Origin of the sequence: Pseudomonas sp. NPDC089428 (assembly GCF_044749325.1) — a bacterium.
Lineage (GTDB): Bacteria > Pseudomonadota > Gammaproteobacteria > Pseudomonadales > Pseudomonadaceae > Aquipseudomonas.
The window spans coordinates 1-113622 of record NZ_JBIVHT010000014.1; the positions used below are offsets into that span (position 1 = coordinate 1).

96 protein-coding genes and 2 pseudogenes (1 of these 98 only partly in view) are annotated in these 113622 nt (G+C 63.8%); 41 read left to right on the forward strand and 57 right to left on the reverse strand.

Features of this window, described 5'->3' with window-relative positions; all coding sequences use genetic code 11:
- Positions 1-347: 347 nt before the first annotated feature.
- The 5 genes from ACIPZ5_RS21610 to ACIPZ5_RS21630 form a co-directional block, all read right to left on the reverse strand.
- Positions 348-1394, reverse strand: a complete 1047-nt coding sequence (locus ACIPZ5_RS21610; RefSeq protein WP_261940072.1) for a glycine betaine ABC transporter substrate-binding protein — start codon at positions 1392-1394, stop codon at positions 348-350.
- 8 nt (positions 1395-1402) lie between these two features.
- Entirely contained in the window at positions 1403-3457 is a 2055-nt protein-coding gene (locus tag ACIPZ5_RS21615; RefSeq protein WP_400810695.1) for an ATP-binding cassette domain-containing protein, read from the reverse strand.
- 1030 nt (positions 3458-4487) lie between these two features.
- A complete protein-coding gene (locus ACIPZ5_RS21620) occupies positions 4488-6032 on the reverse strand; it encodes a GH25 family lysozyme (RefSeq protein WP_400810533.1) in 1545 nt (514 codons plus the stop codon).
- 132 nt (positions 6033-6164) lie between these two features.
- Positions 6165-7682 carry a hypothetical protein gene (locus ACIPZ5_RS21625; RefSeq protein ID WP_343596391.1) on the reverse strand — a complete coding sequence of 506 codons (1518 nt, stop codon included), beginning with the start codon at positions 7680-7682 and terminating at the stop codon, positions 6165-6167.
- A 50-nt stretch (positions 7683-7732) separates the two neighbouring features.
- A complete protein-coding gene (locus ACIPZ5_RS21630; RefSeq protein ID WP_400810535.1) occupies positions 7733-8257 on the reverse strand; it encodes a hypothetical protein in 525 nt (174 codons plus the stop codon).
- 276 nt (positions 8258-8533) lie between these two features.
- Here ACIPZ5_RS21630 and ACIPZ5_RS21635 point away from each other — a divergent pair, with 276 nt between their 5' ends.
- Positions 8534-9256, forward strand: coding sequence for a hypothetical protein (locus ACIPZ5_RS21635; protein WP_400810537.1), 723 nt, complete (start codon positions 8534-8536; stop codon positions 9254-9256).
- A 249-nt stretch (positions 9257-9505) separates the two neighbouring features.
- Here ACIPZ5_RS21635 and ACIPZ5_RS21640 read toward each other — a convergent pair whose 3' ends face one another.
- Positions 9506-10681 carry a M20 aminoacylase family protein gene (locus ACIPZ5_RS21640; protein WP_400810539.1) on the reverse strand — a complete coding sequence of 392 codons (1176 nt, stop codon included), beginning with the start codon at positions 10679-10681 and terminating at the stop codon, positions 9506-9508.
- Positions 10682-10684: 3 nt separating this feature from the next.
- A complete protein-coding gene (locus tag ACIPZ5_RS21645; RefSeq protein WP_400810540.1) occupies positions 10685-12004 on the reverse strand; it encodes an MFS transporter in 1320 nt (439 codons plus the stop codon).
- A gap of 380 nt (positions 12005-12384) precedes the next feature.
- On the opposite strand from ACIPZ5_RS21645, the gene ACIPZ5_RS21650 reads away from it, so the two are divergent.
- Positions 12385-13518: a porin gene (locus ACIPZ5_RS21650; RefSeq protein WP_400810542.1), complete on the forward strand. Its 1134-nt coding sequence runs from the start codon at positions 12385-12387 to the stop codon at positions 13516-13518.
- On the opposite strand, the gene ACIPZ5_RS21655 is transcribed toward ACIPZ5_RS21650, so the two are convergent.
- From ACIPZ5_RS21655 to ACIPZ5_RS21665, 3 genes are all read right to left on the reverse strand, one after another.
- Positions 13515-14414 (reverse strand): LysR family transcriptional regulator, encoded by a 900-nt coding sequence (locus ACIPZ5_RS21655; protein ID WP_261943573.1) that lies wholly within the window; start codon positions 14412-14414, stop codon positions 13515-13517. The genes ACIPZ5_RS21650 and ACIPZ5_RS21655 overlap by 4 nt on opposite strands.
- Before the next feature lie 238 nt (positions 14415-14652).
- On the reverse strand, positions 14653-15225 hold the full coding sequence (locus ACIPZ5_RS21660) for an AAA family ATPase (protein ID WP_400810543.1): 573 nt from the start codon (positions 15223-15225) through the stop codon (positions 14653-14655).
- 98 nt (positions 15226-15323) lie between these two features.
- Entirely contained in the window at positions 15324-16193 is an 870-nt protein-coding gene (locus ACIPZ5_RS21665) for a DMT family transporter (protein ID WP_013971616.1), read from the reverse strand.
- 121 nt (positions 16194-16314) lie between these two features.
- On the opposite strand from ACIPZ5_RS21665, the gene ACIPZ5_RS21670 reads away from it, so the two are divergent.
- Positions 16315-17727, forward strand: coding sequence for a PLP-dependent aminotransferase family protein (locus tag ACIPZ5_RS21670; protein WP_400810544.1), 1413 nt, complete (start codon positions 16315-16317; stop codon positions 17725-17727).
- Positions 17728-17774: 47 nt separating this feature from the next.
- A complete protein-coding gene (locus tag ACIPZ5_RS21675; RefSeq protein ID WP_400810546.1) occupies positions 17775-18152 on the forward strand; it encodes a DUF4440 domain-containing protein in 378 nt (125 codons plus the stop codon).
- Between the two features lie 72 nt (positions 18153-18224).
- Here ACIPZ5_RS21675 and ACIPZ5_RS21680 read toward each other — a convergent pair whose 3' ends face one another.
- The 3 genes from ACIPZ5_RS21680 to putA form a co-directional block, all read right to left on the reverse strand.
- Positions 18225-19142: a LysR family transcriptional regulator gene (locus ACIPZ5_RS21680; RefSeq protein ID WP_261943576.1), complete on the reverse strand. Its 918-nt coding sequence runs from the start codon at positions 19140-19142 to the stop codon at positions 18225-18227.
- A 67-nt stretch (positions 19143-19209) separates the two neighbouring features.
- On the reverse strand, positions 19210-20001 hold the full coding sequence (gene proC / locus ACIPZ5_RS21685; RefSeq protein ID WP_261943577.1) for a pyrroline-5-carboxylate reductase: 792 nt from the start codon (positions 19999-20001) through the stop codon (positions 19210-19212).
- 68 nt (positions 20002-20069) lie between these two features.
- Positions 20070-24005: a trifunctional transcriptional regulator/proline dehydrogenase/L-glutamate gamma-semialdehyde dehydrogenase gene (gene putA, locus ACIPZ5_RS21690; RefSeq protein ID WP_400810549.1), complete on the reverse strand. Its 3936-nt coding sequence runs from the start codon at positions 24003-24005 to the stop codon at positions 20070-20072.
- 290 nt (positions 24006-24295) lie between these two features.
- On the opposite strand from putA, the gene ACIPZ5_RS21695 reads away from it, so the two are divergent.
- The 9 genes and pseudogenes from ACIPZ5_RS21695 (at position 24296) to ACIPZ5_RS21735 (ending at position 33715) form a co-directional block, all read left to right on the forward strand.
- Positions 24296-25657, forward strand: coding sequence for an MFS transporter (locus tag ACIPZ5_RS21695; RefSeq protein WP_400810551.1), 1362 nt, complete (start codon positions 24296-24298; stop codon positions 25655-25657).
- 139 nt (positions 25658-25796) lie between these two features.
- Positions 25797-27086 carry an OprD family porin gene (locus tag ACIPZ5_RS21700; RefSeq protein WP_400810553.1) on the forward strand — a complete coding sequence of 430 codons (1290 nt, stop codon included), beginning with the start codon at positions 25797-25799 and terminating at the stop codon, positions 27084-27086.
- 193 nt (positions 27087-27279) lie between these two features.
- A complete protein-coding gene (locus ACIPZ5_RS21705) occupies positions 27280-28398 on the forward strand; it encodes an ABC transporter substrate-binding protein (RefSeq protein ID WP_261943581.1) in 1119 nt (372 codons plus the stop codon).
- A 63-nt stretch (positions 28399-28461) separates the two neighbouring features.
- The gene (locus ACIPZ5_RS21710; RefSeq protein ID WP_400810555.1) at positions 28462-29355 is read left to right on the forward strand and encodes a branched-chain amino acid ABC transporter permease; all 894 of its coding nucleotides are present in this window, start codon (positions 28462-28464) and stop codon (positions 29353-29355) included.
- Positions 29348-30214, forward strand: coding sequence for a branched-chain amino acid ABC transporter permease (locus ACIPZ5_RS21715; protein ID WP_400810557.1), 867 nt, complete (start codon positions 29348-29350; stop codon positions 30212-30214). Before ACIPZ5_RS21710 ends, ACIPZ5_RS21715 begins: the two co-directional genes overlap by 8 nt.
- Entirely contained in the window at positions 30211-31011 is an 801-nt protein-coding gene (locus ACIPZ5_RS21720; RefSeq protein ID WP_400810559.1) for an ABC transporter ATP-binding protein, read from the forward strand. Before ACIPZ5_RS21715 ends, ACIPZ5_RS21720 begins: the two co-directional genes overlap by 4 nt.
- Positions 31008-31727: an ABC transporter ATP-binding protein gene (locus tag ACIPZ5_RS21725; RefSeq protein WP_400810561.1), complete on the forward strand. Its 720-nt coding sequence runs from the start codon at positions 31008-31010 to the stop codon at positions 31725-31727. Before ACIPZ5_RS21720 ends, ACIPZ5_RS21725 begins: the two co-directional genes overlap by 4 nt.
- Positions 31728-31831: 104 nt before the next feature.
- Positions 31832-32851, forward strand: a pseudogene (locus ACIPZ5_RS21730) (cache domain-containing protein); the annotation flags it as partial.
- 6 nt (positions 32852-32857) lie between these two features.
- Positions 32858-33715, forward strand: a complete 858-nt coding sequence (locus ACIPZ5_RS21735) for a methyl-accepting chemotaxis protein (protein ID WP_400810697.1) — start codon at positions 32858-32860, stop codon at positions 33713-33715.
- A 110-nt stretch (positions 33716-33825) separates the two neighbouring features.
- Here the strand turns inward: ACIPZ5_RS21735 and ACIPZ5_RS21740 are convergent, their stop codons facing one another.
- The 7 genes from ACIPZ5_RS21740 to ACIPZ5_RS21770 all read right to left on the reverse strand — a co-directional run bounded on the left by ACIPZ5_RS21740 (position 33826) and on the right by ACIPZ5_RS21770 (position 41202).
- Positions 33826-34596: a class I SAM-dependent methyltransferase gene (locus tag ACIPZ5_RS21740; protein ID WP_400810563.1), complete on the reverse strand. Its 771-nt coding sequence runs from the start codon at positions 34594-34596 to the stop codon at positions 33826-33828.
- 164 nt (positions 34597-34760) lie between these two features.
- Positions 34761-35678: a DMT family transporter gene (locus tag ACIPZ5_RS21745; RefSeq protein WP_400810565.1), complete on the reverse strand. Its 918-nt coding sequence runs from the start codon at positions 35676-35678 to the stop codon at positions 34761-34763.
- A 170-nt stretch (positions 35679-35848) separates the two neighbouring features.
- Complete coding sequence (locus ACIPZ5_RS21750) at positions 35849-36448, reverse strand: TetR/AcrR family transcriptional regulator (protein ID WP_343596373.1); 600 nt, start codon at positions 36446-36448, stop codon at positions 35849-35851.
- Positions 36445-37068 carry an NAD(P)H-dependent oxidoreductase gene (locus ACIPZ5_RS21755; protein WP_343596371.1) on the reverse strand — a complete coding sequence of 208 codons (624 nt, stop codon included), beginning with the start codon at positions 37066-37068 and terminating at the stop codon, positions 36445-36447. The genes ACIPZ5_RS21750 and ACIPZ5_RS21755 overlap by 4 nt, the downstream gene beginning before the upstream one ends.
- 365 nt (positions 37069-37433) lie before the next feature.
- Complete coding sequence (gene gstA / locus ACIPZ5_RS21760) at positions 37434-38039, reverse strand: glutathione transferase GstA (RefSeq protein WP_400810568.1); 606 nt, start codon at positions 38037-38039, stop codon at positions 37434-37436.
- Positions 38040-38169: 130 nt separating this feature from the next.
- A complete protein-coding gene (locus tag ACIPZ5_RS21765) occupies positions 38170-39471 on the reverse strand; it encodes a nitrate/sulfonate/bicarbonate ABC transporter ATP-binding protein (protein ID WP_261943590.1) in 1302 nt (433 codons plus the stop codon).
- Positions 39472-39480: 9 nt separating this feature from the next.
- Positions 39481-41202, reverse strand: a complete 1722-nt coding sequence (locus tag ACIPZ5_RS21770; RefSeq protein ID WP_343596365.1) for an ABC transporter permease subunit — start codon at positions 41200-41202, stop codon at positions 39481-39483.
- Positions 41203-41415: 213 nt separating this feature from the next.
- Between ACIPZ5_RS21770 and ACIPZ5_RS21775 the strand changes: the two genes are divergently transcribed.
- Positions 41416-42102, forward strand: a complete 687-nt coding sequence (locus tag ACIPZ5_RS21775) for an HD domain-containing protein (RefSeq protein WP_400810570.1) — start codon at positions 41416-41418, stop codon at positions 42100-42102.
- A 2-nt stretch (positions 42103-42104) separates the two neighbouring features.
- On the opposite strand, the gene ACIPZ5_RS21780 is transcribed toward ACIPZ5_RS21775, so the two are convergent.
- Positions 42105-42875 (reverse strand): SDR family NAD(P)-dependent oxidoreductase, encoded by a 771-nt coding sequence (locus ACIPZ5_RS21780; protein ID WP_400810572.1) that lies wholly within the window; start codon positions 42873-42875, stop codon positions 42105-42107.
- 147 nt (positions 42876-43022) lie between these two features.
- Between ACIPZ5_RS21780 and trbK the strand changes: the two genes are divergently transcribed.
- From trbK to ACIPZ5_RS21795, 3 genes are all read left to right on the forward strand, one after another.
- Positions 43023-43202, forward strand: a complete 180-nt coding sequence (trbK, locus tag ACIPZ5_RS21785; protein ID WP_085676025.1) for an entry exclusion lipoprotein TrbK — start codon at positions 43023-43025, stop codon at positions 43200-43202.
- Positions 43203-43647: 445 nt separating this feature from the next.
- On the forward strand, positions 43648-44709 hold the full coding sequence (locus ACIPZ5_RS21790; protein WP_400810574.1) for a Rieske 2Fe-2S domain-containing protein: 1062 nt from the start codon (positions 43648-43650) through the stop codon (positions 44707-44709).
- Between the two features lie 55 nt (positions 44710-44764).
- Complete coding sequence (locus tag ACIPZ5_RS21795) at positions 44765-45715, forward strand: PDR/VanB family oxidoreductase (RefSeq protein ID WP_400810576.1); 951 nt, start codon at positions 44765-44767, stop codon at positions 45713-45715.
- 9 nt (positions 45716-45724) lie between these two features.
- On the opposite strand, the gene ACIPZ5_RS21800 is transcribed toward ACIPZ5_RS21795, so the two are convergent.
- From ACIPZ5_RS21800 to ACIPZ5_RS21810, 3 genes are all read right to left on the reverse strand, one after another.
- Positions 45725-46438 carry a GntR family transcriptional regulator gene (locus ACIPZ5_RS21800; protein WP_085676022.1) on the reverse strand — a complete coding sequence of 238 codons (714 nt, stop codon included), beginning with the start codon at positions 46436-46438 and terminating at the stop codon, positions 45725-45727.
- Positions 46439-46538: 100 nt separating this feature from the next.
- Complete coding sequence (locus ACIPZ5_RS21805) at positions 46539-47876, reverse strand: MFS transporter (RefSeq protein ID WP_343596354.1); 1338 nt, start codon at positions 47874-47876, stop codon at positions 46539-46541.
- A 305-nt stretch (positions 47877-48181) separates the two neighbouring features.
- The gene (locus ACIPZ5_RS21810) at positions 48182-49168 is read right to left on the reverse strand and encodes a 5'-nucleotidase (protein WP_400810579.1); all 987 of its coding nucleotides are present in this window, start codon (positions 49166-49168) and stop codon (positions 48182-48184) included.
- Positions 49169-49258: 90 nt separating this feature from the next.
- Here ACIPZ5_RS21810 and ACIPZ5_RS21815 point away from each other — a divergent pair, with 90 nt between their 5' ends.
- Positions 49259-49879 (forward strand): LysE family translocator, encoded by a 621-nt coding sequence (locus ACIPZ5_RS21815; RefSeq protein ID WP_343596351.1) that lies wholly within the window; start codon positions 49259-49261, stop codon positions 49877-49879.
- A gap of 17 nt (positions 49880-49896) precedes the next feature.
- On the opposite strand, the gene ACIPZ5_RS21820 is transcribed toward ACIPZ5_RS21815, so the two are convergent.
- The 4 genes from ACIPZ5_RS21820 to ACIPZ5_RS21835 are packed head-to-tail and all read right to left on the reverse strand — an operon-like array spanning position 49897 to position 54579.
- Positions 49897-50217, reverse strand: a complete 321-nt coding sequence (locus ACIPZ5_RS21820) for a YceK/YidQ family lipoprotein (protein WP_400810581.1) — start codon at positions 50215-50217, stop codon at positions 49897-49899.
- The gene (locus ACIPZ5_RS21825; protein WP_400810583.1) at positions 50217-52658 is read right to left on the reverse strand and encodes a PEP-utilizing enzyme; all 2442 of its coding nucleotides are present in this window, start codon (positions 52656-52658) and stop codon (positions 50217-50219) included. Before ACIPZ5_RS21825 ends, ACIPZ5_RS21820 begins: the two co-directional genes overlap by 1 nt.
- 9 nt (positions 52659-52667) lie before the next feature.
- Entirely contained in the window at positions 52668-54110 is a 1443-nt protein-coding gene (locus ACIPZ5_RS21830; RefSeq protein ID WP_261943601.1) for a TIGR01777 family oxidoreductase, read from the reverse strand.
- Between the two features lie 46 nt (positions 54111-54156).
- Positions 54157-54579, reverse strand: a complete 423-nt coding sequence (locus ACIPZ5_RS21835; RefSeq protein ID WP_400810585.1) for a cell division protein — start codon at positions 54577-54579, stop codon at positions 54157-54159.
- A 582-nt stretch (positions 54580-55161) separates the two neighbouring features.
- Between ACIPZ5_RS21835 and ACIPZ5_RS21840 the strand changes: the two genes are divergently transcribed.
- Positions 55162-55950 (forward strand): formate/nitrite transporter family protein, encoded by a 789-nt coding sequence (locus ACIPZ5_RS21840; RefSeq protein WP_313713977.1) that lies wholly within the window; start codon positions 55162-55164, stop codon positions 55948-55950.
- A gap of 179 nt (positions 55951-56129) precedes the next feature.
- Positions 56130-56573, forward strand: a complete 444-nt coding sequence (locus ACIPZ5_RS21845) for an acetyltransferase (protein WP_343596340.1) — start codon at positions 56130-56132, stop codon at positions 56571-56573.
- A gap of 48 nt (positions 56574-56621) precedes the next feature.
- Here ACIPZ5_RS21845 and ACIPZ5_RS21850 read toward each other — a convergent pair whose 3' ends face one another.
- The 6 genes from ACIPZ5_RS21850 to ACIPZ5_RS21875 form a co-directional block, all read right to left on the reverse strand.
- On the reverse strand, positions 56622-59111 hold the full coding sequence (locus ACIPZ5_RS21850; protein WP_400810588.1) for a TonB-dependent siderophore receptor: 2490 nt from the start codon (positions 59109-59111) through the stop codon (positions 56622-56624).
- A gap of 112 nt (positions 59112-59223) precedes the next feature.
- A complete protein-coding gene (locus ACIPZ5_RS21855; protein WP_400810590.1) occupies positions 59224-60159 on the reverse strand; it encodes a FecR domain-containing protein in 936 nt (311 codons plus the stop codon).
- Between the two features lie 4 nt (positions 60160-60163).
- Positions 60164-60664 carry a sigma-70 family RNA polymerase sigma factor gene (locus ACIPZ5_RS21860; RefSeq protein WP_343596334.1) on the reverse strand — a complete coding sequence of 167 codons (501 nt, stop codon included), beginning with the start codon at positions 60662-60664 and terminating at the stop codon, positions 60164-60166.
- A 71-nt stretch (positions 60665-60735) separates the two neighbouring features.
- On the reverse strand, positions 60736-61713 hold the full coding sequence (locus tag ACIPZ5_RS21865; RefSeq protein WP_400810592.1) for a D-2-hydroxyacid dehydrogenase family protein: 978 nt from the start codon (positions 61711-61713) through the stop codon (positions 60736-60738).
- A gap of 369 nt (positions 61714-62082) precedes the next feature.
- The gene (locus ACIPZ5_RS21870) at positions 62083-63234 is read right to left on the reverse strand and encodes an MFS transporter (protein ID WP_400810594.1); all 1152 of its coding nucleotides are present in this window, start codon (positions 63232-63234) and stop codon (positions 62083-62085) included.
- A 27-nt stretch (positions 63235-63261) separates the two neighbouring features.
- Positions 63262-64941, reverse strand: a complete 1680-nt coding sequence (locus ACIPZ5_RS21875; protein WP_343596328.1) for an amidohydrolase — start codon at positions 64939-64941, stop codon at positions 63262-63264.
- 123 nt (positions 64942-65064) lie between these two features.
- Between ACIPZ5_RS21875 and ACIPZ5_RS21880 the strand changes: the two genes are divergently transcribed.
- Positions 65065-65685, forward strand: coding sequence for a TetR/AcrR family transcriptional regulator (locus ACIPZ5_RS21880; protein WP_261943608.1), 621 nt, complete (start codon positions 65065-65067; stop codon positions 65683-65685).
- A gap of 128 nt (positions 65686-65813) precedes the next feature.
- Here ACIPZ5_RS21880 and ACIPZ5_RS21885 read toward each other — a convergent pair whose 3' ends face one another.
- Positions 65814-66725 carry a LysR family transcriptional regulator gene (locus ACIPZ5_RS21885; RefSeq protein WP_313712916.1) on the reverse strand — a complete coding sequence of 304 codons (912 nt, stop codon included), beginning with the start codon at positions 66723-66725 and terminating at the stop codon, positions 65814-65816.
- Positions 66726-66819: 94 nt separating this feature from the next.
- Here ACIPZ5_RS21885 and ACIPZ5_RS21890 point away from each other — a divergent pair, with 94 nt between their 5' ends.
- Positions 66820-67989 carry an MFS transporter gene (locus ACIPZ5_RS21890; RefSeq protein WP_343596322.1) on the forward strand — a complete coding sequence of 390 codons (1170 nt, stop codon included), beginning with the start codon at positions 66820-66822 and terminating at the stop codon, positions 67987-67989.
- Positions 67990-68008: 19 nt separating this feature from the next.
- On the opposite strand, the gene ACIPZ5_RS21895 is transcribed toward ACIPZ5_RS21890, so the two are convergent.
- Positions 68009-68632 (reverse strand): glutathione S-transferase family protein, encoded by a 624-nt coding sequence (locus tag ACIPZ5_RS21895; RefSeq protein ID WP_400810597.1) that lies wholly within the window; start codon positions 68630-68632, stop codon positions 68009-68011.
- A gap of 132 nt (positions 68633-68764) precedes the next feature.
- Here ACIPZ5_RS21895 and ACIPZ5_RS21900 point away from each other — a divergent pair, with 132 nt between their 5' ends.
- Together ACIPZ5_RS21900 and ACIPZ5_RS21905 are read left to right on the forward strand one after the other, a co-directional pair.
- A complete protein-coding gene (locus ACIPZ5_RS21900; RefSeq protein WP_400810599.1) occupies positions 68765-69508 on the forward strand; it encodes a sulfite exporter TauE/SafE family protein in 744 nt (247 codons plus the stop codon).
- A 79-nt stretch (positions 69509-69587) separates the two neighbouring features.
- Entirely contained in the window at positions 69588-70313 is a 726-nt protein-coding gene (locus ACIPZ5_RS21905; protein WP_343596316.1) for a hypothetical protein, read from the forward strand.
- Between the two features lie 327 nt (positions 70314-70640).
- On the opposite strand, the gene ACIPZ5_RS21910 is transcribed toward ACIPZ5_RS21905, so the two are convergent.
- Positions 70641-71078 (reverse strand): carboxymuconolactone decarboxylase family protein, encoded by a 438-nt coding sequence (locus ACIPZ5_RS21910; protein ID WP_400810699.1) that lies wholly within the window; start codon positions 71076-71078, stop codon positions 70641-70643.
- Between the two features lie 201 nt (positions 71079-71279).
- Between ACIPZ5_RS21910 and ACIPZ5_RS21915 the strand changes: the two genes are divergently transcribed.
- Positions 71280-72476, forward strand: coding sequence for a cyanate transporter (locus ACIPZ5_RS21915; RefSeq protein ID WP_400810602.1), 1197 nt, complete (start codon positions 71280-71282; stop codon positions 72474-72476).
- Here the strand turns inward: ACIPZ5_RS21915 and ACIPZ5_RS21920 are convergent.
- Positions 72469-73902, reverse strand: a complete 1434-nt coding sequence (locus tag ACIPZ5_RS21920) for a PLP-dependent aminotransferase family protein (protein WP_400810604.1) — start codon at positions 73900-73902, stop codon at positions 72469-72471. The two genes, ACIPZ5_RS21915 and ACIPZ5_RS21920, sit on opposite strands and share 8 nt — an antisense overlap.
- Before the next feature lie 39 nt (positions 73903-73941).
- A complete protein-coding gene (locus tag ACIPZ5_RS21925) occupies positions 73942-74280 on the reverse strand; it encodes a hypothetical protein (RefSeq protein ID WP_400810606.1) in 339 nt (112 codons plus the stop codon).
- A gap of 171 nt (positions 74281-74451) precedes the next feature.
- Between ACIPZ5_RS21925 and ACIPZ5_RS21930 the strand changes: the two genes are divergently transcribed.
- Positions 74452-75033, forward strand: coding sequence for a flavin reductase family protein (locus tag ACIPZ5_RS21930; RefSeq protein WP_400810608.1), 582 nt, complete (start codon positions 74452-74454; stop codon positions 75031-75033).
- Between the two features lie 262 nt (positions 75034-75295).
- Here ACIPZ5_RS21930 and ACIPZ5_RS21935 read toward each other — a convergent pair whose 3' ends face one another.
- The 5 genes from ACIPZ5_RS21935 to glcD form a co-directional block, all read right to left on the reverse strand.
- On the reverse strand, positions 75296-77464 hold the full coding sequence (locus ACIPZ5_RS21935; RefSeq protein ID WP_400810610.1) for a malate synthase G: 2169 nt from the start codon (positions 77462-77464) through the stop codon (positions 75296-75298).
- A gap of 149 nt (positions 77465-77613) precedes the next feature.
- A complete protein-coding gene (locus tag ACIPZ5_RS21940) occupies positions 77614-78012 on the reverse strand; it encodes a heme-binding protein (protein WP_400810612.1) in 399 nt (132 codons plus the stop codon).
- Complete coding sequence (gene glcF / locus ACIPZ5_RS21945) at positions 78005-79240, reverse strand: glycolate oxidase subunit GlcF (protein ID WP_400810614.1); 1236 nt, start codon at positions 79238-79240, stop codon at positions 78005-78007. The genes ACIPZ5_RS21940 and glcF overlap by 8 nt, the downstream gene beginning before the upstream one ends.
- A 10-nt stretch (positions 79241-79250) precedes the next feature.
- Positions 79251-80303 carry a glycolate oxidase subunit GlcE gene (gene glcE, locus ACIPZ5_RS21950; protein ID WP_400810616.1) on the reverse strand — a complete coding sequence of 351 codons (1053 nt, stop codon included), beginning with the start codon at positions 80301-80303 and terminating at the stop codon, positions 79251-79253.
- Positions 80303-81802, reverse strand: coding sequence for a glycolate oxidase subunit GlcD (gene glcD / locus ACIPZ5_RS21955; RefSeq protein WP_400810618.1), 1500 nt, complete (start codon positions 81800-81802; stop codon positions 80303-80305). Before glcD ends, glcE begins: the two co-directional genes overlap by 1 nt.
- 196 nt (positions 81803-81998) lie before the next feature.
- On the opposite strand from glcD, the gene glcC reads away from it, so the two are divergent.
- Complete coding sequence (glcC, locus tag ACIPZ5_RS21960) at positions 81999-82763, forward strand: transcriptional regulator GlcC (RefSeq protein ID WP_261943625.1); 765 nt, start codon at positions 81999-82001, stop codon at positions 82761-82763.
- Positions 82764-82867: 104 nt separating this feature from the next.
- Here the strand turns inward: glcC and ACIPZ5_RS21965 are convergent, their stop codons facing one another.
- Complete coding sequence (locus tag ACIPZ5_RS21965; RefSeq protein WP_400810620.1) at positions 82868-84100, reverse strand: M20/M25/M40 family metallo-hydrolase; 1233 nt, start codon at positions 84098-84100, stop codon at positions 82868-82870.
- 67 nt (positions 84101-84167) lie between these two features.
- Here ACIPZ5_RS21965 and ACIPZ5_RS21970 point away from each other — a divergent pair.
- Positions 84168-84302, forward strand: a pseudogene (locus ACIPZ5_RS21970) (transcriptional regulator GlcC); the annotation flags it as partial.
- A gap of 122 nt (positions 84303-84424) precedes the next feature.
- On the opposite strand, the gene ACIPZ5_RS21975 reads toward ACIPZ5_RS21970, so the two are convergent.
- From ACIPZ5_RS21975 to ACIPZ5_RS21985, 3 genes are all read right to left on the reverse strand, one after another.
- On the reverse strand, positions 84425-84742 hold the full coding sequence (locus tag ACIPZ5_RS21975) for a DUF2388 domain-containing protein (protein WP_313712935.1): 318 nt from the start codon (positions 84740-84742) through the stop codon (positions 84425-84427).
- A 107-nt stretch (positions 84743-84849) separates the two neighbouring features.
- Complete coding sequence (locus ACIPZ5_RS21980) at positions 84850-85437, reverse strand: hypothetical protein (protein ID WP_400810623.1); 588 nt, start codon at positions 85435-85437, stop codon at positions 84850-84852.
- Positions 85438-85551: 114 nt separating this feature from the next.
- Entirely contained in the window at positions 85552-86460 is a 909-nt protein-coding gene (locus ACIPZ5_RS21985) for a LysR family transcriptional regulator (protein WP_027918556.1), read from the reverse strand.
- Positions 86461-86809: 349 nt separating this feature from the next.
- Between ACIPZ5_RS21985 and katG the strand changes: the two genes are divergently transcribed.
- The 3 genes from katG to ACIPZ5_RS22000 all read left to right on the forward strand — a co-directional run bounded on the left by katG (position 86810) and on the right by ACIPZ5_RS22000 (position 92034).
- Positions 86810-89065 carry a catalase/peroxidase HPI gene (gene katG / locus ACIPZ5_RS21990; RefSeq protein WP_400810625.1) on the forward strand — a complete coding sequence of 752 codons (2256 nt, stop codon included), beginning with the start codon at positions 86810-86812 and terminating at the stop codon, positions 89063-89065.
- A 242-nt stretch (positions 89066-89307) separates the two neighbouring features.
- Positions 89308-90519: a M24 family metallopeptidase gene (locus ACIPZ5_RS21995; protein WP_400810627.1), complete on the forward strand. Its 1212-nt coding sequence runs from the start codon at positions 89308-89310 to the stop codon at positions 90517-90519.
- A gap of 180 nt (positions 90520-90699) precedes the next feature.
- Entirely contained in the window at positions 90700-92034 is a 1335-nt protein-coding gene (locus ACIPZ5_RS22000) for an MFS transporter (protein WP_400810629.1), read from the forward strand.
- Between the two features lie 13 nt (positions 92035-92047).
- Here the strand turns inward: ACIPZ5_RS22000 and ACIPZ5_RS22005 are convergent, their stop codons facing one another.
- The gene (locus tag ACIPZ5_RS22005) at positions 92048-93043 is read right to left on the reverse strand and encodes a GlxA family transcriptional regulator (RefSeq protein WP_400810631.1); all 996 of its coding nucleotides are present in this window, start codon (positions 93041-93043) and stop codon (positions 92048-92050) included.
- A 158-nt stretch (positions 93044-93201) separates the two neighbouring features.
- Between ACIPZ5_RS22005 and pssA the strand changes: the two genes are divergently transcribed.
- On the forward strand, positions 93202-94530 hold the full coding sequence (gene pssA / locus ACIPZ5_RS22010; protein ID WP_400810633.1) for a CDP-diacylglycerol--serine O-phosphatidyltransferase: 1329 nt from the start codon (positions 93202-93204) through the stop codon (positions 94528-94530).
- 307 nt (positions 94531-94837) lie between these two features.
- Positions 94838-96004, forward strand: a complete 1167-nt coding sequence (locus tag ACIPZ5_RS22015; RefSeq protein ID WP_400810635.1) for a GGDEF domain-containing protein — start codon at positions 94838-94840, stop codon at positions 96002-96004.
- 122 nt (positions 96005-96126) lie between these two features.
- Here ACIPZ5_RS22015 and ppnN read toward each other — a convergent pair whose 3' ends face one another.
- Together ppnN and ACIPZ5_RS22025 are read right to left on the reverse strand one after the other, a co-directional pair.
- Positions 96127-97500, reverse strand: coding sequence for a nucleotide 5'-monophosphate nucleosidase PpnN (ppnN, locus tag ACIPZ5_RS22020; RefSeq protein ID WP_261943635.1), 1374 nt, complete (start codon positions 97498-97500; stop codon positions 96127-96129).
- A 63-nt stretch (positions 97501-97563) separates the two neighbouring features.
- Entirely contained in the window at positions 97564-98625 is a 1062-nt protein-coding gene (locus ACIPZ5_RS22025) for a YeiH family protein (RefSeq protein WP_261943636.1), read from the reverse strand.
- A gap of 109 nt (positions 98626-98734) precedes the next feature.
- Between ACIPZ5_RS22025 and ACIPZ5_RS22030 the strand changes: the two genes are divergently transcribed.
- On the forward strand, positions 98735-99622 hold the full coding sequence (locus ACIPZ5_RS22030) for a LysR family transcriptional regulator (protein ID WP_400810637.1): 888 nt from the start codon (positions 98735-98737) through the stop codon (positions 99620-99622).
- Between the two features lie 132 nt (positions 99623-99754).
- Here ACIPZ5_RS22030 and pncB read toward each other — a convergent pair whose 3' ends face one another.
- Together pncB and ACIPZ5_RS22040 are read right to left on the reverse strand one after the other, a co-directional pair.
- Positions 99755-100954 carry a nicotinate phosphoribosyltransferase gene (gene pncB / locus ACIPZ5_RS22035; RefSeq protein WP_400810639.1) on the reverse strand — a complete coding sequence of 400 codons (1200 nt, stop codon included), beginning with the start codon at positions 100952-100954 and terminating at the stop codon, positions 99755-99757.
- Positions 100951-101601, reverse strand: coding sequence for an isochorismatase family protein (locus tag ACIPZ5_RS22040; RefSeq protein ID WP_261943639.1), 651 nt, complete (start codon positions 101599-101601; stop codon positions 100951-100953). The genes pncB and ACIPZ5_RS22040 overlap by 4 nt, the downstream gene beginning before the upstream one ends.
- 137 nt (positions 101602-101738) lie before the next feature.
- On the opposite strand from ACIPZ5_RS22040, the gene ACIPZ5_RS22045 reads away from it, so the two are divergent.
- Positions 101739-102443, forward strand: coding sequence for an NrtR DNA-binding winged helix domain-containing protein (locus ACIPZ5_RS22045; protein ID WP_400810641.1), 705 nt, complete (start codon positions 101739-101741; stop codon positions 102441-102443).
- A gap of 110 nt (positions 102444-102553) precedes the next feature.
- On the opposite strand, the gene ACIPZ5_RS22050 is transcribed toward ACIPZ5_RS22045, so the two are convergent.
- A complete protein-coding gene (locus ACIPZ5_RS22050; RefSeq protein WP_261943641.1) occupies positions 102554-103147 on the reverse strand; it encodes a cupin domain-containing protein in 594 nt (197 codons plus the stop codon).
- Between the two features lie 346 nt (positions 103148-103493).
- On the opposite strand from ACIPZ5_RS22050, the gene glnT reads away from it, so the two are divergent.
- From glnT to ACIPZ5_RS22075, 5 genes are all read left to right on the forward strand, one after another.
- The gene (gene glnT, locus ACIPZ5_RS22055; RefSeq protein WP_400810643.1) at positions 103494-104828 is read left to right on the forward strand and encodes a type III glutamate--ammonia ligase; all 1335 of its coding nucleotides are present in this window, start codon (positions 103494-103496) and stop codon (positions 104826-104828) included.
- A gap of 66 nt (positions 104829-104894) precedes the next feature.
- Positions 104895-105800, forward strand: coding sequence for a glutamine amidotransferase family protein (locus ACIPZ5_RS22060; RefSeq protein ID WP_261943643.1), 906 nt, complete (start codon positions 104895-104897; stop codon positions 105798-105800).
- Between the two features lie 25 nt (positions 105801-105825).
- Positions 105826-106500 (forward strand): protein glxC, encoded by a 675-nt coding sequence (locus ACIPZ5_RS22065; protein ID WP_261943644.1) that lies wholly within the window; start codon positions 105826-105828, stop codon positions 106498-106500.
- 15 nt (positions 106501-106515) lie between these two features.
- The gene (locus tag ACIPZ5_RS22070; RefSeq protein WP_400810646.1) at positions 106516-107841 is read left to right on the forward strand and encodes an FMN-binding glutamate synthase family protein; all 1326 of its coding nucleotides are present in this window, start codon (positions 106516-106518) and stop codon (positions 107839-107841) included.
- A 168-nt stretch (positions 107842-108009) separates the two neighbouring features.
- Positions 108010-109314: an ammonium transporter gene (locus tag ACIPZ5_RS22075; RefSeq protein ID WP_400810648.1), complete on the forward strand. Its 1305-nt coding sequence runs from the start codon at positions 108010-108012 to the stop codon at positions 109312-109314.
- A gap of 106 nt (positions 109315-109420) precedes the next feature.
- Here ACIPZ5_RS22075 and ACIPZ5_RS22080 read toward each other — a convergent pair whose 3' ends face one another.
- Both ACIPZ5_RS22080 and ACIPZ5_RS22085 read right to left on the reverse strand, forming a co-directional pair.
- On the reverse strand, positions 109421-110833 hold the full coding sequence (locus ACIPZ5_RS22080) for a cytosine permease (protein ID WP_261943647.1): 1413 nt from the start codon (positions 110831-110833) through the stop codon (positions 109421-109423).
- A 396-nt stretch (positions 110834-111229) separates the two neighbouring features.
- On the reverse strand, positions 111230-111682 hold the full coding sequence (locus ACIPZ5_RS22085) for an Lrp/AsnC family transcriptional regulator (RefSeq protein ID WP_400810650.1): 453 nt from the start codon (positions 111680-111682) through the stop codon (positions 111230-111232).
- A gap of 111 nt (positions 111683-111793) precedes the next feature.
- Between ACIPZ5_RS22085 and ACIPZ5_RS22090 the strand changes: the two genes are divergently transcribed.
- The gene (locus ACIPZ5_RS22090) at positions 111794-112408 is read left to right on the forward strand and encodes a LysE family translocator (protein ID WP_400810651.1); all 615 of its coding nucleotides are present in this window, start codon (positions 111794-111796) and stop codon (positions 112406-112408) included.
- Between the two features lie 6 nt (positions 112409-112414).
- Here ACIPZ5_RS22090 and ACIPZ5_RS22095 read toward each other — a convergent pair whose 3' ends face one another.
- Positions 112415-113622, reverse strand: partial view of an ATP-binding protein gene (locus ACIPZ5_RS22095; RefSeq protein WP_400810653.1) — the 3' portion only. 961 nt of this gene lie beyond the right edge of the window; the window shows 1208 of its 2169 coding nt (coding positions 962-2169); the start codon falls outside the window, past its right edge — the gene reads right to left on this strand; the stop codon is at positions 112415-112417.

Below are 113622 nucleotides of genomic sequence, written 5' to 3' on the forward strand. Positions count from 1 at the left end.
AAGGCTGACAACCATGGCCTCACAGGCAAGGCCACGTTGCAACAAATGTAGGAGCGGATTTATCCGCGATGCGCCGCGCGGGCGGCGCTCGATCTGATAGGCGCTACATACCCCACGGCGAAAACATCCGAGTCCTCACCAGCCCCAAGGTAGGTCCATCCGCTTCGGGTCGAAAGCTGCCGTACGTGACAGGCCGCTATCGACCCAAAGCCGCCAGTGAAGTTGGCAGTGATTCTGTGGGAGCGGATTTATCCGCGATGCGCCGCGCGGGCGGCGCTCGATCTCACAGGCGCTACATACCCCAAGGCAAACACACCAGGCACCACACAAACCTTAGGCATGCTGTGTCATTGCGCGGCCACCTTGGTGCCGGCGGCACTCAACCAGCGGTCGACAGTCGTCTTGTTGGCTGCAACCCAGGCCTTAGCCGCGGCGTCCGCCGGCTGCTTTTCGCGCTCGATCTTGAGGATCAGGTCATTGAGGGATACCGGATCGATGCTCACGTTCTCCAGGAATGCGGCGATCCGGGGCGCACGCTGCTGCAGGGCCGAGGACGCGAGAATGTGCACCTTCGCATCGGGATAGGCACAGGTGACGCTGCTCTTGTTCAGCCAGTCGGCATCGACGGTCGGGCTGATGAACTTCCAGCAGCCATCTGCCTTGTAAAGCGGATCGCCCTTCTTGTTGTCCTGGGCATATCCGTCGAACGGCGGCTCATCGAGACGGCGCAGATCATAGGCAGAGAAGATCCAGTCCGGCGTGTAGGCATAGAAGATCACGCCGCGCTCGGCCTTGTAAGCCGCGTCGAGCTTCGCGTAAGTCACCGAGGCCTCGGTGGACACCGCCTCGAAATTGCCGTCGAAGCCAAAGTCCTTGGCCTTGATCTGACCGATATAGGTCGACTCCCAGCCCGCTGGGCCGACCAGCAGTTGGGACTTGCCCCCGCCCAGCGGAGCAAACAGCTTGGCCACCTCCGGTTTCTTCAGGTCGTACACTGACTTCACATCGTATTTGTCCTGGATGTAGCCCGGAATGTAGAAGCCCTGCACGCCGACATAGGGCTGTTTGTTAGGAATCAGCGAATGCGTGCCACCGCTGACGTACTTGGCCCAGGCTGCGGACTGGTTCGGCAGCCAGATGTCGGTGAGCACGTCCACCGAACCGTCGCCCTTGGCGGCCGCAGCGAACAGTACAGGCAGGTCACCGGCAAGATAGGAGACGTCCCCATCGAGACGACTGGAGATGATGTCGCCGAGGATGTACTGAATGGCGATGGCGCCGGTCCAGTTCTGCTCGCCGATGACGATCTTGTCCTTGGCGAAGCTTGCCGTGGCCGGCATGAGCGCACCCAGCAAGGCGGCACCAGCTAGTGCGCGAGAAAGGAATCTGGCCATGGAAGGTATTACTCCTGAGTGGAATGATGACGTTTGCGAAGGGATGCCTGGATAATCCGGTCGGGTACCAGGGCACAAAAAACAATGGCTATGCCGGCGAGGACACCCTCCCCACCCTTGATGTTGCGCAGGGCGGTCATGACGTCGTATCCCAGGCCTCCAGCGCCGATCAGCGCTGCCACGACGACCATCGACAGACTCATGACGATGGTCTGGTTGACACCCAGCAACAGGGAGCCGGAGGCCAGCGGCAACTCGACCCGGGTGAGCGTCTGCCAGGGCGTTGCACCATGGGCGACCGCGGCCTCGACGGCGGCCTTGGGAACCTCCCGGATGCCCAGGGCGGTGAGGCGGATCATCGGCGCCAGGGCAAAGATCACAGTAGCGATTACCGCCGGCGTCTTGCCGACGGAGAAGAAGGCCACCGCCGGGATCAGGTAAACGAAAGTCGGCAATGTCTGCATGACGTCCAGCAGCGGGGTGATCACACGCCGCGCCAGCGGCCGCTTGGCCAGCAGGATGCCCGTGGGAATACCGATCAGCAGCGACAGCAGAACCGATGAGCCGACCAGAGCGATGGTGGAAACCGTTCGTTCCCAGAAGCCGAACAGGCCGATGTAGCCTAGGGCCAACGCACTGGTCAGGGCCAGGGCGGCGCCGGCAGAGCGCCAAGCCAGGTAGACCAGGGCCAGCGCCGGTACGGGCCAGGGAATCCAGCCCAACACGCCTTCAACGCCCTCGATGACGGTGCGCACCGCAACTATCACCCCGACGAAGGCGCTCTCGAAGGTCAGCTGCGACCAGGCGATCAATCGGTCAATGGCACCGGCGACCGCCAGCATGCTGTCGCGGTCGGCGGGGAACTGCAGCAGTGCGCCGGTGGCATCAGGTATCAGGGCGCGCCAAAGCGTCAACATCTGACTCGCCAGCAGCAGCGCCAGGGGCAGCACCAGACCATGAGAGTCGCGGCCGTTGCCACGACGGCTCAGCCAGACGCTGGCGATGCGGTTGACCAATAGCGCTGCCACTGCCATGGCCAGCGTCCACCCAGCGCCCTCGCGCCAAGCGCCAGCGAACCCGGCCAGGGCCATCAACTCGACCAGCAGCGCCAGCCAGAACAGGCCGTTTCGTCCGGCGGCCGCCAAGGCCGCCGGCCCCAGGAGGCCCTGGCGAATCCAGTTGCTTGCCGCAATCTCTTCCACGGCCGCCGGAGATGAGGCGCCGACCGCCTGGTAGCCAGGCGACGACACGGCTGGACTGACATGGGGTCGCTCGTCGAAGAAATCCGCCACGCCCTCGTCCGCCGGGTGTTCAAGCAGTTCTTCGGGAGTTCCGACCTGAATCAGTCGACCGGCGCGCAGCACGGCAATGCGGTCGGCCAGACGCAGCGCCTCGCCCGGATCGTGAGTCACCAACAGGGTCGTGATTCCGCGTTCGCGCACCAGATGCAGGAAGCGCCCCTGCAGGTCGCGGCGGATGGTCGGGTCCAACGCGCTGAAGGGTTCGTCCATCAGCAGAATGTCAGGCTCGGTGACCAGGGCCCGGGCAAGCCCAACGCGTTGCTGCATGCCGCCAGACAACTCATGGGGGAAATGCTCGCCCCACTCATCGAGTCCCACTGCCTGCAACTGCCGTTGCGCCGCCGCGTGCCGCGCGCCTTCCGGCTCACCACGCAGCTCCAGGGGCAGGGCAACGTTGTCGCGCACGCTGCGATGAGGCAGCAGTCCGAAGTGCTGAAATACCATACCGATGCGCTGCGAACGCAGCTGGCGCAGCGCTGGAAGCGTCAAGTTGCCCAGCACTTCGCCATCGATCAGCACTTCGCCGCTGCTCGGTTCTATCAACCGGTTCACGTGACGCAGCAAGGTCGACTTGCCACTGCCGGAAGTGCCCATCAGGCAGAGCACCTCGCCGCGCCGCACCGCGAGGCTTACCTGCTCTACTGCGTTCTTCGGATCTGACCGGCCACCTTCGTAGCGCTTGGTCACCGCGCGGAACTCCAGCGCGATGTCGGCGGTTGCTGCAGAAGTACAGGCGAAACTTTGTCCATCCGCGCCTACCAGCGCAGTGGCGTCCACTCGGTTACTGGCAATCAGCGGGTATTCGTCAGCGCTCACATTGGCCCCTGGGATTCATGAGATTCCAGGGGACAGGGCAGACTTCATGCCAACCGGCTAGACCCTATGTATTTCTACGCCAGCCAGCGCTTTATCGTGGACGGCATGCTGCTACAGCAGCATCGCTGTACGGCTACTGTTGGGTGGACAACAGCGAGGAGGAGGCACGTCATCCAAGGAGATTGGGTAAGCCGCCACGTGGCCGGATACATCATTCAGAACGACAAATGGAGACACACAGCGTCCAGAACACCGAATCAAGCACGAACGTGATAACCGAGCGCTATTAACGCTTCTCGGACCGGCTCATCCTATTTTCCCTGACGTATGCATACGTCGGCACGAACCAAGCCTTCTGGCCAACAAATCTGGGACAGACGTCAAAGAGAACTTTGGGGAGCACTACGAGCGGCCGATCAATCCCGCGCGTGCGAGATACGGAAATGAAGGAGGCCTTGAAAAACACGATCTGTTCATCGCGGACTGGGTGACTGCAGGGCGCGAAGCCGGACATTCATCACTGGCACTCCAGCGTCTCTGGACAGCGATCCTTGAATTCGCAAGGGCAGCGTAAGAGACGGATAGCATCCGCAGCTCGTAGAGCCGCCGGTGAAGTTGCAGTGATTCTGTGGGAGCGGGCTTGTCCCGCGAAGAGGCCGGCCCATGAAAAGCAGATGCCTGGCACGGGCTGCGCCCGTGTTCGCGGGGCGAGCCCGCTCCCACAAAGATCGCCTCTGAACTTACGGGCAGTCATGGGTCGAAGGCAGTGATCCTCGACCGACAGCTTTCGACCCATTGCAGAAGCTTTCAACGACTGGTTCTGAGCACGGTCACCACAGTTGATTCTAACTATGATCTGAGCATCCAGCGGGCGCAGTAACAGGGCGATTTTCGCGACCGCGAAATGAGGTGACGCATGCCGGGCCAAGGTCTCTGTGTTGGCTCTTGTGCTGGCTAGGCTGATCCTGCCCGGTGCTCATTGCATGGTACCCCGCACAAAGCTATCGAGATCAGCGATGCTGCCATTGAACACATCGAAGTCCGCAGGTTTCGGGCTTCCATGAAACTCGCTGGCACGCTGCCAGAAGGCGAACCTTGTCCAGGCAGGAGGCAGCCGGGGCTCCTGCGCGCCGGTCCAGTCGGCGATCCACAGTGGGTAGGTGGCGAATTGCGGGTGGTCCAGGTAGCGGCTGCCCATGTCCCAGTTGGTGTACAGCAACGGTGTGCACTGCATGCGCTCTTGCACCCTGGCCAGAGCGCGGATCAGTACCTGACGGACTTGGGCGACATCAGGCGCTGGCGCGCGCGAGGGCAGACTCTGTTCTTCGAAGTCCAGTGCCAGGCAAAGATCACGGGGCCGAGCCTCACCGATTGCTCGTACCGCGATGTCGACCTGGGTGATAGGGTCCTGGTCGATACGCAGGAACAGGTAGGCACCGCGGTACAGGCCCTGACGGCGCATGAGCCGCCAGTTGATGGTGAATTCCGGGTCCAGGCGTGTGCCGAAGGCCACGCGGGTGAATGCGAAGTCGATATCCGCAGCGACCTCCAGCACCGCCTCGGCACCAGACGTGCCTGAGCCCGACCACTGCGAGACGTCCAGTCCCCGAGGTAAGCTCCCCGGGACCGGGGCGAGTGCGGTTCTGCCGGCTGCTGGCGCGGGACTTGTAGCAGGGGGGGCGACTTGAGGCGTGCCAGTCACCCGTGCCGGTTGGGCCTTGCGCAGGTGGTCGTTGGCATAGATGCCCAGGGCCGCAGCGAGGCAGGTGATCAGCAGACCACTGATCGCCAGTAACAAGCCGTGACTGTGTACCCAATGCCGCTGGAGTATTTCACCGGCCTGCGCATCGTTAGGCCGGTCGACGTTCACCGAGTGCTGAGTGGTGGCTGTCGAGTCGCTGGGAGGAGGGCGTAGCCTGAGCCTTTCGAGGCGAGCCTGTTGTTGAGGGCGCGCCAGTCTGGCCAGCAGTTGCACGCGCGCGCAGGGACGAATCTGTAACAGGCCATGCGTGGCTGCTTGCATGAGCTCATAGGCATCCGAAGGCAGGGCAATGCTGCGGTACAGCACCTGGCCTTGTCGATTATTGATGGTGGAAGGATCGTCAGTGTAATCGCCGTTGTCGTTAATGATGATTCTGGGTTTGTTGTCCACCATCTCGACTCGGGGTGTACCGAAGGTCGCACCGATGCAACACAGCTCGTCGTTGGCTGGCACGGGTGGGCGGTGGACCAGCGCCAGGCCCGACGCGATGAGGCGTTCCAGGAGCATGGCAATTTCCAGGGTATGCGCCAAGGCATTTTCCGCTTCGCAGAAAATGGCCTGCGGTACGTAAAGGAATGCGCTGCGATGGGACGGTTGAAGGATCAGCGCGCGCTGGGATGCATCGTCAAACCAGCTGTCACGCCAAAGATCCCGTAACGGTGTTGGACCGCCGCAGGTCAGGTCAAGAAGGGTGCCGAGCCAGGCACGCTCCTGATGGTTCAGGAAAGTGGGGAGGTCATCGTTACGCGCTGCTTTCATGGGGCCTATCTCCGAAGGACGGCGAGCCAGCGTGATGGTGGGGGAGCCACCCATCACGCTGGAGGGTTATAGCGCGGGGCCCCGGGCGAGGATGTGCTGAACGGCGCCGGGGTAGTGTTGGCGCTGCGGACGTCAGTTTCCGCTGCCGTCCCCGCTGCTATCGCCGCTGCTGCCGGTTGTCGTGCTGGAGCTGCTGGAAGTACCGGCGGGGCCGGCGTCATCGGCGGAAATGCTGATGTACTTGTTCGGGTAGTACTTGGCCATCCACGCCTGAGCCAGTTGCGAGGCGGTAATGCGCTTGAGGTAGTAGGTGATGGGGGCGCCGAGATTGCCAGCCAGGCATTTCTGTATGTAGTCGTCCAGTGCGTCCATCATCGAATTGGTGTCGATGACCTTGTTCGCCCCATCGTCGATTTCTGAAAGCGCCGACAGGGCACTCTCCATCTGGTTCGACTTCATGGCCATGAACTCCTGGCCGGTGCGCGCCCGGTCGGCGGCCGACGACACCGACTCCTGGTCGGTCTGGGTCACGCCTTGGAGTTTGAGCAGCGCAGTCATCGACGAGGCGCCGTCGAAGTCGGTGAACTGCTTGACGCCCATCTTCACCTGGTTGGACTTGATCGACGGGATCGAGCCCACCGTGGTCAACGTGCAATGGGAGGTTACATTCTGCGAGGACAGCAGCGCCTTGGCGTCATTGCTGAAAGAGCTGTTGACGCCAAAGCCACCGGAAACGCTTTCGAACCAGCCAGCAACCTTGAATTGGGTCTGCAGCGACGAGGCGACACTTTCCATTGTTTCGCTGCTGCGGGTGTCGGTGGTGTTGAGGATGTGCACCATGCCAATGAAGCAGGAACCCATGGTCGCCCCAGATAACAAGGTAAGGGCTTTCTCTTCCTTGGTGTTGGCCTGTAGCGCGACCTTTTGCATCGATGCGATGGAGTCGGTCTTGATCATGTTGTCGGGGAAATAGGCATTGAATGCGCGGATGCCCTTGTCGACGTCGAGGATGAAGGGGGCCAGCAGCACGGCGTCCTTGTGCGTACAGGTAACGCTGATCACCAAGGTGCCGGAGATACTGTGGTTTTCCACCTGGCTATTGACCTGACTGGCTGCCGACCCCGAGGCCTGGGAGGCGAATTCGTCACCGAAGATGCCGACCTGGCCGCTGATGAACGAGGCGATCTTCGAAGCGTGGGTACCGGACTGCTGGCTGTTCTGATCGAGGCTGAAGTACTGGACGTTCATCCGCAGGCCGTCTGCCGACAACGGCATTTGTTTGATCTGGGTGCGGTTGTAGTCGACTGGGCTTTCCACCGAATCGCTGATGCCGGACATCTTCGCCTTAAGCGGTTGAATGGCCTTGATGGCATCGACCTTGGCCTTGGCGAACGCCTGAGCGGCCGCGGACACGTCTTTGCCGACAGCCGCCGACTCGGTGTCGACGTCGCTTGTGTCGATGCCCATCCCGGCCAGTTCCTGGGACGTCATGTCCAGTGAACGCTTGGCGGCGATCAGTGAATTGAGGGTGTCTTCGGCTGCGTCGGCTGGGGCCTGTGCGGCGGCGATCTGTTCCAGCACATCGAGCCGTTCGAGGCTGACCAGATTGCCCAGTGCCAGGGCCGGGTCGTAGGGAATTGTGGAAGGCATGGTGGGTGCTCCTGCGTGGTAGGTTGAGTTGCGTTCTGCAGTGGGTACGACTACAAGCGGCTGGCCAATGAGCCAGCTGGGGCCGCCAGGGGGCGGTAAGCCTTGAGTTGCCGGCGCGAGACGCCGAACGTCGCGTGCAGCGCCTCCGGTGTCCAGTCCTGGTTCAGGGCCAGGCGAATCGCGGCACGACGAAGGGCGAGGAACAGCCCCCAGACGCTGGGGATGTCAATCTGGCCGTTGACATCGGCCAAGTCGCGCCACTGGGCGTAGGTGGTTTCGGGGACGTACAGGCCGGTCTGTTGGAGGAAACGTTGTGGTCGGGTCGGCAGGTAGAGGCGCCTGCCGCCGTGGGCGTTGACCAGATCGAGGATCAGGGCGAAGTCGGTGTCTTCGGCGATCTGCGCCAAAGACCCGGGCAGGCAACCGATCACCAGTTCACGGTTGCGCTCGCAGAACTCCAGGCACATCTGCCGTGAGTCGCCGGTCATCAGTGCTGCGCCACCCAGCAGATAGAGGAAACACTCACCTTTGTATGGGGCACCTTCCAGCCATTGTTCGCTTGCGTTGTTTTCCATTTCGCTTTCCCCTCGGATTTTCCTTGTGATCCGATGAGTTCACGCTAGCGATCTGCCACTGTGCAAAGTAGGGGAACAAAAATCCCTGTTTGCGATGAGCCTGGTGGGGCGACGTTGGCCGGCAAAAAGCAGGATTCGGGGAGCATCGATCCCCTACCGGCCAACCTGGATGGGCGCCACGCTCACTGGACCTTCTCACGGATTGATCAACAGCCGGGGAGAGGTGGCAGATGGCCGATGATCGGCCATTCAGGTAACCACGAAAAGGACCACACCATGCTTCGTATCCTGGAAAAAGACTATGCCAATGCCCTGTTCGAGGCCTACAAGGGCTACAAGCCGGGGACACAAGGCGACGGCAACTTCGACTCGGTCGTGCTGCGCGCGGTGAGTGACATTCTCCACACGCATCCAGCGACCGGGATTCCCCAGCTGGGCAGCGACCAGAAGTCCAATAGTGTGTCGAAACCGGCGACGGCCACCGCGGCCAACCTGCAGAGCTTGTTCACCGGTGCGGCCACGCCCTCTTACAACGTGATCCTGCTAGGTGAGGCGCACAACAGCCAGGCCGACATTGCCCGTGCCAATGGTCTGCTGGCGGCACTCGCCACCCACCCTGCGACCCTGACGGCCAGCATGGCGGTGTTCGAGCGGGGGATGTCATACAAGACACCTTCGTCGGATGTCATCGCCAGTGTCTTCGAGGAGGTCGTTGTCAAACCCGACAACGTTCCGGTGTCGACGCCGGCCACTTGTCCGCGAGGGCTTTCCGCCTTCTGTGCCGGGTTGACCGCCAGCCAGCGCTCCATGGCGGTGGCCGGGTACATGGCGGCCTGCGCGGGTGCGGGGCCGCAAGGTGGCAAGGCGAATTTCCTGGTGTTCTTCGGCGCCAACCACCAGGACATCCTCACGTACTTCGAGAAATTCGTCACCCAGTGCGGTGTGCCGCATATGCGCAAGCTCCAGCGCAACTACACGTTCGTTAACTCTAACGTATGACCTGAGGTTGCTGGCAGCGCGGCATGCGCTGCCAGCCCTGCACTGCCGCTCTGTCGGCAGATCCGCGGTCACCTGGGGCTGGGCATTGAGGTCGCAGAAGGATACTTTGCGCAAGAATCGGCCGATTGCTGTGCTTCGCGAATGGCTGCCAAAGACACATAGCCGCCTCCGCCGTGCGACGGCCACGGGGCAAAAGCCACCCTTGCCAACGAGCGGGCGATCGCTGATCGCCACGCACGCGACACCCACCTAAACCAGGAAATCACTGACCAGCTTGTACCAGCAATCCGCGCCCAGGCGGATGAGCTCGTCATTGAAGTCGTAGTGCGGGTTGTGCACCGAGCAGCCGTGAAACTCACCTTCGCCGTTGCCCAGCATGAAGTAACAGCCCGGAACCTGCGTCAGCATCCAGGCAAAATCCTCCGTGCCCATGACCTTTGGCCCTTTGCTGTGCAGCTGCCCTGGTGCGAACAGCGGTGTCAGGCTTTGACGAACCCGCTCTGTCTCGGCCGTGTGGTTGATCAGGGCAGGGGCCAGTTGAGTGAAGGTCAATGCGATGCCGACACCGAACGCCTGCTCATGGCCACGAACGATCTGTTCCAGGCGCTGGTTGATCTTCTGCTGGGTCTGCGCAGTGTCGGTGCGCACGCTGATCAGCATGCTGGCCTCGTCCGGGATGATGTTGTACACGCTACCGGCCTGCAGCATGCCGATACTGACCACGGCGTACTCCTCCGGGGCAAGGTTGCGCGACTTGATGGTCTGAATGGCGTTGATCAGGCTTGCCACCACGGGCAAAGGGTCCACGGCCAGTTCCGGCATGGCACCGTGGCCACCTTTGCCAGTGATGTGCACCTGTACCCGTTCCGAGGAGGCCATGGTGGGCCCTGCCTGCACTACCGCACTGCCCACGGGGGCGCCAGGCATGTTGTGCAAGGCAAAAATGGCGTCGCAGGGGAAACGCTCGAACAGGCCGTCGTCGATCATCGCCTTGGCGCCGCACAGGCCTTCTTCGTCAGGTTGGAAGATCAGGTTCAGCGTGCCGTTGAAGGGGCAATTCGCCAGGCGATAGGCTGCCGCCAGCAAGATTGCCGTGTGGCCGTCGTGGCCGCAGGCGTGCATGCGCCCGGGAATCTGGCTGGCGTGGGCAAAGGTGTTTTTCTCTTGCATGGGCAGTGCGTCCATGTCGGCACGCAGGCCGATACGGCGCGTGCCCTGGCCCTTGCGCAGCACACCGACCAGCCCATGCCCACCGATCCCTCGATGCACCTGATAGCCCCATTGCTGCAATTTGGCAGCAACCAGCTCAGCAGTGTGCGGGGTATCGCCGCCCAGTTCCGGCGCCGCATGAATCTGGCGGCGCAGGGCCGCGAAGGCGTGTAATTCGGTTTCGCTCAAGGCAGTGCAGGTTTGTAGCGCATCCATGGTTCAGGCCCTTCCGATGTTTTCGGGGAACAGTTTCAGGCAGGCGAGGCTGATTGCCCCACCGGCCAGCAGATAGAAGGCGGGTGCCAACGGGTCGTTCAAGGTCGACGTCAGCCAAGTGGCGATCAGCGGTGAGAATCCACCAAACAAGGTGACACCGAAGCTGTAGCTGACGGAGGTCCCCAAGGCGCGCTGCGGCTTGGCGAAGCCCTCCATGATCAAGGCGAAGAACGCCCCCGTGCCGGCGCACCCAGGCAATACCAGCAGCGCCACGATCAGCATCGCGGCATACAGGTCGGTGGTGTGCGACAACAGCCAGAAGGCCGGCCATGCGCTGATGACCGGAAGGGCAACGGTCCACGCCAGCAGTTTCTTGCGCAGGCGATGGCGGTCGGCGTAGCGCCCGGCAATCGGGCTGATGATCGCCAGGCATGCGGCAGCGACACAGGCAATCGCCATGGCGCTGCGCTGCGGGTAGTGCAGCGTGGTGATGAGGTACGAGGGCATGTAGAAGATGAACAGGTACATGCCGATGGTCGCGCTGGCCATCAACCCGGTTGCCAGCACGGTGTGGCGCAGGTCGATCACGCTGCGCCAATCGGGTTTGGCGGGTACTGGGCCAGGCATGCAGGGCGCCTGCTGCTCGAGGGTTTCGGGCATGCAGCGACGAATGTACCAGCCGACCGGGCCGATCAGCAGGCCGACCAGGAAGGGAATGCGCCAGCCCCAGCTTTCGAGGTCCGGCGTGCTCATGACGCTGCTCAGCAGCAGGCCGATGCCGGCCCCTACCAGGGCTGCATAACCTTGGCTGGCGGCTTGCCAGCTGACGCTCGCGCAACGGTTGCGGGTGGTGGTGGACTCCATCAGCAGTACCGATGCCGTGCCCACTTCACCCCCTGCGGAAAACCCCTGGGTCAGGCGCCCGATCACAAGCATCACCGTGCCGAATACGCCCGCTTGCTGGTAGGTGGGGGCGAAGGCGATCAACGCGGTGCCCAGGCACATCAACCCGATGGTCAGGGTCAGGGCGGTCTTGCGGCCCTTTCGGTCGGCCAGCCGGCCGATGACCAAGGCCCCCACGGGGCGCATCAGGAAGCCCACACCGAATGCGGTCAGCGACATCAGCAACGATGCCACCGGTGACTGTGCCGGGAAGAAGTTCTTCGCAATGATCACGGCGAAAAAACTGTAGATGGTGAAATCGTACATCTCGAGGGCGTTGCCTAGTGCACACGCCACGGTGGTGCGTCTGGAGCCGACGCCAGGTTTTTCGACAGGTCGTGTGTCGGTCGCCAGGCGGGTATCCGGGTGCAGAGTAGTCATGGGCTCTCTCCGAGTCATTCGTGTTGTGGACGAACTATCGAGTAACCCGGGCGCTGAATCACTTGCGCTTTTTACAAGCACATTACCAACGGTTAATAAGGTCGCCGTTTGCAGGTCAAAAGCGCACCAATCGGATGCGCAGGCGGGATTTTCAGCCTGGCCTTGCACACATTGTTTGCCCGGCTGGTGAGTGGTAGTGGCCTGAAAACCTTCATTTGCCGTTTTCTGCCACCTCAATCGGGGCGAAACGCGACGGTGTTATCCCGCGTTGAACACAGCCAATTAACAACAAGGCATAGCCTTACCAAATTGGCGATTTCCGAGCATTTTTATTTTCGTGGAGGCTGCGAACCCGTACACACTTGCACGGAGAGTCTGCAATGGGGGCGTTCGCTACACGTACTCGGTCGCTGGCCATCATGTTCGTCGGGCTCGGCTTGCCACTGGCAAGCGAGGCGGAGGGTTTTCCCTCATTGGCGCGGGTGGCACCAGGCTTCGGTTATTACAACGTGGACAAGGGTTATGACGACAAGCTCAAGGTGTATGGCACGGTCGATGCGTTCGTGAACTACCAGGACTCCGGCCATTACTCAGGCTACAAAATCGCTGGCGGCGGTGCCTGGACCAACAAGCTGGGGCTGTACATGCGCAAGGCATTCGGGCCGGACACGGTGCTCGAACTGGACGTGGAGGAGGGCTTCAACGTCAACGGTCAGGCATTGTCACAGCACTGGAAGCAGATTGGCGGTTTGCGCCTGGCACTGGTCGCACTGCGTTCGCGCGATTATGGCAAGCTGGAATTCGGCAAGACCTACGGCATGGGAACACCCACCTACACCGACCCGTTCCTGGCCACCTACGGGTCACCCTACACCTACCTGACCAGCCCGCCGGCGGGCAACGGGGCCTTCTACCTCGACATGCGGCCCAAGCATACCCTGGCCTACACCACCCCAAAATTCGCGGGCATCAGCGTGGGCAGCGCGGTGACCTTCGGCTGGAACGACACCGCCAGTTCAGGCAAGACCCTGCGGGGCAAGGGCGTGAGCGTGCAGTACAGCGACGCGCAGTGGATTGTGCTGGGGTCTTACAACGATTACCTGAGCGACCCCTGGGGTGATGACAATCGGCAAACCCACAACTACTTCAAGAGTGCTTCGGTCTTTCGCGATTTCGGGCCGGTGGCTGGCAGCCTGACCTGGCAGCGCCAGGACGTGGACTATCACGGCACGCCCAGCATGCAGGCGTGGACCCTGGGCCTCAGTGCACCGGTAGGCAAAGCCGATGTCGCACGCCTGGCGCTGGTCAAGCGCGACATCGAATTTGGCGACAAGGACGCCTACGGGATGATGCTCGGCTATGACCACTTCCTGCGGCCCACGTGGGCAATCTACGGGCGTTTGGCAATGATCGCCAACCACCGCAACTCAGCTGTCAGCTATGCGGGCATACCGCTAGAGCAAAGCGGCGATGACCCGCAGAATGTGGCCATCGGCATGTATTACCACTTCTAGCGCTGCAGCCTGGCGCGCAGGCTATGGAACAGCTCCCGGGCCGGTGACGTCAGCGCGTGCCGATCGACGCTGACCAGGTAGATAGGGTATTCGGGGATGATTTCCTCCACGTCGACCCTGGTCAGTTTTGCGGTCGGCACCGGTGTCAGGGTACTGGCTGCGGCAAAATCACTGAGCGTCATGAACGCGTTTGCGTTCTCCACCAAGCCCAATGCCAGCAGCATGGAAGAGCACTCGATGACATTCTGCGGCGGGTTGACGTCGTTCACCTCGAACATCTGGTAAAACTGCGAGGAACGATCGTCAACCGCATCCAGGCTGATCCAGTTGGCGTACTGCAATTGACGCAGTGAGCGCGCATGGCGCAGCGGGTTGCTGGGGTGGCAGAACACATTGCCCTTGATGCGTTGCACGGCTTCCCAGTCCAGGTTAAGCCGTTGCGTGTTCTGTTGTGAGGTGAGGGCGAAGTCCAGTGAGCCGTCGCGCAGGCGCTGGACGATGTGGCTTGGGCGCTGCTCGGTGAGCTTGAGCCGCACACGCGGGTTTTTCGCCTGAAAATCACTGATGCATGGCCCAAATTCCGGCAACACCGCTGTCAGGGACGTTACCCCGACGGCCACTTCACCGACGGCGGCGTCATGAATGTTGTCAGCCTCGATCTGTAGCCGGCGCATGCTCTCCACCGCCATCTGCGCGTGGCGAAGGACGCGCCGGCCTTCTTCGGTCAGCGACATGCCCTTGTAGGTGCGCTGCATCAATGTCAGCCCCAGTTCGCGCTCAAGTTCCTTGATGGAGCGGCTCAATGCCGGTTGTGTCACATGCAGCCGTTGGGAGGCTTCATTGATGCTGCCACATTGGTCGACCGCGACCAGTGCTTTGATTTGGTGGAGTTTCACGCTACCCGACTCTTGTTGTTGATTGACGAGGGACTGCAAGACTTCAGCCAACATCCTGCAATTGCCACAACGCCAGGGTGAGTGATGTAGATCCGCATCGATTCTTCCATGAATACCAGTCGGTATCGGGGCAGGAACATACCTGAACAAGGCGATAGAAGGCTATGAGGCGTTGCACCCTGGACCACTTGGTGGATGTTTCACCGACCCTGCCGCTGGGGGCTCGGTACGTCGAGCGTCAATTCGGCGTACATTTTCCCCGAGCAGATCTCTGAGGTTGCCCGGCCTGGGAAGGCTGCACTCCAATACCCGCTAGAAATGCCTCGGCGTCCCGGTCGGATCGCAGGCAGACCACGCGGCAATCCGACGGGGCCGTCGCCACCACTTGCTTCATCTTCTTGCGTGCCGAGGTTTTCGTCCGCCACATGAACCTGAAAAATGCTGGCAGGTTGCTCAGCCGTTCGGGGCAGTCATGCGGTAAGTCAGGCCGAGAACGACCGTGGTTCATTAGCGTTCTGAGGAGTACGCGCCAGAATCGAAGCGGCACCGACCGGTCGATCCAGATCAACATATCCGCGCGGGCCAACCGGTTGTTCCATGTGGCTGAGTGCCCACCTTCGAAGATCCAGCGCTCACCGGCCTCGACCTCGTGGCAAAGCTGCGTCTTCTCGTCGTGGCTACGTTCGACCCAACCTGGCTGCCAATGAATGGTGTCGATGTGAACCACCGGCAAACCCGTGCGCTCGCCAAGAGCGCGGGCAAGGGTGCTCTTCCCGGAACCTGGCTGGCCAATAATCATCACCCGCTGCATCGTTGAAGCTCCTTCTCGCCGTGCCTGCAAACTTCGGGAGCGCCATTCTACGGCACAGGCTGGGTGGCCACGACCCAATCCTTTTTCTGGGGCGTTATCTAAAGCGCGTACTTCTTGGCCCCGGCAACACAGATGACAGCCCCGAGCGTCACCACCAGCATCATCCAGCTGACCTGTTCGTGCAGCAGCAACGCTGCCAGCCCAAGCCCCATGAACGGCTGAAAGAGTTGCAGCTGGCCCACTGCCGCAATGCCACCCTGGACCAGCCCTCGGTACCAGAACACAAAACCGATCAGCATGCTGAACAGTGAAACGTAGCCGAGGCTGAACCACGCAGGGGCGCTTACCTTGGCGAAGGCATCGGGCGTCGGAAGATTAGTGATGGTCAGCAGCAGCATCAGCGGCAATGCCACCAGCAATGCCCAACTGATCACCTGCCAACCCCCCAACGTCCGCGAAAGGCGCGCCCCTTCGGCATAACCCAACCCACAGACAATGACCGCGGCCATCATCAGCAGATCGCCTAGCGCCGATGCCTCCCCGCCATTCATCAGCGCATAACCAACGACGATTCCGGCACCCGTCAACGAGAACAGCCAGAACAGTGGCCGAGGTCGCTCACCGCCCCGCAGCACGGCAAACCCGGCAGTACACAGCGGCAGCAGCCCGACAAAGACAATGGAGTGCGCAGAGGTGACGTGCTGCAGGGCCAGTGCCGTCAACAGCGGAAAACCGATGACCACGCCCAATGCTGTTACCGCCAATGACCACAAGTCACCGCGTTCTGGCCGAGGCTGGCGCAGCACAAGCAAGAAAAGCGCACCCAGCAGGGCGGCAATCGTTGCCCTGGCACAGGTCAGGAAGGTCGGTTCGAAGGCCGTCACTGCCACACGGGTGGCCGGCAGCGAGCCGGCGAAGATGGCGACGCCGATGAAGCCATTGATCCACCCGCTTGTTGATTTTTCCATCACCCAGTCCTCGATAAGTCCGGGTTCAGTACATCACTGACGGGCTCATCAAGGCCATGTACAATCCAATACAGTTTGACCGAACTGTTATGCACATTAATCCAGCACAGTTGAGGGTGCGATGAAACGCAGTGGAACGCTGATTCGGACCGTCATGGGTGAGGTGCAGTCGAGGATAGCCTCCCGGACCTACACCCCAGGTGCGCGAATCCCTTCGGTCCGGGCAATGGCGCAGGCCATGCAGGTATCGGTTTCTACCGTCCTTGAGGCCTATGAACGGTTGATGGCAGAGGGTGTACTCAGCGCTCGCCCTGGCTCTGGCTACTACGTGGCAGGGCCCGTGGCGCCCTTGGCGCTGACCGAACTCGGCCCCAGGCTCGATCGTGAGGTCGACCCGCTGTGGATCTCGCGCCAGTCTCTTGAAACCTCCAGCGATGCGCTGAAACCAGGGTGCGGGTGGCTGCCTGCCGCCTGGATGTACGAAGCCGGCATGCGTAAAGCGCTGCGAGTCGCAGCCCGTTCCGACACGGTGAAACTGGCCGAGTACGCGTCGCCGCTTGGGCATCCGCCGCTCAGGCAGTTCCTGTCGCGACGGCTGGCTGGCATCGGCATCGAAGCCCCGCTGGAACAGATCATGCTCACCGAGTCGGGCACCCACGCCATCGACCTGATTTGTCGATTTCTGCTGGAGCCGGGGGACACTGTGCTGGTCGACGACCCCTGCTATTTCAATTTTCACGCACTGCTCAAAGCCCACAGGGTGAACATTGTCGGGGTACCCTACACGCAGACGGGCCCGGACATCGATGCGTTTGGCGCAGCCCTGCTCAGGCACGCTCCCAGGTTGTACATCACCAATTCCGGCATCCACAACCCAACTGGGGCCAGCCTGTCGCCAGTCACCGCGCACAGGCTGCTGAAGCTGGCCGACACCTCCAGCCTGGTGATCGTGGAGGACGACATCTTCGCGGATTTCGAGAATGCCCCCGCGCCTCGGCTGTCTGCCTTCGACGGCCTCTCGCGGGTGATCCAGATAGGCAGCTTTTCCAAGACCATCTCCGCTTCAGTCCGATGCGGCTACATCGCCGCCCGTGGTGAATGGATCGAGAGCCTGGTCGACCTGAAGATCGCGACCACCTTCGGAGGGGGACGCTTGGCCGCGGACCTCATCTATCAAGCGATTACGGATAGCGGGTACCGAAAACACATGGAAGGTGTGCGCCATCGGTTAGGCGAGGCAATGGACAGAACGGTGCCGAGGCTTCAGGCCATTGGTATCAAGCCGTGGATGATTCCCCAGGCAGGCATGTACCTCTGGTGCCAGCTCCCTGAAGGCAAGGATGCAGCAACGCTGGCCAGGGCCTGCCTGAATGAAGGTGTAGTGCTGGCGCCTGGTAATGCGTTCAGCCAGTCGATGACGGCGGGGGATTTCCTGCGCTTCAACGTTGCTCAGTCGGGTGACGGCAGACTCTACGAAGTGTTGAAACGGGCGCTGGGTGCGCAGTCGCCAGAGCACTCCACATTGCCGGTGTGATGACACCTGCGGCATCAATCAGCTTATCAATCCAGAACTGGAACGCCATGAATCCTTACCTACAAGAAGTCATCGACCTGCACGTACTGATCGAGGCGCTCTTCGCCAGAGGGGAGGGCCAGGTTGAGGCGATGATCGCGCGTTTCACCCAGGACTTCTCCATGATCACGCCTACCGGACTTCAGGTAAGCCTGCAGGAGGTAGCCAGCCTGTTCGCAAAGCGTGCAGGCGGCCAGCCAGGTTTGGTCATCGAGCTGACCGCGCTGGAAACCTTGGCGCAGTGGCCGCAGGGGGCAGTGATCCGCTATCAGGAGACACACCGGCTGCCCGGCCAGGACACGAAGACACGGATCTCCACCGCACTGTTCAGCCTTCAGGGCGAGCGCGTGCTATGGCGTCATCTTCACGAAACCTGGGCTGCATGATTTTCCGGGAGGGGGGCGACGGCAATCGGCCGATTGCTCAACGACCTGCAACCTGCAGTCAATCACGCCATCTCAGTAACCGCCGTTATGCGGCGGCGTCCCTGAGTTGGTAAATACATACACGAGCTCATCGGCGAGCAGCCGGGCTTCTTGTGTGAGAAGCTCCTGGTTCCGATAGACCAGGGAGATATTGAGCGCTGGCACCTGTTCCTCAATGTTCAGTATCTCCATGGCCTGACCATCTCGGTTGACGTAGTCGAGCATGCGAAGCGGCCAAAAACTGATCACGTCCGTGGTGCGGGCCAGTTCGCAAAAAATGATCCCAGCTGAACATTCAAGAATGTTTTCCGGGGGCGCCAGCTGGTACTGCTCAAACATCAAGCCGATCTGCGAGCTATCCAATGGCTCCTGCAGCAGCCAGCGCTGATCGCGTAGCTGTTCAAGGGAGCGTGTGTGGCGCAGTGGGTGGCCTCGGCGTACCACCAATGCGGTCGGCTGGTGGTAAAGCTCGGTCCATTGGAACCCGTCGCCATAGCGACTGGCCGGTTGGCACGACAATGCCAGGTCCACTTGCCCCTCACGCAGGCCCTCCATCAGCTTTGAAGGGCGCATCTCATGAATGCGCAGGCGCACCTTTGGGTAGCGTTCGCTGTATTGATTGATCGCCGCAATCACTTGTGCACGAGGCGTCGCCGGTGACAAGCCGATCGATACCCGGCCGTTGGTTTCCCCCTTCAGCGCTGCGATTTCTTCCCTGGCACGATTGGCCTCTTCCAGCATCAGGCGGGCCCTGCGTACCAGGCGTTCGCCGAATTCGGTGGTGGTGATGCCGCGGTTGGAACGGACCAACAGAGGCACCCCGAGCGATGTCTCAAGTTCCTTGATGGTCCTGGAGAGCGCAGGCTGGGAAAGGTGCAGCAAACGTGCAGTTTCCTGAAAGCTGCCGCTCTCACAGATGGTAACCAACACTTTAAGTTGATGGAGCTTCATAGGCGTTGTACATCGGCTACGTGGTGCAGCGTTGGCAGCCCTGCTGGCCGCCCGCTGCCCAGGGCTTTCAGGATTCGCGCGAGAGCGCTTGCGAACGTGAATGGGCGGCCTGCACCGCGGCGTCGACCAGCCGGCGCAAGCCGTCATCGTGTTCGAACGAGGTGATCGCCGCCGCCGTGGTGCCATTGGGCGAGGTGACTGCGGTGCGTAGCGCTACAAAGTCTGCGTCTGGCTGGGTCTGCAGCGTTGCGGCACCCAGGGCTGTCTGTGCTGCCAGGGTCTTTGCCAGTTCCGGGCTCAGGCCCAACCCGACACCTGCGGCAGCCAGGGCCTCGCTGAACAGGTGGTAGTACGCCGGGCCGCTGCCGGACAAAGCCGTCACAGCATCCAGCAGGTCCTCGTGCTCTACCCAACTGGCGCTGCCGACGGCTTCGAATAGCCGAGTTACCCGCTCGCGCAGGGCTGCATCCAGGTCAGGCGGAGCGAACAGGCCGGTGCAGCCCGCGTTGACCAGTACCGGCGTATTGGGCATCGCCCGTACCACCGGGCAGCCGTGGCCTAGTGCCAGGCTGAGCTTGTCATGGGGCACACCTGCGGCGACCGAAATGACTACGGCGTGTTCACGCACTGCGTGGGGTAGCGCAGCCAGCACTTCGCATGCGTAGTTTGGCTTGACCGCCACCACAATGATGTCAAACGGCAGTGTAGGCAGGGCTTCGACGCTGCTGTAGAGGGACACTTGGTTGGCTGTTTGCAGGTAGGGGTCAACGGCGCTGACATGGCTGACCAGGCCGGCCTTGAGCCAGGCTTGGCCAATGGCGCTGCCCATGCGACCGTAGCCCAGGAAAAGTGCGTTCATGGTGGTTCCTCGTTGTAGTGCGAAGGTGCGCAGCGCAAAGGGGCGCTGCGCGGGTTCGATCGTGGGGCCTAGCAGATGGTCATGAGGTTGGCGTTACCTCCGGCCGCTGCGGTATTGACGCTAAGGGCATGCTCGATCAGCAGGCGCTCCAGCGGAATGTCAGTGTCAGCTCGACCCAGGCCGTGCACGCCGACGATGGCGCCGTGGCGCCGTGCGCACAGCTGGCTGACATGGCGCAACTGATCACTATCGCCGTGGTACAGGATCGCGTCGAAACGGGCTTGCGGGTCGGTCCAGTCGCTGATGCTGTCGATGCGCGCTTGCACCGATGCCGGCAGTGCTGTGCGCAGGGCCTCATGGCTATCCAGCCATAGCGCGCGGCTGCCGACTGCCAGGCTGGCAGCGAGCTGGGCGAGCAGGTCCAGGCGGTTATCGGCCAGGTTCAGCACCACCTCCCGCGGCAGCAGGGTGTAGCTGTTGCGCTCACCGGTGGGGCCGGCGAGCAGGTGAGTGGTGTAGCTTTGCGACTGTTCCAGATACCGGGCGAAGAGCCTGGCGATACCCGGTTCTTTCTGCTCGGCCCAAGCGGCAAATGCCTTGCGTGCGTTCACCACATCTGTGGGAGCTGCAACCGGATGCCTGTCGCCGTCAGCCAGGGCCTGTGCCACGCCATCGAGTGGGCGGGTGGCGAGCAGGCGATACAGGTACAGTGGGCCACCCGCCTTCGGGCCGGTGCCGGATAGGCCTTCGCCACCGAACGGCTGCACGCCCACTACAGCGCCGACGATGTTGCGGTTGACGTAGAGGTTGCCGACGCGGGCGGTTTCAACCACCTGGGCGATGGTCTCGTCGATGCGGGTATGCACGCCAAGGGTCAGCCCGTAACCACTGGCGTTGATCTGCTCCAGCAGTTCGTTGAGCTGGCTGCGCTCGTAGCGCACCACATGCAGCACGGGGCCGAAGATCTCCCGCTCCAGTTCGTCGAGGCTGTCCAGTTCGATCAGGGTCGGCAGCACGAACGTGCCCCGTTGCAGTACCTGGCCGTCGGCCCGCGCAGCCTGGAAGACGGTGCGGCCTTTACGGCGCATGTGCTCGATGTGGTTGAGGATGTTGTCCCGGGCTTCGCGGTCGATCACCGGGCCGATGTCGGTATCCAGGCGCTCTGGCGAGCCAACGCGGTATTCGGCCATCGCGCCTCGCAGCATCTGGCAGACAGGGTCGGCCACGTCTGCCTGCACGCACAGTACCCGCAGCGCTGAACAGCGCTGGCCGGCGCTATCGAACGCAGAGCTGATGACATCCGCGACCACCTGTTCGGCCAGTGCCGAGGAGTCGACAATCATCGCGTTCATGCCGCCTGTTTCGGCGATCAGTGGCAAGGTCTGGCCCTGGCCGTCCAGGCGGCCGGCAAGGTTGCGGCTGAGGATGCCGGCGACCTCGGTGGAACCGGTGAACATTACCCCCCTGATTCTGCTGTCACCGACCAGGCTCGCCCCAACGGTCTCGCCCCGGCCTGGCAGCAGTTGCACGACACTGGTCGGCACCCCGGCTTCATGGAGGATGCGCACGGCCTGGGCGGCGATCAGCGGTGTCTGCTCGGCAGGCTTGGCCAGCACGGTGTTGCCGGCGGCCAAGGCAGCTGCAACTTGGCCACTGAATATTGCCAGCGGGAAGTTCCAGGGGCTGATGCATACCACAGGGCCCAAGGGGCGATGGCTGTCGTTGCTGAAGCTGCCAGCCTGGGCGCCGTAGTAACGCAGGAAGTCGACCGCTTCACGGACTTCGGCGATGGCGTTGCTGAAGGTCTTGCCAGACTCACGCACCAACAGGCCCATCAGTTGCTGCATCTCGCTTTCCATGAGGTCGGCGGCGCGCTCCAGAATGGCCGCTCGCTCGGTGGGCAGGGTCGACTGCCAGATCGGGCCGCTGGCCTGGGCGCGGAGGAGGGCGTTTTGCACATCGCTTTCGTTGGCTTCGTACACCTGGCCGATCAGGTCGCGATGATCCGCCGGGTTGCGTACGGCGGTGACGGTGCGCGGGTGGCCGGGCTCGTTGCTTGATGTGGGGCTGGCAGTGTAGTGCTGGTTGGCGCTGGCGAGCAGCGCCGAGGACAGTGAACCGAGCCGGTGCTCATTGGACAAGTCCAGGCCGCCGGAATTGAGGCGCGTGGCGCCATACAGGTTGCGTGGAAGCGCGATGCGTGGGTGCGCCAGGCCTAGTGCGCCTTCCTGCGCGGCCATTTTCTCCACCTGCACAACGGGGTCTTCGACCAGCTCATCCAGGGTAATGGAGCGATCCGCGATACGGTTGACGAACGAGGTGTTGGCGCCGTTTTCCAGCAGGCGGCGCACCAGGTAGGCCAGCAGGGTCTCGTGGCTGCCGACCGGCGCATAGATGCGGCACGGGCGGTTCAGTTTGCCGTCGGCGATCTTGCCTACGACCTGCTCGTACAGTGGTTCGCCCATGCCATGCAGGCACTGGAATTCGTATTGGCCCGGGTAGTAGTTCTGCCCGGCAATATGGTAGATGGCCGCCAGTGAGTGAGCATTATGGGTGGCGAACTGCGGGTAGATGGCCTCTGGGACCGACAGCAGCTTACGGGCGCAGGCGATGTAGGACAGGTCGGTGTAAACCTTGCGGGTGTAGACCGGGTAGCCCTCCAGGCCGTCGATCTGGGCGCGCTTGATTTCGCTGTCCCAGTAGGCGCCCTTTACCAGGCGGATCATCAGGCGGTGGCGGCTGCGCTTGGCCAGGTCGATGATGTAGTCGATCACGTACGGGCAACGCTTCTGGTAGGCCTGGATAACGAAACCGATCCCGTTCCAGCCCGCCAGGGCAGGCTCGAAGCACAGGCGCTCGAGCAGGTCGAGGGACAGCTCCAGGCGGTCGGCCTCTTCGGCGTCGATGTTCAGGCCGATGTCATATTGCTTGGCCAGCAGGGTCAGCGACAGCAGGCGCGGGTACAGCTCTTCCATCACGCGCTCGTACTGGGCGCGGCTGTAGCGCGGGTGCAGCGCCGACAGCTTGATCGAGATGCCCGGGCCTTCATAGATGCCGCGGCCATGGGAGGCTTTGCCGATCGAGTGGATGGCCTGCTCGTAGGACGCCAGGTACTTTTGCGCGTCATGCTCGGTCAGTGCGGCTTCGCCCAGCATGTCGTAGGAGTAGCGGAAACCTTTTGCTTCACGACGTGCCGCGTTGGCCAGGGCCTCGCCGATGGTTTCACCGGTGACGAACTGTTCGCCCATCAGGCGCATGGCCATGTCCACACCTTTGCGGATCAGCGGTTCGCCACTCCTGCTGATGATGCGGTTGAGTGAGGACGACAAGCCCGTTTCATTGTGGGTCGACACCAGTTTGCCGGTGATCAGCAGGCCCCATGAGGCAGCGTTGACAAACATCGACGGGCTCTGCCCCAGGTGCTGGCTCCAGTTGCCATTGGCGATCTTGTCGCGGATCAAGGCGTCACGGGTGCCCCTGTCAGGGATGCGCAGCAGGGCCTCGGCCAGGCACATCAACGCCACACCTTCCTGCGAAGACAGCGAGAACTCTTGCAACAGGCCTTGTACCAGCCCCTGCCGGCCGCCAGCGCTCTTCTGGTTACGCAGCTTCTGGGCAATGCTGTAAGCCAGCTGGTGAGTCGCTTTCGCCATCTCTGCCGGCTGGCGCGCCTGCTCCAGCAGCATCGGTACGGCGTCTGCTTCCGGGCGGCGATAGGCCGCGGTGATGGCAGCGCGCAGCACCGATTGCGGCAGGACGCTCTCGGCGAAGTCGAGAAATACCTGCAAGGCGCCCTCATCCAGGTGTTCTGCCTGCTCCTCGCCTGCAACAGCGGCCAGGGCAGAGTGCTGGGCTGGGTTCATGCCGCCTTCGATCTGCTCCAGGTAGTTGAAGATGGCCTGTTTGATCATCCAGTGCGGGGTTTGGGCGATCTGTTGTGCAGCCTGTTTGAGTCGCTCGCGGGTGGCGTCGTCAAGCTTCACGCCAAGTGTGGTGGTTGCCATGTTGTTATCACCGGGTAGGGAGTTGGCTAACGGAACGGTGCGCAGATTAAACTCGGAATCCATTAAGGTGCAACCGGGTGCAACCTGATACTCCCCATTAACTTTGTTGGATCTTTGTTCAATAAAAACAATTATGTGCCACGCAAAGGCAGCAAACGTTTGGCACTTGCCGATAGTGCACTGCAATGGTGCATTTACGCGTCAGTTATCCATTTTGTAATACCCATAGAAAAGTCTGTGGTTGCACCCTGTGCTCAATGAAATCTAGGATCGGTGCTACCCAGTGATACTTGGGTTATCGTGGCCCAACCAAAAAAATAAGGCACAAAAACATGAGCATTTCCCTCGCCGAGGAGCAATCGGCCAAGACCCGCCGCCGCGCGCTGGTCGCCAGCCTCACGGGCAGTTCGATTGAATGGTTCGATTACTTCCTTTACGGAACAGCCGCCGCGCTGGTTTTCAACAAACTGTTCTTTCCAAACTTTGATCCGGTCGTTGGGCTGCTGCTGGCTTACTTGTCGTTTTCCCTCACGTTCTTTATTCGCCCTATTGGCGGCGTGCTGTTTGCGCATATCGGCGATCGCATCGGGCGCAAGAAGACCCTGGTCATCACGTTGTCGCTGATGGGGGGCGCAACCGTGTTGATCGGCTGCCTGCCAACTTATGAACATATCGGCGTCTGGGCACCGATACTTTTGATCTTGCTGCGAGTGATACAGGGCCTTGGCATTGGTGGCGAGTGGGGTGGGGCGTTGTTGCTGGCCTATGAGTACGCACCGGCCAACCGCAAGGGGCTGTTCGGCAGCGTGCCGCAAGTGGGCGTGACGCTGGGCATGCTGCTCGCCACCATGGCAGTGAGCCTGATGGCGATGCTGCCCGAGGAAGACTTCCTCTCCTGGGGTTGGCGTGTGCCCTTCGTGCTAAGCGCAGGTCTGGTGTTTCTCGGCCTGTGGATCCGCCACGGCCTCGACGAAACCCCGGACTTCAAGAAAGCCAAGGCCAGCGGTAACGTCTCGAAAATGCCGGTCGTGGAGACACTGCGCAATCACTGGCGTGAAGTGCTGATCGCCGCGGGCCTGAAAGTGGTGGAGACGGCGCCGTTCTATATCTTTTCGACCTTCGTGGTCAGCTACGCGGTGAACAACCTCGGCTACCAGAAAGTCTCAGCATTGAACGCCGTCATGATCGGTGCCCTGACAGCCTCGCTGCTGATTCCGGTCATGGGCTGGCTGTCTGACCGCATCGGCCGCAAGCGTGTGTACATCGGCGGCATCCTGGCCATCGCGCTGTACATCGTGCCGTATTTCATGCTGCTCGATACCCGCACCCAGTGGGGCATCACTGTCGCCACCGTCATCGGCTTTGGCGTGCTCTGGTCGCCGGTCACCGCTGTGCTTGGCACCTTGTCTTCGGAAATATTCTCCACCCGTGTGCGCTACACCGGCATCACCCTGGGCTATCAGCTGGGCGCCGCACTGGCAGGCGGCACGGCACCGCTGATCGCAACCTGGCTGCTGTCCGAGTACAAAGGTGACTGGCAGCCGGTGGCCCTGTACATGCTGGCAACCGTAGCCATCTCGCTGGTCGCCATTCTGTCCGTTGGTAAACGTCGCAAAGACGACGCAATTCAAGGCGGCGCTCGCGCTGCCTGAATGCAATAACCGGAGCCTGGGTGCTCCGGGTTCAATCTGTCGCCACTCCGTATCCGTTCCCCGGGCCTGCCTTGCCATGGCAGTTCCGCGGGGGCGCGCGTCCTGAAAAAAAAGCAATAAACAAGGAGAGTCGCTTCACATGAAGAGAAAACTATTGAATCTGGCCATGCTTGCGGCCATGGGGAGTTTTGGCGGGCAGGCGCTTGCTGCAGGGTTCATCGAAGACAGCACGGCAAAGCTCGAGCTACGCAATTTCTATTTCAACCACGATTTCCGTGACACCGATACCCAGACCCAGGACGAGTGGGGCCAGGCCTTCCTGCTCAACGTGCAGTCCGGTTTTACCCAAGGGGTTGTCGGCTTCGGGGCCGATGCTACCTACACCCTGGGCGTGAAGCTCGATGCACCGGGTGCGCGTTCCATTTTCCCGGCCGACAGCGACGGCGAGGCCGTGGACAACTTTAGCCGCGGTGGCCTGACCGGCAAGGTGCGCCTGTCCAAGACCGAGGCCCGCTATGGCATCCTCACGCCGAAGCTGCCGATCCTCTGGTCGAACGACGGCCGCTTGCTGCCGCAACTGTTCGAAGGGGGGCAGATCACCAGCAACGAGATCGACAACCTGACCCTCACCGGCGGCCAGATCGAGCATGTAGTGGGGCGTATGTCGAGCAACTTCACCGGCATGTCTATCGCGGGTGGCACCCAGCAAAGCAACCACCTGCGTTTTGTCGGGGGCGACTACAAGGGCATCAAGGACCTGACCCTGCAGTATTACTTCGCCAACCTCGAAGATTATTACGACCAGCACTTCCTCGGTGCGCTGCACAGCCTGCCACTGGGCCCCGGCGTGCTCAAGACCGACCTGCGCTACTTCCGCACCACCTCCGATGGCAAAAATGCCGACCGTACCGCAGGTTACCTGGCATCGACCAACGGCAGCGGCAACGATGGCGAACTGGACAACTCGACCTGGAGCGCCAAGTTCACCTACGCCCTGAGCGGTCATGCCTTGACCCTGGGTTACCAGCAGGTGTCGGACGACAGCATCTTCACCCAGTTGAACCAGGGCGGCCTGGCCAACGAGGGCGCAGGTGGCACCAGCACCTATCTGATCACCGACAGCCTGGTGCAGAACTTCACCTATGCCGGTGAGCGCACCATCCTTGGCGGTTATGCCTACGACTTCGCCGCGCTTGGCGTACCAGGGCTGAACGCCAGCGTCACCTGGCTCAAGGGCGACCAGATCAAGACTGCCGTTGGTGCCGACCGTGAAGAGTGGGAGCGCGACATCGTACTGAGCTATGTGGTACAGGGCGGACCATTCAAAGGCGTGGGCGTTGCCTGGCGCAACGGTGTACTGCGCAGCGACGTGCTGGGCGATATCGATCACAACCGCCTGACCGTCAGTTACACCTTGCCGATCTGGTAAGGGCTTCGAAGCGATGCCATGAATTTTTCCTCCTCCCGCAACCCTCGGGAGGGCCGGAGCGGTGCGCCCGTGATTTGCCACAAGCGACTCAGGGAGCATCGGTGCTTGAGCTGTTCTACCCCGCTGGCGCAGGGGGGCTGCATGACGCAGTGAGCGACGGCGACGCCGTCACGATCATTTCAAGGAGACAGTTATGCCTTTCAAGTTCCGCTCCATGCTTATCTCGACTTCGATGTTCTTCACCCTGGCCATGGCCGCGCCGTTTGCGTCTGCCGCCGAGGCTGTGCAGATGGGCGCCGTGCTTTCCCTGACGGGCCCCAACGCCACCGTTGGCGAAGACGTACGCCGTGCCGTGAAGCTGGCTGAAGACAGGGTCAACGCCGATGGTGGTGTGCTTGGCAAGCCATTCCAGGTCATCGTCGAAGATTCCGGCGGCAACCCCACTACCGCCATCAACGCCGCGCGCAAGCTGGTCAGCGTTGACAAGGTGCCGGTGGTGATCGGCGAATACTCGTCGGGTATCAGCATTCCGATGGGCCAGTATCTGGTGAAAGAGGGCGTGGTGCATATCAACATCGCCAGCACCAGCGTGAAGATCCGCGACCTGGGCAGTAGCTCGTTCAACCTGATCGGCCTGGAAGACAAGGGCAACAAGTTTTCTTCCCAAGATGCCTGGGACCTGGGATTTCGTAACGTTGCCGTTCTGGCTCCGAACAATGCCTACGGCCAGGGGGTAGCACACGGTTTTCGCGCCGAGTTCGAAAAGCTCGGTGGCAAGATCGTCAACGAGACGCTGTACACCGCCGGCCAATCAACCTACCGCCGCGAGCTGCAACAGATCGCCCGCAGCAAACCGGACGCGTACATCTATACCGCCTACGGGCAGGAGTCTGCGGTCATCAACCGCGAGGCACTGGAGTTGGGGCTGCGTGAACAACCGTGGTACGCGATCCTGTTGTCCATGAGCCTGTCGGACACGCCGGCCAACATCGCCCAAGGCCAGTTGGGCATGGAGGTCGGATCATTCGTTGGCCAGACGGGCAAGGCTTACGCCGAAGCCTTTGCCGCCAAGTACAAGGAAGGCATGAAAACTTCCTATACCGGCTATGCCTATGACGCCGTGCTGATGGCAGCCAAGGCCATCGAAAAGGCCGGCAGCACCGAGCCGGCCGCAGTACAGGCTGCGCTCAAGGAGGTGGGCAAAGGCTATGACGGCGTGACTGGCACAGTCGCCTTCGACGATGGCCGCCAGCGCCTCGATCCGCCCTACGCCAAACTCAAGTATGACGGCGGCAAGGTCGTACCTCGATAAGTACGCGATACGCCCGCCCGGTTTGCCGGGCGGGTTTGTGCCTGCTCTTGCGGAGTGTTTTCCATGCTGCAGTTCCTCATTGATACCTTGCTGCGGGCAACCGACCTGGCGCTGATCGCCTTCGGCCTGAGCCTGGTGTATGGCCTGGTCAAGTTTCCCAATATCGCCCACGTACAGTACGCCATGCTGGGTGCGTACCTGACCTATGGCCTGGACGCCGCCGGCGTGCCCTTGCCACTGGCCTTGCTGTTTGCCGCACTGCTGGTCGGCGCCCTGACCCTGGTGCTGCAGCGCCTGGTGTTTCAGCGTCTGCTCAAAAGCGGCCCGGCCATCGCCATGATTGGCTCGCTGGCCATCGCCATGCTGCTGGTTGCCGCGCTCCAGGGCAGCGCGGGTACCTTCCCGCGGATGTTCGAGCTACCCCTGGCGGCGCCGATCCTGTTGGGCGATGCGCGTATCACCTGCACCCAGCTGTATTTCTTTGCCACCACCGTGGCACTGCTGGCAGCTTTCACCGTGGCACTGTTCCATAGCCGTCTGGGGCGAGCGATGCGCGCGCTGGCCGGCAACCCGGCACTGGCCAACGCCAGCGGCCTGCACGCTGCCCGGATCACCCTGATGGTGACCTTCGCCAGTGGTGCCATTGCCGGCCTGGGTGGTGGCCTGCTGGCATTGTCCACCGGTGCCCACATCAACCTGGGGCATGACCTGCTCTTGCCAGTGTTCGCTGCGGCCATCCTCGGAGGCCTTGGCAACCCCATGGGGGCAGTCGCTGGCGCCTTGTTGATCGCCTTCACCGAAACCCTGGTCACCAACCTGAACTTCGGTTGGCTGACGGGCCGGGAAATGGCCTTTCTGCCAGTGTCGTACATCAGTGGCGCTGCGTTCCTGATCCTGCTACTGGCATTGCTGTTCAAGCCCTATGGCCTGTTCGACCGGGAGGTGCGGCGTGTTTGATTTCCTGGTTTCCGCGCTTACCTTCGCCAGCCTCTATGGCCTGATGGCATTGGGGCTCAACCTGCAGGCCGGCTTCGGTGGCCTACTCAATTTCGGCCACATCGCCTTCGCCGGCCTCGGCGCCTACGCCACCGGCATCGCGGTCCAGGCGGGCCATTCGCCATGGCTGGGCATGGCCGGTGGCGTTCTTCTGGCCATGGGACTGGGCGGATGCGTGGCCCGCCTGGGGCGCAAGCTGGCTTCGGACTACTGGGGTATCGCAACCCTGGCCGTTGCCGAAATCCTGCGCGTGGTGGCGACCAACGAGGGCTGGCTTACCGGTGGTGCGCAAGGCATCGGCGCGATCCCTGCGCTTTTCGACGGTGTCGGCTTTCTGGTGCTGATGCTGGTGCTGCTGGGCCTTGCCACGCTGCTCTGCCAGCGCCTCGCCGATGGCCGCTTCGGGCGTGCCCTGCGGCTCATGCGTGAAGAGCCGCAATTGGCCGCCTGCATGGGTTACGACCTGACCTCACTGAAGTCACGGGCGATCATGGCCAGCGCTGCGCTAACCGCCGTCGCCGGTTCGCTGTACGCCCACTTCATGAGTTATGTCGGCCCCGACTACCTGCTCGCTTCCGAAACGTTCCTGCTCTGGACCATGTTGATGATCGGTGGCCTGGGCAACCTGCGCGGCGTGCTGCTGGGGGTGTTCCTGGTACAGGCCGCCTACAGCCTGGTGCCGTTCGCCAAGGATTACCTGGGCTTTGACTCCGACCTCGCCGGCGCCCTGCGCCTGGGCCTGATCGGTGCGATCCTGCTGGCCTGCCTGATGTGGCGCAGTGAAGGTCTGATCCCTGAAAAAGTAAGGAAGATCCCATGAGTGCTTCCCGCGAATACCTGCTCAGCGTGCAATCGGTGGCCAAGGCCTTTGGCGGCAACCAGGTGCTGCGCGACGTGAGTTTCAACGTGCAGCGCGGCGAAATCGTCGGCCTGCTTGGGCCCAACGGCTCCGGTAAAAGCACCTTGCTCAACTGCATCACGGGTTTTGAAGCGGTGGATGGCGGCGCTATTGCGCTTGAAACGCGGCGTATCGAGCGGTTGCAGGCCCACCATATCGTCCGCCATGGCATTGCCCGGACTTTCCAGCTGCCTTCCATGCCAACCAAGATGTCGGTCATCGAAGTGGCGATGGCCGCCTGCACTCGCCAGCACGGTGTGTTCGCCACGCTGCTCGGCCTTGCGGCGCTGCGCCGGGCCGAAGAACAAGCGCGGGCCAAGGCCGAGCGGCTGATCGATGAGTTGCTGCTCAGGCCGGTGCGCGATCTGCCTGCGTCGGCGCTGTCGGGGGGGCAGAAGAAACTGCTGGGCATAGTCTGTGCCTTGATGGGCGAGCCCAAGCTGGTGCTGCTCGACGAGCCTACCGCCGGGGTGCACCCCAACTTGCGCCGTGACCTGGTAGAGGCGCTCAAGCGCCTCAATGCCCAGGGCATGACGCTGGTGATCGTCGAGCATGACATGCACTTCATCCGCGATGTCTGCAGCCGCTGCGTGGTCCTGGACCGCGGCGAGATCGTCGCCAGTTGCAGGCCGGACAAACTGGCCTCCAACGCGCGGGTGATCCAGGCCTACCTGGGTGGCCGTCACAGCCCGCAAGCCCTCGAGGAGAACGCGCCATGATTGAAGTGAAGGACGTCGTCGCCGGCTACAACGCCGAGGTGGACATCCTGCGCGGCATGACCTTGCATGCCCAACAGAAGGAGATCGTTACCTTGCTGGGCCCCAATGGTTGTGGCAAGAGCACCTTGCTCAAGACCATTGCCGGTTACCTGCTACCGCGCAAGGGGCAGGTGCTGCTGCAGGGGCAGGACGTGTCACGGGTACCGGTGCACGAGAAGATCCGCCGCTGCCGGCTTGGCTTCGTGCCGCAGACCGACAACGTGTTCGCCAGCCTGAGTATCCGCGAAAACCTCCAGGTGGGCGGGCACTACCAGTGCCCCCAGGAAAACCTGCGACGTATCGATGAACTGTGTACGGCCTACCCGATCCTGGCAAAGAAGTTCAACGCACCTGCGGCGTCCATGTCCGGTGGTGAGCGGCAGATTCTCGCCTTGGCCAGGGCGCTGATGCCCAGGCCTGGCTTGCTGCTGCTCGACGAGCCCTCGGCGGGTCTGTCGCCCAAGGTGCTGCTGGAAGTGTTCGAAGCCATCCAGCAGGTCCGCGACCAGGAAGGTGTGACCATCCTGATGGTGGAGCAGAACGCGATGGAGGCGCTGCGCATCTCCGACCGCGCCTATGTGCTGTCGATGGGCAGTGTGGCGTTGACCGGCAATGCCCGGGAGCTGATGCACGACCCGCAAGTCAGCGAACTGTACCTGGGCGGCCGGGTCGCCTGAGACTCTGTCGGTATTCGCTTCCTCGCGCTCCTGGGGCCGCGAATGGCGTAGCGCGTGTTTGGTCGCGCAGCTTTTGCTGCGCGGCCCTTTTTAGGGCCTAGATGATGAAATTCAGCCACAAGATTCTGTTGGCCGCTGCACTGGTTGTGGTCAGTGCCTTCGCTTCGTTCACCCTGTACAACCACATCTGGCAAAAGCGCCTGCTGGCTCGAGAGCTGCAAAGCCAGCTGCGCGAGGTTGGCGCCCTGGCCGCCGACAGCGTTCACAACTGGCTTGGCGGGCGAGTACTGCTGGTGGAAAGCCTGGCACAACGATTGGCCGCAGATACCAGCGAGGCTTCCGTCGAGCAGGCTTTCGACCAAGATGTACTGAAGAACACCTTCAACATGGTCTACCTGGCGCGCGCCGATGGCAGTTTCAGCATTCGCCCGCAGCAGGATATGCCCGCCGGCTATGATGCCCGCCAGCGCGATTGGTACCTGCGTGTGCAGGGGCGCAACGACAGCGTTCTTACCGAGCCCTATGTCAATGCCGCCACCCAGGAAATGATCATGGCCGCCGCCGCCCCGGTGGTGCGTGCCGGCGAGTTGCTTGGCGCGGTGGGTGCGGGAATGCCTATCGATACCTTGGTGCAGATCATTGGCAGCGTCGATCTGCAAGGAAAGGGCTATGCCTATCTGGTCAATGGTGCCGGGAAGATCCTGGTGCATCCACAGACCGAGCTGATCAACCGTCGTCTCGACGAACTGGACCCGGCGCACCCCCTGAAAGTCAGTCGTGACCTGCAAGAGCACGAGGTCAATGGCCAGGTTCGCCTCGACACCTTCGTCCCGGTACCCGGGCTGCCGGCTGCCGATTGGTATATCGGGCTATCGGTCGATCGTGATCTGGCCTACCGGCAGTTGCGCGACTTCAGCGGCTCGGCCTTGATCGCCATGCTGGTGTCAGTGCTGCTGGTGATGCTCGCCCTCGGGGTGTTGCTGCGTATGCTGCTGAAGCCGCTGTCACGCATGATCGTCGCCATGCAGGACATTGCCGCCGGTGAAGGCGACCTCACCCAGCGCCTGCCGGCCACTGGCCGTGACGAACTGGCCCAGTTGGCCCAGGCCTTCAACCTTTTCGTCGAGCGCATGCAGCGCACCATCGGGCTGGTCGCCACGGGTTGCGTCGGTGTCGATGACGGTGCGCGCAGTGTGGTCCAGGCCAGCCAGGCTACCCTGCGCCAGTCAGGCGAGCTGGTGCAGCGTAGCGACACGGTTGCCGCGGCCATTGAGCAATTGGGCGCCGCCGCCGAGGAAATCGCCGGTAACGCCGCCAATGTTTCGCTGCAAAGTGCTGCGGCGCGCAAGCAGGCCGAGCAGGGCCAGCGTATTCTGCGCGATGGTTCCACGGCACTTGATGCGCTCGCGGCCCAAGTTGAAACCGCCCGTGCGAGCATGGAGCAATTGGGCGGTCAGACCGAAGCCATCGGGCGTATCCTTGAAGTGATCCACAGCATCGCCCAACAGACCAATTTGCTTGCGCTAAACGCAGCCATTGAAGCTGCGCGAGCAGGGGAGTCTGGCCGAGGTTTTGCGGTAGTGGCGGATGAGGTTCGTCAACTGGCGCATCGCAGCCAGGGGTCGGCCCAGGAGATCCATGACATGATCGAATCGCTTCAGCTCGGCGCCCAAGCGTCGATTGCCTCGATGGTTGCCAGCCATCGGCATGCCGAGCACAGCGTAAACGTCATTGCTCAGGCCTGCGGGGGGATTGAGGCGGTTATCGAGCGTTTGGCCGATATTGATGCAATGAACCAGTCCGTTGCCGCCGCCACGGGTCAGCAGCGCGCGGTGGTCGAGTCGATCAGTCGCGAAGTGGGCGAAATCGCGACGCTCAATCAGCATGTTCAAATGGGCCAACAGCAGACGCTGGACGTTTGCAAAACGATGGATGTCAGATCGGGTGAATTGCGCCAGATGGTGGCAGGCTTCTGCATCCAGCGTTAGTGCGTTCGATGGTTGTCGGTGGCCGCACTGTTCAGCCTGCAAGGCGAGCGCGTGCTATGGCGTCATCTTCACGAAACCTGGGCTGCGTGACGTTCCGAACGGACTGAGCTTCAGCCGAGTCGATGGCAGAGGTACGCCTGGGTCTGATAGGGGAACGCGATGGTTTCCCGGCCCCGCAGCGCCGGATGCGTCTGGATCAGTTCGCGCAGCTGCCGGGTAACCTCGGCCTTGTCCGCAGGTGGCAGGCTGGCGATGAAACTGACCGACAGGAAGCGGTCCATGATCACCGTTTCGGCGCTGCCGAGGTGAGCGTGCTCGAAGCAGGTCAGTTCCGGCGTCGCGAAGCCGGAGCCGTCGAACGCGGCGCGCCATTGGCCGGTATGAAAGCGCGGTGTATTGCCTTCGTAAGGGGTGATGATCCGGGTAATCGCCGCGACCCAATCGACCGACTCGTCCCGTACGTTCCACACCAGCCCCAGGCGCCCGCCGGGCTTGAGCACCCGATGGATCTCTGCCAGTGCCTGGGCGTCGGCGAACCAGTGGAACGCCTGGGCGCACAGCACCACGTCGGCGCTGGCCGCGGGCAAGGGTATTGCCTGGGCTGTGCCGGCCAGCACCTCGATGCCGGGCACGCTCTTGGCGAACTCCCGGCGCATCGCATCGACGGGCTCGACGGCCATCAACCGGTCAGTCAATGGCAGGAGCTGGCGGGTGAATTTGCCGGTGCCAGCGCCAAGGTCGATCACGCGGGTTTGCCTGTCGATCATCAGCCGCTGTTGCAGCCAGGTGGTCAAGGCTTGAGGGTATGTGGGCCGGCCTTGGGCGTAGGTATGGGCCTGGCTGGAGTATCCGCTCTGGGCTGCGTCATGAATGGAAGGCATGCGGGGTAGCTCCTGACAGGGCTGGGGATGAGCGGATTATAGAAACCCTGCGGTGGTGTGAAGGTGAAACGCTCCTTCGTGGGCTTGCACCCTAGGCAGGCCCACCAGTGGCTATCAATCGCCAGAGAAACTGCAACTGGCTGAGTTAGGTTGTCCAAGGGGGCTCATTCGGTGGACGGTACCGATACTTTGCTGCCTACGCGGATTAGCTCATTAGAGAAACACAGGCCAACGAGGATCAGTGCCGCACCCGCGTACAGGCTTTCTCGCGGTATTTCATTGAGCGCTATAAAGGCCAGCAGTGCGGCGAACAGTGGCTCTGTCAGCTCCAACGCTTGCACTTGGGATGGTTTGAGATACTCGATTGCCTTTGTGGTGCAGAAGAAGCCCAGAATTGTCGGCAGCGTGGCGAGCGCCAGCAGTGTGGCGATCGTCAGCGGCGATAGCTCGCCCGCTGCGAAACCATCGGTAGCCGCCGGCATCAGGAGGTAGAAGCTGCCAAAGAACAACAATTGCCGGGTGAAATGCAGCCCTCCCGATACACCCATGCGCTTCATGGCAACCGAAAAGGCCCCATAGCCGCCTCCGCCAATCGCAGCAAGTACCGCGCCTTGCAGCGTGAAGCCTTGTTCCAGGTCGGCGCCAAAAATCACCGTAATACCGGCAATCGTCAAGCCGGCGCCCATCATGGTGTTGGCTGTGATGGGATCGTGAAGGAAGATGCGCCCCAATAGAATCGAGGAAATGGAGGCGCTCGCCATCAGAATGATGACGACGCCGGCCGCTGCATAATGGCTGTAGGCGGCAGTTTCAAAGTGAAACAACACGAATATTCCGAGAAACGAACAAATGGCTGCAGGTAGCCACCTGCCAGGGGACGCGGGTCGTTTCAATAATGGCAGGAGAACTGACAACAGCAGGCAGCCGAGAGCGGTTTTGATCAAGGCGATGCTGCTCGAGCTGAAACCCACGCTGATCAAGAACTTGCTGAGTACACCGATGGTTGCATTCAAGGATGCGGCGCAGAGCGCAAACAGGATGCCTTTGCCTAGATGAGATCGCACGATGATGTTCCCTTTCATTGTCTTTAGCGTGGGCAGAGCGCATGTCGCTGAAAATGGCTACCCATCGGCGCAGGGTAATGTGTAGAGCCTGCTCTATAGTCAAGGATCTTGTTGCTGTGAGTATTGGCGAGCTGGAACGGCGGAGTGGAGTTGGCCTGAGCCTTTCGCCCCATGGCAGAAACTGATTTCTAGGCGCCGCGTTGAACCACCTGCAGGATACTGAGTCGCAACTCTTCTTTTGCCTCATGCTCAGCGATGTCGCCTGATACCGCAGCGTCCGACAGCGCATCTGCGGCCCCTAACATCGCCCAGAGGCTGGCGTTGGATACACCAACCGGCCCAGTGAAAGGCGCAAATATCTCGGCGCATTTCTTGAGCAGGGCCTTTTGGTAGTGGCGTTTGACGATGACCAGCTCTGGCGAGCCGCCAAGGGCCGCCAGGACGCCCTGGATCTCGCGCCCCTGTGTCATCACGCAATCGACATAGGCGTTGGCGAAAACCCTCGCCTTGTCCTGCACCGTAGGCTCAGCCGCTGCGACAGCATGATCGAAGAGGGCGGTTTGGCGAATGTCGAAGTCTTCATACAGTGCAGCCAATAACCCATTTCGGGTTCCGAAGTGATCGTAGACCACCGGCTTGGTGACGCCTGCCGCCTCAGCCAGACGACCGAGCGTGAGAGAATCGGTACCCTCGTCGTTGATCAACGCCCAGGAGACTTCCAGCAACTGGCGTGCACGGGCTTCCCGGGTCAGGCGCCGGCGCGAAGGTACGGGAGTTGGCGACGTCATGCGCAGGTTTGCCCCGCTGTGGCTGGTTCCTGGGGAGCGAAGATACTGGCACCGATCCTTTGCGCTGTGTGCAGATGAGCCTGTGCATAGTCACCATCCGAGGGAAGCAGTAGGCAGGAGCTGCGCACATTTGCGCCACAGTAGTCAAAAATCCCGTGGTCTATCTGGGCCTTCATGGCGGGTGTATAGCCGTGTCGCATGTAGGTGCCTTCATCGGCACCGCCGATGGCTACCAAGTGCACCTGCAAGTGCCCCAATTTCTTTACCAACTTGCCGTTGCTCATCTCCTCATAAGCCCAGCCCTGCGCAAAGACGCGGTCGATCCAGCCCTTGAGCACGGCAGGGAATGACCACCAGTAGATCGGGTAGACGATGACCAGGGCGTCCGCCCGATCAAGTCGTTCCTGTTCTGCGGCAACGTCAGCGGGCGGGGCAGACTGCTTGAGAAATAGTCCGTGATCCGCCAGGTTGAAGCGCGGATCGAAACCCTCGGCAATGAGGTCAGCAATTTCCGCGCTGTGTCGGGAGTCCGAAGCGGTGATGCTTTGCGCGATGCGCTGGGCAATGGCATGAGTCAATGAATGGGGATTGGGATGGGCGACGACGATCACGCTGTGCATGGTTAGCTCTCCGAGTGTCAGATGAGTAGCTCGCTTAACCCTCAAGAGCCACTCTCTATATACTGAAGGTAACTTACCAAAGGTAACTTGTCTACGCGTGAACTGTCTGTGCCTGACCCGTTGTTCCCCCCCTTTGCGAGCAAGGCGCGGGGGCGATCGGCGCCACCGCGGTCTCGGCCAGGATAGGGAGGCTTGCGAACTGGAAAGCGTCGTTGCTCAGCACGCAGGTCAACGGCATGCTGAGGAACGCTGTGATGACTGACGTGAAATGGCCAGCGGATTCAGGGATCACATGGATCAAGCTCGCCGAGATCGATTTGATCATTCCTGTGCCAGGCATGATCCCGACGAAGATGCCAGCGGCGTCAGATCAGTCCTTCAGCCTGCAGGGTCTTCTGCACGGCCGGTCGGCTGGCTACGCGCTTCTGGAACTGCGCCACAGTCGGCCAGGGCGTAAGGTCAATGCCCAGCATGGGCGCCCAGTTGACGATGGTGAACAGGTAGGCATCGGCCACGCTGAAGGTATTGCCGGTGAGGTAGTCCTTGCCTTGCAAGGCCTTCTCCACAAAGCCCAGGCGTTTGCCGAAGGTATCGAGGGTCCTGCTCTTGGCCTCTGCGCTGATGCTGGGGTTGAACAGGGCTCCGAGGGTCTTGTGCAGTTCGGTGCCGATGAAGTTCAGCCATTCCTGCACCCGCACGCGCGCCAGCGAGCCCGCCGCTGGCAGCAGGTTGGCCTGGGGTTTCTGCTCGGCAAGGTACTGGACGATGGCCGGGCCCTCAGTCAGGACTTCGCCGTTATCCAGTTGCAGGGCTGGCACGTAGCCCTTGGCATTGAGCGTGTAGAAATCCGCGCCGCTGGCGGTGGTGTGGGTCTTGAGGTCGACTTTCTCGACGGTGTAGGGCAGGTCCAGTTCGTTGAGTACGATGTGCGGCGAGAGTGAACAGGCACCTGGCGAATAAAAGAGCTTCATTGTCTTCTCCCATTGCGTGGGTCAGCCGCGGGGCGGCAGCGAGGTGAGGCACTGTGCAGCATTCAGGTTATGCCACCTGAGCGGGATCTCAAGCCAGCCAGTGACCAGCGGCAAGTGACTGCCAGCCGAATCACTGCTCACCCAGCATTTCCCGCGCCAGGGTCAAGCGGCGGGTGTGGAAGTCGTACGCATAGAGTTCGGCATAGCGCCCCCACTCGATGGCCACCTTGAGCACGCGCTCGGCTTCCTCGGCGTCCATGTATTCGGTCAGGCGGTCGAGCACGGTCTTTTCCAGCAGGCCGGCGGGTTCCAGGTGAAGGCTGTCGAGGATGTAGCCGATCAGCGATACACGGCCCTTGCACTGCCGCGCGAAGAGGTCCTGGCGCCGCGCCTGGCGGGCGGCGACGTAGTGGCGGCCCTGGCGCGTGAGGCGGATGTCGCCCTCGATCACCTGGGCGAAGCCGAGCAGGCCCAGGGCCTCGTAGATCGGGAACAGCACCTCGTCGGGCAGCTCTGTTTCCTCAGCCAGGTGCGGCAGGTCGGCCTCGCCGTTGAACGGCTCGCCGGCGATCAGTTCGAGCACGCTTTCCATTCGCGCGATGTCGGCGCCGGGCAGCCGGTAGCCCAGCTCCACCGCCGGCGGCGCCCCAGCGGCGGCGATGGCTTCGGGGCGCTGGGTCATCAGTGCGTAGACCTCGTCGACCAGCGCGCGGACCTCGGCAGAATCGGCATTGCGCGGGCGCGGCAGGTCGATGTGCAGCTCCGAGCGCACCCGGCCCGGGTCGCTGGAGAGGATCAGGATGCGGTCGGCCATCATCACCGTTTCCTCGATGTTGTGCGACACCACCAGGATGCTGCGGGTGGTGATGCGGTGCTCTTCCCAGAGTTCGAGCATGTCGTCGCGCAGGGTTTCGCCGGTGAGCACGTCGAGCGCCGAGAAGGCCTCGTCCATCAGCAGCACCTCGGGGTTCATCACCAGGGCGCGGGCAATGCCCACGCGCTGGCGCATGCCGCCGGACAGTTCGCGCGGCAGCGCACCGCCGAAACCGGCCAGGCCGATCAGCTCCAGCGCCGCGCCGGCCAGGCGCTCGCGCTCGGCCGGGGTCACGCCCTGGGCTTCCAGGCCGAGCTCGACGTTCTGCTGCACGGTCAGCCAGGGGAACAGCGCGAAGGTTTGGAAGACCATGGCCACGCCGCCCACCGGCCCATGGATCGGCCGGCCATGGTATTTGACGGTACCGCGGTCGGCGCCGACCAGGCCGGCGATGATCCGTAGCAGGGTCGACTTGCCCGAGCCGGAGCGGCCGAGCAGGGCGACGATCTCACGCTCGCGCAGGTGGAAGTCGACGCCTTCGAGGACGGTGCGCGGGGTGCCGTCGGAGGCCTGGAAGGCCTTGCTCACGCCCTTGAGTTCGATCAGCAGTGGTTTCATGGCAGGTCCTCAACGACGGCTTTCGGCGAGCAGGTACAGGCGGCGCCAGAAGAAGCGGTTCAGCAGCATCACGTAGATACACATCACGCCGATGCCCAAGGCTATACGGTGGAAGTCGCCGGCGTCGGTCATCTGCTTGATGTAGCTGCCCAGGCCGTCTGCCACCAGTGAGGTGTCGCCCCAGCTGACGTACTCGGCGACGATGCTGGCGTTCCACGAGCCGCCACTGGCGGTGATGGCGCCCGTGACGAAGCTGGGGAACACCGCCGGCAGGTACACGCGTTTCCATTTCAGCCAGCCGCGCAGGCCAAGGTTCTCGGCGGCCAGGCGCAGTTCGTAGGGGATGCTGGCCGCGCCTGCGACCACGTTGAACAGGATGTACCACTGCGTGCCGAAGACCATCAGCGGGCTCAGCCAGATGTTCGGGCTGAGCTCAAAGTGCACCAGCAGCAACACCACCAGCGGGAACAGCAGGTTGACCGGGAAGGCGGCAAGGAACTGCGCCAGCGCCTGGACCTTCTGCGAGTAGCGAGGGCGCAGGCCGATCCAGATCGACAGCGGCACCCACACCAGCGAAGCAAGGCCGATCAGCAGCATCACCCGGCACAGAGTGATCAGGCCCAGGCCGAGCACATGCAGGGCTTCGCCCCAACCGACGTCCTGGTGCACGAACAGCCCCAGGCGCAAGAAGGCGAAGGCGCAGGCCAGCACCAGGATGAGGTCCCAGGCCCGCGGCCACCAGGCGGGCAGGCGCAGCCACTGGCGCCGTGCCACGGTGCCGTCGCGGCCCCCGGCAAACCAGCCCATGGCGTTCTGCAAACCCATCGCCAGCCACCCACTGAAGGCGCTCAACCAACGGCTGCGACGGGCCACGTCAAGCACCCAGGAACGCTGTGCGGTGTCGCCCTGGGTGTCTTCGAAGCGGAAGCGGTCGGCCCAGGCCAGCAGGGGGCGGAAGAACAGCTGGTCGTAAAGCAGGATGCCGGTGAGCATCGCGCCGATGGCCCAGGCAATGGCAGCAAGGTTGCGCTGGTCGATGGCCACGGCGATGTACGAGCCGATGCCGGGCAGCTTGATGTCCTGCCCCGCCACCGAGATGGCCTCGGCGGCGACCAGGAAGAACCAGCCACCGGACATCGACATCATCATGTTCCACAGCAGGCCGGGCATGGCAAAAGGCAGCTCCAGGCGCCAGAAGCGTTGCCAGGCCGAGAGGCGGAAGATTCGCGCGGCCTCGTTCAGTTCGGGCGGCACGGTGCGGAACGACTGGTACAGGCTCAGCGCCATGTTCCATGCCTGCGAGGTGAAGATGGCGAAGATCGCCGCGCATTCCACGCCCAGCAGGTTGCCCGGAAACAGCGCAATGAAGGGCGCGATGGCGATGGCCTGGAAGCCCAGGATGGGCACCGACTGGAGTACGTCCAGCAGCGGGATCATGGCTTTCTCGGCGGCGCGATACTTGGCCGCCAGCGCGGCGAACACAAAGGCGAACAGCAGCGAGAAGCCCAGCGCGATGAACATCCGCAGGATGGTGCGCATCAGGTAATAGGGCAGGTTGACCGGATCGAGGGAAATCGGCAGCGCCTCGCCGACCACGAACGGCCGGCTCATCTGCATGGCGCCATAGGCGGCGAGCACCAGCAAGACCAGCACCAGCGGCAGGAGGATCCAGTCCCAGCGATTGGGCGCGGCGTCACGCAGGCCTGGCGACGGGTTGAACAGGCGGGCCATGAACAGGTCTCGATCGTCAGGATGTGGAATGGGCGGATGCCACAACGTGAGCCAGTATGGTTCACGTGGCTGGCAGGTCAATGTGTCGAAAGCGGACGGTCAGATGGAGGTAGCCACGCTGTTCGGATAAGGTTCGGTTGTCCGAAATGGAATGTCACGTGAAGGCACGAGGGTCATGGGTAACTTTTTTGATAAGTATGGAATGCACTTCAGATGACTGGTGAAACATTTGCCCCTTTCCAGGCCCTCGCCGCCGCGTTGCTGAAAAGCCTGCCGGCTGGCCTGCAAGACGGCTCCCATGATCTGTCCCATATCCATCGCGTGTGGGTCAACGCGCAGCGGATCCAGCGGGTGGAAGGCGGCGATCTGGAGGTGCTGCTCGCTGCGACGGTGCTGCATGACTGCGTCGCCGTGGAAAAGAACTCGCCACTGCGTGACCAGGCATCGACGCTGTCCGCGGACAAGGCTGCGTCGATCCTGGCTGGCGTGGGCTGGCCTGCGCAGCGCATCGAGCAGGTGGCACATGCCGTCAAGGCCCACAGCTACTCAGCCGGTTTCGAACCTGAGACGCTTGAGGCCAAAATCCTTCAGGACAGTGATCGGCTGGATGCCTTGGGTGCGTTGGGTATTGCCCGGTGTTTCTACACGGCTGGGCGAATGGGCTCGGCGTTATACGACTTCGAGAACCCCGGTGCGCAGGGCAGGGCGTATCGAGATACGGCCTATGCGATCGAGCACTTTCAAACCAAGCTGCTGAAACTTGCCTCAGGTTTCACCACCGGCGAAGGGGCTCGGCTGGCTGCCGAGCGCCATGGGCGGCTCGAGGCATTTCTTGCAGATTTCATGGAAGAGGTGGGCGCGAGCCAGGGCAACGCTGTGTGCGCTGACGGTTGCCGATAATCTCACCATTCAATCGCTCGCCCGTCCCACGCCCAGAACCCTCCGCTGTCCGTGGGCCCCAACCGTTCCACCTGCTCGATGACGCATTGCGCCGCGAACGCAGGGTCAAACAGCTTGCCCTCTGGCACATTTCCTTGAAACGGCCGCGATAGCTGCGTGTCGGTGGTTCCGGGATGCAGCGCCAGCACCGTGGCCGCCGGGTTCAGCCGCCTCAGCTCGATACTTGCCGTGTGCAGCAGCTGATTGAGCGCTGCCTTGCTGGCCCGATAGCTGTACCAACCCCCCAGGCGGTTATCGCCGATCGATCCAACTCTGGCTGACAGCGCGGCAAAGGTGGCGGGCTCCTTGCGCAGCAAGGGCAACAGGTGTTTGAGCAGCAGTATCGGTGCGAAGGCATTGGTCGCGAAACTCGCCTGCAGGCCGGCAAGATCCAGTTGTGCCAATGATTTTTCTGCCTTGGCGCCGTCCTGCTGGAGGATGCCCAAGGTGCTGATGACCAGGTGAAGGTGGTCGCAGGCATGCCCAAGCTCAGCTGCCAGTGCCGCGAGCGCTTGTTCGTCTCGCGCGTCGCAATCCACCAGCACCAGGCGCTCGCCGTGTTGGCTAGCGAGTTCTGCAAGCGCCTCATTGCCCGTGGCGTTGCGTGAGACGGCCCAGAGCCTGGCCACCTCATCATCGGCCAGCAATGCCGTACACAGCGCCAAGCCTATGCCTCGGCTTGCGCCGCCTATCAGGACATTGGCTTGGCCATTCAGGTTGGGTATCAGGCTCATGCAGTACCTCACGCGGCAGTGGGCAAAATCAGCTCGATCGTTTGTTGGATCAATGTCAGTCTGGCATTGAACTCGGCCTGTGACGCGCTACGCTTTGGGCAAGAATCCTTTCTTTGCCAAACCTCCGCCTTTCAATGGAGTGAGCAAATGATTCGCAAACCCCTGCTTGTGATTGTCATCGCTGTCCTGCTGGCGGGCTGTGGCGATGATTCTTCCCACTACGCGGTGTCCGATGAACACTGCCAGCCCGATCGTTTGAAGACCCTCCCCAACAATCCCAACCGGGATACGCTGGTCGAGAAGTGCATGCCTCGGCAATCCCCCTGAGGCTGCAGCCAGGGTTTTGCGGCCCATCGTCGGTCCGCTCTCATAGCACTGCACGCATTGAATTAGCAGGGACACTGTGAGAGCTACTGTCTTGCTCAATTTCTAAAAGCTGGCACGGTCCCTGTGGGAGCGGGCTTGCCCGCGAACACCGGCGCAGCCGGTGCCATGCACCGCGTTGGATTCTTCGCGGCTAAAGCCGCTCTCAAAGGTATGCGGACCGCTTGCGAACCCAGTTCTCTACGCGACAGCGCAGCCCCAATGGCCTCCCTGTTCAATGGCCTTTCAGTATCGATGCCGAGTCGCGACTGGCATTGAGTAAGCCTTCGAAAAACGCCATTTTCATTTCTGTGGATCCACAAAAATGGTTATCCAATGATTTGAATTGACTTTTAATCGTTTTATGCCTTTCAATGGATCCACAAAAACAAAATCCATGGAGAGCTTCATGTACCCGAAAAACGCCTGGTATGTCGCCTGCACACCTGACGAAATTGCCGAAAAGCCCTTGGGTCGGCAGATCTGTGGCGAAAAAATGGTGTTCTACCGTGGCCTTGAGAACCAGGTCCACGCGGTCGAGGATTTCTGCCCGCACCGTGGCGCGCCGCTATCTCTGGGCTATGTCGAAAATGGCCAGCTGGTTTGTGGCTACCACGGCCTGGTGATGGGGTGTGACGGCAAGACCGTGTCGATGCCCGGCCAGCGCGTTCGCGGTTTCCCGTGCAACAAGACCTACGCCGCCGTCGAGCGGCATGGCTTCATCTGGGTATGGCCGGGCGACCAGGACAAGGCCGATCCCGCCACCATCTGCCACCTGGAATGGGCCGAGAACGAGCAGTGGGCCTACGGCGGCGGCTTGTTCCACATCAAGTGCGATTATCGCCTGATGATCGACAACCTCATGGACTTGACCCACGAAACCTACGTTCACGCTTCCAGCATCGGCCAGAAAGAGATCGATGAAGCCCCGCCGGTGACCACGGTCAATGGCGATGAGGTGGTCACTGCCCGGCACATGGAGAACATCATGGCCCCGCCGTTCTGGCGCATGGCCTTGCGTGGCAACAACCTGCCTGACGATCAGCCGGTCGACCGCTGGCAGATCTGCCGTTTTACCCCGCCCAGCCACGTGCTGATCGAAGTGGGCGTGGCCCTGGCCGGCAAGGGCGGTTACGACGCAGCCCCCGAGCACAAGGCATCGAGCATCGTGGTCGACTTCATCACCCCGGAGACTGAAACCTCCATCCACTACTTCTGGGGCATGGCGCGCAGCTTCAACCCACAGGATAAGGCCTTGACGGCCAGCATCCGCGAAGGGCAGGGGAAGATCTTCAGCGAAGACCTCGACATGCTCGAACAGCAACAGGCGAACCTGCTGGCCAACCCGCAGCGCAATCTGCTCAAGCTCAACATCGACGCCGGTGGCGTGCAGTCGCGCAAGGTCCTGGAGCGGCTGCTCGTCGAGGAGCAGGCGCAGGTGACGCCGCAGTTGATCGCAACTGCCCAGTAACCCCCTGTCGATGTCGCGCACGGCCACCGCAGTGGCCGTCTACGGAAGGTGCACCATGATTGAAGTTGTCGTTAATTCCCGAAACCACGAAGCCGAAGGCATCTGCAGCTACGAATTGACCTGCGCCCAGGGCAACCCCTTGCCCGCGTTCAGCGCCGGCGCGCATATCGACGTGCACCTGCCCGGTGGGCTGGTGCGCCAGTACTCACTGTGCAACCACCCCCAGGAACGCCACCGCTACCTGATCGGCGTGCTCAATGACGCCGCTTCACGCGGTGGTTCGCGGTGCATGCACGAGCAGGTCCAGGCCGGGCAACGGCTGCGCATCAGTGCGCCGCGCAACCTCTTCGAGCTGGTGCCAGGTGCCACGCGCAGCCTGCTGTTCGCCGGAGGAATCGGCATTACGCCGATACTCTCTATGGCCGAGCAGCTGTGGCTGCAGGGCGACCTGTTCGAACTGCACTACTGCGCGCGCTCAAGCGAGCGGGCGGCGTTTCTCGAACGCTTGGCCGGCGCGCCATTCGCCAGCCAGGTGCACCTGCACTTCGATGAAAACCCCGAGTCACGTCTGGATGCGGCGCAGGTGCTGGCGCGGCCAGGGGCTGATGATCATCTGTATGTGTGCGGCCCGGCCGGGTTCATGCAGCATGTGCTGGACACTGCCCGCGACCAGGGTTGGCCCCAGGCGCAACTGCACCGGGAGTACTTCGCCGCCACACCGGTCGACACCGGCAACGATGGTGCGTTCTCGGTCAGGCTCGGCAGCACCGGGCAAGTGTTCGAAATCCCGGCGGACAAGACGGTGGTCCAGGTGCTGGAAAGCCACGGGGTGTCGATTGCCGTTTCCTGCGAGCAAGGGGTGTGCGGCACCTGCCTGACACGGGTGCTGGACGGGGTGCCGGAGCACCGCGACCTGTACCTGACCGAGGACGAGCAGGCGGCCAACGACCAGTTCACCCCATGCTGCTCCCGCGCCAAGTCCGCAGTGCTGGTGCTGGACCTGTAAGCCAGCAGACTAGTCGCTTCTGGAAATCACCTGTACCCCGCCCGCTGCGCTGGCTGCACCAAACACTTCGGCGTAGCGCAGCGTGGCGTTGGCGTGTTCACGCATGATGCCTTCGGCGCGCGCGCCCTGGCGGCTGCGCAGTGCATCCACCAGCGAGTGGTGCTGCATGTGGGCGAAGTTGAAGCGGCGATACTCGCGCGCCATGTCGTGGCGGTCGAAGGCCAGCGCCGACACGGAAGCGAAAGGGCGATGGTCATTGCGTGCCAGGGCCTCGGCAATGGCAGGGTTGCCGCTGCTTTCGACGATCACCTGGTGAAAGCGCAGGTTCAGGTCGTGGAAGCGCTCGAGGTCTTGCTCGGTGATGTAGCCCTTGTCGAACAGCGCGTCACCCTGATCCAGGCATTGCTGAAGCGTGGCCAGGGCCTCAGGTGCCAGGCCGCGCTCGGCGCACTGCCGCGCCGCCAGGCCCTCCAGCACACCGCGCACTTCCACGGCCCCGGTGATGTCCTCGACGCTCAAGGCCCTGACTTGAAAACCCTTGCCACCGTGGCGCACCAGCAGGCCTTCCTGCTCGAGAGTGCGAAACGCCATGCGCACCGGCATCCGTGAGACGCCGAAGCGCTCGGCAGTAGGGACCTCCATCAAGCGCTCGCCACCAGCCAGTTCGCCGGAAGCGATCATCTTGCGCAGGGCGACCAGGATGGTCTGGCCGTGTTTGCTCATTGCAGGCGACCTCGGAAAAGAGGCCGCCATGTTAGCGCAACGAATCAAGGCTGTGCAGGTAGGGCAGCGCGGGTTGCATGCCGCCCCAGGGCCGTCAGGTTCAGGCGTTGGACAGTGCGCTGGGTTGACGCGCCTCGGGCCGAGGGTTGAACAGCAGCAACGCCGCTGCGGCGATCACGAACACCACGGCGAACACGCCATACAGGTGCAAGGGTTGCCAGCCATCGTCAAGCAGCAGCCCGGCAATGCTGGGCGAGAGGATCGCACCGATGCGGCCGATGCCAATCCCCCAGCCCACGCCAGTGGCGCGCACCGACGGGCCGTAGAGCATCGGTGACAGCGCATACAGCCCTGCAACGCAGCCATTGGCGGCCAGGCCGATCAGCAAACCCAGCGCCAGGGCGAATGTCACCGAAGTGGCCGTGCAGGCAAACAGCACCAGCAGCCCGGCGGTGACCAGCATGAACAGCGAGAGTACCGTTGCCAATCGCCAGCGCGATGCCAGCAGGCCGATCAGTGCCGCGCCGACGATGCCGCCGACACTGAGCAGCACCCCGCCGCTGACGCCCTGTTGGGCGGACAGCCCGGCGGACGCCAGCAATTTCGGTGTCCAGCTCATGACGAAGTAGAAGCCGGACATCACCAGGAAGAACAAGCCCCATAGCAGCAGGGTGGTACCCCGTGCCTCGGCGCTGAGCAACTGCAGCAGGGCGCTGCGCTGGGCTGCCGGTGAGGCCGGTGCGGCAGGCGGAAAGGCGCCTGGGGCAGGCTGGCCGAGCTGGATGGCCAGGCGGTCGAGCTTTGCCACGCCCTTGGCCGGGCGTTTGGCCAGCAGAAAGTCCAGCGACTCGGGCAGGCACAGCATGACGACCGGCAGCGTCGCCAGGGTAGCCCAGCCGCCGACGGTGAACACCGAGCGCCAGCCGAAGTGGGTCAGCAGCCACACCGACAATAGCCCGCCGAAGGTTGCGCCCAGGGCATAGCCGGTTGACTGCAGGCTTACCGCCAGGCCGCGCCAGCGCTTGTTGGCGTATTCGCCGGCGATGACGTTGCTGCTGGCCAGAATGCCGCCGATCCCCAGCCCGGTCAGCCCGCGCAACAGCGCCAGCTGCAAGGGCGTCTGGGTGTGTGCGGACAGCAGCATGCCGATGCCGGAAAGGGCCAGGCAGCACAGGATCAGCGGTCGCCGACCGAAGCGGTCGGCCCAGGGCGCGATGAACAGCGAGCCTGCTGCCATGCCAAACAACCCGGCGCTCAGCAACAAGCCGACCTGCGCGCCATTGAGGTTCCATTCGCTGGCGACCGACGAAGCGGTAAATGCCATCACCAGGACATCGAAGCCATCGATCATGTTGAGCACGATGCACACACCGATGGCCAGGTACTGGAAGGGGCGCATGGGGTGTTCGTTGATCACCTCTCTCAGGCACTGATTCATGGCTGCACCTCGGTGGCAGGGGCAGCAGGGCAGAAAGGCGAAGGCAGCCACCCTGGGGCGGCTTGGGACGGTTCGTACATGGAAGCACCTTTGTTCTTGTGATCGGTATTGGCTCGAGTGCCAGCACGTCAGGTGCAAATCAAAGCTTTTTGTGGATCCCTACATCAATAGGTCGGCCAAGCGACTTTGCCGTTCTAGAGACTTGATTTCATTTTTATTATTAAAAATTCTTTTAAATCAATGAGTTACATTCGTTTTCCTGGCAATAATTCAGTTCGATTATCGAACAGAGAATGATTGCTGATTCATGGATCCATTTTGAGGGGGTCAACCCCTGTGGCAGGGGAAGAGTGGCGCTTCTGGGGGCCGTTATTCGCCACCCCGAATGGCACATGCACCATGGGTAGATCCCCCGCCGCCGAATACAGGTGACTGCGCTGGTCATCAAAGAACATATGCGGCTTGAGAATCTGCAGCACTCGCTCTTTTTCCATCCCTCCGAGGAAGAATGACTCGTCCGGCGAAACCCCCCAGTTCTTCAAGGTGGTCACCACTCGCTCATGGGCCGGCGCATTGCGCGCGGTGACGATGGCGATGCGCAGGATGCGCTTGTACGCGGGGTCCTGCGCCAGCTTGCGGTCTTCGAGCTGGCGGATCAGCGACAGCTTCTTGTAGAGGTCCGCCAAGGGGCCTGGTTGATGCGGAATCGCCTTGCGCTCACGTTCATGGGCCTGGAACTCATCCAGGTTCAGGCGCTGCTTGTAAACGCTTTCCGCCTCGTCATCGGCAATCACGCCATCGAAGTCGAAGGCCACCCGCAGCTCGGTGTCGATCTCGTCATCGTAGATCTTGCTCGGCAGCACCAGGCCCGCCGGGTAGTCGGCATCGATCGCTCGCTGCACGTCGCCTTCATGGGCGCTGAGGAACAGCGAGGCGTTGAACGCGGGGATGTATTCGTACGGCGAACGACCGGACATGAACGCCGCGCGGGTGATGTCCAGGTTGTAATGGTTGATCGAACGGAACACCCGCAGACCGGTTTCCGGCGAGTTGCGCGAGAGCAGCACCACCTCCACCGGCAGTTGCTCGGGAAAGGCCTTGTTGATGCTCAGGAAGCGGCGGATGAACGGGAAGGCCACGCCCTTGGGGAAAGGCACGTCGAGGTTTTCTTCCTGGTGCAGGCGATACGCTTCGACGCCCTCGGACTGGTAGATGCTGTCGGAGACGGTCAGGTCGAACAGGGCGCTGGAAGCGACGCCGACGACGAGTTTCTGTTCGATGGGGTAGGGCATGGGCTGTCCAGAGAAAGGCGGGTACCAGCCACCATGATAGGCCAACGCCATGCTAATCTGCGCCAGCGTTCCTCCAAGGCCAGATCCCGCATGCCCATCGTCGACAACCTGATCGCCTTTACCCTGGCAGCCACGCTGCTGACCCTGACCCCAGGCCTGGACACTGCCCTGATTCTCAGGACGGCCACGGTAGAGGGGCGCAAGCAGGGCATGCGCGCTGCCCTGGGCATCAATGCAGGCTGCCTGCTGTGGGGCGCAGCCGTTGCGTTCGGCCTGGGTGCATTGATTGCGGTATCAGAGCTTGCCTACAACATCCTCAAGTACTGCGGGGCTGCCTACCTGGCCTGGCTTGGCGTCAACATGCTCCTGCGCCCACGGCGATCGTTGGCACCCGCCGGGGAGGAAGGCCAGCGCACTGCCAACTGGTTCCTCAAGGGCATGCTGGGTAACTTGCTCAACCCCAAGGTCGGGATCTTCTACGTGTCGTTCCTGCCCCAGTTCATCCCGCAAGGCCAGCCCCTGGTGGCCTGGACCTTCGGCCTGGTCAGCATCCACGTGGTGCTCGGCCTGCTGTGGGCGATGGCGCTGATTGGTGCGACTCGGCCGTTGGCGGCGCTGTTGCGGCGGGGCAAGGTCATCCAGTGGATGGACCGTGCGACCGGCCTGGTATTCGTGCTGTTCGCGGCTCGGCTGGCGTTGGGCAAGCGATAGGCGCCCAGCGCAGAGACCTACATGACGTTGATCGAACCATCCAGATCGCATTCCCGGTGTTCACCACCCATGTCCTCTGGAAGAAACGCGGTCAGGTCATAAGGCAGCAGCACCGTGTCCAGCGCAAAAGAGAAGGGCACGTCGATCAGGCCAACCCAGCCACCAGCGCCATTCTGAGTAGCAAAGTTCCAGCCCAAGCGTGTGCCCGGATACACGCAGCGCTCGCCATCGAGGTGAATGAGCGTACTCCAGCAGCCACTCAACAACAGCGGCAGGGTGAGCACCAGGCATTTGGCAATCCTTTTCATAAGCTCCGTCACACCTTCCGTGTCGTTCATCAACGCGCTTCAACCAGGCGCAGTTCACCATCCCGGTACTGCACCTCGCGCCCCAGCCATTCACTGCTCACTTGCGGCAGCACCGCCGAGGGCTTGCGCAGTTCGCGCAGCAAGGTCGAACCGTGGGACAACCGCCCACCCATGCGCGCAATCACTGCCCGCGCAGCTTGATACTGAGCATGGCGGCCAGGGTCGAGGCTGTCTTCGAGGAGGATGTCCTGGCCCAGGATGCCTTGCACCTGGCCGGGATAGATCATGAAACCGCTGGCCTGTTCGCTGCCCTGGCTGCCGTCCTGCCAGAAGCTGCCATCGCGGCTGCGCACGTCTGGATGTGGGGCGAACCAATACGCACGCTCCGCTTCAGGCATGGCGTGGTGCACGCGGAAAAATATCCGCATCAGGTTGTCGCGGTACCACTCGCGCACTTGCAGGTAGTAACCACGCAAGCCGGGCAGGCCAACGCGGTGCGCAAGTGTCACGGCATGCGGCCAGGCCGGCATCGGCTGCAGGGGCAGTTCGGTCGGCGCCGGGCGCGGGGTGCCGGGGTCCGTCTCCCAGGGCAGGCGGTGGGGGCTGTGCTGCAGGTCGTCGTAAGCGGTCGGTGGCCGGCCCAGCCAGGCCCCACCGCTGCTGGCCAGGGCCGTGGCGATGCACAGGTTGCCTTGCACCACGAAGACGTAGAAGCGGCTGAACCAGTCCGCCAGTTGCTGGCCGTCGGCAGCGGCCGCCTGCAGCTGTGCCAGTTCCTCGTCGAAGCGTTGCAGGCCGGGGGCCAGGGCTTGCAGGTGGTTGCGCGCTGCGCGTTGCATATGCCACAGGCGCGGCAGCGAGCGCAGCAGGCGTGCCGGCCGCCAGGGCAGTGCCGGGGTAGCGCCGCCAACCTCGCCAGCGTAGCTGGCGGCAGAGATGCCCCAGTCGGCCAGGCGGGCGAGGAACAGGTCGTTGTTGATATAGGAGGCGCCACCGAACACGGCGGTGAAGGGCTCGTTGTCCTGCAGCACGCGGCTGTCCCAGCGCGCCATGATCGCCGGGATGCTGGCAGCGGCGCGGCGCTGGGCATATTCGACGAAGCGGCTGGGCTGGGGTGGCAGGATCTCGGCGATGTTCGCCGAGGTCAGGTGGCGGCGCCAGCCGTGCTCGCTGATCGGGCGGTACTGCAGCAGCCACAGTTGCTGGCCGTCCCAGGCCCATTCGATGTCGCCGGGCACGTAGTGGAACACCTTCAGCACGGTTTGCAGGAAGTCCCACAGCGCAGTGGCTGTCAGGCCGTGCAGGTCGGTGAACTTGCCGCTTTGCCAGGCGGGCCCCAGGCGCGACAGCGTCGCGCGCAGGGGTGTGGCCTGGCCGTCGGCCAGGGCTTCCAGGTGGCCTTCGAGCCACTCCAGTTCCACCGACAGGTGGCGCACGAAGGCGATACCAGACACCTTCGGCGCGATGAAGCGCTGTACCACCACTTCCTCGACGCCGGCTTCACGCAACTGGCTGACGCGGGCGGCGACGGCATTGCCGGGCACGCGCAGGTAGGTGGTGCTCAGGCCGGCGTTGGCGGCATCGGCCTGGTCCTCGCCGTAGCTGGACGAGCGCACTGCCCACAGGGCGTGCGGGGCCGAGGCGAGTAATGAGGCGAGGCGCGGGTCGTTGCCATTGTCGAGGCTCAGGGCTTCTGGCACGGCCTGGCCGGCAAGCGCCGCCAGCCGCAGGCGGCCGCCTTTGGTGTGGGCGACAAAGCCTTGGCTGCCCGATTCCAGCCAGGCGGCGAATGCTGCGGGTGCGTCGATCCAGGGGTAGTGGCCCCAGCCGGGTTGCAGGCTGATGCGCAGGTCGGCGCGGGCGAGGATCGCCGACCAGGCGGCCGCCTGCGCAATGCCCAGCATGCGGTCGTGGTCGCCCCATACCAGCTCGACCGGGTCGGTGATCCATTCCAGCAGCGGCAGCGCGGTGTCGGCACGCAGCTGTTCCCAGGACGGCACGAAGGCCCGGCAACGGGCGTAGCCGGCGCCCATGCGCTGGTACTGCGCCGGCGTCCAGCGCTGGCTGGAAAACTTGCCGGCGAACCAGTGCGGTTTATGGCTGAGCAGCCCGTGGATGGCCTTGCGCAGCGGCAGCGGCGACATCAGTGCCGGCAGGCGCCGCTGCCAGAGGAAGGCGCCGACCGGGGCCAGCAGCACGCTGCGGCTGAAGTGCCCCGGGCGACGCTGCAGCGCATGCAGCACGATCAGCGCGCTGACGCCAACGGCCATGATCGCGTGACCGCGTTCGGTCAGGCTGAGCAGCGCTTGCGCGTACGCGTCCAGGCTGGTGCAGGGCGGCGCGGGGTTGTCGCCGAAACCCGGCAGCTCCAGGGCCTGCACCCGGTAGTGCAGGAAGTGCGGCAGGGCATCGTCCCACCAGTCGGCGGCGCTGCCGTTGCCGGCCAGCAGGTACAGCAGGGGCTTGTTCATCGATGCTCCTCAGGCCAGATCACGCAGCGCGCTGTCCAGGGTCGGGTACTGAAAGCGGTAGCCGGCTTGCTCCAGGCGGCTCGGCAGCACGCGCTGGCCGTCGAAGAACAGCTCGGCCATTTCACCGGCCAGGGCACGCACTGGTGCTGCCGGGATATGCAGCCACACCGGGCGTTTGAGCAACCGGCCGACAGCCTGGGCGAAAGTGGCCTGGCTGACCGGCTCGGGCGCCACCAGGTTGTAGGTACCCTGCATGCTGCTGTCGGCCATGGCGCGCGCCATCACTGCCAGCACATCGTCACGGTGCACCCAGCTCATGACCTGCCGGCCATCGCCCATGCGCCCGCCCAGGCCCAGGCGAAACGGCATCAGCAGGGGCGTCAGCGCACCACCCGGGCCGAACACCACGCCCAGGCGCAGCACCACCTGGCGGGCGCCCAGGGTGCTGGCCGGGCTGGCCGAGGCTTCCCAGCGATCGCACAATTCGGCCATGAAGCCATCGCCTTTGCTGGCGCCTTCGTCCAGTGGCTGGCTAGCGTCGCGCACACCGTAATAACCGATGGCCGAGGCCTGGATCCACAGCGCCGGCTTGTGCCTGGCCTGGCGCATCCAGCGCAGCAAGGCCTCGGTAGTGCCGACCCGGCTGGCGAGCAACTGGGCCTGGCGGCGTGGCGTCCAGCGTGGCCCGGCGACGGGGGCGCCAGCCAGGTTGATGACCACATCGAAGCGTTCGTCATGGCCGAGTTTGTCGAGGCTGCGCAGGCAGCGGGCGCGGCCGTCGAACAGGTAGGCGGCGCGCAGTGGGTCGCGGGCCAGCACGCTGACGCTGTGCCCGGCATCGAGCAGCTGGTTGACCAGGGTTTCGCCGATGAATCCCGTGCCGCCGGTGACCAGTACCTGCTTGTAGGCACCTCCGGCAAACGGGTTGGCCGGCTGCCCCTGGCGTTGCATGCGCAAGGTTGCCAGCGCATCGCGAATGCCCGACGCGGTCACGCCGAGGGCGAACAGCGTCAGCAACCAGCCGCGCCAGCCGAGGTCGATGGCCACCAGGCCGCTGGGCAGGCTCGACCACTGCAGCAGCTGCAGGCCGTACAGGGCGAAGAAGGCGCCAGCGTTGATCGCCAGCACGGTGTGCATGATGCGCTCGATGGCAGGCAGCTTGCGGCTGCGGTCCTCGACCACGAAGTCCCACAGCGTCAGGCCGATTTCCAGGGTGAAGACCACCGCCACGATGACCGCCCAGGCACCCTGGAAGGCCACATGGGCGATGCCCAGGAACAGGATGCCGTAGCAGCACGAGCGCACCGCATGGATCGCCAGCTCCAGCCGCGCACTGTAGCGCTGGGGCAGGGCCACGGTCAGTTCATGGTGGTAAAGGGTGTCCAATGCGCCCAGCAGGCCTTGGATCAGCAGCAAGTTCAGGGCCCAGTTCAGGATCGGCAGTTCAGCCACGTTCAAGTCCTTTCAAAGTGGTGGTGGGGCGGTCGTGGCGATACAGTCACAGCAAGGGCGGCAGCAGGGCGAGCAGGGCCAGGCCATCGATGACCAGGTGCGACCACATTCCGGCCTGCAGCGACACCAGCATGTCCTGCGGTGCCCACAGCACGATGCCGCACGCCAGCCAGGCCCAGGCGCTGTGGCTGCGCAGACGGTCGCCCAGGTGGATCAGGCCGAGCATGTACAGTGAGTAGCTTTGCAAGGTGGCGCCGAACAGCGCCAGCCACCAGACTTGCTGCTCACGGGCAGGCGCTGGCGCTGCCTGGCCCCAGAAGGCCTGCTCGATGCTCAGTTGGTAGTTGCCCAGCAGCGGGCTATGGCCGGCCCAGGTCAGGCCCAGGCCAATCAGCAAGTGCATCAATGCTGCGGCTTGCAGCCAGCGCACCCAGGTGTGGCGCACTTGCGCTGTAGAAGAGAAGAGCATTCCTTGACCTTGCGGCTTCCATGTCGGCGGGCAGTGTACCTCGATTTGCTCGATGGTTTGCCTCAAGACCTTCAGCGCCTGTGAGATCGAGCGCCGCCCGCGCGGCGCTTCGCGGGGCAAGCCCGCTCCCACAGTCTGTTTCGGGCCAGTCTCTCCTGTGTGGTCTCCACTGTCCGCCTTGTTTGTCGCCATTGATATTTAGGTGGGCGCAACTGCTTTTCAGCTATATCCAGTCATGCACCAAGGCGGACACCGGTACTTGCACAGGAGAGACTGGCCCGAAACAGACTGTGGGAGCGGGCTTGCCCCGCGAAGCGCCGCGCGGGCGGCGCTGGATCTCACAGGCACTGAAAATCTTGAGGCGTACACCCCTGATCGGCCCCATCTATCAATCCATCCACCCTATCAATTTGACTGCGACATTCTGCCTCAGTAACGTGCGCGGCTCTTCGTTGCAGCCCCAGAGATCCCCTGTTTTGCCTTCCCCCTGACTGCCTCTGTCGCACCCCCGCAATCCGTAAATTCCCGACTTCCGACACGCCCCTGGGCGTGGTCCGGCGTCCCTGCGTTCGAGTTACTGAAATGTCTGTCAATGCCCCCTCCCGGATCACCGAGCTCGTCATCGAGGCCGGTACCAAGAAAGCCCGACTGCCCACCCGTGCGCTGCTCATCCTCGGTTTCCTCGCCGGCGGCTTCATCTCGATGGGCTTCATCCTGGCCATCCATGTCAGCGCGATGATTCCCGGGCAATGGGCTTCGCTGGGCAACCTGCTGGGCGCTGCGGTGTTTCCCATCGGCCTGATCCTGGTGATCCTGGCAGGCGGTGAGCTGCTCACCGGCAACATGATGAGCCTGCCACTGGCCATGTTCGCCGGGCGCATTCGCCTGGCGGCCGTGGCGCGCAACTGGCTGCTGGTGACCCTGGCCAACCTGCTGGGCGCGTTGTTTGTGGCGTACTTCTTCGGCCATCTGCTCGGCCTGACCGAGGGCGCCTACCTGGACAAGACCGTGGCCGCGGCCACCAGCAAGGCCAGCGCCGATTTCGTTCATGCTTTTGTCTCTGGCATCGGCTGCAACTGGCTGGTGTGCCTGGCGGTGTGGCTGGCCTATGCCAGCCGTGAGATGAGCGGCAAGATCCTCGGCATCTGGTTCCCGATCATGGCGTTCGTCGCCATCGGCTTCCAGCATGTGGTGGCCAACATGTTCCTGATCCCGGCAGCGATCTTTGCCGGCTACCTGAGCTGGGCGGCACTGGTGCATAACCTGGTCGCGGTGTTCCTGGGCAATGCGGTGGGCGGCGCGATCTTCGTCGGCCTGGCGTACTACGTGTCGTTTGGCGCTGCGGCCCAGGAGCCGGCAGCGGCGCAGTAACGGCCTTTACCTCGCCGGCAAGGCTGGGTAGCATGGCTGCTTCCCTCCTTTTCGGCTGTTCTGCCGTGCACCGCCCAGGCGTTGATTCGCGAAGCGGGCATACATGATGCCGACATGAGTACGGTCGCCTGGCCAAGGCGCACCGATAATCCGTCATCAGAAAATATCAGGATGATTCCATGATCATTCGCCACGCTATCGCTGCCGATCACCCTCGGCTGGTCGAGATCTGGCTGCGCGCCGTGCGCGCGACCCATCACTTTCTGCAGGCGTCCGACATCGACGCGCTGCTGCCACAGCTGCGCGATGTCTACCTGCATGCCGTCGAGCTGTGGGTAGCCGTCGACTCTGAAGACAAGCCGCTGGGCTTTATCGGGCTCGCTGAACATCATGTGGAGATGCTCTTCATCGACCCCGACCTGCATGGCCGGGGCATTGGCCGCGCGCTGCTGGATTTCTGCCGCAGCACGCGCAACACCTTGAGTGTCGACGTGAACGAGCAGAATCCGCAGGCGGTAGGGTTCTATCTGCACTATGGCTTCGTGCAGACCGGGCGTTCGCCGCTGGACGGCGAAGGGCGGCCGTTCCCGTTATTGCATATGGCCTTGCCTGACAAGGCCTGAGCCGTACCCTTGCCGGCAGCCCTGGCTCCTGCAGGGCCGTGCCAACCCTTAGAACGTACCTTGCAGGGTGACCATGAAGTTGCGCGGTTCGCCATAGAAGTTACCCCACGCGGGTGCACCGATGGTGGCGTAGTACTTCTTGTCGAACAGGTTGTTGCCGTTGAGCGCGACCGTCCAGTGCGGGTCGATGCGGTACTGCACGCGGCCGTTCCACACGGTGTAGCCCGGCTGGACCACCTGGGTACTGCCGGTCTTGCGGAAGTTCTCGCTCTGGCTGTTCAGCCCGGCGCCCAGCGTCCAGCGCGCCAGTGCACCGTCCAGCTGGTAATCCCCCCAGACCTTGAGCATGTGCCGCGGAATGAAACTGGAGGTGAAGGTCAGCTCGGTCGGGTCGGTGTCGTTGATGGTCTTCAGGTACTTGGTCTGGGTGTAGGTGTACCCGGCCAGCAGTTGCAGGCGTTCGACCGGCGCGCCACTGATCTCGGCCTCGAAGCCCTGGGCGCGCACCTTGCCGCTGTCGGTGTAGCAATAGCCGTCGCCCGAGCCCAGGCAGGTGTCGGCGTAGTCGGTTTCGGCGCGGTGGTCTTCGATGGTGCGGAACAGGTTGAACGACGTGTTCAGTGCGCCATCGAGCAGTTCACCCTTGATGCCGATCTCGTAGTTGGCGCCGGTCTTCGGCTGCAGGGCCTGGCCCTGGGCGTCTACCAGGTTGCTCTGCGGCTGGAAAATGTCGGCGTAGCTGGCGTAGGCGGTCCACTGCGGGTTGAGGTCGTAGAGTACGGCGGTGAACGGCGTGACCTGGCCGTTTTCCTCGCTGCGGTTGTGCACCCAGTAATCGTAGGCCTGGGTGTAGGAGTCGCTCTTGTTGCGGTACCAGCTCACTCGCGCACCGAGCACCAAGGTCAACGGCTCTGCCAGTTTCAGGCGCAGGTTGGCGTAGGTGCCGTACTGGGTGGTGGTGGAATCGGTCGGCTCGCTGCCACCGCGGAGCGGGTTGACCAGATAATCTGCCGAGGACGGGTGGGGGAAGTCCGCCGACGGATCGAAGGGGTTCTGGCTGCCGCCCAGGGACATCAGGGCGAAATAGTCGTGGGTCTTCTGGCGGCTGGCGTTGGCGCCGATGATCACTTCGTGCTGCAGGCCGAACGCCTCGAACTTGCCATCGACATAGCTATCGAAGCCGTAATCGGTCTGGTCGTAGTCAAAGTTGCCGGCGTAGCGTTTCATGCTGGCGCTGGCGGCACCGACCGCAACCGTACCTTCGGAATAGCCGTACTCGATGTCCTGGTCGTTATGGGTGTAGACCGAGGCGAAGTTCAGCGACCAGTCATCGTTGAAATAATGCTTGAGGTCGGCGAAGCCGGTGACGCGCTGGCTTTGCAGGCTATTCCAGCTGGCGCCCAGGCAGGTGGAACGCGACAGCTTGAGGTCGCTGCCGTCGGCATGGCGCGGCAGGCCGTGGTAGCAGGGCGAGGCATCGACATCCTCGTAGGCCAGGCCGACGCCCAGGGTGGTGTCGGGCGTCATGTCCCAGTCGAGCGCGCCGTAGTACACCTGGTCCTGGCGGTCGGCATGGTCGTAGAAGTACTGGCGATCCTGCACGGCGGCCACGGCACGACCGCGCACGCTGCCCGTGGCGTTCAGCGGGCCGCCGACGTCCACCTGGCTGCGGTAGTTGTCCCAGCTGCCGGCCGACAGGGTCAGTTGGGTGGTAGCCTTGTCCTGGCCACGCTTGCGCACGAAATTGACGCCGCCGGCGGAGGAGCCGGAGCCTTTCATCATGCCGGCAGCCCCCTTGAGCACTTCGACCCGGTCATACAGTGCCATGTCGCTGGAGAAGCTGTTCGCCTGGACGTAGTTGCCACCCACGTCCAGCGGCACGCCGTCGTACTGGTACTGCCCGTCGAGGTTGAAGCCACGCGAATAGAAGTACTTGCCACCCATGGGTGAGTCGTACACGGTGATGCCCGGCGTCTTGTCCAGCACCTGATCGAGGGTGTTGAGGTTCTGGTCGTCGAGCATCTTGCGGGTCATCACCGTGACCGCCTGTGGCGTTTCCTTCAGCGTGTGCACGCCTTTGCCGATGGTCACCGCCTGGGCGGTGTAGGACTGGGTGCCTTCGCTGGTTGCATCGAGCCGGTTGGCATCGATGTTCAAGGGCCCCAGTTCCATTGCCGCGTCAGTGCTGGCCGATACCAGCACATAGCCGCCGTTGCCCAGGCGCCGGGCCTGCAGGCCGCTGTTGCCGAGCAGGCGGGCAAGGCCTTCGTCGATGCTGTAGCTGCCCTCCAGGCCATTGCTGGTCAGGTGGCGGGCCTGTTCGGTAGCGAACGAAACAGTAACGCCGGCCTGCACACCGAACTGGGTGATGGCATTGGCCAGTGGCCCGGCGGCCACATGGTAAGTGGTCTGGCTCTGGGCCGTGGCGTTGCCGGGCATCAGCAGCAAACCGGCGGTGCTGGCGAGGGACAGGCCGAGCAGCACCCGGCGCACGGCCTGGCTCAGTTTGCGGGCTGGGGTGGGGTGTACATGGGGCATTGCGTGATCCTTCCGTGTCATGGCAGAAAGTCGCTGTCGTCGCGGCTTGTGTCAGGGACGGACGAGAATCGAAATCAGCAAGTTTCGCAGTGAAGTTTTTTCCACGGGCGGTTCAGGCAGGTTCCACACTCACCCAAAAGCGGCTCAGGTAACGCACCCGCACGGGCAGGGTCTGGTCGAGGTTGGCCAGGGCAATGTCGGTATCGTCGATGCGGAACGCGCCGGAAATGCTCAGCGCGCGAATCGACGGGGCACAGCGCAGCACACCGGGCCGGTAACGCCCCAGTTCTTCGATGAAGTCGCCCAGGCGCCAGTCATTGACGCTGAGCATGCCGTGCTGCCAGGCCGTCGAGTCCGCAGGCACTGCCTGGACAGTGTCGATGTAATCGCTATCGAAGCTGACCTGTTGCCCTGGCTGCAGTTGCAGCGGGCGCTCGAGGTGGTGCTCCGAGCGCACTTCGACGCCAGCCTGCAGCACGCCGACGCGGGTTTGCTCCGGCAGTTTGCGCACGCTGAATTCAGCTTCCCGGGCAACGATGCTGCCGTCTTGCGTATGCACGATGAAAGGCCGCTGCTGCAGGTCCCGGGATGCGCTGATCAGCACTTCGCCGCCATACAGCTGGATCGTGCGCAGTTTCGTGTCAAAGCGCACGTCCAGCGCGGTATTGACGTTCAAGGCCAACCTGGACCCGTCCTCCAGCTGTAGCGAACGCCGTTCGCCCGTGCCCGTGCGTTGCTGGGCGAGCAAGGCGCGATAAGGCACCTGCTCGGCCACCAGCCAGCTGCCGCCGCTCATGGCCAGCAGCAGGCCGAGCACCTTGAGCACGTCTCGGCGTTGTGCCTGGGCGGCCCCCAGGCCTTTGAGTGCCGCCTGTGCAGGTACCAGGGCCCATTGCTGCTGCAGTTTCTCGACCCGCGCCCAGGCCGCGGCGTGCTCTGGGCTGGCTTCCAGCCACTGGCGCCAGGCGCGGGCACGGGCGAGGTCGGCGGCGCCATCGTTGAGCTGCACGTACCAGGTGGCGGCGGCTTCGAGGGTTTCGAGCCTCAAGGGTTCATGCCTCGACCAGCAGCAGGCAGCGGGTCATGGCGCGGATAAGGTGGTTCTTCACTGTTGTCACCGACACGCCGAAACGGTCCGCCGCCGCCGCATAGGTCAGCCCTTCCAGTTGCACGGCAAGGAAGATGTCGCGGGTGCGTGCACCCAGTTCATCGAGCACGCTGTCGATGGCGACCAGCATTTCGATGATGGACAGGCGGACTTCCGGCGACACTTCGACCGTTTCCGGGCGCAGTGCCAGCGCTTGCAGGTAGGCCTGCTCGATGGCGCGGCGTCGTACCTTGTCGATCAGCAGCGAGCGGGCGATAGCGCTCAGGTAGCTGCGCGGCTCACGGATGGGCAGTTGGCTGCGTGCCGTCATCACCCGCAGGAAGGTGTCGTGGGCCAGGTCGGCCGCATCGGCGGCATTGCCCAGGCGCATGCGAAGCCAGTGCTTCAGCCAGCCGCTGTTTTCGCTGTACAGCCGGTGAATAGCCGCGTCATCGAGCGCCGACATAGAGATCAATCCATAACCTAACTGGGAATTGTTCGCATTGTTGCGGCGCGGGTGTGTAATTGCAAGTGCTGTCAGCGAGGCACTTGCAAGGCGTTCGGATTGGCCACGTTCTTCGGCGCGCCCTGGAAAAATGCCAGCACATTGTCGAAGGCATCGCCGAAGTACAGCTCGTAGCCGTTCTTCTCCACGTAGCCCAGGTGCGGTGTGCTCAGTACCCGCGGGTGGGTGAGCAGGGGGTGGTTCGGCTCGAGTATCGGCTCCTGCTCAAAGACATCCACTGCGGCGAAGCCCGGCCTGCCGGCGTCGAGCGCCTGCAGCAGGGCCCCAGGCGCAATCAGTTCGGCGCGGCTGACGTTCACCAGCAGAGCATCGGTTTTCATCCGCGACAGGTCATCGATGGTCACCCCATGGCGCGTTGTATCTGACAGCCGCAGGTTGAGGCTGAGGATATCGGCTTCGGCAAAGAATGCCGCGCGCGATGTCGCCGCCCGGTGCCCATCGGCCTCGGCCGCTGCCCGGCTGGCCTCGCTGCCCCACACCATCACCGGCATGTCGAACGCCTGGGCATAGCGCGCCAGGCGCTGGCCGATCTTGCCGTAGCCCCAGATCCCCAGCACCTGGCCGGCGATTGCCTGGCCCAGGTTGACCTGCCACTGGCCTTGCCTGAACGCTTCGATCGCCGGCACCAGCTGGCGCCGGGCGTTGAGGATAAGCGTCCAGGCCAATTCGGCCGGCGCCACCGGCGAGCCGCGGCCTTCGGTGACGATGATGCCGCGAGCCGTGCAGGCCTCAAGGTCCAGATGGCCAGCGACCTTGCCGGTCTGGCTGATCAGCTTGAGCTTCGGCAGCCGGTCGAGCAGGGCGGCATCGATGCGCGTGCGTTCGCGGGTGAGGACCAGGGCGTCAGCGTCGGCGAAGCGTGCGGCCAGCGCGTCCACTGAGGCAGGCTGCTTGTCGTGAAACACACTGACGTCATGCCCCGCCAGGCGCTTGAAGCAGTCGAGTGAGCGGATTACGTCCTGGTAGTCATCGGGAATGGCAATGCGCATGTCGGTCAGCCCTGAGGTTGGTTGTGGCGAGTCTACAGATGGATGGCACGGGCTGCGCCCGTGATCGCCGGCAATCCGGCTCCCACAGGATAGTGCTAGCTTTCGAGCCTTGAGTAAGCCCGTTGCTTCCTGAGCGACCAGGCATTCACGCCGAACCTGAAGACTGCGCTGTACCTGTGGGAGATCACCCAGCCCTTTGGGCTGCGCTGTCGCTTAAAGAACTGAGTTCGCAAGCGGTCCGCATACCCTGTGGGAGCAACTGTCTTGCTCAATTTCTAAAGTCTGGCGCGATCCCTGTGGGAGCGGCGGTTCGGCGCCCCGACTTGCCCGCGAACACGGGCGTAGCCCGTGCCATCCATCAGGTTGTTGTCAGGCTGGCCTGGCCCGTCGCAGCCTTACCCCGGCCGTACACTTGAGCACAACCCCCAGCACCACCGCCACCCCGGCAATGACAAAGATCGCCTCGTGCCCGGCGCTCTGCTGCTGCAAGGCCACGAACGCCGGGGCCAGCGCCGCCGCCGCCACTTGCAGGATGCTCACCCAGGGCGTCAGGGTGCCACGCGGGTCGTTGGTGGCGATGGCGCCCATGTAGTAGGTCAGCGCCAGCACCCAGCCAAAGTTCATCAGGAACAGCGCCACGCACAACTGCCCGGCATCCGCTGCATGGCGCGCCAGCAATACGATCGACAGCAGCACCAGCAGTGAGCCGAAGCCGATCATCGGCCCACGCCTCACCCGTGCCCCCAGCACGCTGGGCAAGGCCCCGCCAGGCAAGCCGCCGAGGATCCCCAGGCCGAATTCCCAGCCCACATCCAGCGGGCTGATGCCGCGTTCGCGGGCCAGTTGGTCGACAAAGCCCCAGATGCAATAGATCGCCAGTTGCAGGCACAGCATCCCCAGCAGGGCATAGCGCCCGAGGGTGGCGCAGCCAACGCCACGCTGGGTTACCGGCGCCGCTGCCTCGCGGTGCAACCGCTGCGGAATGGCCAGCGCGACCAGGGCGATCAGCACGAACCAGAAGCCGATGCTGGCCACGGCGCCTCGATTGCCGAACACCTCCGCCAGCTGCGGCATGCAGGTGGCGTACAGGGCGAACACGGCGGTCTGAATCAACAGCGACAATCCATACGAACGATCCTGCCCTGGCAGGCGCCCCAGCCCGCTGATCGCGCCGGCATACAGCACGCCGGTGGCAACGCCGCACGCCAGCCGGCACAACACCAGCGCTGCCAGTGAGCCCAGCATCGCACTGAGCAGGTTGAGCGCCAGCGCGGCGCAGGCACCCGCCAGGTACAGGCCGCGGCCCCCGAAGCGCCGGCCCAGCCACGGCAGCAACAGGCTGCCGAGCAGAGTGCCGGTCATTTCGCTGGACAGGACCCAGCCTTGCTGGCTCAGGTCCAGGTTCAGCCGTTCGGCCACCAGGCCGATGAAGATCGGCTGCACGCCAATGATGATCAGTGCCGTGGCGGCAATGTAGATCAGGGCGGCACGCAGCAGCAGGTTGTTGTTCTTGTTGTGCATTGGAATTTCCCGGGTGGGGCATCAGGTTCAGGCGTGGGGGAGGGAGCCTGCGTCGTGGGTGATGCGGCCGTTCATCAGGGTCAGCGCCACATCGGTCTTGCCGATCTCATAGCGGTCGAGCTCGAACAGGTCCTGCTCGAGGATGATGATGTCGGCGCGCTTGCCGGTGGTGATCGAGCCAATCTCCTTTTCCAGCCCCAGCTGATAGGCGCCATTGAGGGTGTAGGCGGCGATCAGTTGCGGAATGCTCAGGCGCTCGTCGGCATCGGGCATCACCGGCGCATTCGGCTCGCCACTGAGCTGGCGGGTGTGGCCCGACTCGATGTGCTCCACTGGCTTGTGCTGGCAACGGCACTGGCAGACCAGGCCGTCCATGCCGATCGACACGGTCACGCCCTGGTCGATGAAGGTGCGGAACTTGTACATCGAGGCCCAGCGCTTGAAGCCATAGGACTGCTGGATCGCTTCGGCGTAGGCATCCACCACGCCCCATTGCAGCTGGGTGTTGGCCATGACCCCGATGCGGCGAAAGCGCGGGATGTCATCAGGGTGGGTGAGGAAGGCGTGGGTGATCACATGGCGGCGGTCGCGCGGCGGGTTGCTGGCGAAAGTCCGTTCGAACACGTCCAGCGCCATGCGCACGGCCGCATCGCCCACGGCGTGCACCATCACATCGATACCGGCGGCATCGGCCTGGCGTACGTGCTGTTCGAATACCGCTTCGGGCATGGTCGTCGAGCCGCAGTGCGGCTTGTCGCAGTAGGGTTCGAGCAGGAACGCGGTGTGGTTCAGCTCGGTGCCGTCGAGCATCAGTTTCAGGGTCTGCGCCTTCACCAGCGGCGAGTCATAGCGGCTGCGCATGCCTTGCAGGATGGTCACCGGGTCATCCTCGGTACCCATGTTGATGTAGCTGCCGACCACGCGCAGTTTCAGGCGCTCTTCGCGCTCCAGTTGCTGCAGGGTTTCGTACAGCAAGGTCTGGTCGCCGGCCGGGTCGAGAAAGCCGGCGTCGAACACGGTGGTGATGCCGGCAGCGACCAGTTTCTCTTGCCAGAACGGGATCGAGCGCAGGTACAGGTCGATGCCGGTTGGCAAGTAGCCGGCTTCGCTCAGCCGTTGCATCAGCAACGAATAGGCCGCGCAGTCGATGATCACGCCAGTGGGCTCGCCGCTCACCGGGTCTTTTTCGAACCAGCTGGCGCCTTCTTCCACGGCCGGGGTGTCGCGGTCGATGCCGGCGGCCTTGAGCGCGTAGGTGTTGACCCACATGGTGTGGTAGTCGGTGGACAGCAGGCACACCGGCTTGTCCGGGCAGATATCGTCGAGCACTTCGCGGCGCAGCAGGGCGGCCGGCATCAGTGGCTGGATCCAGCCCATGCCGGTGATGGCTTTCTCGCCGGGGTTGTCCGCCACGTAGCGCTTGAGCAGGGCCAGCACCTCATGCGGGTCTTCATGGTTGACCAGGGCCTGGAATGCGAAGGCGGTGCTGGAGAAGTGCCAATGCGATTCGACGAAGCCTGGCAGCACCAGCTTGCCTGCGGCGTCCAGCAAGCGCGTGGTGGGGCCGGCGTGGGCCATGACGCTGGCATGGTCGCCAACGCAGAGGATGCGCTCGCCCTGCACGGCCACGGCGCTGGCCCATGGCAAATGCGGGTCGACGGTATAGATGCGGGCGTTGTGGATGATGAGATCGGCGGCGGTGGTCATGGCGGCTCCCTGGGGCAAAATGCCGCGCTAGTTTTGTGTCGGTTAAAAGTTTTAGTCAATAAAATATTTTTGCGGGTTGGCTTTGCTGTATGCTGGCCACCGGTTTTGACAAAGGGTTGCCAAGTGAGCGGATTGCGCGAGCAGCAGAAGGCGCTGCGCCGGGAGACGATCAGCCGTACGGCGCTGGGCCTGTTCGAGCGCCAGGGCTTCCACACCACCACCATGGAGCAGATCGCCCGCTTGGCGGCAGTGTCTGTGCCCACGGTATTCGCCTATTTCGGCAGCAAGCAGGAGATCCTGCTGGAAAAACTGCGCGAGGCTGACCACCGCGCGGTGGCCGAGGCGCGCAGGCGCCTGGCGGAATTCGACCAGGCGCTGGATGCGTTGTGCTGCTACGAAACGCACCTGACCGACTACGCCTTCGAGGTACTGCCGGCAGCGCTTTGGCGGGAGATTCTGCCGCCCTTGCTGCCGTTGCTGGGCAGCCATCAGCGCGATGTGCCCGAGGCTTACAAGCGGGTCAACGACGCGCTGGTCGAGGAGCTAAAGCACCTGCTCCAGGACCTGTGCGACAGCGGCAAGCTGCGCGCCGACCTCGACGTGGGCTATGCGGCGTTTCTGATCAACGACTATGGGCATCTGCAGCTGCTGCGGCTGTGCAACTGCGAGCCGCTGGACCTGGTGGCGCACCGCGAGGATGTACGCCGGTTCATGGGGTTCTTGCTGGCTGGCATGCAAGGTTAAGCCTGTGGGAGCCGCGCTTGCCGGCGATGGGCCGCGAAGCGGCCCCGGTATTTATGCAACAACCTTGAGATCGTGGGGCCGCTTTGCGGCCCATCGCCGGCAAGCGCGGCTCCCACAAGGGAACAGTGTCAGGGCTGGTTGAGCGGCCAGCCCTGGTGATGCTCCACCAGGAAGTCGACAAACACCCGCACCCGCGCCGGCATCGCCGGCCCGCCGACGAACACCGCATGCAGGGGCTCCCGGTCGCCTGGGTTGTAGTCCTCCAACAGCGCCACCAGCTGGCCCTTTTTCAGTTCATCGGCTACGGTAAACGTCCCGATCCGGGCAATGCCCGCCCCCAGCCTGGCCAGTTGCGCCAGCGCCTCGCCACTGCTGCACTCGATGTTCCCTGTCACCTTCAGTGAAAAATCTTCCCCCGCCCGACGAAACGGCCAATCCGGCGCTGCTCGCCGGAAGTTGAAGCGCAGGCAGTTGTGCTGCGCCAGCTCCTCCGGCACCTGCGGCGTGCCACAGCGTGCAAGGTATTCGGGCGACGCCACGACCACCTGGCCGGTATGGCCGATGCAGCGCGCGCTCAGCGAGCTGTCCGGCAGCACGCCAAAGCGCAGCGCCACATCGGCCTGACCGCCATGGATGTCGGCGATTTCGTCGCTTAGCGTCAGGTCGACCAGTACCTGCGGATACCGCGCGCTGAACGCCGTCAGTAACGGCACCACGGTCTGCCGCCCATGCCCCAGCGCCGCGCTGACCCGCAACCGCCCGCGTGGCACGCCCTGGTCGGTGATCGCCTCTTCGACTTCGAGCAGGTCCGCCAGGATGCGCCGCGCCCCGCGCAGGTACGCCTCGCCCTCGGTGGTAAGGGTGATCGCCCGGGTGGTGCGCAGCAGCAGGCGCGTGCCCAGGCGCTGCTCGGCACGGGCGATGATGCGGCTTACCGCCGAGGGGGTGAGGCCCAGCTCGCGCGCAGCGGCAGACAGGCTGCCGGCATCCACCACCTTGGCGAACACCTCCATCTCCCCGGATCGCCCGTTGTAGTCCATCTGTGCCTCCAGCGCAAAGGTGGTTGCCGGAAAACCGGTCTAGTGCATTTAAAAGCTGGATCGTAGCATTCCTGTCATAGATAAGGAGCTTTGTATGCGTATCAATCCCCCTCTTGTAGCACTCGCCATCGGTGCCTTCGGCATCGGTGTCACCGAGTTCGCCCCCATGGGCATGCTGCCTGGTATCGCCACCGACCTCGGCGTGTCGATTCCGGCTGCAGGCCTGCTGGTCAGTGCTTACGCGCTGGGCGTGCTGATCGGTGCCCCGTTGATGACCCTGGCCACCGGCAAGGTCCCGCGGCGTTACCTGCTGATCGGCCTGATGGCCATCTTCACCCTGGGCAACCTGCTGTCGGCCCTGGCCACCGATTACCAGAGCCTGCTGATCGCGCGGGTGGTGACCTCGCTCAACCACGGTGCGTTCTTCGGTGTCGGCTCGGTGGTGGCGGCCAGCGTGGTACCGCCCGAGAAAAGGGCAGGGGCGGTGGCCGCCATGTTCATGGGCCTCACCCTGGCCACCATCGGCGGTGTGCCGCTGGCCACCTGGTTCGGTGAACTGCTTGGCTGGCGCACGGCGTTCTGGGGCATTGCTGGCCTGGGCCTGGTGGCGATGGCTTCGCTGTGGTTCGCGCTGCCCAATGTGCCGCTGCCGAAAAGCGCCGGGGTGATGGCCGAAATTCGTGTGCTGGGGCGTGGCCCGGTGCTGGCGGCGTTGACCCTGACCGTGGTCGGTTCCAGCGCGATGTTCACCGTGTTCACCTACATTGCGCCGATCCTGCACAGCCAGGCCCAGGCATCTACAACGTTCATCACCGCCATGCTGGTGCTGTTCGGTGTCGGCCTGACCTTGGGCAATGTGTGGGGCGGCAAGGCGGCGGATCGCTCGGTCGACCGTACCTTGATCGTGTCGCTGCTGGTGCTGATTGCAGTGCTGCTGGTGTTCCCGGCGATGCTTGGCTGGTCGCTGCCGACGGCGCTGGCGATTCTGGTCTGGGGCATTGCCAGTTTTGCCCTGGTGCCACCGCTGCAGATGCGGGTGATGGATGCCGCCAAGGATGCGCCCAACCTGGCCTCGGCGGTGAACATCGGGGCGTTCAACCTGGGCAATGCGATTGGTGCGGCATTGGGTGGTGCGGTGATCAATGCCGGGTTGGGGTATTCGGCGGTGTCGTTTGCGGGTGCCTTGATGGCCGTGCTCGGACTGTTGCTGACCCTTGCCTGGCGTGCCCGGCCGGCGGTGCCGGTGTCGCGGGCTGTGGCCTGACCTCGCCGCGCCGGCCTGCTCAAGGCAGGCCGTTGCGACCGTGGGCAAGGTAACCCGGGCGCTGGCTGAGGCGCTCATAATAGGCGCTCACCGCAGGCAGATTGGGGTGGTCCAAGGGCGTGGCGAACCAGCGCTGCACCGACAGGCCGATGGGGATGTCGGCCAGGGTGAAGCGTTCACCAGCGACGAATGCGCCGGTCGCGGCCAGTTGCCGGTCGAGGATGCCCATGTAATGGGCCCACTGCGCGCAACCGGCTGCCAACGCCTGGGCATCCTGATGCGCGGGTGATTGGCGCACCAGCGCCATGAACGGGTAGCTCCACGCCCGGTTCAGATCCGACGCCTGCCAGTCGATCCACTGGTCGATGCGCGCCCGTGCCTGTGCTTCGCTCGGGTAGCAGGCCGCATCGCCGTAACGGTTGGCCAGGTAGCGGATGATGCTGTTGGACTCCCACAGCGTGAAGTCACCGTCCTGGATCACCGGGACCATGGCGTTGGGGTTGAGCGCAAGGAACTCGGGCGCATCGGTGGGCTGGAAGCCGCTGCCCCAGTCTTCGCGCTCGAAGGGGATGTTGAGTTCGGCGCAGGCCCACAGCACCTTGCGCACGTTGATCGAAGAGGCCCTGCCCAGTATGCGTAACATGCTGTCTTCCTTGATTGGCTGAGCGCCGATCGTCGACGACGGCACGGCGCCAGTCAAGCTCGACCTGGGGCAGACATTCGCGCCCGTCTCTGGCAAGGTGGAACGCCGTTCTAGTCAGTCTCACGTCAGCCCATGGATGCCTTCTACCTCATCGCCCTCGGCGCCATCGTCGCCGGTTTCGTCCAGGGCCTTTCCGGCTTTGCCTTCGGCATGGTCGCCATGTCGTTCTGGGCCTGGGGCCTGGAGCCGCGGCTGGCGGCGTCGCTGACCGTGTTCGGCAGCCTCAGCGGCCAGCTCATCGCCGTGTTCAGCGTTCGCCGCGGCTTCAGTTGGGCCTTGCTGTGGCCGTTCGTGCTCGGCGGCCTGGCAGGTATCCCGCTGGGGGTGTGGGTGCTGCCTTACCTGGACATGCTCTGGTTCAAGGCCGTGTTCGGCACCCTGCTGGTGCTATGGTGCCCGCTGATGCTGGTGGCGCCGCGCCTGCCACGGCTGCCGGGCAATCGCCTGGCCGATGGCGCGGTGGGCCTGGTGGGCGGGGCGTTGGGCGGGATCGGTGGCTTTACCGGCACAGTGCCTACACTGTGGTGTACCTTGCGCGGCTTCGAGCGCGACACCCAGCGCGCGGTGATCCAGAACTTCAACCTGTCGATGCTGCTGGTGACCATGCTCACCTACCTCGGCACCGGGGTAGTGACCCGCGACATGCTGCCCTCGTTCGGCGTGGTGCTGCTGGCCATGGCGTTGCCGGCGCTGCTGGGTACACGGGTGTACCTGGGGATCAGCGAGCTGGCCTTTCGCCGGGTGGTACTGGGTTTGCTGACGGCCTCCGGGGTGGCCATGCTGATGGCGTCGTTACCGGCATTGTTGAGCCGTTGAGCGCTTGCCTGGCGACGCTGAACTTGGCACCCTTTGCGCCGCATCGATCTTGCGCGCCGAAACAGAAGGAACCGCACCGTTGAGTTGGGACAAAGTCGGCAAACGCCTGGTAGCCATGCTGCTTGGCCTGATGGTCTTGCTGGTGGCCTACGTGCTGCTCAAGGACTCGCCTCGGCTCGAGGCGACCCTGACCTACGCTTACCTCACTTATCCCAGCCAGTTCAGCGAACGTATCAGCAAGGCCAACGAGCAGCTCAAGTACGAGCAGTTGCAGCCTCGCATCAACACCATCAGCGGCGGTGCGTTGAGCCAATATCAGGTCGACAAGCTGGTCGAACTGGCCCAGGCACCTTATGCCCAGCTGTTCGCCAAACCCTTCGAAGCCGGGTTGGTGGATCACCGCACGGGCTTGCTCATCGACCTGCACAACCGTGGTGACAGTGATGTGCGTGAGGTGGTGGTCCGCCTGCCGTCCAAGGGTCTGGTGCAGGTGCGTGATGCGGCAGGCAACGACACGCTTTACGAGACGGCGACGGCGCAGGTGGAGATACCGGTCATCGAGCAGGGCGGGGCGTGCAGGGTCTGGGTCTACTTCGATGCCGACTATTCGCAGATTCGCCAGGGCGGCATCGGTGTCAGTTTTGCCGGTGGCGAGGCGGATGTGCGGGTTTCTCGCCAGTTCACCGGGTTCCCGGCGCTGGTGGCGCGGTATAGCCATGAGCTGGTTGGGGTGCTGGGGATACTGCTGTTCGGCCTGCTGGGGATGGGGTATGCCTGTCTCGGTCGGCGACGGACCGTGGTTTGATCGGGGTGTTCGTCTTTGCTTTTGCAGCGCTTGTGAGACCGAGCGCCGCCCGCGCGGCGCATCGCGGATAAATCCGCTCCTACATTTGTTGCAACGTGCCGAACCTGACAGGCCATAGTTGCCTGCCTTGGTGCATGCCTCAAGTCATGTTAGGCGTCATCAATGCCCACCTGAAAACCGCGTCCTACCAACAAGGCTGACAACCATGGCCTCACAGGCATGGCCACGTTGCAACAAATGTAGGAGCGGATTTATCCGCGATGCGCCGCGCGGGCGGCGCTCGGTCTCACAGGCGCTGCAAATCTCCAGCCCGACCCATTCGCTCAATCAGGCCGGAACCATGGCAAACCCCACACCAAACCGGTTCCAGGCATTGATGGTGGCAATGGCCAAGGTCAGGTTGGCCACTTCGGCCGGCTCGAAGTGCTGCTGCAGCGCTTCGTATTCCGCTTGTGGGGCGCCACGCTCGGGCAGCCGGGTCAGGCATTCCACCCAGGCCAGGGCGGCACGTTCGCGCGGCGTGAAGTAGTTCGTTTCCTGCCAGACGCTCAGAGTCTGCAAGCGCGCCTCGGTTTCGCCGGCCTTGCGCGCATCATTGGCATGCATGTTCACGCAATAGGCGCAGCCGTTGATCTGCGAAGCCCGCAGGCGCACCAGTTCCAGCAGTGAGTTTTCCAGGCCGCTCTTGGCCAGGGCCTGCTCCAGGCCGATCATGGCCTTGTAGGCTTCCGGCGAGTGTTTGGCCCATTCGATACGGTTGTTCATGCTGTGCTCCAGGGAATGTGTGGTGGACATGGCACTACCTTAGCGCCCGCCGACCATTGCCCCGATAGCCAATCGCGCGCTTTGCCGGGAGGCCAATCGGGCCATTAAGGTGGCCACTGACCTGCATCCAATCTCTTCATTTCTACCCTGACTGCCTGGACAGGATAATGACCGGGTCTTGCTTGGGAGTATCGATTCGTGATGAGAGCGGCGTTGAACCTGTTGCTGGTGATCTTGCTGGCAGTGAACCTTAGACCGATCCTGACCAGCATCGGCCCGTTGCTCGAGCCGATGCGCGCCAGCACCGGGCTGGGCTACCAGCAGGCGGCGCTGCTGACGGCGTTGCCGGTGCTGTGCATGGGCTTGGTGCCGCTGTTGCAGCCCTGGCTGCGACGCTGGATCAGCGAACACGGCGGCATGCTCGGTGGCCTTGGTGCCATTGCCTTGGCCTGCCTGTGGCGGCTGCAACTGGACAGCGCCTGGGCGCTGATCGCCAGCGCGGTACTGGCCGGGCTGGGCGTGGCGGTGGTGCAGGGCATGATGCCGGGCCTGGTCAATCGCTGGTTCCCCCGTCGCCTGGCCGGGGCCATGGGCCTGTACTCGGCGGCGTTGATGAGTGGCGGAGGCCTGGCAGCCGTACTCGGCCCGCATATCAGCGGGCACTTTGGCCACTGGCAGGCCGGGCTTGGCCTGTGGGCGATCCCGGCCGTGCTGGCCGTGCTGGGCTGGGCTGCGCTGCGTCCTCGGCAAAGCGCACCCCAGCTGGCCGGCGCCACCGGTGGGCACTGGTTCGGCACGCGCCGGGCCTGGTTGCTGGCGCTGTATTTCGGCCTGATCAATGGCGGCTATACCAGCATGGTGGCATGGCTGCCGGCCTACCACCTGGAACATGGGGGTACGGCGCAGGGCGGTGGCGACCTGGTGGGCCTGATGACGATCTTCCAGGTCTGCGGTGCCCTGGGCCTGCCGCTGTTGCTGCGCGGTGTTGCCGACCGTCGTCCGGGCTTGTGGCTGGCGCTGTCGATCCAGCTGGCGGGCTTCCTCGGCTTGTTGCTGGCGCCGAACCTGGCCATGGGCTTGTGGGTAGCGATGATCGGCTTTGGCCTGGGCGCCTGTTTCAGCCTGAGCCTGACCTTGACCCTGGAGCACCTCAAGACGCCCGCTGAAGCCGGCAGCCTGGCGGCATTCGTGCAGGGCATCGGCTTCATCATCACCGGCATCATCCCGTACATCACCGGTTGGCTGCGCGATGTCAGCGGCGACTTCCAGGCCTCGTGGACGTTGCTCACCGTCACCGTGCTGGCGATGCTGCTGGTGACCGCCTGTTTCGCCCCGCGCGGCTATGCAGCCGCCATCGCCCGGCCAAGGCAGGGGAGCCAGGCAGCACTGGTCAACTGAGGCGTTGCAGGGTATCGCGGACCCGGTCCAGCGCCGGGTCGATATCCAGCAGCTCGATGGCGCCGAAGCCCATCAGCAATCCGGGGCGTACGGGTGCTTCGCTGAAGAACGGCGCCAGTGAATACAGGCCGACCTCCACCTTGCGCGCGAGGTTGGCCAGCAGCTCGACATCCACCCCCGGCCGCGCCAGGGCGCTCAGGTGGAACCCGGCGCTGGCGGGCACGGCGCTGAACCAGGGCGCAAGGTCGCCGTCCAGCCGCGCGAGGATGCGCGTGCGGCGGGCGCTGTAGATGTCGTGGCAGCGGCGGATATGCTTGTTCAGGTGGCCCTCGCCAATGAACCGCGCCAGCGCCCACTGCAGCAAGGTCGGGCTATGCCAGTCACTCAGGTGCTTGGCCACGCAGGCGGCGCTGAGCACCGCCGGTGGCAGCACCGCGTAACCCAGGCGCAGTTCCGGCAGCAAGGTCTTGGAAAAGGTCCCGACATACGCCACCAGCCCTTGCCGGTCGAGGCGCTGCAGGGCGTCGGCGACCGGGCCCTGGTAGCGGAACTCGCAGTCGTAGTCGTCCTCGATGATCAACGCGCCAAGCTCGGCGGCCCGTGCCAGCAAAGCATGGCGGCGTTGCTCGCTCATTGGCATGCCGAGGGGAAACTGGTGCGAAGGGGTCACGTAGATCAGCCGGGTACCCTCGGCGATGTGCGACACGCACATCCCCTCATCGTCCACCGGCACAGACTGAAGCTTTGCCCCCAGGGCCAGGAACAACTGGCGTGCCGGCGGGTAGCCGGGGTCTTCCATGGCCACCTGGCAGCCGGGCTCGACCAGCACCCGGGCAATCAGGTCCAAAGCCTGCTGGGCGCCGTTGCACACCAGCACGTCCGCCGCTGTGCACTGCACGCCGCGCGCGTAGGCGATATGGTGGGCGATGGCCTCGCGCAGATCGGCCAGGCCCTGGGCGGCAAACTGCCGCTCGGGATGCCGCTGGCTGCGGCGCAGGGCGTAGTTCAGGCAGCTGCGCCACTGGTCGAAGGGGAACTGCGCCTTGCTCGAAGCGCCGCCGACAAAGTCATAACGCGAAGGGGCTTCCTGGGCGCGCCTGGCGAGCACGGTGGCGCGCTGCTGCCAGCGCTGCAGTGAGGCGGCAGCGGCCAGCGGCACGGCTTGCGTTTCACGGCTGTGCAGCGCTTGGCGCGGGGTGATGAACGTGCCCCGGCCGACCACGCCGCTGAGCAAGTTGTCGTAGGTCAGCCGTGAATAGGCTTCGGCCACGGTCTTGCGCGACACGCCCAGTTGCTCGGCCAGCAGCCGGGTCGGCGGCAGTTGCGTGCCGGCGGCCAGGTGGCCGCTGTCGATGCCGGCGCGTAGCTGCTGATAGAGCTGGTCGGCCAGGCCTTTGCGGCCGTCCAGGCGGATATGCAGTTCCATGATCACAGTCCGAAACACAGGAGTGCTGAGGATAGCGGATCAGAGCCGTGCGGTGCTTACCGTGATGTAGCCCTTGTCGTGCAGGTCAATGCGTATCACCGTTTCATCCGCAGGGGCCTTGCGCTTCTGCTTTATGCATACCCCTTTGACGCGGATGGCGCGCATCTGGTGGCTGATGGCGCGCCCGCATGGGTTGAAGAAGATTTCGCTGGCCAGTAGCTCGATGCGTTCGACCAGTTGCCGGGTGCGCTCGTCGGTGGCGCAGAAGAACAGCACCCCTGACAAGTGCGGGTCGTCGTCCGGGTTGCTGACGTCGTGGGCCAGCAGTTCGCGCAGGGCACTGCGCAGTTCGGCGGTGGTGCGGGTATCTGGGTGCATGCGCAGGCTCCTCTGGGTCGCAGTCCCGATCTTGTTTTCACCGGCCCACGGCGACAAGTAAGACGCTTTAGAAAAGGCTGTAGGAATTTTCCGAAGTCAAAAGGAGGGTGCCTGTGCTGTATGGATGCGGCACAATTCGTGGCCTGATTTCTGCGCCCAGCGAGGACACCGATGAACCGCCACTTCCAAGCCGTCGACCTGCAAAAGGCCTACCGCCTGCTCAACCATGGGCCGACCGTGCTGGTGTCGGCCAGCCATGCCGGCGTGGACAACGTCATGGCCGCCGCCTGGGCCTGTGCGCTGGACTTCGACCCGCCCAAGGTCACGGTGGTGCTGGACAAGATCGCCCGCACCCGGCAGTTGGTCGAAGGCAGTGGCTGGTTCGTGATCCAGGTGCCGACCGCCGCCCAGGCGCAGCTGACCCACCAGGTGGGTACCCGCAGCCTGTTCGACCAGCCGGACAAGCTGGCCAGCATCGGCGTCGAGCTGGCACGGGTGGAGGGGTATGCGGCGCCGCTGGTCCAGGGGTGTTCAGCCTGGCTCATGTGCCGGGTGATCAACGAGCCCCATAACCAGAGCACCTATGACCTGTTCATTGGTGAAGTGGTGGCGGCCTGGGCGGATGACCGGGTGTTCCGTGATGGGCACTGGGCTTATGAGAATGCCGACCCGCAGTGGCGTAGCCTGCACTACGTGGCGGGTGGGCATTTCTATGCGATTGGCGAGCCGGTGGTGGTGGAACAGAAGGATTGACAGTACCTGTGCCGCCCCATTCCGGGGAGTCACTGTCTTGCTCAAATGTTAAAGGCTGGCGCGACCACTGTGGGAGCCGCGCTTGCCGGCGATGGGCCGCAGAGCGGCCCCGGCAATTTATGCAACAACCTTGAAATCGTGGGGCCGCTTCGCGGCCCATCGACGCGGTTCGTCGCCACGACAAGCGCGGCTCCCACCAGTACAGCTCACGCCTGGATGCTGGTGTGAATCCCATAGGAGCGGGCGTGCCCGCGAATGGGCCTTACTGTCGAACCTCCTGCTTGAATTTCAACCGCCAGCCATGCAGCAACGGCTCGGTGTACCCGCTGGGTTGCTCACGGCCCTTGAACACCAGCTCCCGCGCCGCACGGAACGCATAGGAACCTGCGTAGTTCTCAGCCATCGGCCGGTACGCCGGATCGCCGGCATTCTGCTGGTCCACCACCTTGGCCATGCGCTGCAAGGTCGCTTCGACCTGGTCACTGCCAACCACCCCGTGGTGCAGCCAGTTGGCGATGTGCTGGGCCGAGATCCGCAAGGTGGCGCGGTCTTCCATCAGCCCGACGTCGTGGATGTCCGGCACCTTCGAGCAACCCACCCCTTGCTCGACCCAGCGCACCACATAGCCCAGGATGCCCTGGCAGTTGTTGTCCAGCTCGGCCTGGATTTCGTCCTTGCTCCAGGGCCGGTCCGGGCTCACCGGGATGCTCAGCAGGTCGTGCAGCAACGGTTCGCGCTCGGCGCCCAGATCGACCTTTTCCAGTTGTGCCTGCACAGCAGGCACGTCCACCTGGTGATAGTGCAAGGCGTGCAAGGTCGCGGCAGTGGGCGAGGGCACCCAGGCGGTGTTGGCGCCGGCGCGGGGCTGGGCGATCTTCTGTTCGAGCATGGCCGCCATCAGGTCGGGCATGGCCCACATGCCCTTGCCGATCTGCGCCTTGCCGCGCAGGCCGCAGGCCAGGCCGACCAGCACGTTGCTGCGCTCGTAGGCCTGGATCCAGGCGCTGCCTTTCATGTCGCCCTTGCGCAGCATGGCGCCGGCCTCCATGGCGCTGTGCATCTCGTCGCCAGTGCGGTCGAGGAAACCGGTGTTGATGAACACTACCCGCGCTGCCGCGCTGGCGATGCAGGCCGCCAGGTTGACGCTGGTGCGCCGTTCTTCATCCATGATGCCCATCTTCAGGGTGTGCCGCGGCAGGCCCAGCAGGTCCTCGACGCGGCCGAACAGCTGGTCGGTGAAGGCGACTTCGGCCGGGCCGTGCATCTTTGGCTTGACGATGTACAGGCTGCCTTCGCGCGAGTTGCCGCGGCGCTTGAGGTCATGCAGGCCGATCAGGCTGGTGACCACGGCGTCGAGGATGCCTTCGGGGATCTCCCGGCCATCGCGGTCGTGGATCGCCGGGTTGGTCATCAGGTGGCCGACGTTGCGGATGAACAGCAGCGAACGCCCTGGCAGGGTCAATTGCCCGCCATCGGCACCGTGGTACTCGCGGTCCTTGGCGAGCGCGCGGGTGAAGGTCTTGCCACCCTTGTTCACCTGCTCGCTGAGGTCGCCCTTCATCAGGCCCAGCCAGTTGCGATAGACATTCACCTTGTCTTCGGCGTCCACCGCAGCCACCGAGTCTTCGCAGTCGATGATGGTGGTCAGCGCGGCTTCGACGAGGATGTCCTTGACCCCGGCGCGGTCGGCCTTGCCGATGGTGCTGGCCGGGTCGATCTGGATTTCGAAGTGCAGGCGATGGTGTTGCAGCACAATGGCCGTTGGCTGGCCGGGTTCGCCTTGATAGCCGCGCAATTGCGCAGTGTCTTCGAGGCCAACCTGGCGGCCATCGCTCAAGCGTACCTGCAGTGTGCCCTGGTTGATCACGTAGGCCTGGGCGTCAGCGTGGGAAGCGCCCGCAAGCGGTGCCAAACGGTCGAGAAAGTCCCGGCCGAACGCGATCACCTTGGCGCCGCGCACTGGGTTGTAGCCTTGGCCGCGCTGGGCGCCGTCGCTGTCGGCAATGGCGTCGGTACCGTACAGCGCGTCGTACAGCGAGCCCCAGCGGGCATTGGCGGCGTTCAGCGCGTAGCGGGCATTGCTCAGCGGGACCACCAACTGGGGGCCGGCCTGTTCGGCGATTTCGCGGTCGACCTGGGTGGTGCTGATGCGCACCTGCTGCGGGCTTTCAACGAGGTAGCCGATGCTGCGCAGGAAAGCCTGGTAGGTGGGCATGTCGCTGATCGGGCCTGGGTTCGCGCTGTGCCAGCGGTCCAGTTCGGTTTGCAGGCGGTCGCGTTCGGCGAGCAGTTCACGGTTACGCGGGGCGAGGTCGTGGACCAGGGTACTGAAGCCTTGCCAGAAGCTGGCGGCGTCGATGGCGGTGCCGGGCAGCACTTCATCCTCGATGAAGCGTTGCAGGGTCGGGTCGACCTTGAGTGGGTGGGGCATTGTTTTCTCGCTCGCTGTTGAGGTTTAGAAGATGTGCCACTTGTGCGGGCCTCTTCGTGGCTGAAGCCGCTCCTATAGGTACTGCGCATCTTTCAAACCGGTGCGGTCCCTGTGGGAGCGGGCTTGCCCGCGAAGAGGCCAGCGCCGGTTCAAAGGGCTGCCACACCCGCCTTGGCCACCTGGGCATCCTGTTCGGGCTTGACCCCGGACACGCCGATGGCACCCACCACCTGGCCATCGACCCGCACCGGCACGCCACCTTCCAGGCTGGTCAGCAGTGGCGCGGTAACGAAGGCGGTGCGCCCGCCATTGACCATCTGTTCGAAGTCACGGGTCTCCTTGCGCCCCAGTGCAGCGCTGCGGGCCTTTTCCATGGCGATGTAGGCGCTGGACGGTGCGCAGCCGTCCATGCGCTCCAGGGCCAGCGGGTGGCCGCCGTCGTCGACCACGGCGATGGTCACGTTCCACTGTTGCGCCTGGGCTTCCTGGCGGGCGGCAGCGAGCAGGCGGCTCACTTCTGCCTGGCCGATCACGGACTTGCTATGCATGGCTGTTCTCCTGGTTCAAGGCTGCTTCGACGATTTCGATCCAGTGCCGCACTGGCGTGCGCCCGGCCCCGTCGAGGTGGGTCTGGCACCCAATGTTGGCAGTGGCGATGATTTGCGGGTTGCCGCTTTCCAGTGCGTTCAGGCGGTTGTCGCGCAGTTGCCGCGACAACGTGGGCTGGGTCAGTGAATAGGTGCCGGCCGAGCCACAGCACAAGTGGCCGTCCGGCACCGGGGTGAGGGTGAAGCCCAGACGCGTCAGCAGGCTTTCCACCTGGCCGCCGAGCTTGAGCGCATGCTGCAGGGTGCACGGGCAATGGAAGGCCAGGCGCTGTTCGGCGCACACGCCGAGCTGCTCGACCGGCTCGTCGCGCAGCACTTCGACCAGGTCCCGCGACAGTGCACTGACCCGTGCAGCCTTGGCGGCGTAGTGCGGGTCTTTTTCCAGCAGGTGGCCGTAGTCGCGCACAAATGCACCGCAACCACTGGCGGTCTGCACTATGGCCTCTGCACCCGCCTCGATGGCAGGCCACCAGGCATCGATATTGCGCCGCGCGCGTTGCAGGCCCTGTTCCTGGGCATTGAGGTGGTAATCCACCGCGCCACAGCAGCCGGCCTCGTAGGCCGGTTCCACGCTGATCCCCAGGCGGTCGAGCAGGCGCGCAGTGGCGGCATTGGTGTTGGGCGACAAGGCGGCCTGCACGCAGCCCTCGAGCAGCAGGATGCGCCGGGCATGGCGGGGCGCGGGCCGTTCGCCGGCCGGCGCCACCTGGGCCGGCAGCTTGTTCTTGAGGCTGGCCGGCAGCACCGGCCGCAGGGCCTGGCCGGTGCGGGTCAGGGCCTTGAACAGCGCCGGGCGCGGCACCACCGCACGCAGACCCTGGCGCAGCAGGCGCTGGCCGAGTGGGCGGGGTACCTGTTGCTCGACCACGGCGCGGCCGATGTCCAGCAGATCGTGGTACTTCACCCCTGAAGGGCAAGTGGTTTCGCAGTTGCGGCAGGTCAGGCAGCGGTCAAGGTGCAGCTGCGTGCTGGCGGTGACCGGTGCCCCTTCGAGTACCTGCTTGATCAGGTAGATGCGCCCACGAGGCCCGTCCAGTTCGTCGCCGAGCAACTGGTAGGTCGGGCAGGTGGCCGTGCAGAAACCGCAGTGCACGCACGAACGCAGGATGCTTTCGGCTTCTTCGCCGCGGGCCAGGCGCTTGGCGCTTTCGCTCAGGTTGGTTTGCATGGGCGTGGCCTCACAGGTCAGGGTACAGGCGGCCAGGGTTGAACACGCCCTGGGGATCGAGTTGCTGCTTGAGGGCGTGGTGATAGCGCATCAGTGCGGCGGGCAGCGGGGCGGTGCTGTCATCCCCCGGCGTGTAGCCCGTGGCGTGGCCGCCGACCTTGGCAACCTGCTCGCGAATCTCCTGCGCCGGTGCCGTCGACTTGAGCCAGCGTTGCGCGCCGCCCCAGTCGATCAGCTGTTGCCCCGGCAGGTCGAGTTCACCACTGGCCGTCGGCAGCGACAGCCGCCACAGCGGAGCCGGGTCATTGAAGAAGCCCAGGCGCTGCTCGCGCAGGTCGCTCCAGAAGCTGCTGTCGAGCACCTCGCCGCCCAGGCGCTGGCGGGCCGATTGCACCGAGCCTGCACCGCCTTCCAGGCGCAGGTACAACGTTGCCCCATCGTGGCAGGCCGCGCTGATCGGCAAGGGTTGCTGGCCCCATTCGGCCAGTTCGGCCAGGGCCTGGTGGCGGTCCATCGGCAGGCGCAGGCTGAGGCACTCGCGTGGGCGTGGCAGGACCTTCAGCGACACCTCGGTCAGCAGCCCCAGGCAGCCAAAGCTGCCGGCCATCAGCCGCGAGAAGTCATAGCCGGCGACGTTCTTCATCACCTCGCCGCCAAAACGCAGCAGCTTGCCGTGCCCGGTGATCACCCGCGTGCCGAGCACGTAGTCACGAACCGAACCGGCCCACGGCCGGCGCGGCCCGGACAACCCGGCCGCGACCATGCCACCCAGGGTCGCTTCGGCGCCCAGGTGCGGGGGTTCGCAGGGCAGCATCTGCCCGGCCTCGTGCAGCGCTGCCTCGATCTCCAGCAACGGCGTGCCGGCGCGGGCGGTGAGCACCAGTTCGGTCGGGTCGTAGCTGACGATGCCACGGTGGTTGCGGGTATCGAGGATTTCGCCGGCTACCGGGCGGCCGAGCATGGCCTTGCTGTTGCCGCCCTGGATGCGCAGCGCTGTGCCCAGGTTCAGGGCCTGGTTGACCTGTTCGAGCAGGTCCTGGCTCATGTCGCGGTCCATGCTCATCAGAAACGCTCCAGCTCAGGGAAGGGCAGTTGCCCGTGATGCACGTGCAGGGCGCCGAATTCGGCGCAGCGGTGCAGGGTGGGGATGTTCTTGCCCGGGTTGAGCAGCCCTTGCGGGTCGAACGCCGCTTTCACCGCATGGAACAGGGTGATTTCGTCGCTGTTGAACTGCGCGCACATCTGGTTGATCTTCTCGCGCCCCACGCCGTGCTCGCCGGTGATGCTGCCGCCCACTGCCACGCACAGTTCGAGGATGCGCCCACCGATGGCCTCGGCGCGTTCCAGTTCGCCAGGCAGGTTGGCATCGAACAGGATCAGCGGGTGCATGTTGCCGTCGCCGGCGTGGAACACATTGGCCACGCGCAGGCCGTATTCCTCGCTCAGTTCACTGATGCCCTTGAGCACCCGGGGCAGTTCGCGGCGCGGGATGGTGCCGTCCATGCAGTAGTAGTCCGGGGAAATCCGCCCCACCGCCGGGAAGGCATTCTTGCGCCCGGCCCAGAAGCGCACGCGCTCGGCTTCGTCACAGGCCAGGCGCACATCGCGGGCGCCGGCTTGCTTGAGCACGTCGGCGACCTGCTCGCAGTCTTCCTGGACATCGGCTTCGACGCCATCCAGCTCGCACAGCAGGATGGCAGCCGCGTCCACCGGGTAACCGGCGTGGATGAAGTCCTCGGCGGCGCGGATCGCCAGGTTGTCCATCATCTCAAGGCCACCGGGGATGATGCCGGCGGCGATGATCTCGGCCACGGCGCGGCCGGCGTCCTCGACGCTGTCGAAACTGGCCAGCAGGACCCGTGCCACCTGGGGTTTGGGCAGCAGCTTGACGGTCACTTCGGTGACGATGCCGAGCATGCCTTCGGAGCCGGTGAACAGCGCCAGCAGGTCGAAGCCTGGGCTGTCGAGTGCGTCACTGCCCAGGGTCAGGCGCTCGCCCTCGACGGTAAGGATCTCGACCTTGAGCAGGTTGTGTACGGTCAGGCCGTATTTCAGGCAGTGCACGCCACCGGCGTTTTCCGCGACATTGCCGCCGATCGAGCAGGCAATCTGCGAAGACGGGTCGGGGGCGTAGTACAGGCCATGGGGCGCAGCGGCCTGGGAGATGGCCAGGTTGCGCACACCGGGCTGTACCCGGGCGAAGCGGCCTTGCGGGTTGACTTCGAGAATACGGTTGAAGCGCGCCATCACCAGCAGGATGCCTTTGGCCAGCGGCAGCGCGCCGCCCGACAGGCCGGTGCCGGCACCGCGTGCCACCACCGGCACGCCACGCTGGTGGCAGAGCTTGAGCAAGGTCTGCACCTGTTCCAGGCGTTCAGGCAGCACTACCAGCAGCGGCACGGTGCGGTAGGCCGAAAGGCCGTCGCATTCATAAGGCTTGAGATCTTCTGCGCGGTGCAGGATCTCCAGGTCGGGGATGGCATCACGCAACGCCTGCAGCAGTGCGGGCAGGTCCACGGCAGGCAGCACGCCGTCGACACGTTCGTCGTAGAGGATGTTCATCAGGCTCACTCAGCAGCAGTTTTTTGTAGTTGTAGGCAAACCGATCACCCTTGCAGCCTGCGCGCTTGGACGGGGGTGGTCGAGGGTGCTGGTAACTGGTCCTACCAGTTTTTCCGCAAAGTACTGGTTATCCATGGCTTTGAACGGCTAGATTGGAACCGTCGACAGCAGTGGTCCTACCAGTTGGAGTCTGCACATGGGTATTGAAGGCAAGGCCAAGGTCGCCGACCAGGTGGCCGAGCGGGTCGAGCGGCTGATCGTCGAGGGCGTGCTCAAGGTCGGCCAGGCCTTGCCCTCGGAACGGCGCCTGGTCGAAAAGCTCGGCTGCTCGCGTTCGGCGCTGCGTGAAGGCCTGCGCATCCTGCGCGGGCGCGGCATCATCGACACCGAGCAGGGGCGCGGTTCGTTCGTCACCGACCTCAACGGGCAGGCCAGCGCCACGCCGTTGATGCACCTGTTCAGCTCACAGCCGCGCACGCTGTTCGACCTGCTGGAGGTGCGTGCCTTGCTGGAGGCCGAGTCGGCACGCCTGGCGGCCTTGCGCGCCACCGATATCGACCGCCTGCTGATCCGCCGGCGCTACGAAGAAATGCTCGACGCCCATGCCGCTGCCGAAGCGCTCGATGCTCGTGAACACGCGCGGCGTGACCATGCGTTTCACCGGGCGATCAGCGAGGCGTCGCACAACCCGGTGTTGGTGCATACCTTGCAGTCGCTAAGCGACCTGACCTTGAGCACGGTGTTCGCCTCGGTCAACAACCTCTACTGCCGCCCGGCGCAGAAGCGCCAGATCGACCGCCAGCATGCACGGTTGTATCACGCGGTGATGGAGCAGTTGCCCGAGCAGGCGCAACGTGCGGCGCGCGAGCATATCAACGGGATTTGCGACAGCTTGCGTGAGATCGAGCAAGAGGAGCAGCGCTTGGTCAGGGCGACCATGCGCATGGATGGGTGGGGCTGAGCTTTACCTGTACCGGCCCTTTCGCGGCTGAAGCCGCTCCTACAGGTAACGCGTAGCCCCTGCAGAAGCGGCGTTAGCCGCGAGAGGCCGGTACAGGCAATTGTTTACTGTGCCAGGTGCTTGATCATCGCCACGGTCAGGTACAGCCGAGGCGCGATGCTGCCCAGTTCGATGTATTCATCGTCACCATGCAACCCGGCCCCGACCACCCCCAGTGTTTCCAGAACCGCCGGCTTGTGGCTGTCCGGTACATAGGCATACCCGGCATCGGTGCCGAAGCGCATGGCAATCGGTTCGAGCTTGTACCCCGCCTCCCCGTACAATTGCTGTGCCGTCTCGGCCAACGTGCTCGAAGCCAGGTTACGTGCCAGCGGCGGTCGACCTTTCTCGACGACGACACTGACCTGGGTGTCGGCGATCAGTTGTTTCTTCACGATGCGCTGGGCGTCGGCCTGCACCCGGTCAGTCTCGCCCAGGTCCGAATAGCGCATGTCCGCTTCGGCGGTGGCCAGTGCCGGAATGATATTGGCCTTTTCACCCGCCTTGGCCAACGTCCAGTTCACCGTGGTGCCTTTGCTGGCATCGCCGAGATCCTTGAGCTGGAGCAGCTGGTGCGCGAGTTCGGTCAGTGCGTTGCGGCCCTGTTCTGGCGCGGAACCGGCGTGGGATGCTCGGCCTGTGACTTCAAGCTTGAGGCGGTTGATGCCATTGGTGGCGACAGTGACTGCATCTTTGTCCGGCGGCTCGTAGGAGAACACGTAGTCATGCTTGCGGGCCAGTTCGGCGATGATCTGCCTCGACCCGGCAGAGCCCATTTCTTCGTCCGGGTTGAACAGCACGGTGAGCGTGCGGTAGCCATTGAACTGCTGATCGTTCAGCAACTTCAGCGCGTGCAGGATCAACGCCACACCCCCCTTGGCATCGGCGACGCCCGGGCCATAGGCGCGTGGACCATCGACCCGGAATGGGCGTTTGGCGACGGTGCCGGGGACGAATACGGTGTCGTAATGCACCATGAGCAGGAAGTCCTTGCTGCCGGTGCCTTTGAATGTCCCGACGATATTGTCGCCGACAGAAGGTTTGGCGGGACGCGTCTGCACGTCGGCGCCCAAGGCCTTGAGACGTTTGACCAGCTCCGCACTGACGTGCGTCAGGCCCGCTTCGGTACCGGTGCCGGTGTCTACCGAAACGAGGCTCCTGAGGGTTTGCAGGTACGCTGGCTGTTCGTTTTCGGCCTGCTTGAGCAGGTCCTTGGGGGCGGGCTCAGCGGCAGGTGCCTGGGTACAGGCGATCAGCAGCGCCAGTGCGATGGCGTGGGGAGGGCGAGGCGATGGCATGGGGTCTTCCTTGTTGTGGTGAACCTTCTAGGGTAGTTCCTGAAATCGGCACCGCGACCAATTGGGCAGGATACGGTTGCCCGAGCAGGCGCAGCGGGCGGCGCGCGAGCATATCAACGGGATTTGCGACAGCTTGCGTGAGATCGAGCAAGAGGAGCAGCGCTTGGTCAGGGCGACCATGCGCATGGATGGTTGGGGCTGAGCCTTACCTGTACCGGCCCTTTCGCGGCTAAAGCCGCTCCCACAGGTGCTGCACTATGTTTGAAACTGTGCAGTACCTGTGGGAGCGGCTTTAGCCGCGAAGAGGCCGCTACAGGCGCCACATCAATGCTGGGCGATCGGGTCATCCTGGGAGAGGATTGCCCTAGCCAGCTCTTCGTCACTGGCCTGCAGGCCGGGATGCTCCTTGCGAGCCTGTTCCAGCGCCGACTCCACGTAGGCGCCGCGTATGGCACCGCCACTGGCAACGAATGCAGACAGCTCGTCACGGGCGGGGATGATCCGTTTGTCGTCTTTGAAGGTCGAATACAGCGAAGCGGAAACACCGGCCGAGGTGGCGACGTCGCCCGCATCGACGCGGGCCAGGGCAGCACCGGCAGGCAGCAGGAGCAGCAGCGCAGGGGCGAGGAGTAGGTGGCGCATGTCGTGTTCTCCAGTAACGTGAAGCACAGGGAAATAAACCACTCACTGTTTAAGAGGACAGGCGATTGGCAAGAGTTCCCTGGTTTCTGCCGAAGCGCCGTGGCGCCTTACACCTTGCTGCCCAGCAAGCGCTGCAGCGAAGCGTCGAAATCGCGCAGGGCATCGGCCTTGGCGGCCTGTTCATCTTCCAGCATCCGCGCCACATTGCTGACATCCTTGCGCGCACGGCCTTCGGCACGGCCGATGTAGCTCAGCTGGCTGTCGAAGAAGCGCGCCACCACCCGGCTCTCGACGTCCGCCGTGGCCAGGCGGCTTTCGCTGTCCAGCAGCACGATCACGTCCGGATGGTCGGCGAGCAGGCTGTCCAGGTCTTCATAGAAGGTCACCTCGGCGAACTGCTGGGCCAGCGAACGCGCCAGCCAGTCGTAGGCCTGGCTGCCACCGCGCAGGGTCGCCACCGGAATGCTGCGCGGCGTGGTTTTCGCCGCCGCTGCGCCGCGGTGCTGCTGCAGGTAGCTGAGGGTGCTGTCGGCATTGCGCCCGAGCAGCACGGCCACGTGTTGCCCTGGGGCCAGCGCGACGCTGGAAATGGCGGTGGCCGAGTAGAAGTGCCCGTAGGGCTGGGCAGCCTGCTGGCCAGCCGGCGCGGCACAACCGCCAAGGGCAGCGAACAGGGCGAGCAGGGCAGCGAGCATGCCGGTTTTCATGGGTAGAAGCCTCATCGATCAGTGAATGCCGCCATCTTCCGCCCGCAGCGGTTGCGGCGGAACTTGATGGCATTCATGGTGGCTATCGATGAGGTCGATGAATCAGCTCGGGCGGGCCATGTACTGCAGGATGCGCTCGCGCAGCCAGCGTTCGGCCGGGTCGTTGTCGTGGGCGCCGCTCCAGACCATCGACAGCTCGGCCTCGGTGATCTCGAACGGCGCCGGGTCGGCGCGCAGGCTGCCATCGTCGGCCAGGGCACAGGCGGCGTAGTCCGGCACGGTGGCGATCAGTTCGGTGTTGCGCAGCAGGGCACGCAGGCTGCCGAACTGCGGTACGGCCAGCACCACCTTGCGGCAGCGGCCGATGCGGGCGAGGTCCAGGTCGATGTTGCCGCTCATGTCGCCGGAGAACGACACCATCACATGGGGCCGGGCGCAATACTCGTCGAGGGTCAGCGGGCCCGGGCGGTCGTCGGCGCGCAGCACACGCACGCCGATATCGCGCAACTTTCGGCGTTTGGCGGTGGCCGGCAGGTCAGTGGTGTAGCTCACGCCCACGGATATCTCGCCACTGGCCAGCAGGCCCGGCATCAGCAGGAAGTTGGCGCGGCGCACCACCACGCTGATGTCGGGCGCTTCTTCGCGCAAGGCCTGCAGCAGGGCGGGGAACAGGCCGAACTCGGCATCGTCCGACAGGCCCAGGCGGAACTGGTTGCAACTGTTGGCCGGGTCGAAGTCGCGGGCGCGGCTGATGGCCGACGAAATCACATCCATGGCCGGGCCCAGCTCGGCGAAGATCTGCATGGCCCGCGGAGTCGGCTCCATGGCCCGGCCGCTGCGGATCAGCAGCGGGTCGTCGAACAGTTCGCGCAGGCGGGCGAGGGCGGCGCTGACGGTGGACTGGGTGATGAACAGCTTTTCGCCGACGCGGGTCAGGTTGCGTTCGATCATCAGGGCTTCGAACAGCACCAGCAGGTTCATGTCGACACGGCGCAGGTCGTTGCGGTTCATGGGGCTTGGCTCACCGGGGCTAGAGGGGTTGGCGGTGTATTGAAGCACGGCGGCGGCCGTTGCGCCTTGTATGGATGTGCCGGGGCTATCGGCCTGCAAGAGCCACTCTATTAGACCTCTGCCCAAGCTCGACTAGTCTTTCCCCTGGCCCTGCGAAATCCGCGTGCGGGCGGCGTCTCAGCACTTGGATGCAAGACCGCGCTGCACAAGGCGTGAGAGCTTCGCAAGCCCCGTGTCGGCACGTGACCGACCAGACCTGATGAGGGGTAGGCATGAGCCCATGTGCTCGGCTGAAAGAACACCTGGCATAGACCGGAAATCTGGATAACCGACCCAAAGGTAACAGCAGATGTCGAACGAATCGAAATGCCCGTTCCATCAAACCGCAGGTGGCGGCACCACCAACCGAGACTGGTGGCCTGACCAGCTCAACCTCAGGATCCTCCATCAACACTCGTCCAAGTCCAGCCCTGACCCGGACTTCGACTATGCCAAGGCGTTCAAGAGCCTCGACTTCCAGGCCCTGAAAAAAGACCTGACCGCCTTGATGACCGACTCCCAGGACTGGTGGCCAGCCGACTTCGGCCACTATGGCCCGCTGTTCATCCGCATGGCCTGGCACAGCGCCGGCACCTACCGCATTGGTGATGGCCGTGGCGGTGCCGGCTCTGGCCAGCAGCGTTTCGCGCCGCTCAACAGCTGGCCGGACAACGTCAGCCTGGACAAGGCCCGGCGCCTGCTGTGGCCGATCAAGCAGAAGTATGGCAACAAGATCTCCTGGGCTGACCTGATCGTGCTTACCGGCAACGTTGCCCTGGAGTCCATGGGCTTCAAGACCTTCGGTTTCTCCGGCGGCCGCGCCGATGTATGGGAACCGGACGAAGACGTCTACTGGGGCTCGGAAAAGGTCTGGCTGGGTGGTGATACCCGCTACGGCAAGGACCAGGTCAAGGCCCAGCCGCCCGGCCAAGGAGACCTGGTGGCGGAACCTGCCAAGCATGGTGAAGAGCAGAACCGTAACCTGTCGGCCGAACGCAACCTGGAAAACCCCCTGGCTGCCGTGCAGATGGGCCTGATCTACGTCAACCCGGAAGGCCCGGAAGGCAACCCGGACCCCGTGGCATCGGGCCGGGATATTCGCGAAACCTTCGGCCGCATGGCCATGAACGATGAAGAAACCGTGGCGCTGATCGCCGGCGGCCACGCCTTCGGCAAGACCCACGGCGCCGGCCCGGCCGACAATGTCGGCCCTGAGCCTGAAGCGGCAGGCCTGGAGCTGCAGGGCCTGGGCTGGGCCAACAAGTTCGGCAGCGGCAAGGGTGGCGACACCATCACCAGCGGCCTGGAAGTGATCTGGACCTCGACCCCGACGAAATGGAGCAACGAGTACCTCAACAACCTGTTCAACTTCGAGTGGGAGCTGACCAAGAGCCCCGCCGGTGCCCATCAATGGCGGCCGAAGGACGGCAAGGGCGCGGGCACCGTGCCGGATGCACACGATCCGGCCAAGAAGCATGCCCCGTCGATGCTGACTTCCGACCTGGCCCTGCGTTTCGACCCGATCTACGAACCGATCGCCCGGCGCTTCAAGGACAACCCGGACCAACTGGCCGACGCTTTCGCCCGCGCCTGGTACAAGCTGATCCATCGTGACATGGGCCCGCTGGCACGCTACCTGGGCCCGGAAATGCCCAACGAAGAGCTGCTGTGGCAAGACCCGCTGCCGAAAGTCGACCACCCGCTGGTGGGCGAGCAGGACATCGCCGGGCTCAAGGCCAAGATTCTCGCAAGCGGGCTGAGCGTCGCCGAACTGGTGGCCACCGCCTGGGCAGCTGCCTCGACCTTCCGTGGCTCGGACAAGCGCGGTGGGGCCAACGGTGGCCGCCTGCGCCTGGCGCCGCAGAAGGACTGGGCGGCGAACCAGGGCACCGGCAAGGTGCTGGCAGCCTTGGAGAAGATTCAGGGCGAGTTCAACGCCGGTGGCAAGAAGGTCTCCCTGGCCGACCTGATCGTCCTCGCAGGCTCCGCGGCAGTGGAAAAGGCCGCCAAGGATGCCGGGCACAACGTCAGCGTGGGCTTCCGCCCGGGCCGCGTCGATGCTTCCCAGGCGCAGACTGACGTCGAGTCGTTCGCCGTGCTCGAGCCGCTGGCCGACGGCTTCCGCAACTTCAGCAAGGCCCGTTACAGCGTCAAGGCCGAGAAGCTGTTGCTGGACAAGGCGCAACTGCTGACCCTCACCGCGCCGGAGCTGACCGTGCTGATCGGCGGCCTGCGTGTGCTCGGCGCCAACCATGGCGGCAGCAAGCAGGGCGTGTTCACCGACAAGCCTGGCACCCTGAGCAACGACTTCTTCCGCAACCTGCTGGACATGGGCGTGGAGTGGAAGCCGACTTCGGCGGACAACGAAAGCTTCGAGGGCCGCGACCGCAAGACCGGGCAAGTGAAGTGGACCGGCAGCCGGGTCGACCTGGTGTTCGGCTCGCATGCGCAGCTGCGGGCGCTGAGCGAGGTGTATGGCAGCAGCGATGGCAATGACAAGTTCGTCAAGGACTTCGTGGCGGCCTGGGAAAAAGTGATGGAGCTCGATCGCTTCGACCTGAAGTAAGGCGGGGGCGCTCTGCGCCCCTTTCCGACCGGTCCGGCGCCCCGGCAAGGCCACTCCTACAGGAGACCGCGATTTCCTGTAGGAGCGGCCTTGTGCCGCGTATGGGCTGCAAGGCAGCCCCCATTGGTAATCCCGCCAATTCCAGGTCGGATAGATACAAAAGCGTCCTCGTCGGTTCTGTTGCAATGCTTTCCAGGCGGCCGGCCTGAACAGCGTGCTCACAACGACAAGGAACACCGACCATGCAAATGCCCCAGACCCTGAAAATCCGCAATGGCGACAAGGTCAAGCCGACCTTCTCCGCACAGGAGTACGCCGCCCGTCATGCCCGCCTGCGGGCCTACATGGCCGAGCAGGATATCGAAGCGGCCATCTTCACCTCGTACCACAACGTCAACTACTACAGCGACTTCCTCTACTGCTCGTTCGGTCGTCCCTACGCGCTGGTGGTCACCCACGACAAGGTGGTGTCGATCAGCGCCAATATCGACGGCGGCCAGCCCTGGCGGCGCACGGTGGGTACCGACAACATCGTCTACACCGACTGGCAGCGCGACAACTACTTCGTCGCCATCCAGCAGGCCCTGCCGCTGGCCTCGCGCATCGGCGTCGAATACGACCACCTCAACCTGCAGAACCATGCCAAGCTCGCTGCCTGCTACCCCAAGGCCGAGCTGCTGGACATCGGTGCACCGTGCATGCGCATGCGCATGATCAAGTCGGCCGAGGAGCAGGCGCTGATTCGCCATGGGGCACGGGTTGCCGATATCGGCGGGGCGGCGGTGGTCGAGGCGCTGCGCGACCAGGTGCCGGAATATGAAGTGGCGCTGCATGCCACCCAGGCGATGGTCCGTGAGATTGCCAGAAGCTTCCCCGACAGCGAGCTGATGGACACCTGGACCTGGTTCCAGTCCGGGCTCAACACCGACGGCGCGCATAACCCGGTCACCAGCCGCAAGGTCAACAAGGGCGACATCCTCAGCCTCAACTGCTTCCCGATGATCGCCGGCTACTACACCGCGCTGGAGCGCACCTTGTTCCTCGACCATTGCCCGGACGATCACCTGCGCCTGTGGCAGGCCAACGTCGAAGTGCATGAAGCGGGTCTCAAGCTGGTGCGCCCGGGCATGCGATGCTGCGACATCGCCCACGAACTGAACGAGATCTTCCTGCGTCACGATTTGCTGCAGTACCGCACGTTTGGTTATGGCCACTCGTTCGGCACGCTGAGCCACTACTACGGCCGGGAAGCAGGGCTGGAGCTGCGCGAAGACATCGACACGGTCCTGGAGCCGGGCATGGTGGTGTCGATCGAGCCGATGATCATGCTGCCCGAGGGGCGGCCTGGGGCGGGAGGCTACCGCGAACATGACATCCTGATCGTCAATGAGCACGGTGCCGAGAACATCACCCGATTCCCGTACGGCCCGGAGCACAACATCATTCGCAAATAAGCACCGGCGTCGCCTGCTTCGCGGCTGAAGCCGCTCCCACAGAGGTACCTCTGCCCTGAAGGCCAGTGAAACACCTGTGGGAGCGGCTTTAGCGGCGAAGAGGCCGATCCGGGCAACACAAAAACAACTGTATGACCATCAGACCCTGCCGCCAATTAGAAGAATCAGAGGGTACCCGTCATGTCCAGCACCACCTTCAACGCTCCCTCCCTCGACGGCACCGCGCCAGACGCCGAACGCCAGGCCCTACGCAAGGCCGCGCGTGCCAGTTTCATGGGCAATTTCGTCGAATGGTTCGACTACGCCGCCTACGGCTACCTCGCCACCATCATTGCAGCTACCTTCTTCCCACAGGCAGACAAGACCAGCGGCCTGCTGGCGACCTTTGCTGTATTTGCCCTGTCATTTCTGGTCCGCCCGCTGGGTGGTGTGGTCTGGGGCCACTTCGGTGACCGCCACGGGCGGCGCAACGCCCTGTCGTGGTCGATCCTGATCATGTCGTTGTCGACATTTTGCATCGGGCTGCTTCCGGGTTATGCGCAGATCGGCTTGTGGGCGCCCGGCCTGCTGCTGCTGATCCGCCTGGTGCAGGGCTTTTCGGCCTCGGGGGAATACGCCGGTGCCGCAGCATTTCTTGCCGAGTACGCCCCGCCAGGCCGGCGCGGGCTGTACACCAGCATCGTGCCGGCCAGCACCGCTGCGGGGCTGCTGTTCGGTGCGGCATTCGTCGCGGTGCTGCATGAACTGTTGAGCAGCGAAGATCTGCACAGCTGGGGCTGGCGCCTGCCATTTCTGCTGGCGGCACCGTTCGGCCTGGTGGGCCGGTACATCCGCATGAGCCTGCAGGACACGCCGAAGTTCCTGGAAATGGAGCAGCGCCTGGAACGCAAGGCCTGCATGACCCCTGCACCGATCCGTGAGCTGCTGGCCCACCACCGCCGCAGCCTGGCCATCGGCCTCGGGGTCACCTGCCTCAATGCGGTGGCGTTCTACCTGTTGCTTAGTTACATGCCGACCTACCTGTCCAGCGAGATGGGCATGAGCGAGCGTGATTCGTTCATCGCCTCGACGGCGTCACTGGCCACTTACATCGGCCTGATCTTCCTGATGGGGCGGCTGTCCGACCAGTTCGGTCGCAAGGCCATGCTGGTGGTGGCGTCGTTACTCTTTCTCGGCCTGACCGTGCCGCTGTTCAAGCTGCTCGATGGCCAGCCACTGCTGGTGATCCTGGCGATCCAGATCTTCTTCGGCGCGATGCTGGCCATGAACGACGGCACCTTGCCGTGCCTGCTCGCCGAAATCTTCCCGACCTCGGTGCGCTTCAGTGGCTTTGCGCTGAGCTTCAACCTGGCCAATGCGCTGTTTGGCGGTACAGCCCCCTTCATCGCCACGTGGCTGATCCAGGCCACGGGCAGCAAGCTGGCGCCGGCCGGTTACCTGCTGGCGGCGGCGCTGGTGGCCTTGCTGGCGATGTTGATGTGCCGGGAGACCGCGCATTCAGCCCTGCAGGATTGAGGCGAGCAAGCGCTCAATGCAATGAAGCCTGGCGCCGCTCGCCCAGCGGCGACAGGCCAAAGAAGCGGCTGTAGCTCTTGGAAAAGTGTGCTGGTGAGCTGAAGCCGCAAGCCAGTGCCACCTCGCGTACCTGCACATCGCTGCGCAGCAGCAGGTCCCGGGCCCGTGACAGGCGCAACTCCAGGTAATACTGGCTGGGGGTGCGCTGCAGGTATTTATGGAACAAGCGCTCCAGCTGGCGCACGGTCACTTCATTGAGGCTGGCCAGCTCCTCCAACCCCAGCGGCTCCTCCAGGTTTGCCTCCATGATCGCCACCACCTGGCTCAGCTTGGGCTGGGCACTGCCAAGCAAGGTGCGCAATGGCACACGCTGGCGCTCGCGCTCACCGCGCATACGGTCACACAGCAACAGTTCGGCGGCCTTGGCGGCGATGTCCTGGCCGCCGGCCTGGCGGGCGACCAGTTGCAGCATCATGTCCATGGCCGCCACGCCACCGGAACAGGTGAAACGGTCGCGGTCCAGCTCGAACAGCTGGCTGGAGATTACAATGTCGGGGAAGTGTTCCTGCAGGGTCTGCAGGTCTTCCCAGTGAATGGTGCAGCGGTAGCCGTCAAGCAGCTCGGCCTTGGCCAGCAGGTAGCTGCCGGTGCAGATCCCGCCCAGTGGCAGGCGCTGGCGGGCCAGTTGGCGCAGCCAGTCGATCAGGGGGCGGGTGCCGCCACGGCTGCGGTCGATCGGGTTGGCGCCGACCACGAACAGGGCGTCCAGCGCCGGGGCGTCTTCGATACTGTGGTCGGGCAGCACGCGCATGCCATTGCTGGCCACCACCGGCTCCGGGCTGGCGGCAATCAGCACGGTACGGTACAAGGGTTGGCGCGCTGCCAGGTTGGCCATGCGCAGGGTTTCCACCGCCGATGCCAGGCCAATGGTGGTGAAATTGGGCAGCACCAGAAAACCGAAGGTTTTGGTTGGGTAAGGCGTTACGCTGATGGAAGCGGGGTGGACCATTGCGATCTTCCTGTGCAAGCTGAGGCTTAGTTCGTCAGGGGCAGTGGGAAAACAGGCCTCGCGTGTTTCTTGTTGTTATGGGTCGTTGCCGGGTTGATCTTACACCCCGGGCGCAACGGCCAGGAATGGACCTGATTGCAGAGAGAAGGTGATCGTACGTGAACCCCGAATCCATGCTGGCGGCACTGCCAGGTTTCGCCATCGCGCCTGAGGCGATCCAGGTGTTGCCCGATGCCGCGGCCTACCGCACCTGCCTGCTCGAGCGCATCGCCACGGCGACCCGGCGTATCGTCATCGTTGCCTTGTACCTGCAGGAAGACGAGGCCGGCCAGGAGGTGCTCGATGCGCTGTACCAGGCCAAGGCCGAGCGGCCGGGCCTGGAGATCGTCATCGTGGTCGACTGGTTCCGTGCCCGCCGTGGCCTGCTGGGGGCCGGGCGCCAGCCGGGCAATGCGGCCTGGTACCAGGCCCAGCGCCAGCTACGCGGGCTCGACGTGGTGATCCATGGCGTGCCGGTGCAGACCCGCGAGCTGTTCGGCGTGCTGCACCTGAAGGGCAGCGTGATCGACGATTGCGTGATCTATACCGGTGCCAGCCTGAACAACGTCTACCTGCACCGGTTCGACCGATACCGGCTGGACCGTTACCACCTGTTCCAGTCGCCGGCATTGGCCGACGCCATGGTCGACCTGGTCCGGCGCCTGTTGCACCACACCGCCACGCCGCGCCTGGACCTGCCGGCGCCACCCGCTACCCGCACGCTGCGCGGCGATATCCGGCGCCTGCGCGCGCGCCTGCGGCGCATGGCTTATGACGCACCGGCCGCCATGGCGGGGCAGGGGCTGCGCGTGATCCCGCTGCTGGGTGTCGGCCGTGGCAACCCGCTCAACCGCACGTTGTGCGCGCTGCTGGCGGCGGCACACACGCAGATCATCATCAGCACGCCGTATTTCAACCCGCCACGGGTGGTGATGCGCGAGATCGACCATGCCCTGGACCGGGGAGTGCGCATCGAGCTGATCGTTGGCCACCGCACCGCCAACGATTTCTACATCGCTCCGGGCGAGCCGTTCAGCGCCAGCGGTGCCTTGCCGTACCTGTACGAAGACAACCTGCGCGCCTTTGCCCGGCGCCGCCAGGCAGCCATTGCCAGTGGCCAGTTGCAGATACGGATCTGGAACGATCCGGGCCATACCTTCCACGCCAAGGGAGTGTGGGTCGACCAGCGCTATTCGCTGCTGACCGGCAACAACCTCAACCCGCGCGGGTTCAACCTGGACCTGGAAAACGGCCTGCTGATCGACGACCCACACGGGCAGTGGCTGGTGCCGCGAGCGGTGGAGCTGGAGGCCATTCGCCGGCACGCGCCGCAGATCGGTACGGCGAGCGAGCTGGGCGAGAAGGCCGAGCACCCCAAGGAGGTACGCAGGTTCCTGCGGCGCCTGCGCTATAGCCGGCTGGAGCCTTTGATCAAGCGGGTGCTTTGAGCTCGACTGCACGGGGCTCTTCGTGGATCCACTTCCATACCCGTGCACTCGGCACAACTAACGGGCCTGTTGCGCTGGCTGCAGGCGCCGCACCTTGCAGTGATGCGGCGTTGACTGCGCGCGTACGGGCTATCATCAAGCTGGGCAACGTCAGCGGTAGGAGAGTGGTGGGAAGACTATGGACCGTGTCGCGCCTGGCACGGTTACATTCATTTGAATGCAGCGTGACGGTTCGCCCCTCTGAAAAGTTATCTCAAGCGCATACAATCTGCCCTTTTCCACGTTAACCAGATAGGCCAATCCGTATATGGCGCTTGATCCACCCACGATGCTGACGATCACCATCGCCCTGGCCGCTGCGGCTGCACTGTACCTGGCGATCGAGTGGCGCAGTGTCCGCGAACCTTCGCTGCTGTTCTGGAGCGCCGGTTTCGCCACCATCACGGTCGGTTCGACCCTGGCCCTGCTGCGCGGGATCGGCCTGCTGCTGATCGGCATCTGGTTCGCCAACGGCTTGCTGGTGGTCGCCCATGCGTTCTTTCTGCTGGGTGTAGTGCGTTTTACCCAGGCCCGATTGTCGCGGGCGTGGCTGCTGATTGTGCTGGTGTGGTTCGGCTTGTTGCTGCTGCCGGTGGGGCCGCAGTGGTCGAAAGTGATGCTGATGGTCAACTCGCTGCTGGTGGCGTTACTCACGCTCAAGGCCAGCTTCCTGCTGCGCCCGCATGGCAAGTCGCTGAGCGTGGGGGCGGTGCAGCTGCGTTACGTGCTGCTCATCCATGGGCTGTTCTATGTGGCCAAGGCGATCGTGGCGGTGACACCGGGCACGCTGATCGACCTGGCGACCTTTGGTGGCCTGATCATCCAGATTTCCCTGGTCGAAGGGGCGATGGCGATCATGCTGATCGCGCTGTCGATGACCGGTACCGTGCGTTATCGCCGTGAAGAGCGCATCGCCCGGCTGGCCGCCCGCGACCCGCTGACGGCACTGTACAACCGGCGGGCCCTGGAAGTCCGCGCCACGCATTTGTTCAAGGCAGTCAGCCCGGCGCAGCCTGGGGCGTTGCTGTTGATCGATATCGACAACTTCAAGCTGGTCAACGACCTGCACGGCCATGCGGCGGGTGACCGCCTGCTGGTTGCCTTGAGCGAGATGATTCGTGCGGTGCTGCCGGAGCGCTCGTTGGCCGCGCGGCTGGGCGGCGATGAGTTCGTGATCCTGCTCAGCGATGCCAGCAGCGAGAAGGTGGTGGAGCTGGGCAGCCAGCTGCGCGACCAGTTCCAGCGGTTTGCCAGGGAGGCGATGCCGACCCCGCAGGCGGTGACCTTGAGTATCGGTGCCAACCTGTTCGACCAGCCGCCGGCCAGCCTGGCGGCGTTGATCGAGCAAGGGGATGTGGCGTTGTACCAGTCCAAGCGTGGCGGGCGTGACAGCATTCGCCTGGTGGACCGCACTGTGGCGAGTCCCGTCAGATAGATGGCTGCGGCCCATTCGCGGGCAAGCCCGCTCCCACAGGGTTATCACCGGTTTTCAGGCCTGTGATAACCCTGTGGGAGCGGGCTTGCCCGCGAATGGGCCGCAGAGCGGCCCCGGCGATCTCAGGTCACAACTTGGTAGCAAGGCACATACGCCGCGCCACCCGGCAATTTCATCCGGTGCTGGTCGACAAACGCCTGCAACAGGCGCCCCAATGGCTCCAGCACCGCGGCATCACCGCGAATCTGATACGGTCCGTGTTCCTCGATCAGCCGTATTCCCTTGTCCTTCACGTTGCCCGCCACGATCCCGGAAAACGCCCGGCGCAGGTTGGCCGCCAGTTCATGGGCCGGCAAATCGCGGCGCAGGGCCAGTTCGGCCATGTTGGCGTGGGTTGGGTCGAACGGGTGCTGGAAGCCCTCGTCGATCTTCAGCAGCCAGTTGAAGTGGAAGGCGTCGTTGCGCTCGCGGCGGAACTGCTTGACCTCCTTGAGCCCCTCGACCATGTGCCGGGCCACTTCGGCCGGGTCGTCGATGATGATCTGGTAGTGGCGCTGGGCAGCTTCGCCCAGGGTGGCGCCGACGAAGGCATGCAGCTGTTGCAGGAACGGTTCGGCGCTGCGTGGCCCGGTGAGCACCACCGGGAACGGCAAGCTCTGGTTGTCCGGGTGCATGAGGATGCCGAGCAGGTAGAGGAACTCCTCGGCGGTGCCGGCGCCGCCGGGGAAGATGATGATGCCGTGGCCAACACGGACGAAGGCCTCCAGGCGCTTCTCGATGTCCGGCAGGATCACCAGCTCGTTGACGATCGGGTTCGGCGCCTCGGCGGCGATGATGCCCGGTTCGGTCAGGCCGAGGTAGCGGCTGCCGTGCATGCGCTGCTTGGCATGGGCGATGGTCGCGCCCTTCATCGGGCCTTTCATCACCCCCGGGCCGCAGCCGGTGCAGATGTCCAGCTTGCGCAGGCCCAGCTCATGGCCGACCTTCTTGGTGTACTGGTACTCCTCGCTGCTGATCGAGTGGCCGCCCCAGCACACCACCATCTTCGGCTCCACGCCGGGGCGCAGGGTGCGGGCGTTGCGCAGCAAGTGGAAGACGTAGTCGGTGATGCCCTGGGAGCTCTCCAGGTCGATGCGCTGGCTGGCCAGCTCGCTTTCGGTGTAGACGATGTCGCGCAGGGCGCAGAACAGCATTTCGCGGGTGCTGGCGATCATTTCACCATCGACGAAGGCGTCGGCTGGAGCGTTCAGCAGCTCCAGGCGCACGCCGCGGTCTTGCTGGTGGATGCGGACTTCGAAGTCCCTGTACGCCTCGAGAATGGTCTTGGCGTTGTCGACATGGGCGCCGGTGTTGAGGATGGCCAGGGCGCACTGGCGGAATAAGGTGTAGAGGGTGCCGGTACCGACTTCACTCAGTTGTTGGACTTCACGTTGCGACAGCGTCTCCAGGCTGCCTTTGGGGCTGACGGATGCGTTGATGACATGGCGTTGAGGCATCTAAGTCGTTCCTGTGCAGGTAAAAACATCCTTGCAAGACAACACCATACCGATCAATGCACGTCAACCTAAAAGGCGTTGCACCCCCAGGGTGATCGCCAGGCCGCCACCCACCAGCCACAGGTTGAGGATCGCCCCGGTGATCAGCGCCCGCGGCCCGGCCTGACGGATCTGGCTCCAGCGGGTTTCCATGCCCAGCGCGGTCATGGCCATGGTCAGGGCGAAGGTGTCCAGGCTGTTGACCGCCTGGGTCACGCTACCGGGCAGTACCTGCAGCGAATTCACCAGCACCAGGGCGAGGAAGCCGAAGGCGAACCAGGGCATGGCGATGCGGCCATTGCCTTGGGCCTGGCCGGGTTGGCGCGAGCGGCTGATCCACAGGCCGACCACCAGCAGCACCGGTACCAGCAGCATCACCCGGGTCATCTTGACGATGGTGGCGATGTGCGTGGCTTCGGGGCTGACGTTGCTGGCCGCGCCCACTACCTGGGCCACTTCGTGAATCGTCCCGCCGAGGAACAGGCCGGCACCCAGGGTGTCCAGGGGCAGCCAGCCGGCGTTGATCGCCAGCGGGTAGAGGAACATCGACAGGGTGCCGAATAGCACTACGCTGCCCACCGCCATGGCACTCTTGTGCGGTGCGCTGCGCAGCGCCGATTCGAATGCCAGCACGGCGGCGGCGCCACAGATCGCGCTGCCGGCCGCCGTGAGCAGGGCGGTGTCACGGTCCAGCTTGAACAGCCGGGTGCCGCACCACAGGCCGATCAGCAGGGTGCTGGTCACGACCAGCAGCGACACGCTCAAGCCGGACCAGCCGACTTCGGCGATCTCTTGCAGGCTGACGCGCAGGCCGAAGAAGGCCACGGCGATGCGCAATAGCCCGCGGGCCGAGAAGTTGATACCGGCTGCCCAGCTGGCTGGTACGCCGTCGCGCAGGGCGTTGCCGTACAGGGCGCCGGCGACGATGCCGACGATCAGCGGGCTGATGCCCAGGCTGGCGATGGCGGGCAGCGCCGCCAGTTGGGTGACGGCGAGCGCGAACAGCGCGACGAACAGGATGCCGTTGAGCCGCCCTCGGGTAGAGAGGGTGGGCGCCAACGCAGGGTTGGAAGTTGCCGTGGCCATGTGAGTCCTCCGGAAGTGTTTCGACATAGCCTACGTTAATCTGGTTATAAGCTTATATAAAATCGTAATTTAGGATGGCAAATATCCGTCTAGCTGATATTTTAAGTGGATGACCCCAGAGCAACTGATAACCTTCGCCACGGTAGCCGAGCACGGCAACATCAGCCATGCGGCCCAGGCCCTGCATCTGTCGCAGCCGGCGGTGTCCGGCCAGCTGAAATTGCTGCAAGAGGACTTTGGCGAGCCCCTCTACCAGCGCGCTGGCCGTGGCGTGCGCCTGACCGCTGCCGGCGAGCAGTTGCTGGCCCATGCCCAGCGCCTGCGGGACACCTTTCGCCAGGCCCAGGCATTGTGCGAGGCCATGCGCGGGCTCGAGCGCGGCACCTTGCGCATCGGCGCCAGTACCACCCCGGCCAGCTACCTGCTGCCGTACCTGATTGCCGACTTCCATGGGCGCTACCCAGAGGTGCTGGTGACCACGTCCCACGGCAACACGGCGGAGATCATCGCGGCGCTGGACAGCGTCGATATCGCCCTGATCGAAGGCCCACCCGGGCAGGAGCTGCCACTGGGCACCGGGGTGACAGCCTGGCGCGAGGACGAGATCGTGGCCATCGTGCCGCGCGACCATCCTCTGGCAGGCGCTGAACAGCAAGGCTTGCAGGCGTTGGGGGCTTACCCGTTGGTGCTGCGTGAGAGTGGTTCGGGGGTGCGCCAGATCGTCGAGCGGGCCTTTGCCCGGCACGGCGTGGCCATGCGCGTGGCGCTGGAGATCGCTGGCGTGGAAGGGGTGAAGGAGGCGGTACGGGCCGGGATGGGGATTGGCTTCGTGTCGGCCATGTCGATCCGCCATGAAGACGGCGTGTTGCGGCAGCTGCGGGTTGCACCTGAGCCTTTGGTGCGGCGCTTCTCCATCCTCTTGCCCCATGCCGCAACGCCGTCGCGGGCGGCTGCACGGTTCATGGAGCTGTGTGTCGGGCAGGCAGAAGAGGGGTGACTGAGCCGGCCTGGACTCTCAAGGCAAGTGCAAACCCGCTACAGAATCATCACCAGCTTCCAGGCATGCGCTGTACTTGTGGGAGCCGCGCCAGTTTCAAGAAATTGAGCAAGACAGCCAGTCCAGGCGACATCAAATCACCTTGAACACATGCTTCATGTAAGCCACGAAGTTCTCGTCCCGGCACTGGGTCTTGCCCGGGCTGTCGGAGATCTTCGCCACCGGCGCGCCATTGCAGTCGGTCATCTTGATCACCATGTTCATCGGCTCCACCCCCGGGATATCGCAGGTCAGCCGGGTACCAATGCCGAAGCTCACGTTGATCCGCGCGTGCAGTGCCCGGTACAGGCCCAGCGCCTTGGCGAAATCCAGCCCGTCGGAGAAGATCAGTGTCTTGCCCTTCGGGTCGATCCCCAGCCGCTCATAGTGGGCGATGGCTTTCTCCGCCCAGACCAGCGGGTCCCCGGAGTCGTGCCGCAGCCCATCGAACAGCTTGGCGAAGTACAGGTCGAAATCACCCAGGAAGGCGTCCATGGTGATGCAGTCGGTCAAGGCGATGCCCAGCAAGCCACGGTACTCGCGGACCCAGGCTTCCAGCGCGGCGGCCTGGCTGTCGACCAGCCGCGGGCCGAGTTGCTGGTGCGCCATGAACCATTCGTGGGCCATGGTGCCGAGCGGCTTGAGCTCAAGCTCGCGGGCCAGGTGCACGTTGCTGGTGCCGACGAAGCGGCCGGGGAAGTCGTGCTTGAGCAGGTACACCACTTCTTCCTGCACCCGGTAGGAGAAGCGCCGTCGTGTACCGAAGTCAGCCAGTTGGAAGCCTGCCAGCTCCTCGGCACTGGCCTCGGCCTTGAGCCAGTCGAATTTCTGGTACAGGCGCTCGCCCACCTGTTCGATCGTCACGTCGTGATAGCGGTAGCGGTTGCGCACCTCGCTGATGATCGCCAGCAACGGGATCTCGTAGAGGATCACGTGCAGCCACGGCCCGCGCACGCGGATCGCCAGCTGCCCGGCCGCGTCCAGGCCGACCTGCACATAGCGCAGGTTGAAGCGGAACAGGCTGAGGAAGCGGATGAAGTCCGGCTTCAGGAACGGGATCTTTTCCAGGTAGGCCAGTTGGTCGTGGGTGACGGTGACTTCGCTCAGTTGCTCTATCTGGTTGCGGATCTCTGCCAGGTAAGGGGAGAGGTCTTCGCCGTTGCGGCAGCGGAACTCCCACTCCACCTCGGCATTGGGGTAGTTGTGCAGCACCGCCTGCATCATGGTGATCTTGTAGAAGTCGGTGTCCAGCAGGTTCTGGATGATCCGTGGGCCGAAAACGCTTTCGCTCATGGGCGGTCTTCCTTGATCAGAGAGAGCTGGTAGTCGAGCGCGGCCTCATCGCCGCACAGGATCACGCCCTCGGCAGCCAGTGCGCCGCAGGCGCTGATGGCGCCTTCCTGGGTCAGGGCGCGGCAGGCCGGCAGGTACAGCAGCACCTGGAAGCCGGCCTGGCGCAATTGCCGGGCAGTGGTCTTGACGCAGTAGTCCAGGGCCAGGCCGCCGACGATCACCGCGCCCACCTGTTGCACCTTGAGAAACTCGATGACCCCGGTGGAGCGGCGCTCGGCGAGGTCGTGGTAGCAGGCGCCGTAGGGGTGCAGGTCGGGCTCGACGCCTTTCCAGACGAAGTAGTCGTAATCGATCGGGGCGGGCAGGCCGGGCAGCAGCTCGAAGCCGGCGGTACCGGGGACGCAGTGGCTGACCCAGGTCAGGTCGGCGTTGGCCAGGGGCAGCGGTTGCAGCATCTGGCCAGGGTCGGCCACCACCCACACGGCGTTGGCCGGGTGGGCGTCCTTGCTGCCCAGGCGCAGGTCGGCGCGCAGCGCCATGGCGTTGAGGTCCTGGGCGATCTCGTTGCCCTCTGGTACCGGCAGCTCCTGAGGGGCGTTGGCGGTGAAGCCGTTTTGCGCGTCGACATCGAAACTGGCGATCTTCATGGCGGGTCTCCTCGCTGGAATGGCTATATAATTCACCTGGTGTAATAAGTGTGTCAAGTGACAATTTCCATAGGCTTGCGGGTTGCCATACTTAGAAGCTCTGGTGGATTATTGTGCCGATGAACAAGGAGCCCCCGGTGAGTACAGTTGAAGTCCTGGCCAGTGTCGATATTGTCGCCCTGCGCCTGGCCCCTGATGCCCAGCATCTGCAAGTGTTGTTGCACCGTCGTGAGCGCGAGCCCCACGCCGGCCAGTGGGCCTTGCCTGGCGTGATCGTCAATGGCCGCACCCCGGACACCAGCCTGGAGGGCGCTGCCGAACGCGCCTTGCGCGAGAAAGCCCTGGTGGTGCCGCGCCACCTCGAACAGGTGGGAACCGAAGGCAATGCCTTCCGCGACCCGCGTGGCTGGTCGTTGAGTACCTATTACCTGGCGTTGCTTGACCCGCAGCAGCAGGTGGAAGGTGAGCAGCTGGCGTTTTTTGACCTGGACAGCGTGATTGACCGCAAGGTGCTGCTGCCGTTCGACCATAACCTGCTGGTCGAGCGAGCCAGGGAACGGTTGGCGGCGAAGACGGTGTACAGCAGCTTGCCGCTGTACCTGCTGGCGCAGAAGTTCACCGTGCTCGATGCGCTGGGGGCGGTGCAGGCGTGCCTGGGGCAGGCGGTGAACAACACCTCGCTGCGCAAGCGCCTGGATCGCCTGCGCGAGCTGGGTTGGGTGCGCGATACCGGGGAGAAGAACCAGCCCAGGCTGGGCCGGCCGCAGCAGTTGTATCAGTACACGCCGCAGGGCGAGCGGGTGTTCATGTTCGACCGCAGCCTGTTGCCTGAAGGCAGTTAGGTGCACGCCGCCAGGGTTTTGTGACGGTGAGTTCGAACGCCGCGCGTGCGGCGCTCGAGCTCATTGCCCAGGCCAAACCCAAGGTCGCGAAATTGCCTTGCAGCCGCGCGTCACTCGTCGCCGTAGTTCATGATCGACAGCAAGCGAATAGGCACCTGCACCAGTTGCTCGGGGCCATGCGGGGTTTCGCCATCGAACGTCAGGCTGTCGCCGGCCTGCATGCGATAGAGCTGGTTGCCGTGGCGATAGACCAGTTCACCCTCCAGCAGATGGAGGAATTCGGTACCCGGGTGGGCGAAGGTCGGGAATTCCTCGCTGGCGTCGTCCATGGTCACCATGTACGCCTCGAAGTTCTTCTTCGGCCCCCGGGCGTGATTGAGCAAATGGTAGGTATGGCCCTTCTCGGTGCCGCGGCGTACCACCTCCAGCCCTTCGCCGGCCTTGACCAGCAAGGCATTGCCGTCGGGCTGGTCATACTGGCTGAACAGCTTGGCCATCGGCATGCCCAGCACATCGCACAGGCGGCTGAGGGTATCGAGGCTGGTGGACACCTGGGCGTTTTCGATCTTGCTCAGCATGCCCTGGCTGATGCCGGCGATGCGGGCTACATCGGCGAGCTTGAGTGACTGGGCCTGACGCTGGCGCTTGATCTGCAGGCCCAGGTACTGCTCCAGACGGAGACGCGGTTCGGTTTCGGTTAGCATCGAATGTCCTGCACGTTTTCAGTTCAAGAATAAAGATTTCGCACTGGGAAAGTGCGAAAGGCGGCAGCCTGGGCTGCTTCTTTCCTCGGATGAAAACAAGTTTCCCATAAATAGAGCATAAAAACCTGCATGGGTTTTCTGCCGCCCGTACGGGCCAGTTCGCGGCTAAAGCCGCTCCTGCAGGGCTTTGCGCGGTCCCTGTAGGAGCGGCTTTAGCCGCGAAGAGGCCTGTACACGTCACGTAAGACCATCACCCTGGACACAGTTGGCAAGCACATTGCATTCCTGTGAGGAAAGTAAGTTTCCCATGCGGAATTAGTGCCCCTCACCCAGGAGTGATCAACCCATGTTGCCAGCAGAAACCCAGCGCACCCTCGACCAGTACGGCATCAAGTATGTGTTGGCGCAGTTCGTCGATATCCACGGTTCGGCGAAGACCAAGTCGGTGCCGGTATCGGGCCTCAAGATGGTGGCTGAAGAGGGCGCCGGCTTTGCCGGGTTCGCCATCTGCGGCATGGGCATGGAGCCCCACGGCCCGGACTTCATGGCCCGTGGCGACCTGTCCACGCTGATCCCGGTGCCGTGGCAGCCGGGCTATGGCAGGGTGGTGTGCGTGGGCCATGTCAACGGCCAGCCCTGGCCCTACGACAGCCGCCATGTATTGCAGCAGCAGGTGCAGCGCCTGGCCGACAAGGGCTGGACCTTGAACACTGGCCTTGAGCCCGAGTTCAGCCTGTTCCGCCGTGACGAAGGCGGCAAGCTGCAGTTGGTGGATGCCTCCGACAACCTCGACAAACCCTGCTACGACTACAAGGGCCTGTCGCGCTCACGGCTGTTCCTCGAGCGCCTCACCGAGGCCCTGCAGCCGGTCGGCTTCGACATCTATCAGATCGACCACGAAGACGCCAACGGCCAGTTCGAGATCAACTACACCTACAGCGACGCCCTGGAGTCGGCCGACCGTTTCACCTTCTTCCGCATGGCCGCCGGCGAAATCGCCAACGACTTAGGGATGATCTGCTCGTTCATGCCCAAGCCCGATCCCAAGCGCGCCGGCAATGGCATGCACTTCCACCTGTCGCTGGCCAGCAGCAACAACAAGAACCTGTTCCACGACCCTTCCGACAGCAGCGGCATGGGCCTGTCGAAACTGGCCTACCACTTTGCCGCCGGGCTGTTGGCCCACGGCCCCGCGCTGTGTGCCTTCGCCGCCCCCACGGTCAACTCGTACAAGCGCCTGGTGGTCGGCCGCTCGCTGTCCGGCGCCACCTGGGCGCCGGCCTTCGTCGCCTATGGCGCCAACAACCGTTCGGCGATGGTGCGCATCCCCTATGGCCGCCTGGAGTTTCGCCTGCCAGACGCTGGCTGCAACCCGTACCTGGTCACCGCCGCCATCATCGCCGCCGGCCTCGACGGCATCGATCGCCAGCTGGAACCGGGCGAGATGTGCAACGAGAACCTCTACAACCTGAGCCTGGAAGAGATTGCCGCACGCGGCATCAAGACCTTGCCGCAATCGCTCAAGGAAGCGGCTGACGCGCTGGAGGCCGACCCGCTGTTCCGCGAGGTACTCGGTGCCGAGATCGTCGACGAGTTCATCAAGCTCAAGCGCATGGAGTGGGTGGAGTACAGCCGCCACGTCTCGGACTGGGAAATCCAGCGTTACACCGAATTCTTCTGACCGCCAACCCTATCCCTGGGTAGCGGCAAACGCAGCGGCTACCCACTGCCTAGAAGGAGTATCACCATGTGTGGAATCGTAGGTCTGTACCTGAAAAAGCCGGCGCTGGAAGCCCAGCTCGGCAAGCTCTTCGAACCCATGCTCCAAGCCATGACCGACCGTGGCCCGGACAGCGCCGGTTTCGCCATATACGGTGACGAAGTGGCCGATGGCTGGGTCAAGCTGACCCTGCAGGCGACGGACATCAACTACCCCTGGGCGGCCCTGATGGGCCAGTTGGAGGGGCGCCTGGGTTGCTCGCTGGACTGGTTCCAGAACGCCAGCGCCGCCGTGCTCAAGGTGCACACCAGCGAGGCAGCGGCCCGCCAGGCCCTGAGCGAACTGGCCCCAGACGTGCGCATCATGAGCGCCGGGCAGAGCATCGAAATCCTCAAGGGCATGGGCCTGCCGGCGGAAATCTCCAGCCGCTTCGGCCTGGCCGGCATGAAGGGCAGCCACATCATCGGCCATACCCGCATGGCCACCGAAAGCGCCGTGACCATGGAAGGCAGCCACCCGTTCTCCACCGGCGCCGACCTGTGCCTGGTGCACAACGGCTCGCTGTCCAACCACTTCCGCCTGCGCCAGGCACTCAAGCGCGAAGGCATCAGCTTCGAGACCGATAACGACACCGAAGTGGCGGCCGGCTACCTGACCTGGCGCCTGCAACAGGGTGACACCCTGGCCCAGGCCCTGGATGGCGCGCTGGAAGACCTGGACGGCTTCTTCACCTTCGCCATTGGCACCCGCAACGGCTTTGCCGTGATCCGTGACCCGATTGCCTGCAAACCGGCCGTGCTGGCCGAGACCGACGACTACGTGGCCATGGCCTCCGAGTACCAGGCCCTGGCCAGCCTGCCGGGCATCGACAAGGCCAAGGTCTGGGAGCCGGCGCCGGCCACCTTGTACGTCTGGGAACGCGAAAGCGCCTGACCCCACCGAATCACTGGAGACATTCATGAAGACGATCGACCTTTCCAGCGCCTCGGTGCGCGTACTCAACCAGTCCCTGCATGGCGATGTGCAGGACCGCGAATGGCGGGTGACCCACCCCGACGGCAAGCACAACCTGGCGGTGGGCATCAACGCCGCCGTGTCGGTGGATATCGAGGGCCACGCCGGCTACTACTGCGCGGGCATGAACCAGCAGGCCAGCGTCACCGTGCACGGCAACGTCGGCGTGGGCGTGGCGGAGAACATGATGTCTGGCTCGGTGCGGGTCAAGGGCAGCGCCTCCCAGGCCGCCGGCGCCACCGCCCATGGTGGATTGCTGGTGATCGAGGGCGATGCCGGCGCGCGCTGCGGCATCTCGATGAAGGGCGTGGACATCGTGGTCGGCGGCAGCATCGGCCACATGAGCTGCTTCATGGGCCAGGCCGGGCGCCTGGTGGTGTGTGGCGATGCCGGCGATGCGCTGGGCGATTCACTGTACGAGGTGCGCATCTACGTCAAGGGTTCGGTGCAGTCGCTAGGCTCGGATTGCATCGAGAAAGAGATGCGCGCCGAGCACCTGCAAGAGCTGCAGGAACTGCTGAACAAGGCCGGCCTTGCGCACAAGGCTGCTGATTTCAAACGTTACGGCTCGGCCCGCCAGCTGTACAACTTCAAAGTCGATAACGCCAGCGCGTACTGATCCAGGAGCATTCCCATGAGCGAGCAATTCCCCCCGGTACTGCGTGAGTCGGCCACCTTCGATCGCCTGACCATCCAGGAAATCCAGCGTGCCGCCGAAACCGGCATCTACGACATCCGCGGCGGCGGCACCAAGCGCCGTGTGCCGCACTTCGACGACCTGCTGCTGCTGGGCGCCAGCGTGTCGCGCTACCCGCTGGAAGGCTACCGCGAAAAGTGCGGTACCGACGTGGTGCTGGGTAACCGCTTCGCCAAGAAGCCGATCCACCTCAAGATCCCGGTGACCATCGCCGGCATGAGCTTCGGCGCGCTGTCGGCCAACGCCAAGGAAGCCCTGGGCCGTGGCGCGACCATTGCCGGCACCAGCACCACCACCGGCGACGGCGGCATGACCCCGGAAGAGCGCGGCCAGTCGCAGCACCTGGTGTACCAGTACCTGCCATCGCGCTACGGCATGAACCCCGACGACCTGCGCAAGGCCGACGCCATCGAGATCGTCCTCGGCCAGGGCGCCAAGCCGGGCGGTGGTGGCATGCTGCTGGGCATGAAGGTGACCGAGCGGGTAGCCGGCATGCGCACTTTGCCGATTGGCGTCGACCAGCGCAGCGCCTGCCGCCACCCGGACTGGACCGGCCCGGACGACCTGGCGATCAAGATTGCCGAGATCCGCGAAATCACCGATTGGGAAAAACCGATCTACGTGAAGATCGGCGCCAGTCGCCCGTACTACGACGTCAAGCTGGCAGTGAAGGCCGGTGCCGACGTGATCGTGCTCGACGGCATGCAGGGCGGCACCGCGGCCACCCAGGAAGTGTTCATCGAACACGTCGGCATCCCGATCCTGCCGGCCATTCCGCAGGCGGTAAAGGCGCTGCAGGAGATGGGCATGCACCGCAAGGTGCAGCTGATCGTATCCGGCGGCATCCGCAACGGCGCCGACGTGGCCAAGGCCATGGCCTTGGGCGCCGACGCGGTAGCCATCGGCACGGCGGCGCTGATTGCCCTGGGCGACAACCACCCGCGGCTGGACAGCGAGCTGAAGAAGATCGGCTCGGCCGCCGGCTTCTACGACGACTGGCAGAACGGCCGCGACCCTGCCGGTATCACCACCCAGGACCCGGAACTGGCCAAGCGCCTGAACCCGGAAGAGGCTGGCCGGCGCTTGGCCAACTACCTGCGGGTGCTGGTGCTGGAAGCGCAGACCATGGCCCGTGCCTGTGGCAAGTCGCACCTGCACAACCTCGACCCCGAAGACCTGGTGGCGCTGACCGTCGAGGCCGCCGCCATGGCCCGGGTGCCGCTGGCTGGCACCGCCTGGGTGCCGGGGCAGGCCCAGTACTGATTCATCTCACAGGCTATTGGGGCCGCGTTGCGGCCCTTCGCGGGAGCCCGCTCCCACAGGAAGCTCACAGTCCTTGAGAACTGTGGTGGCCCTGTGGGAGCGGGCTTGCCCGCAAATGGGCCGCAACGCGGCCCAAGGGCATCTCTTCATTCACACAGGAGTGACTCCATGAAGCACCTCACCCTCGCTGTAATGTTGTTAGCCTTGGCCAACCAGGCCCATGCCGCCGAACCCACCCTGGATACCGGCAACACCGCCTGGATGATCTGCGCGGCGATGTTCGTGCTGATGATGTGCATCCCAGGCCTGGCGCTGTTCTACGGCGGCATGGTGCGGGCCAAGAACTTCCTCTCGGTGTTCACCCAGCTGTTCGCCGTGGCCGGGGTGATCGGCATCCTCTGGGTGCTGTTCGGCTACAGCCTGGTGGTCGATACCAGCGGCATGGTCGAAGGGCAGTTGACCTTGAACAGCTTCATCGGCGGCCTGGACAAGGCGCTGATGCTGAACATCGGCCACGACAGCCTGGTGGGCACCATCCCGGAAGGGGTGTTCGCGGTGTTTCAGCTGACCTTTGCCATCATCACCCCGGCCCTGATCGCCGGCGGTTTTGCCGAGCGCATGAAATTCAGTGCCTCGCTGCTGTTCATGGCGGCCTGGTTCGTCCTGGTGTACGCGCCGATCGCCCATATGGTGTGGGGTGGGCCGGGGGCGCTGATGGTCAATTGGGGTGTGCTGGACTTTGCCGGCGGCACTGCCGTGCACATCAACTCCGGTGTGGCTGCGCTGGCGGCGGCGTTGATGCTGGGCAGGCGCAAAGGCTACCCGCAGGTGGCGATGCCGCCACACAACCTCGGTTTCACCCTGGTGGGCGCGGGGCTGCTGTGGGTCGGCTGGTTCGGCTTCAACGTAGGTTCCGGGCTTGCGGCCAACGAAGGGGCAGGGGTGGTGATGCTGGCGACCATGGTGGCGGCGTGCGCCGGCATTGTTGGCTGGTTGCTGACCGAGAAAGTCATGCATGGCCGGCCTACTGCGCTGGGGGCGGCATCGGGGGCCTTGGCTGGGCTGGTAGGTATCACGCCGGCCTGTGCGTTTGTCGGGCCGTTGGGTGCGGTGGTCATCGGCTTGCTGACCGGGGCGATCTGCTTCTTCGCCGTAACCCGGTTGAAGCAGGCGCTGGGCTATGACGACAGCCTCGATGTATTCGGGCTGCATGGGGTTGGCGGTATGGTCGGGGCGGTGTTGACCGGGGTGTTTGCCGCGCCGTCGCTGGGGGGCTACGTGGAAGGGGCTTCGCCGATCGGGCAGGCTTTGGTGCAGCTCAAGGGCGTGGCGTTCACCTTCGTCTATTGCTTTGTGGTGAGCTGGGCGATTCTTGGGGCCATCAAGCTGACCGTGGGGCTGCGGGCCAGCCGGGAAGAGGAAGAGCAGGGGCTGGACCTGGCCGAGCACAATGAGCGGGCTTACAACCTCTGACAAATGTGTCGACTGTGCTGGCCTCTCGCGGATGAATCCGCTCCTACAAGGGATTGCATACCCCGGTAGGAGCGGATCTATCCGCGAGAGGCCAGCACAGTTTTAATCAATGCCCCATGGCCAACTTGGCACTGTTCTGGCGACGGCGGTAGGCGCTGTCACGCGAAGCCAGCCACCAGTACAGCGGCGAAGTGATTGCCAGGCCCACCAGCCAAGACAGGTCAGCGCCGTTGATGTGCTCGGAGATCGGCCCGACGTACAGCGGGGTGTTCATGAACGGAATCTGCACCACGATGCCCACCGCATAGGCAATCAGCGCCTGCGGGTTGTATCGGCCGTAGATCCCGCCATCGACCTTGAAGATCGACTGGATGTCGTAGTCGCCCTTGTGAATGGCATAGAAGTCGATCAGGTTGATCGCCGTCCACGGCACCAGCACCACCAGCAGCACCAGCACCATGTCGACGAAGTGGCCGATGAAGTCGGCCGAGGCGAACACCGCCACCACGCAGCAGGCGGCCAGCACGATCAGCGACAGCACCGCACGGCTTTTGGCAGTGGGGATCCAGCGGTAGGCGAAGGTCTGCACCAGGGTGATGATCGACAGCACCGCACCATACAGGTTGAGGGCGTTGTGGCTGATCACGCTGAGCAGGAACAGCACCAGCATCACCGGGCCCAGGGTGCCGGTCGCGAGCTTGACCGCGTCCATGGTGTCCACGCCAGCCGGGATCGCCAGCACTGCCACGGCACCGAAGATGAACGACAGGCTCGAACCCAGGGCCGAACCCAGGTAGGTGGTCCAGAAGGTCGAGCTGACTTTCACGTCAGCCGGCAGGTAGCGCGAGTAGTCCGACACGTACGGGGCGAAGGCGATCTGCCACAGCGCTGCCAGCGACACGGTGGCCAGCCAGCCGGCCAGGTTGAAGCCGCCACGGGTGAGGAAGTCGTCACTTTGCACATGGCTGAAGATGTAGCCAAAGCCGACCACGATGCCGATGCCCAGCACCCAGGTGCCGATGCGGTTGAGCACGTGGATGAAACGGTAGCCGATGATGCCGATGATGCCCGACCCCAGCGCACCGATGACGATACCCACCGGCACCGGTACGGCTTCGACCACGCCATGCAGCGACTTGCCGGCCAGGACGATGTTGGAGGCGAAGAAGCCGATGTACATCACCCCGGCGATCACCACCACCAGCAAGGCGCCAAGGGTGCCGAACTGGGCGCGGCTCTGGATCATCTGCGGGATGCCCATCTGCGGGCCCTGGGCCGAGTGCAGCGCCATCAGCACGCCGCCGACCAGGTGGCCGACCAGGATGGCGACGATGCCCCACACCAGGTTCAGGTGAAACAGCTGCACGCCCAGCGCGCCGGTGACGATGGGCAGCGGTGCGATATTGCCGCCGAACCACAGTGTGAACAGATCCCTTACCTTTCCATGGCGGTCTTCCGGCGGTACGTAGCCGATCGTGTGTTTTTCTATGAGGGGTGCCGAATTGGCTGCACTGGTCATGACTGACTCCAAGGCAAGGTGGGGCATCGGGTGCTGCCCGGATGCGTGCCGGCGAAGGGCGACGCGTTCTTGTTGGAGCGATGATGCGGGGCGCGGAGATAACGAGAAATTAGTAAATATGTGCCCATAAACCTTAAAAAACCTAAGGCTGACAAAAGGTTAAGCGGTGGACGGTAGCAAGGAGGGTGCCAGCTGGCTGGAGGCCTTGGGCTAGAGGGGGCTGCGCTGTTCGTCGGCGCAAGGGGTGGGCAGTCGTGGTGCACAGTGCGCATTGACAGGGCAGGTGTAAAGGCTGCCTGTGCCGGCTTCTTCGCGGGTACATCGAAAACCTGCGGGTCAGCGTTCACCTTGTGGGAGCGGGTTTACCCGCGAAGAGGCCGGCACAGGAGAAAAATGCTACATCGGCAACAGCCGGTCCTGAATCACCTCTTTCATGACCAAGGTCGAACTCAGCCGCTTCACATTGGGAATGCTGGTCAACTGCTCGTCATACAGCTTCTGGAACGCCGGCAAGTCCTTGGCCATCACATGCAGCAGGTAATCGGGGTCGCCAAACAACCGCTGCGCCTCGACGATCTGCGGTATCTCCACCAGCGCCGCCTCGAAATCCGCCACGGGCTGGCGGGTCACCTCGCGCAGGGTCACGAATACCAACGCGGCAAAGTTCAGCCCCAAGGCGCTGGGCGCCAGCCGTGCGTGGTAGCCCAGGATGGCGCCGGACTCTTCCAGCGCCTTCAGCCGGCGATGGCAGGGCGACAGGCTGAGGCCGACGCGATCGGCCAGTTCGGTCACCGAGAGACGACCGTCTTTTTGCAGCTCGGCAAGGATCTTTCGGTCTGTTCGGTCCATTGAGAAGAATCTTCCAGCATCAGGGGTATGAGGGGAAATATACGAAAGAAAATCCCTCGGTGGAATCCGTAGGCTTTCTTCACCCCCAAACTGTGTGAAAGGAAGACTCAAGTGGCGATCAGTGTGCTGACGGCGTTCTGGGCCGTGTCGTTGTTGTTCGTGATCACCCCCGGCGCAGACTGGGCCTATGCCATTTCGGCAGGCATGCGCGGGCGCTGGGTGATGCCTGCAGTGATGGGCATGCTGTCGGGGCATTTTCTCGCGACCCTGGTAGTGGCGGCGGGGGTGGGCAGCCTGCTGGCCGGGCATCCGTTGGCCTTGACCCTGTTGACCGTCGCCGGCTGCGTGTACTTGCTGTGGCTGGGTGGCAACCTGCTGCTGAGCCCGGCGGTGCCGGAGGCGGGGCAGGTCGGTGTGCAGGAGTCTGGCCCGCGCTGGGCGTTCAAGGGCTTTTGCGTGAGCGGGCTGAACCCCAAGGTGTTCCTGCTGTTCCTGGCTTTGCTGCCGCAATTCACCGACCCGACCTCGAACTGGCCGATGCCGGCGCAGATCCTGCTGCTTGGTGCGGTGCACCTGTGCAGCTCGCTGGTGATCTACACCTTGGTCGGCTATGGCGCCAAAGCCGTGCTGAGCACCCGCCCGCAGGCGGCGAGGCTGGTCGGGCGGGTGTCGGGGGTGGCGATGATCTCGGTGGCGCTCGGCTTGATCTACGGGCAGTTGAACTGAACCCTGTCAGTCACCCAGCACCTTGCCGAGCATCTGGCATACCTGTTCCGCCGAATAGGGCTTGGCCAGGAACGCAAACCCTTGATGGCCACCTTCGGCGATCGCCTTGCTGTAGCCTGATGTCAGGATCACCGGCAACTGCGGCCGCTGGCGGCGCAGTTGCCTGGCCAGCGCCAAGCCGCCCATCCCCGGCATGACCACATCGGAAAACACCGCATCGAAATGCCCGGTTGGGTCGTTCAGCTGGGCCAGCGCTTCCTCGGCCGAGCTGGCCCAGCTGATGCGGTAGCCGTGGTCCTGGAGAATCTGCGCGGTGAAGCTGCCGACATCAGGGTTGTCTTCGACCACCAGGATACGCCGCCGCACGCCAACGGGCTGGGCGTGCGTGTTGTCATCGGTGTGGCTCGCTGGCGCTGCGGCTGGCGCGGTCTCCTGCGGCAGGTACAGGGTAAAACGAGTGCCCTGGCCCTGTACGCTGTTGACCTTGACGTCGCCACCCGACTGCTTGGCGAAACCGAATACCTGGGACAAGCCCAGGCCGGTCCCCTCGCCAGGTGCCTTGGTGGTGAAGAAGGGGTCGAAGATGCGCTCCAGCAACTCGGGGGCGATGCCGACACCGCTGTCGGTCACCGAGATGGCGGCAAATACGCCGGGCTGCCCGGGCATGTGCTGGTCGGCCTGCAGGCGCAGGCGCAGGGTGCCTTCGCCGGCCATGGCATCGCGGCCGTTGAGCATCAGGTTGATCACCGCCGTTTCCAGCTGGCTGAGGTCGGCGCGGATATGGCAGGGCGCTTGAGGCAGTTCAAGCTCCACCTGGACCCTCGCCCCCGTGGCGGTATCGAGCATGTCGGCCATGGCTTCCAACCGTGGGCCGGCTTCGAACACCTGCGGGCTGAGGGCCTGGCGCCGGGCGAAGGCGAGCAGCTGGCCGGTCAGCTTGGCGCCGCGGTCGACCGAGTCGGCCATGGTCTTGAGGTAACGTGCGCGCCGCTTGTCATCGAGGTCGGGGCGCTGCAGGAAATGCAGCGACGAACGGATGATGGTCAGCAGGTTGTTGAAGTCGTGGGCAACGCCGCCGGTCAACTGGCCGATGGCTTCGAGTTTCTGGGTCTGGCGCAGCACGGCTTCGGTGTGCAACAGCTGGGTAGTGCGCTCTTCGACCCTGTGTTCCAGGTGAGCGTTGAGTGCTTCCAGTGCTGCCATTGCCTCGCGCA

Excerpts from the sequence above, each read along its gene's own strand:
- ACIPZ5_RS21650 (WP_400810542.1), top strand. The coding sequence starts at position 12,385 with ATGGGGGCGTTCGCTACACGTACTCGGTCGCTGGCCATCATGTTCGTC.
- ACIPZ5_RS21675 (WP_400810546.1), top strand. The coding sequence starts at position 17,775 with ATGAATCCTTACCTACAAGAAGTCATCGACCTGCACGTACTGATCGAG.
- ACIPZ5_RS21625 (WP_343596391.1), bottom strand. The coding sequence starts at position 7,682 with ATGCCTTCCACAATTCCCTACGACCCGGCCCTGGCACTGGGCAATCTG.
- ACIPZ5_RS21875 (WP_343596328.1), bottom strand. The coding sequence starts at position 64,941 with ATGACCACCGCCGCCGATCTCATCATCCACAACGCCCGCATCTATACC.
- ACIPZ5_RS22015 (WP_400810635.1), top strand. The coding sequence starts at position 94,838 with ATGGCGCTTGATCCACCCACGATGCTGACGATCACCATCGCCCTGGCC.
- ACIPZ5_RS21795 (WP_400810576.1), top strand. The coding sequence starts at position 44,765 with ATGATTGAAGTTGTCGTTAATTCCCGAAACCACGAAGCCGAAGGCATC.
- ACIPZ5_RS21665 (WP_013971616.1), bottom strand. The coding sequence starts at position 16,193 with ATGGAAAAATCAACAAGCGGGTGGATCAATGGCTTCATCGGCGTCGCC.
- ACIPZ5_RS21635 (WP_400810537.1), top strand. The coding sequence starts at position 8,534 with ATGCTTCGTATCCTGGAAAAAGACTATGCCAATGCCCTGTTCGAGGCC.
- ACIPZ5_RS21965 (WP_400810620.1), bottom strand. The coding sequence starts at position 84,100 with ATGCCATCGCCTCGCCCTCCCCACGCCATCGCACTGGCGCTGCTGATC.
- ACIPZ5_RS21935 (WP_400810610.1), bottom strand. The coding sequence starts at position 77,464 with ATGCCCCACCCACTCAAGGTCGACCCGACCCTGCAACGCTTCATCGAG.
- ACIPZ5_RS21895 (WP_400810597.1), bottom strand. The coding sequence starts at position 68,632 with ATGTTACGCATACTGGGCAGGGCCTCTTCGATCAACGTGCGCAAGGTG.
- ACIPZ5_RS21900 (WP_400810599.1), top strand. The coding sequence starts at position 68,765 with ATGGATGCCTTCTACCTCATCGCCCTCGGCGCCATCGTCGCCGGTTTC.
- ACIPZ5_RS21805 (WP_343596354.1), bottom strand. The coding sequence starts at position 47,876 with ATGAATCAGTGCCTGAGAGAGGTGATCAACGAACACCCCATGCGCCCC.
- ACIPZ5_RS21735 (WP_400810697.1), top strand. The coding sequence starts at position 32,858 with ATGCAGCGCACCATCGGGCTGGTCGCCACGGGTTGCGTCGGTGTCGAT.
- ACIPZ5_RS21745 (WP_400810565.1), bottom strand. The coding sequence starts at position 35,678 with ATGAAAGGGAACATCATCGTGCGATCTCATCTAGGCAAAGGCATCCTG.
- ACIPZ5_RS21790 (WP_400810574.1), top strand. The coding sequence starts at position 43,648 with ATGTACCCGAAAAACGCCTGGTATGTCGCCTGCACACCTGACGAAATT.
- ACIPZ5_RS21850 (WP_400810588.1), bottom strand. The coding sequence starts at position 59,111 with ATGCCCCATGTACACCCCACCCCAGCCCGCAAACTGAGCCAGGCCGTG.
- ACIPZ5_RS21825 (WP_400810583.1), bottom strand. The coding sequence starts at position 52,658 with ATGAACAAGCCCCTGCTGTACCTGCTGGCCGGCAACGGCAGCGCCGCC.
- ACIPZ5_RS21705 (WP_261943581.1), top strand. The coding sequence starts at position 27,280 with ATGCCTTTCAAGTTCCGCTCCATGCTTATCTCGACTTCGATGTTCTTC.
- ACIPZ5_RS21750 (WP_343596373.1), bottom strand. The coding sequence starts at position 36,448 with ATGACGTCGCCAACTCCCGTACCTTCGCGCCGGCGCCTGACCCGGGAA.
- glnT (WP_400810643.1), top strand. The coding sequence starts at position 103,494 with ATGTTGCCAGCAGAAACCCAGCGCACCCTCGACCAGTACGGCATCAAG.
- ACIPZ5_RS21820 (WP_400810581.1), bottom strand. The coding sequence starts at position 50,217 with ATGAACGACACGGAAGGTGTGACGGAGCTTATGAAAAGGATTGCCAAA.
- ACIPZ5_RS21710 (WP_400810555.1), top strand. The coding sequence starts at position 28,462 with ATGCTGCAGTTCCTCATTGATACCTTGCTGCGGGCAACCGACCTGGCG.
- ACIPZ5_RS22030 (WP_400810637.1), top strand. The coding sequence starts at position 98,735 with ATGACCCCAGAGCAACTGATAACCTTCGCCACGGTAGCCGAGCACGGC.
- ppnN (WP_261943635.1), bottom strand. The coding sequence starts at position 97,500 with ATGCCTCAACGCCATGTCATCAACGCATCCGTCAGCCCCAAAGGCAGC.
- glcD (WP_400810618.1), bottom strand. The coding sequence starts at position 81,802 with ATGAACATCCTCTACGACGAACGTGTCGACGGCGTGCTGCCTGCCGTG.
- ACIPZ5_RS21645 (WP_400810540.1), bottom strand. The coding sequence starts at position 12,004 with ATGACTACTCTGCACCCGGATACCCGCCTGGCGACCGACACACGACCT.
- pncB (WP_400810639.1), bottom strand. The coding sequence starts at position 100,954 with ATGAGCGAAAGCGTTTTCGGCCCACGGATCATCCAGAACCTGCTGGAC.
- ACIPZ5_RS21910 (WP_400810699.1), bottom strand. The coding sequence starts at position 71,078 with ATGAACAACCGTATCGAATGGGCCAAACACTCGCCGGAAGCCTACAAG.
- ACIPZ5_RS21985 (WP_027918556.1), bottom strand. The coding sequence starts at position 86,460 with ATGAACCGCAACGACCTGCGCCGTGTCGACATGAACCTGCTGGTGCTG.
- ACIPZ5_RS21940 (WP_400810612.1), bottom strand. The coding sequence starts at position 78,012 with ATGCATAGCAAGTCCGTGATCGGCCAGGCAGAAGTGAGCCGCCTGCTC.
- ACIPZ5_RS21835 (WP_400810585.1), bottom strand. The coding sequence starts at position 54,579 with ATGCTCTTCTCTTCTACAGCGCAAGTGCGCCACACCTGGGTGCGCTGG.
- ACIPZ5_RS21845 (WP_343596340.1), top strand. The coding sequence starts at position 56,130 with ATGATCATTCGCCACGCTATCGCTGCCGATCACCCTCGGCTGGTCGAG.
- ACIPZ5_RS22025 (WP_261943636.1), bottom strand. The coding sequence starts at position 98,625 with ATGGCCACGGCAACTTCCAACCCTGCGTTGGCGCCCACCCTCTCTACC.
- ACIPZ5_RS22040 (WP_261943639.1), bottom strand. The coding sequence starts at position 101,601 with ATGAAGATCGCCAGTTTCGATGTCGACGCGCAAAACGGCTTCACCGCC.
- ACIPZ5_RS21800 (WP_085676022.1), bottom strand. The coding sequence starts at position 46,438 with ATGAGCAAACACGGCCAGACCATCCTGGTCGCCCTGCGCAAGATGATC.
- ACIPZ5_RS21885 (WP_313712916.1), bottom strand. The coding sequence starts at position 66,725 with ATGGACTACAACGGGCGATCCGGGGAGATGGAGGTGTTCGCCAAGGTG.
- ACIPZ5_RS21725 (WP_400810561.1), top strand. The coding sequence starts at position 31,008 with ATGATTGAAGTGAAGGACGTCGTCGCCGGCTACAACGCCGAGGTGGAC.
- ACIPZ5_RS21680 (WP_261943576.1), bottom strand. The coding sequence starts at position 19,142 with ATGAAGCTCCATCAACTTAAAGTGTTGGTTACCATCTGTGAGAGCGGC.
- ACIPZ5_RS21980 (WP_400810623.1), bottom strand. The coding sequence starts at position 85,437 with ATGCTCGCTGCCCTGCTCGCCCTGTTCGCTGCCCTTGGCGGTTGTGCC.
- proC (WP_261943577.1), bottom strand. The coding sequence starts at position 20,001 with ATGAACGCACTTTTCCTGGGCTACGGTCGCATGGGCAGCGCCATTGGC.
- ACIPZ5_RS21770 (WP_343596365.1), bottom strand. The coding sequence starts at position 41,202 with ATGGCCCGCCTGTTCAACCCGTCGCCAGGCCTGCGTGACGCCGCGCCC.
- ACIPZ5_RS22005 (WP_400810631.1), bottom strand. The coding sequence starts at position 93,043 with ATGGTCCACCCCGCTTCCATCAGCGTAACGCCTTACCCAACCAAAACC.
- trbK (WP_085676025.1), top strand. The coding sequence starts at position 43,023 with ATGATTCGCAAACCCCTGCTTGTGATTGTCATCGCTGTCCTGCTGGCG.
- ACIPZ5_RS21775 (WP_400810570.1), top strand. The coding sequence starts at position 41,416 with ATGACTGGTGAAACATTTGCCCCTTTCCAGGCCCTCGCCGCCGCGTTG.
- ACIPZ5_RS21815 (WP_343596351.1), top strand. The coding sequence starts at position 49,259 with ATGCCCATCGTCGACAACCTGATCGCCTTTACCCTGGCAGCCACGCTG.
- ACIPZ5_RS21920 (WP_400810604.1), bottom strand. The coding sequence starts at position 73,902 with ATGGAACTGCATATCCGCCTGGACGGCCGCAAAGGCCTGGCCGACCAG.
- ACIPZ5_RS22070 (WP_400810646.1), top strand. The coding sequence starts at position 106,516 with ATGAGCGAGCAATTCCCCCCGGTACTGCGTGAGTCGGCCACCTTCGAT.
- ACIPZ5_RS21620 (WP_400810533.1), bottom strand. The coding sequence starts at position 6,032 with ATGAAAGCAGCGCGTAACGATGACCTCCCCACTTTCCTGAACCATCAG.
- ACIPZ5_RS22075 (WP_400810648.1), top strand. The coding sequence starts at position 108,010 with ATGAAGCACCTCACCCTCGCTGTAATGTTGTTAGCCTTGGCCAACCAG.
- ACIPZ5_RS21930 (WP_400810608.1), top strand. The coding sequence starts at position 74,452 with ATGAACCGCCACTTCCAAGCCGTCGACCTGCAAAAGGCCTACCGCCTG.
- ACIPZ5_RS22050 (WP_261943641.1), bottom strand. The coding sequence starts at position 103,147 with ATGCTAACCGAAACCGAACCGCGTCTCCGTCTGGAGCAGTACCTGGGC.
- ACIPZ5_RS21670 (WP_400810544.1), top strand. The coding sequence starts at position 16,315 with ATGAAACGCAGTGGAACGCTGATTCGGACCGTCATGGGTGAGGTGCAG.
- ACIPZ5_RS21720 (WP_400810559.1), top strand. The coding sequence starts at position 30,211 with ATGAGTGCTTCCCGCGAATACCTGCTCAGCGTGCAATCGGTGGCCAAG.
- ACIPZ5_RS21610 (WP_261940072.1), bottom strand. The coding sequence starts at position 1,394 with ATGGCCAGATTCCTTTCTCGCGCACTAGCTGGTGCCGCCTTGCTGGGT.
- ACIPZ5_RS21810 (WP_400810579.1), bottom strand. The coding sequence starts at position 49,168 with ATGCCCTACCCCATCGAACAGAAACTCGTCGTCGGCGTCGCTTCCAGC.
- ACIPZ5_RS21860 (WP_343596334.1), bottom strand. The coding sequence starts at position 60,664 with ATGTCGGCGCTCGATGACGCGGCTATTCACCGGCTGTACAGCGAAAAC.
- ACIPZ5_RS21890 (WP_343596322.1), top strand. The coding sequence starts at position 66,820 with ATGCGTATCAATCCCCCTCTTGTAGCACTCGCCATCGGTGCCTTCGGC.
- glcE (WP_400810616.1), bottom strand. The coding sequence starts at position 80,303 with ATGAGCATGGACCGCGACATGAGCCAGGACCTGCTCGAACAGGTCAAC.
- putA (WP_400810549.1), bottom strand. The coding sequence starts at position 24,005 with ATGGCAACCACCACACTTGGCGTGAAGCTTGACGACGCCACCCGCGAG.
- katG (WP_400810625.1), top strand. The coding sequence starts at position 86,810 with ATGTCGAACGAATCGAAATGCCCGTTCCATCAAACCGCAGGTGGCGGC.
- ACIPZ5_RS21915 (WP_400810602.1), top strand. The coding sequence starts at position 71,280 with ATGAGAGCGGCGTTGAACCTGTTGCTGGTGATCTTGCTGGCAGTGAAC.
- ACIPZ5_RS21765 (WP_261943590.1), bottom strand. The coding sequence starts at position 39,471 with ATGAAACCACTGCTGATCGAACTCAAGGGCGTGAGCAAGGCCTTCCAG.
- gstA (WP_400810568.1), bottom strand. The coding sequence starts at position 38,039 with ATGAAGCTCTTTTATTCGCCAGGTGCCTGTTCACTCTCGCCGCACATC.
- ACIPZ5_RS21780 (WP_400810572.1), bottom strand. The coding sequence starts at position 42,875 with ATGAGCCTGATACCCAACCTGAATGGCCAAGCCAATGTCCTGATAGGC.
- ACIPZ5_RS21865 (WP_400810592.1), bottom strand. The coding sequence starts at position 61,713 with ATGCGCATTGCCATTCCCGATGACTACCAGGACGTAATCCGCTCACTC.
- ACIPZ5_RS21975 (WP_313712935.1), bottom strand. The coding sequence starts at position 84,742 with ATGCGCCACCTACTCCTCGCCCCTGCGCTGCTGCTCCTGCTGCCTGCC.
- ACIPZ5_RS21925 (WP_400810606.1), bottom strand. The coding sequence starts at position 74,280 with ATGCACCCAGATACCCGCACCACCGCCGAACTGCGCAGTGCCCTGCGC.
- ACIPZ5_RS21660 (WP_400810543.1), bottom strand. The coding sequence starts at position 15,225 with ATGCAGCGGGTGATGATTATTGGCCAGCCAGGTTCCGGGAAGAGCACC.
- ACIPZ5_RS21740 (WP_400810563.1), bottom strand. The coding sequence starts at position 34,596 with ATGCCTTCCATTCATGACGCAGCCCAGAGCGGATACTCCAGCCAGGCC.
- ACIPZ5_RS21755 (WP_343596371.1), bottom strand. The coding sequence starts at position 37,068 with ATGCACAGCGTGATCGTCGTCGCCCATCCCAATCCCCATTCATTGACT.
- ACIPZ5_RS21995 (WP_400810627.1), top strand. The coding sequence starts at position 89,308 with ATGCAAATGCCCCAGACCCTGAAAATCCGCAATGGCGACAAGGTCAAG.
- ACIPZ5_RS21640 (WP_400810539.1), bottom strand. The coding sequence starts at position 10,681 with ATGGATGCGCTACAAACCTGCACTGCCTTGAGCGAAACCGAATTACAC.
- ACIPZ5_RS22065 (WP_261943644.1), top strand. The coding sequence starts at position 105,826 with ATGAAGACGATCGACCTTTCCAGCGCCTCGGTGCGCGTACTCAACCAG.
- glcF (WP_400810614.1), bottom strand. The coding sequence starts at position 79,240 with ATGCAAACCAACCTGAGCGAAAGCGCCAAGCGCCTGGCCCGCGGCGAA.
- ACIPZ5_RS22085 (WP_400810650.1), bottom strand. The coding sequence starts at position 111,682 with ATGGACCGAACAGACCGAAAGATCCTTGCCGAGCTGCAAAAAGACGGT.
- glcC (WP_261943625.1), top strand. The coding sequence starts at position 81,999 with ATGGGTATTGAAGGCAAGGCCAAGGTCGCCGACCAGGTGGCCGAGCGG.
- ACIPZ5_RS21840 (WP_313713977.1), top strand. The coding sequence starts at position 55,162 with ATGTCTGTCAATGCCCCCTCCCGGATCACCGAGCTCGTCATCGAGGCC.
- ACIPZ5_RS21870 (WP_400810594.1), bottom strand. The coding sequence starts at position 63,234 with ATGCACAACAAGAACAACAACCTGCTGCTGCGTGCCGCCCTGATCTAC.
- ACIPZ5_RS22060 (WP_261943643.1), top strand. The coding sequence starts at position 104,895 with ATGTGTGGAATCGTAGGTCTGTACCTGAAAAAGCCGGCGCTGGAAGCC.
- ACIPZ5_RS22080 (WP_261943647.1), bottom strand. The coding sequence starts at position 110,833 with ATGACCAGTGCAGCCAATTCGGCACCCCTCATAGAAAAACACACGATC.
- ACIPZ5_RS21700 (WP_400810553.1), top strand. The coding sequence starts at position 25,797 with ATGAAGAGAAAACTATTGAATCTGGCCATGCTTGCGGCCATGGGGAGT.
- ACIPZ5_RS22000 (WP_400810629.1), top strand. The coding sequence starts at position 90,700 with ATGTCCAGCACCACCTTCAACGCTCCCTCCCTCGACGGCACCGCGCCA.
- ACIPZ5_RS21630 (WP_400810535.1), bottom strand. The coding sequence starts at position 8,257 with ATGGAAAACAACGCAAGCGAACAATGGCTGGAAGGTGCCCCATACAAA.